The organism is Nocardioides renjunii (genome assembly GCF_034661175.1).
Lineage (GTDB): Bacteria > Actinomycetota > Actinomycetes > Propionibacteriales > Nocardioidaceae > Nocardioides > Nocardioides renjunii.
On sequence record NZ_CP141058.1, the window covers coordinates 1,910,650 to 2,024,659 of the forward strand.

101 protein-coding genes and 1 pseudogene (2 of these 102 running past the window's edge) are annotated in these 114,010 nt (G+C 73.0%); 67 read left to right on the forward strand and 35 right to left on the reverse strand.

Annotated elements, in window-relative coordinates:
- Both SHK17_RS09145 and SHK17_RS09150 read left to right on the forward strand, forming a co-directional pair.
- A protein-coding gene (locus SHK17_RS09145) for a hypothetical protein (protein ID WP_322921825.1) crosses the window boundary here: on the forward strand, positions 1–1,138 show its 3' portion. It extends 629 nt beyond the left edge of the window; 1,138 of the gene's 1,767 nt are visible here — the last part of the coding sequence; the start codon falls outside the window, past its left edge; it ends in the stop codon at positions 1,136–1,138.
- Between the two features lie 69 nt (positions 1,139–1,207).
- A complete protein-coding gene (locus tag SHK17_RS09150; RefSeq protein WP_301539531.1) occupies positions 1,208–1,336 on the forward strand; it encodes a hypothetical protein in 129 nt (42 codons plus the stop codon).
- 180 nt (positions 1,337–1,516) lie between these two features.
- Here SHK17_RS09150 and SHK17_RS09155 read toward each other — a convergent pair whose 3' ends face one another.
- Positions 1,517–2,680: a glycosyltransferase family 4 protein gene (locus SHK17_RS09155; RefSeq protein WP_322921826.1), complete on the reverse strand. Its 1,164-nt coding sequence runs from the start codon at positions 2,678–2,680 to the stop codon at positions 1,517–1,519.
- A 68-nt stretch (positions 2,681–2,748) separates the two neighbouring features.
- Between SHK17_RS09155 and SHK17_RS09160 the strand changes: the two genes are divergently transcribed.
- Positions 2,749–3,621: a class I SAM-dependent methyltransferase gene (locus tag SHK17_RS09160; protein ID WP_322921827.1), complete on the forward strand. Its 873-nt coding sequence runs from the start codon at positions 2,749–2,751 to the stop codon at positions 3,619–3,621.
- On the opposite strand, the gene SHK17_RS09165 is transcribed toward SHK17_RS09160, so the two are convergent.
- The gene (locus tag SHK17_RS09165; protein ID WP_172272883.1) at positions 3,615–4,334 is read right to left on the reverse strand and encodes a class I SAM-dependent methyltransferase; all 720 of its coding nucleotides are present in this window, start codon (positions 4,332–4,334) and stop codon (positions 3,615–3,617) included. The two genes, SHK17_RS09160 and SHK17_RS09165, sit on opposite strands and share 7 nt — an antisense overlap.
- Before the next feature lie 101 nt (positions 4,335–4,435).
- On the opposite strand from SHK17_RS09165, the gene SHK17_RS09170 reads away from it, so the two are divergent.
- The 3 genes from SHK17_RS09170 to SHK17_RS09180 are packed head-to-tail and all read left to right on the forward strand — an operon-like array spanning position 4,436 to position 11,170.
- A complete protein-coding gene (locus tag SHK17_RS09170; RefSeq protein ID WP_322921828.1) occupies positions 4,436–8,536 on the forward strand; it encodes an alpha-(1->3)-arabinofuranosyltransferase domain-containing protein in 4,101 nt (1,366 codons plus the stop codon).
- A 26-nt stretch (positions 8,537–8,562) separates the two neighbouring features.
- Complete coding sequence (locus tag SHK17_RS09175; RefSeq protein WP_322921829.1) at positions 8,563–10,428, forward strand: hypothetical protein; 1,866 nt, start codon at positions 8,563–8,565, stop codon at positions 10,426–10,428.
- 31 nt (positions 10,429–10,459) lie between these two features.
- Positions 10,460–11,170, forward strand: a complete 711-nt coding sequence (locus SHK17_RS09180) for a class I SAM-dependent methyltransferase (RefSeq protein ID WP_322921830.1) — start codon at positions 10,460–10,462, stop codon at positions 11,168–11,170.
- Here SHK17_RS09180 and SHK17_RS09185 read toward each other — a convergent pair.
- Positions 11,157–12,050 carry a lysylphosphatidylglycerol synthase domain-containing protein gene (locus SHK17_RS09185; RefSeq protein WP_322921831.1) on the reverse strand — a complete coding sequence of 298 codons (894 nt, stop codon included), beginning with the start codon at positions 12,048–12,050 and terminating at the stop codon, positions 11,157–11,159. The genes SHK17_RS09180 and SHK17_RS09185 overlap by 14 nt on opposite strands.
- Before the next feature lie 53 nt (positions 12,051–12,103).
- The gene (locus tag SHK17_RS09190) at positions 12,104–13,120 is read right to left on the reverse strand and encodes a glycosyltransferase family 2 protein (protein ID WP_322921832.1); all 1,017 of its coding nucleotides are present in this window, start codon (positions 13,118–13,120) and stop codon (positions 12,104–12,106) included.
- A gap of 82 nt (positions 13,121–13,202) precedes the next feature.
- On the opposite strand from SHK17_RS09190, the gene SHK17_RS09195 reads away from it, so the two are divergent.
- Entirely contained in the window at positions 13,203–13,955 is a 753-nt protein-coding gene (locus SHK17_RS09195) for a class I SAM-dependent methyltransferase (protein WP_322921833.1), read from the forward strand.
- Entirely contained in the window at positions 13,952–18,175 is a 4,224-nt protein-coding gene (locus tag SHK17_RS09200; RefSeq protein ID WP_322921834.1) for an alpha-(1->3)-arabinofuranosyltransferase domain-containing protein, read from the forward strand. The genes SHK17_RS09195 and SHK17_RS09200 overlap by 4 nt, the downstream gene beginning before the upstream one ends.
- 26 nt (positions 18,176–18,201) lie before the next feature.
- On the opposite strand, the pseudogene SHK17_RS09205 reads toward SHK17_RS09200, so the two are convergent.
- Positions 18,202–19,284: pseudogene (locus SHK17_RS09205) on the reverse strand (acyltransferase family protein); the annotation flags it as partial.
- Positions 19,285–19,334: 50 nt separating this feature from the next.
- On the opposite strand from SHK17_RS09205, the gene SHK17_RS09210 reads away from it, so the two are divergent.
- A complete protein-coding gene (locus SHK17_RS09210; protein ID WP_322921835.1) occupies positions 19,335–20,066 on the forward strand; it encodes a class I SAM-dependent methyltransferase in 732 nt (243 codons plus the stop codon).
- Between the two features lie 84 nt (positions 20,067–20,150).
- A complete protein-coding gene (locus SHK17_RS09215; protein ID WP_172272865.1) occupies positions 20,151–21,140 on the forward strand; it encodes a porin PorA family protein in 990 nt (329 codons plus the stop codon).
- Positions 21,141–21,192: 52 nt separating this feature from the next.
- Here SHK17_RS09215 and SHK17_RS09220 read toward each other — a convergent pair whose 3' ends face one another.
- The 3 genes from SHK17_RS09220 to SHK17_RS09230 all read right to left on the reverse strand — a co-directional run bounded on the left by SHK17_RS09220 (position 21,193) and on the right by SHK17_RS09230 (position 25,474).
- Positions 21,193–22,392: an SGNH/GDSL hydrolase family protein gene (locus SHK17_RS09220; RefSeq protein WP_322921836.1), complete on the reverse strand. Its 1,200-nt coding sequence runs from the start codon at positions 22,390–22,392 to the stop codon at positions 21,193–21,195.
- 145 nt (positions 22,393–22,537) lie between these two features.
- On the reverse strand, positions 22,538–23,377 hold the full coding sequence (locus tag SHK17_RS09225) for a class I SAM-dependent methyltransferase (protein ID WP_322921837.1): 840 nt from the start codon (positions 23,375–23,377) through the stop codon (positions 22,538–22,540).
- Between the two features lie 81 nt (positions 23,378–23,458).
- The gene (locus tag SHK17_RS09230) at positions 23,459–25,474 is read right to left on the reverse strand and encodes an Ig-like domain-containing protein (RefSeq protein ID WP_322921838.1); all 2,016 of its coding nucleotides are present in this window, start codon (positions 25,472–25,474) and stop codon (positions 23,459–23,461) included.
- A 210-nt stretch (positions 25,475–25,684) separates the two neighbouring features.
- Here SHK17_RS09230 and SHK17_RS09235 point away from each other — a divergent pair, with 210 nt between their 5' ends.
- The 3 genes from SHK17_RS09235 (at position 25,685) to SHK17_RS09245 (ending at position 29,534) form a co-directional block, all read left to right on the forward strand.
- The gene (locus SHK17_RS09235) at positions 25,685–26,575 is read left to right on the forward strand and encodes a phosphotransferase family protein (RefSeq protein WP_322921839.1); all 891 of its coding nucleotides are present in this window, start codon (positions 25,685–25,687) and stop codon (positions 26,573–26,575) included.
- 519 nt (positions 26,576–27,094) lie between these two features.
- On the forward strand, positions 27,095–28,576 hold the full coding sequence (rpsA, locus tag SHK17_RS09240) for a 30S ribosomal protein S1 (RefSeq protein WP_172272856.1): 1,482 nt from the start codon (positions 27,095–27,097) through the stop codon (positions 28,574–28,576).
- A gap of 115 nt (positions 28,577–28,691) precedes the next feature.
- Complete coding sequence (locus SHK17_RS09245; RefSeq protein ID WP_322921840.1) at positions 28,692–29,534, forward strand: patatin-like phospholipase family protein; 843 nt, start codon at positions 28,692–28,694, stop codon at positions 29,532–29,534.
- 89 nt (positions 29,535–29,623) lie between these two features.
- On the opposite strand, the gene SHK17_RS09250 is transcribed toward SHK17_RS09245, so the two are convergent.
- The gene (locus SHK17_RS09250; RefSeq protein ID WP_172272851.1) at positions 29,624–29,782 is read right to left on the reverse strand and encodes a hypothetical protein; all 159 of its coding nucleotides are present in this window, start codon (positions 29,780–29,782) and stop codon (positions 29,624–29,626) included.
- A gap of 94 nt (positions 29,783–29,876) precedes the next feature.
- On the opposite strand from SHK17_RS09250, the gene SHK17_RS09255 reads away from it, so the two are divergent.
- Together SHK17_RS09255 and SHK17_RS09260 are read left to right on the forward strand one after the other, a co-directional pair.
- Positions 29,877–30,827, forward strand: coding sequence for a GlxA family transcriptional regulator (locus SHK17_RS09255; RefSeq protein ID WP_322921841.1), 951 nt, complete (start codon positions 29,877–29,879; stop codon positions 30,825–30,827).
- A 31-nt stretch (positions 30,828–30,858) separates the two neighbouring features.
- Positions 30,859–32,136, forward strand: coding sequence for an aminotransferase class I/II-fold pyridoxal phosphate-dependent enzyme (locus SHK17_RS09260; RefSeq protein ID WP_322921842.1), 1,278 nt, complete (start codon positions 30,859–30,861; stop codon positions 32,134–32,136).
- Positions 32,137–32,154: 18 nt separating this feature from the next.
- Here SHK17_RS09260 and SHK17_RS09265 read toward each other — a convergent pair whose 3' ends face one another.
- A complete protein-coding gene (locus SHK17_RS09265) occupies positions 32,155–33,990 on the reverse strand; it encodes an ABC transporter ATP-binding protein (RefSeq protein WP_322921843.1) in 1,836 nt (611 codons plus the stop codon).
- A gap of 86 nt (positions 33,991–34,076) precedes the next feature.
- On the opposite strand from SHK17_RS09265, the gene SHK17_RS09270 reads away from it, so the two are divergent.
- Genes SHK17_RS09270 through SHK17_RS09280 form a run of 3 tightly spaced genes read left to right on the forward strand, consistent with a single transcriptional unit; the run spans position 34,077 to position 36,447 of the window.
- A complete protein-coding gene (locus tag SHK17_RS09270; protein ID WP_172272839.1) occupies positions 34,077–34,499 on the forward strand; it encodes a MarR family transcriptional regulator in 423 nt (140 codons plus the stop codon).
- Positions 34,496–35,092: a dephospho-CoA kinase gene (coaE, locus tag SHK17_RS09275; protein WP_172272836.1), complete on the forward strand. Its 597-nt coding sequence runs from the start codon at positions 34,496–34,498 to the stop codon at positions 35,090–35,092. Before SHK17_RS09270 ends, coaE begins: the two co-directional genes overlap by 4 nt.
- Before the next feature lie 41 nt (positions 35,093–35,133).
- Positions 35,134–36,447, forward strand: a complete 1,314-nt coding sequence (locus SHK17_RS09280) for a glycoside hydrolase family 3 N-terminal domain-containing protein (protein ID WP_172272833.1) — start codon at positions 35,134–35,136, stop codon at positions 36,445–36,447.
- A 4-nt stretch (positions 36,448–36,451) separates the two neighbouring features.
- Here the strand turns inward: SHK17_RS09280 and SHK17_RS09285 are convergent, their stop codons facing one another.
- On the reverse strand, positions 36,452–37,414 hold the full coding sequence (locus SHK17_RS09285) for a sigma-70 family RNA polymerase sigma factor (protein WP_172272830.1): 963 nt from the start codon (positions 37,412–37,414) through the stop codon (positions 36,452–36,454).
- Positions 37,415–37,601: 187 nt separating this feature from the next.
- On the opposite strand from SHK17_RS09285, the gene SHK17_RS09290 reads away from it, so the two are divergent.
- The 3 genes from SHK17_RS09290 (at position 37,602) to SHK17_RS09300 (ending at position 40,210) form a co-directional block, all read left to right on the forward strand.
- Positions 37,602–38,333: a 5-oxoprolinase subunit PxpA gene (locus SHK17_RS09290; protein WP_322921844.1), complete on the forward strand. Its 732-nt coding sequence runs from the start codon at positions 37,602–37,604 to the stop codon at positions 38,331–38,333.
- Between the two features lie 438 nt (positions 38,334–38,771).
- Entirely contained in the window at positions 38,772–39,371 is a 600-nt protein-coding gene (locus tag SHK17_RS09295) for a 5-oxoprolinase subunit B family protein (protein WP_322921845.1), read from the forward strand.
- Positions 39,368–40,210, forward strand: a complete 843-nt coding sequence (locus SHK17_RS09300; protein ID WP_322921846.1) for a 5-oxoprolinase subunit C family protein — start codon at positions 39,368–39,370, stop codon at positions 40,208–40,210. The genes SHK17_RS09295 and SHK17_RS09300 overlap by 4 nt, the downstream gene beginning before the upstream one ends.
- Before the next feature lie 14 nt (positions 40,211–40,224).
- Here SHK17_RS09300 and SHK17_RS09305 read toward each other — a convergent pair whose 3' ends face one another.
- Positions 40,225–41,529 (reverse strand): DNA polymerase IV, encoded by a 1,305-nt coding sequence (locus tag SHK17_RS09305; RefSeq protein ID WP_322921847.1) that lies wholly within the window; start codon positions 41,527–41,529, stop codon positions 40,225–40,227.
- A 114-nt stretch (positions 41,530–41,643) separates the two neighbouring features.
- On the opposite strand from SHK17_RS09305, the gene SHK17_RS09310 reads away from it, so the two are divergent.
- Together SHK17_RS09310 and SHK17_RS09315 are read left to right on the forward strand one after the other, a co-directional pair.
- A complete protein-coding gene (locus tag SHK17_RS09310) occupies positions 41,644–42,663 on the forward strand; it encodes a DUF4192 domain-containing protein (protein WP_322921848.1) in 1,020 nt (339 codons plus the stop codon).
- A 53-nt stretch (positions 42,664–42,716) separates the two neighbouring features.
- Positions 42,717–44,180: a glutamate-cysteine ligase family protein gene (locus tag SHK17_RS09315; protein ID WP_322921849.1), complete on the forward strand. Its 1,464-nt coding sequence runs from the start codon at positions 42,717–42,719 to the stop codon at positions 44,178–44,180.
- Positions 44,181–44,204: 24 nt separating this feature from the next.
- Here SHK17_RS09315 and SHK17_RS09320 read toward each other — a convergent pair whose 3' ends face one another.
- Positions 44,205–44,696, reverse strand: a complete 492-nt coding sequence (locus SHK17_RS09320; protein WP_322921850.1) for a hypothetical protein — start codon at positions 44,694–44,696, stop codon at positions 44,205–44,207.
- Between the two features lie 125 nt (positions 44,697–44,821).
- On the opposite strand from SHK17_RS09320, the gene SHK17_RS09325 reads away from it, so the two are divergent.
- From SHK17_RS09325 to SHK17_RS09355, 7 genes are all read left to right on the forward strand, one after another.
- The gene (locus SHK17_RS09325; RefSeq protein WP_172272806.1) at positions 44,822–45,223 is read left to right on the forward strand and encodes a universal stress protein; all 402 of its coding nucleotides are present in this window, start codon (positions 44,822–44,824) and stop codon (positions 45,221–45,223) included.
- Between the two features lie 117 nt (positions 45,224–45,340).
- Positions 45,341–45,922: an HhH-GPD-type base excision DNA repair protein gene (locus SHK17_RS09330; RefSeq protein WP_322424110.1), complete on the forward strand. Its 582-nt coding sequence runs from the start codon at positions 45,341–45,343 to the stop codon at positions 45,920–45,922.
- Between the two features lie 118 nt (positions 45,923–46,040).
- On the forward strand, positions 46,041–47,552 hold the full coding sequence (locus SHK17_RS09335) for an RNA polymerase sigma factor (protein ID WP_322921851.1): 1,512 nt from the start codon (positions 46,041–46,043) through the stop codon (positions 47,550–47,552).
- A 161-nt stretch (positions 47,553–47,713) separates the two neighbouring features.
- The gene (locus tag SHK17_RS09340; RefSeq protein ID WP_172272800.1) at positions 47,714–49,288 is read left to right on the forward strand and encodes a DASS family sodium-coupled anion symporter; all 1,575 of its coding nucleotides are present in this window, start codon (positions 47,714–47,716) and stop codon (positions 49,286–49,288) included.
- Between the two features lie 127 nt (positions 49,289–49,415).
- On the forward strand, positions 49,416–50,693 hold the full coding sequence (locus SHK17_RS09345) for an SGNH/GDSL hydrolase family protein (RefSeq protein ID WP_172272783.1): 1,278 nt from the start codon (positions 49,416–49,418) through the stop codon (positions 50,691–50,693).
- A 7-nt stretch (positions 50,694–50,700) separates the two neighbouring features.
- Entirely contained in the window at positions 50,701–51,354 is a 654-nt protein-coding gene (locus SHK17_RS09350) for a TetR family transcriptional regulator (RefSeq protein WP_172272780.1), read from the forward strand.
- 4 nt (positions 51,355–51,358) lie between these two features.
- Positions 51,359–52,387: a M28 family metallopeptidase gene (locus SHK17_RS09355; RefSeq protein WP_322921852.1), complete on the forward strand. Its 1,029-nt coding sequence runs from the start codon at positions 51,359–51,361 to the stop codon at positions 52,385–52,387.
- A gap of 3 nt (positions 52,388–52,390) precedes the next feature.
- On the opposite strand, the gene SHK17_RS09360 is transcribed toward SHK17_RS09355, so the two are convergent.
- Positions 52,391–53,560, reverse strand: a complete 1,170-nt coding sequence (locus SHK17_RS09360; RefSeq protein ID WP_322921853.1) for a CapA family protein — start codon at positions 53,558–53,560, stop codon at positions 52,391–52,393.
- Positions 53,561–53,659: 99 nt separating this feature from the next.
- On the opposite strand from SHK17_RS09360, the gene SHK17_RS09365 reads away from it, so the two are divergent.
- On the forward strand, positions 53,660–54,202 hold the full coding sequence (locus tag SHK17_RS09365; protein ID WP_322921854.1) for a hypothetical protein: 543 nt from the start codon (positions 53,660–53,662) through the stop codon (positions 54,200–54,202).
- A 22-nt stretch (positions 54,203–54,224) separates the two neighbouring features.
- Here the strand turns inward: SHK17_RS09365 and SHK17_RS09370 are convergent, their stop codons facing one another.
- The 3 genes from SHK17_RS09370 to SHK17_RS09380 all read right to left on the reverse strand — a co-directional run bounded on the left by SHK17_RS09370 (position 54,225) and on the right by SHK17_RS09380 (position 55,848).
- Complete coding sequence (locus tag SHK17_RS09370; protein WP_322921856.1) at positions 54,225–55,052, reverse strand: EamA family transporter; 828 nt, start codon at positions 55,050–55,052, stop codon at positions 54,225–54,227.
- A 7-nt stretch (positions 55,053–55,059) separates the two neighbouring features.
- Positions 55,060–55,527: a DUF456 domain-containing protein gene (locus SHK17_RS09375; RefSeq protein ID WP_322922018.1), complete on the reverse strand. Its 468-nt coding sequence runs from the start codon at positions 55,525–55,527 to the stop codon at positions 55,060–55,062.
- A gap of 93 nt (positions 55,528–55,620) precedes the next feature.
- Positions 55,621–55,848, reverse strand: coding sequence for a DUF7455 domain-containing protein (locus tag SHK17_RS09380; RefSeq protein ID WP_172272723.1), 228 nt, complete (start codon positions 55,846–55,848; stop codon positions 55,621–55,623).
- A 255-nt stretch (positions 55,849–56,103) separates the two neighbouring features.
- On the opposite strand from SHK17_RS09380, the gene SHK17_RS09385 reads away from it, so the two are divergent.
- The 3 genes from SHK17_RS09385 to SHK17_RS09395 all read left to right on the forward strand — a co-directional run bounded on the left by SHK17_RS09385 (position 56,104) and on the right by SHK17_RS09395 (position 61,395).
- Positions 56,104–58,176, forward strand: a complete 2,073-nt coding sequence (locus tag SHK17_RS09385; RefSeq protein WP_322921857.1) for a DNA gyrase/topoisomerase IV subunit B — start codon at positions 56,104–56,106, stop codon at positions 58,174–58,176.
- 124 nt (positions 58,177–58,300) lie between these two features.
- A complete protein-coding gene (locus SHK17_RS09390; protein WP_322921858.1) occupies positions 58,301–59,884 on the forward strand; it encodes a GMC family oxidoreductase in 1,584 nt (527 codons plus the stop codon).
- Complete coding sequence (locus SHK17_RS09395) at positions 59,881–61,395, forward strand: aldehyde dehydrogenase family protein (protein ID WP_172272714.1); 1,515 nt, start codon at positions 59,881–59,883, stop codon at positions 61,393–61,395. Before SHK17_RS09390 ends, SHK17_RS09395 begins: the two co-directional genes overlap by 4 nt.
- Before the next feature lie 29 nt (positions 61,396–61,424).
- Here SHK17_RS09395 and SHK17_RS09400 read toward each other — a convergent pair whose 3' ends face one another.
- The 5 genes from SHK17_RS09400 to SHK17_RS09420 all read right to left on the reverse strand — a co-directional run bounded on the left by SHK17_RS09400 (position 61,425) and on the right by SHK17_RS09420 (position 67,442).
- Entirely contained in the window at positions 61,425–61,919 is a 495-nt protein-coding gene (locus tag SHK17_RS09400) for a beta-class carbonic anhydrase (protein ID WP_322424119.1), read from the reverse strand.
- 20 nt (positions 61,920–61,939) lie between these two features.
- On the reverse strand, positions 61,940–63,721 hold the full coding sequence (locus SHK17_RS09405; protein ID WP_322921859.1) for an MFS transporter: 1,782 nt from the start codon (positions 63,719–63,721) through the stop codon (positions 61,940–61,942).
- Complete coding sequence (locus SHK17_RS09410) at positions 63,718–64,446, reverse strand: LppX_LprAFG lipoprotein (protein ID WP_322921860.1); 729 nt, start codon at positions 64,444–64,446, stop codon at positions 63,718–63,720. The genes SHK17_RS09405 and SHK17_RS09410 overlap by 4 nt, the downstream gene beginning before the upstream one ends.
- Positions 64,447–64,450: 4 nt before the next feature.
- On the reverse strand, positions 64,451–66,964 hold the full coding sequence (locus tag SHK17_RS09415) for a DNA gyrase/topoisomerase IV subunit A (RefSeq protein ID WP_322921861.1): 2,514 nt from the start codon (positions 66,962–66,964) through the stop codon (positions 64,451–64,453).
- Positions 66,965–67,133: 169 nt separating this feature from the next.
- The gene (locus SHK17_RS09420; protein ID WP_322921862.1) at positions 67,134–67,442 is read right to left on the reverse strand and encodes a GIY-YIG nuclease family protein; all 309 of its coding nucleotides are present in this window, start codon (positions 67,440–67,442) and stop codon (positions 67,134–67,136) included.
- 165 nt (positions 67,443–67,607) lie between these two features.
- Between SHK17_RS09420 and SHK17_RS09425 the strand changes: the two genes are divergently transcribed.
- The 3 genes from SHK17_RS09425 to SHK17_RS09435 are packed head-to-tail and all read left to right on the forward strand — an operon-like array spanning position 67,608 to position 72,066.
- A complete protein-coding gene (locus SHK17_RS09425; protein WP_322921863.1) occupies positions 67,608–70,322 on the forward strand; it encodes a bifunctional acetate--CoA ligase family protein/GNAT family N-acetyltransferase in 2,715 nt (904 codons plus the stop codon).
- 26 nt (positions 70,323–70,348) lie between these two features.
- On the forward strand, positions 70,349–70,930 hold the full coding sequence (locus SHK17_RS09430) for a DUF5998 family protein (RefSeq protein ID WP_172272682.1): 582 nt from the start codon (positions 70,349–70,351) through the stop codon (positions 70,928–70,930).
- A complete protein-coding gene (locus tag SHK17_RS09435; protein ID WP_322921864.1) occupies positions 70,927–72,066 on the forward strand; it encodes an alkaline phosphatase family protein in 1,140 nt (379 codons plus the stop codon). Before SHK17_RS09430 ends, SHK17_RS09435 begins: the two co-directional genes overlap by 4 nt.
- A gap of 269 nt (positions 72,067–72,335) precedes the next feature.
- Here the strand turns inward: SHK17_RS09435 and SHK17_RS09440 are convergent, their stop codons facing one another.
- Entirely contained in the window at positions 72,336–72,989 is a 654-nt protein-coding gene (locus SHK17_RS09440) for a thymidine kinase (RefSeq protein ID WP_172272676.1), read from the reverse strand.
- A 54-nt stretch (positions 72,990–73,043) separates the two neighbouring features.
- Here SHK17_RS09440 and SHK17_RS09445 point away from each other — a divergent pair, with 54 nt between their 5' ends.
- Complete coding sequence (locus SHK17_RS09445; RefSeq protein ID WP_322921865.1) at positions 73,044–73,922, forward strand: sulfurtransferase; 879 nt, start codon at positions 73,044–73,046, stop codon at positions 73,920–73,922.
- Here the strand turns inward: SHK17_RS09445 and SHK17_RS09450 are convergent.
- Both SHK17_RS09450 and sepH read right to left on the reverse strand, forming a co-directional pair.
- Positions 73,861–74,724 (reverse strand): MOSC domain-containing protein, encoded by an 864-nt coding sequence (locus SHK17_RS09450; protein WP_322921866.1) that lies wholly within the window; start codon positions 74,722–74,724, stop codon positions 73,861–73,863. The genes SHK17_RS09445 and SHK17_RS09450 overlap by 62 nt on opposite strands.
- A gap of 45 nt (positions 74,725–74,769) precedes the next feature.
- On the reverse strand, positions 74,770–75,771 hold the full coding sequence (gene sepH / locus SHK17_RS09455; protein ID WP_322921867.1) for a septation protein SepH: 1,002 nt from the start codon (positions 75,769–75,771) through the stop codon (positions 74,770–74,772).
- 142 nt (positions 75,772–75,913) lie between these two features.
- On the opposite strand from sepH, the gene SHK17_RS09460 reads away from it, so the two are divergent.
- Complete coding sequence (locus SHK17_RS09460) at positions 75,914–76,549, forward strand: trimeric intracellular cation channel family protein (protein ID WP_322424127.1); 636 nt, start codon at positions 75,914–75,916, stop codon at positions 76,547–76,549.
- 18 nt (positions 76,550–76,567) lie between these two features.
- Here the strand turns inward: SHK17_RS09460 and SHK17_RS09465 are convergent, their stop codons facing one another.
- Together SHK17_RS09465 and SHK17_RS09470 are read right to left on the reverse strand one after the other, a co-directional pair.
- A complete protein-coding gene (locus SHK17_RS09465) occupies positions 76,568–77,902 on the reverse strand; it encodes a D-arabinono-1,4-lactone oxidase (protein WP_322921868.1) in 1,335 nt (444 codons plus the stop codon).
- Positions 77,899–79,086, reverse strand: a complete 1,188-nt coding sequence (locus SHK17_RS09470) for an MFS transporter (RefSeq protein WP_322424129.1) — start codon at positions 79,084–79,086, stop codon at positions 77,899–77,901. The genes SHK17_RS09465 and SHK17_RS09470 overlap by 4 nt, the downstream gene beginning before the upstream one ends.
- Before the next feature lie 33 nt (positions 79,087–79,119).
- On the opposite strand from SHK17_RS09470, the gene SHK17_RS09475 reads away from it, so the two are divergent.
- From SHK17_RS09475 to SHK17_RS09485, 3 genes are all read left to right on the forward strand, one after another.
- Positions 79,120–80,235, forward strand: a complete 1,116-nt coding sequence (locus SHK17_RS09475; RefSeq protein ID WP_322921869.1) for a ferrochelatase — start codon at positions 79,120–79,122, stop codon at positions 80,233–80,235.
- Complete coding sequence (locus SHK17_RS09480; RefSeq protein ID WP_322921870.1) at positions 80,232–81,053, forward strand: inositol monophosphatase family protein; 822 nt, start codon at positions 80,232–80,234, stop codon at positions 81,051–81,053. The genes SHK17_RS09475 and SHK17_RS09480 overlap by 4 nt, the downstream gene beginning before the upstream one ends.
- Before the next feature lie 225 nt (positions 81,054–81,278).
- Positions 81,279–81,569: a DUF4193 domain-containing protein gene (locus SHK17_RS09485; RefSeq protein ID WP_322921871.1), complete on the forward strand. Its 291-nt coding sequence runs from the start codon at positions 81,279–81,281 to the stop codon at positions 81,567–81,569.
- Positions 81,570–81,683: 114 nt separating this feature from the next.
- Here SHK17_RS09485 and SHK17_RS09490 read toward each other — a convergent pair whose 3' ends face one another.
- The gene (locus tag SHK17_RS09490; protein WP_322424132.1) at positions 81,684–81,977 is read right to left on the reverse strand and encodes a DUF4235 domain-containing protein; all 294 of its coding nucleotides are present in this window, start codon (positions 81,975–81,977) and stop codon (positions 81,684–81,686) included.
- A gap of 22 nt (positions 81,978–81,999) precedes the next feature.
- The gene (locus SHK17_RS09495; protein ID WP_322921872.1) at positions 82,000–82,446 is read right to left on the reverse strand and encodes a DUF3093 domain-containing protein; all 447 of its coding nucleotides are present in this window, start codon (positions 82,444–82,446) and stop codon (positions 82,000–82,002) included.
- 84 nt (positions 82,447–82,530) lie between these two features.
- On the opposite strand from SHK17_RS09495, the gene dut reads away from it, so the two are divergent.
- Genes dut through SHK17_RS09515 form a run of 4 tightly spaced genes read left to right on the forward strand, consistent with a single transcriptional unit; the run spans position 82,531 to position 84,824 of the window.
- The gene (gene dut / locus SHK17_RS09500) at positions 82,531–82,968 is read left to right on the forward strand and encodes a dUTP diphosphatase (protein ID WP_405030409.1); all 438 of its coding nucleotides are present in this window, start codon (positions 82,531–82,533) and stop codon (positions 82,966–82,968) included.
- Between the two features lie 51 nt (positions 82,969–83,019).
- On the forward strand, positions 83,020–83,664 hold the full coding sequence (locus SHK17_RS09505; RefSeq protein ID WP_172272643.1) for a DUF3710 domain-containing protein: 645 nt from the start codon (positions 83,020–83,022) through the stop codon (positions 83,662–83,664).
- 3 nt (positions 83,665–83,667) lie between these two features.
- On the forward strand, positions 83,668–84,030 hold the full coding sequence (locus tag SHK17_RS09510; protein ID WP_172272638.1) for an OB-fold nucleic acid binding domain-containing protein: 363 nt from the start codon (positions 83,668–83,670) through the stop codon (positions 84,028–84,030).
- Complete coding sequence (locus SHK17_RS09515; protein ID WP_322921873.1) at positions 84,027–84,824, forward strand: DUF3159 domain-containing protein; 798 nt, start codon at positions 84,027–84,029, stop codon at positions 84,822–84,824. The genes SHK17_RS09510 and SHK17_RS09515 overlap by 4 nt, the downstream gene beginning before the upstream one ends.
- Positions 84,825–84,839: 15 nt before the next feature.
- Here SHK17_RS09515 and SHK17_RS09520 read toward each other — a convergent pair whose 3' ends face one another.
- Positions 84,840–85,505: a potassium channel family protein gene (locus tag SHK17_RS09520; protein WP_172272635.1), complete on the reverse strand. Its 666-nt coding sequence runs from the start codon at positions 85,503–85,505 to the stop codon at positions 84,840–84,842.
- 32 nt (positions 85,506–85,537) lie between these two features.
- Complete coding sequence (locus tag SHK17_RS09525; protein WP_172272632.1) at positions 85,538–86,200, reverse strand: NAD-binding protein; 663 nt, start codon at positions 86,198–86,200, stop codon at positions 85,538–85,540.
- A gap of 56 nt (positions 86,201–86,256) precedes the next feature.
- On the opposite strand from SHK17_RS09525, the gene SHK17_RS09530 reads away from it, so the two are divergent.
- From SHK17_RS09530 to SHK17_RS09605, 16 genes are all read left to right on the forward strand, one after another.
- Positions 86,257–88,311, forward strand: coding sequence for an APC family permease (locus SHK17_RS09530; RefSeq protein WP_322921874.1), 2,055 nt, complete (start codon positions 86,257–86,259; stop codon positions 88,309–88,311).
- Entirely contained in the window at positions 88,308–89,525 is a 1,218-nt protein-coding gene (locus SHK17_RS09535; RefSeq protein ID WP_322921875.1) for a class I SAM-dependent RNA methyltransferase, read from the forward strand. The genes SHK17_RS09530 and SHK17_RS09535 overlap by 4 nt, the downstream gene beginning before the upstream one ends.
- Before the next feature lie 60 nt (positions 89,526–89,585).
- On the forward strand, positions 89,586–89,942 hold the full coding sequence (locus SHK17_RS09540; RefSeq protein WP_322921876.1) for a hypothetical protein: 357 nt from the start codon (positions 89,586–89,588) through the stop codon (positions 89,940–89,942).
- A gap of 158 nt (positions 89,943–90,100) precedes the next feature.
- Entirely contained in the window at positions 90,101–92,998 is a 2,898-nt protein-coding gene (locus tag SHK17_RS09545; protein ID WP_322921877.1) for an aconitate hydratase, read from the forward strand.
- Between the two features lies 1 nt (position 92,999).
- The gene (locus SHK17_RS09550; RefSeq protein WP_322921878.1) at positions 93,000–93,572 is read left to right on the forward strand and encodes a hypothetical protein; all 573 of its coding nucleotides are present in this window, start codon (positions 93,000–93,002) and stop codon (positions 93,570–93,572) included.
- A gap of 85 nt (positions 93,573–93,657) precedes the next feature.
- Positions 93,658–95,034 carry a hypothetical protein gene (locus SHK17_RS09555; protein ID WP_322921879.1) on the forward strand — a complete coding sequence of 459 codons (1,377 nt, stop codon included), beginning with the start codon at positions 93,658–93,660 and terminating at the stop codon, positions 95,032–95,034.
- Positions 95,021–95,515, forward strand: a complete 495-nt coding sequence (locus SHK17_RS09560) for a SigE family RNA polymerase sigma factor (RefSeq protein WP_322921880.1) — start codon at positions 95,021–95,023, stop codon at positions 95,513–95,515. The genes SHK17_RS09555 and SHK17_RS09560 overlap by 14 nt, the downstream gene beginning before the upstream one ends.
- Positions 95,512–96,225, forward strand: a complete 714-nt coding sequence (locus SHK17_RS09565; RefSeq protein ID WP_322921881.1) for a DUF3105 domain-containing protein — start codon at positions 95,512–95,514, stop codon at positions 96,223–96,225. Before SHK17_RS09560 ends, SHK17_RS09565 begins: the two co-directional genes overlap by 4 nt.
- A 43-nt stretch (positions 96,226–96,268) precedes the next feature.
- A complete protein-coding gene (locus tag SHK17_RS09570; RefSeq protein ID WP_172272609.1) occupies positions 96,269–96,574 on the forward strand; it encodes an MTH1187 family thiamine-binding protein in 306 nt (101 codons plus the stop codon).
- A complete protein-coding gene (locus SHK17_RS09575) occupies positions 96,564–96,968 on the forward strand; it encodes a YjbQ family protein (protein WP_172272606.1) in 405 nt (134 codons plus the stop codon). The genes SHK17_RS09570 and SHK17_RS09575 overlap by 11 nt, the downstream gene beginning before the upstream one ends.
- 3 nt (positions 96,969–96,971) lie before the next feature.
- Entirely contained in the window at positions 96,972–97,562 is a 591-nt protein-coding gene (locus tag SHK17_RS09580; protein ID WP_322921882.1) for a GNAT family N-acetyltransferase, read from the forward strand.
- A 41-nt stretch (positions 97,563–97,603) separates the two neighbouring features.
- Positions 97,604–98,020, forward strand: coding sequence for a hypothetical protein (locus SHK17_RS09585; RefSeq protein ID WP_216652518.1), 417 nt, complete (start codon positions 97,604–97,606; stop codon positions 98,018–98,020).
- Between the two features lie 33 nt (positions 98,021–98,053).
- A complete protein-coding gene (locus tag SHK17_RS09590) occupies positions 98,054–99,331 on the forward strand; it encodes an NUDIX hydrolase (protein ID WP_322921883.1) in 1,278 nt (425 codons plus the stop codon).
- Positions 99,328–100,263, forward strand: coding sequence for an SMP-30/gluconolactonase/LRE family protein (locus SHK17_RS09595; RefSeq protein WP_172272600.1), 936 nt, complete (start codon positions 99,328–99,330; stop codon positions 100,261–100,263). The genes SHK17_RS09590 and SHK17_RS09595 overlap by 4 nt, the downstream gene beginning before the upstream one ends.
- Before the next feature lie 16 nt (positions 100,264–100,279).
- Positions 100,280–102,184 carry a 1-deoxy-D-xylulose-5-phosphate synthase gene (gene dxs, locus SHK17_RS09600; protein ID WP_322921884.1) on the forward strand — a complete coding sequence of 635 codons (1,905 nt, stop codon included), beginning with the start codon at positions 100,280–100,282 and terminating at the stop codon, positions 102,182–102,184.
- Positions 102,185–102,226: 42 nt separating this feature from the next.
- Positions 102,227–103,732, forward strand: a complete 1,506-nt coding sequence (locus SHK17_RS09605) for an amino acid permease (protein ID WP_322921885.1) — start codon at positions 102,227–102,229, stop codon at positions 103,730–103,732.
- Positions 103,733–103,869: 137 nt separating this feature from the next.
- Here SHK17_RS09605 and SHK17_RS09610 read toward each other — a convergent pair whose 3' ends face one another.
- Positions 103,870–105,957: a 3-hydroxyacyl-CoA dehydrogenase NAD-binding domain-containing protein gene (locus SHK17_RS09610; protein WP_322921886.1), complete on the reverse strand. Its 2,088-nt coding sequence runs from the start codon at positions 105,955–105,957 to the stop codon at positions 103,870–103,872.
- Positions 105,954–107,171 (reverse strand): thiolase family protein, encoded by a 1,218-nt coding sequence (locus SHK17_RS09615; RefSeq protein WP_322921887.1) that lies wholly within the window; start codon positions 107,169–107,171, stop codon positions 105,954–105,956. The genes SHK17_RS09610 and SHK17_RS09615 overlap by 4 nt, the downstream gene beginning before the upstream one ends.
- Before the next feature lie 116 nt (positions 107,172–107,287).
- Between SHK17_RS09615 and SHK17_RS09620 the strand changes: the two genes are divergently transcribed.
- Complete coding sequence (locus SHK17_RS09620; RefSeq protein ID WP_322424148.1) at positions 107,288–108,235, forward strand: PAC2 family protein; 948 nt, start codon at positions 107,288–107,290, stop codon at positions 108,233–108,235.
- Positions 108,235–109,104: an acyl-CoA thioesterase gene (locus SHK17_RS09625; RefSeq protein WP_322424149.1), complete on the forward strand. Its 870-nt coding sequence runs from the start codon at positions 108,235–108,237 to the stop codon at positions 109,102–109,104. Before SHK17_RS09620 ends, SHK17_RS09625 begins: the two co-directional genes overlap by 1 nt.
- Before the next feature lie 12 nt (positions 109,105–109,116).
- Here the strand turns inward: SHK17_RS09625 and SHK17_RS09630 are convergent, their stop codons facing one another.
- Both SHK17_RS09630 and SHK17_RS09635 read right to left on the reverse strand, forming a co-directional pair.
- Positions 109,117–109,998: a MaoC family dehydratase gene (locus tag SHK17_RS09630; protein WP_322921888.1), complete on the reverse strand. Its 882-nt coding sequence runs from the start codon at positions 109,996–109,998 to the stop codon at positions 109,117–109,119.
- Positions 109,998–111,332: a 3-oxoacyl-ACP reductase gene (locus SHK17_RS09635; RefSeq protein ID WP_322921889.1), complete on the reverse strand. Its 1,335-nt coding sequence runs from the start codon at positions 111,330–111,332 to the stop codon at positions 109,998–110,000. The genes SHK17_RS09630 and SHK17_RS09635 overlap by 1 nt, the downstream gene beginning before the upstream one ends.
- Before the next feature lie 138 nt (positions 111,333–111,470).
- Between SHK17_RS09635 and SHK17_RS09640 the strand changes: the two genes are divergently transcribed.
- The 3 genes from SHK17_RS09640 to SHK17_RS09650 form a co-directional block, all read left to right on the forward strand.
- The gene (locus SHK17_RS09640; RefSeq protein ID WP_322921890.1) at positions 111,471–112,751 is read left to right on the forward strand and encodes an acetyl-CoA C-acetyltransferase; all 1,281 of its coding nucleotides are present in this window, start codon (positions 111,471–111,473) and stop codon (positions 112,749–112,751) included.
- 191 nt (positions 112,752–112,942) lie between these two features.
- On the forward strand, positions 112,943–113,515 hold the full coding sequence (pyrR, locus tag SHK17_RS09645; protein ID WP_172272569.1) for a bifunctional pyr operon transcriptional regulator/uracil phosphoribosyltransferase PyrR: 573 nt from the start codon (positions 112,943–112,945) through the stop codon (positions 113,513–113,515).
- Positions 113,512–114,010, forward strand: the 5' portion of a protein-coding gene (locus tag SHK17_RS09650; protein ID WP_322424153.1) for an aspartate carbamoyltransferase catalytic subunit. 449 nt of this gene lie beyond the right edge of the window; the window shows 499 of its 948 coding nt (coding positions 1–499); the start codon lies at positions 113,512–113,514; its stop codon lies off the right edge, out of view. The genes pyrR and SHK17_RS09650 overlap by 4 nt, the downstream gene beginning before the upstream one ends.

Here is a 114,010-nt window from a genome sequence, read left to right on the forward strand (position 1 = left end):
GATCGTGGCGGGCGCCCTGCACGCGTCGAACGCCGTGAGCGACCCCGTGGGGGTCGAGGTGTTCGCCGCCCGTGGCGAGGGCGGCGCGCCGACCCTGGTCAGCCTCCTGGGCCTCGGTGGCATCTGGAACGCCGACGTGGTGCCGGTCTCGCGGACCACGTGGGCGGGCGTGGTCGCGGTCCTCCTCGTCCTCGTGGTCTGCGCCGCCGGGGTGCGCGCGTGGCGCCGGTCCTCCCCGCGCGGGGAGGTCGTCGCGCTGACGACCGCGGGCGTCGTGGGCCTGCTGGTGGCGCTCGCCGGGTCCGTCGCACCCGGAGCGGTGGAGTGGCTGGTGGCCCACGTGCCGGGCGGGGGACTGGTGCGCGACGGCTCGCGGTTCGTCGCGCTGCTCGCCCCGCTCCAGGCGATCCTGTTCGGGTTCGGCGTGGCACGGATCGCGGCGGCCGTCCCGGCCCGGCAGCTGGGAGCGACGGTGGCGACGGGCCTGGTCCTGGCTCCGCTCGCGCTCATGCCGGACGCGGCGTGGGGGCTCTCCGGGCAGCTGCGCGCGGTCTCGTACCCCGACGAGCTGGCCGAGGCGAGAGCGGCGATGCAGGAGGAGCGGGCGGCAGGTGCCGCGGGCGACCTCCTGTCGCTGCCGTTCACCTCCTACCGGCGCCCCGGGTGGAACCACGGCCGGCGCGTCCTCGACCCGGTCGGTCGCTGGTTCCCGGTCGACTACCTGGCGAGCGACACCCTCGTGGTCTCCGGGCGCGTGGTGGGGGGCGAGGACGAGCGTGCGGCCCGTGTCGCGGACCTCCTCGGGACGCTGACCGGCGCCGAGCTGACGCAGGCGCTGCGTGACGAGGGCATCGGCTGGGTCGTCGTGGACCGCGAGGCCACCCGCGCCGTGGCCGCGGAGACCGGCGAGGAGCCTCCGGACGTCGCCGGTGCCGTCGAGGTCCACGGCGGGCGGCTCTACACGCTGTCGCGGCTCGGACCCGGCGACGTCGCCGACCCGGAGCCGCCCGGCGGACGGCGCCTGGCGTACGCCCTCCTGGCGCTGGCGTGGGCGTCGGCGGCCGCCGCGGTGGTGCTCGCGGCCGCCCGTCTCGTGCTCGTCCGGACCGGTCGTGGCGAAATGCGCCGCCGCCGTTGACGAGGTGCTACCGTGCTCCCGACCTAGTGAAGTGGAGTGTGTGCCGTGCAGGGACAGATTGCTGGCATCGTGGCGGTTGTCGTCGGGTTCGTTCTCGCCGGCCTCACCACGGTCGGTGTCGTGACCACCGTGAGCAGCGCGCCGTCGCAGCCCGAGCAGTCCGTCATGGACTACGGCACCAACCAGGACTCCGAGTAGTCCCCGGCCGCTCCGCGGCCCCGCACCACCACAGATCGCCTTTCAGCACCACCGTCCGCCCGTCGTCCATGACGACGGGACCGACGGTGGTGCTGCTGCGTACGGACGGTGCCGGCGTCGCCCGTCGCGGCTGCGGACGGACGCGGTCGGCGGACTGAGGCGCCGGACTGAGGCGCCGGCTCAGGGGCCGTCCGGGTCCTCCACGGCCACGCGGCGCTCCTGCAGGACGTCGGCCAGGACGTGCGCGAACGAGTTCTCCGAGTGCGTCCACGAGAACGTGTCCGACATCTCGCGCGCACCCTTGCCCAGGCGCTGGCGCTCGGCGCGGTCGTCGACGAGGCGGCGTACGGCCTCGCTGAACTCGTCGGGTGTGTCGACCAGCAGCCCGGACGCGCCGTCCGCGATCGACTCGCGGGTGCCGCCGGCCGAGGCGTAGGCGATGGTCGGCACGCCGTGGCTGCCGGCCTCGCCGACGACGATGCCCCATCCCTCCTTGAGCGAGGGGAGCAGCATCAGCCACGAGCGGGCGAGGATCTCGTGCTTGCGCTGCTCGGTGACGTGGCCGTGGAAGACGACCAGGTCCTGCGCGCCGCGGGACGCGACGTAGGAGCGCAGGTCGTCCTCCCACCAGCCGTTGCCCACCACGTCGAGGCTGACGTCGGGGTGGACCTGGCGGAGCGCGACCACCGCGTCGATCGCGTGCTCCACCTGCTTGTGCGGGACGAGGCGGCCGAGCACGCAGAGGGCGGGGGTGGGGCTCCGCGGCACGTCGACGACGGGAGCCGGCGAGGTGCCGTTGTGCACGACAGCGATCCGCTCGCTGCCGATGCCCAGCGCGATCAGCTCGCCGCGCGTGGACCGCGACACCGCGATGTACTGCGACCGGCGGTAGATCCGCGGCGCGAGGAAGCGCTCGATCCACCAGCCGAGCCGGCCGATGAGGCCCGGGAAGACGACCGGCCACTGCTCACGGTGCACGTGGTGCACCAGGACCACGACGGGTGCCCGCGTCACCAGGCGCGTGAAGAAGGGAAGTCCGTTCTGCACGTCGACGACCATGTCGACCTTGCCGAACCGCCGCAGCAGCAGGTGCAGCGCACCGAGGAGGTAGATCGCGAGGTGGTCGCCGCGGCGGACGAAGCGCACGCCGTCGACGACCTCGTCGGCCGGTGCGTTGTCGTGGGAGGCGCAGAAGATGGTGGCCCGCGCGCCGTGGCGCACCAGTCCGCGCGCCATCGCCTCGACGTAGCGCTCGGACCCTCCGCCCTCGGGGTTGCTGGTGTCGCGCCAGTTGAACAGCACGACGTGGCGTCCCGCGAGCGACACCGCCTCTTCTGCCTCCATGCGGCGAAGGTTACCCGTCAGTTCACTTCCACGGGACTGCTCCGGCGAACCTGCCATACTCCCGGACCATGTCCGCCCTGACGGCCCTGCGGGTCTTCCACCAGCGACGCATCGCGGTGCCGGTGCCCGACGACGCCCTCGTCCTCGACGTCGGCAGCGGTGACAAGCCCTCGTGGCGCGCCGACGTGCTGCTCGACCGCTACACCGGGGCCGAGTTCGCCGCCCAGCGGTCCGGCCGCGCCGCGGCACGCGTCTCGCGCCCCCTCTTCGACGCGGACGCGGCCGACATGCCGTTCCGCGACGGCGCCTTCGACTACGCCATCTGCTCCAACCTGCTCGAGCACGTGCCCGACCCGGCAGCGGTGGCCCGTGAGCTGAGCCGGGTGGCCCGGGCCGGCTACATCGAGGTGCCGGAGGCGGCCAGCGCCAAGATCGTCGACTTCCCCAGCCACGTGTGGTGGTGCCGGCTGGAGGAGGGGGGCGCCGAGGGCAGCTCCGAGGGCAGCTCCGCGGGGGACGCGCCGACGCTCGTGCTCACCGCCAAGCAGGCGCCGTACTTCGACGCCGAGATCCACGCCTACATCGAGCGCGCCGGCGTCCGCGACGACCTTGACAGCGTCCTCAACCGGCACTTCGAGCACCGCGTCATCCAGTACCACTGGTCGGGCGCCGTCAGGCTGCGGACCGAGGGACGGCTCGATCCCGACTTCTTCGCTGCGGCCCTGCGCGCGCCCGGTCACCAGCGCGGCTGGGAGGCGGGCGCCGTCCAGGCGCTGACGGCGGCGTGGACGTTGCCGACCCGCCGCCGGCGGCGCGACGTACGGATCCCGTTCAACCAGGTGGTCAAGCCCGAGCACCAGCGCGCCGACGACGCCGTCCTCGAGCGGCGCATCTACCGGCTCGACGCGGCGGCCGGAGGTGCTCAGCAGGAGACTCAGTAGGGGTCGTAGGGGCTCTCGTGGCCGAACAGCCGGCGGGCCAGCGGTCGCAGCCGCAGCCGGAGGAGGACCTTGACGGCGACGTTGCGCAGCCACCACGGCACCTCCTGCAGGATGCGCCACCGGTCGGCCGCCGACGGGGCGCCGACCCGGAACAGCGCCATCGACCCGGCGCGACGCTCGTAGCGGAGACGGCGCGAGGGCAGCACGTGGGCCAGCACGCCGAGGGTGACACCGATGGAGGAGTAGCAGTCGTGGACGAGGATCGGGGCCCCCACCGGGAGGTGCGCCGCCCACTTGAGGTCGTCGGTCAGCGTCCAGTAGTCGTGCTTGCCGTCGATGTAGAGGTAGTCGATGCCGCGCGTCCAGCCGGGTCGCGCCCGCGTGCTGTAGTCGGCCACCAGCTCGACCGTGTCCGCCAGGCCGGTCTCCGCCACGTTGCGCTCGAACTTCGTCCGGGTGGTCACGCCGCCGAACAGGCGGCCCTCGACGAAGGGGTCGACGGCCACGACCCGGCCCTGCAGCGCGCGGGCCGCGGTGGCCAGGACGACCGTCGACTTGCCCTGGTGGCTGCCGATCTCGACGATCAGCGGACGCTCCGGCAGCTCCTGCGCGGTGTCGAAGAGCAGCCGCGCCTGGTCCTCGGTGAGCCACCCGGGGATCGCCGAGGCGACGTCCCAGGTCGCCTCGAACCCGGCGGGCTGGCAAGCAGTCATGTGAAGTCCCTCGGGCGTGGATCGGCGCGGCTGGTCCGGAGTACCGACGCAGAATATAGACTCACCGCCGCCCGAGCGGATCGACACGGAAGGCAGCCGCAGTGACCGACGGCTCCACTGCCCCGGTCCGCCGGCGTCCCTCTCGGTCGGACCCGTGGCTGCTCGGCGTGCACGTGCTCGTCGTCGTCTCCGTCGTCGTGCTGAACCTCTTCCAGCAGACCGGACGCATCACCTTCGACACCAAGCTCGACCTGCAGCTCGACCCCGCCGACCTGCTGGCGCGCAGCTCCAGCCTGTGGAACGGCGACTGGGCCCTGGGCGGCCTGCAGAACCAGGCGTCCGGCTACCTGTTCCCGATGGGGCCGGCCTTCCTCGCCGGGGAGCTGCTCGGGGTCCCGATGTGGATCTGGCAGCGGCTGTGGTCCGCGCTCGTCATGCTGCTGGCCTACGAGGGGGCCCGTCGGCTCGCGGCCTCCTGGCCCGGCATCGGACGCGCGGGCGCGATCCTGGCAGGGCTCACCTACATGCTCGCCCCGCGCGTCCTGACGACCGTGGGCGGGCTCAGCGGCGAGACGCTCCCCGCAGCCGTCCTGCCCTGGACCGTGCTGCCACTCGTCCTCTACCTGCGCGGGCGCATGCGCGGCTGGGTGGCGTTCGTGCTCTCGGCAGCCACCATCCCCTGGATGGGCGGCCAGAACGCCACGCTGGTGGTGGCGTGCCTGGTGCTGCCGGCGCTGCTGCTCGCACTGGCCTCGGGGCGCGCGCTGCGGCGTCGGCTGACCGACCTGGTGGGGTGGGGTGCGCTGGTCGGCGTCGCCACGACCTGGTGGGTCGTGCCCCTGCTGCTGATGGGTGCCTACTCCCCGCTGTTCCTCGACTTCATCGAGTCGTCCAAGGACACGGCGGGTTCGGTCGGGTGGCTCGCCTCGCTGCGCGGCACGAGCCACTGGGTGGCGTTCTTCCCCGGGGGCGGCCAGGTCGGCTGGACCGGCGGCTACGAGCTGTCGTCGTCATCCTGGCTGCTCCTCACGACCGTGCTCGTGGCCGCGATCGGGCTGGCGGGGCTGCTGAGACGCGAGCTGTGGCAGCGCCGCGCGCTGGTGACCGCAGTGCTCCTGGGGCTCGTCGTCCTGAGCGCAGGGCGAGGCGGCTGGGCGGGATCGGTCCTCTCCGACGCGTGGCTGCACGCGCTGGACACCTTCCTGGCGCCGTTGCGCAACATCCACAAGTTCGATCCCCTCGTGCGTCTTCCGCTGGCGCTCGGCGTCGGGGCATGGGTGACCCACGCCATGCCCCAGCGGTGGCCGGCGTCCTGGCGCGCGGTGGCCAGGGTCCCGGTGCACGTGGCCGTGCTGGGGGCGACGGTGGCGCTCGTCGCGGGCACGACCGTCCCTGCGCTCGGCGGGCTGATGAGGGTCGACCGCGGTTTCGAGGACGTGCCCGGCACGTGGCGCGACGCGGTGGCCTACCTCGACGACCAGGCTGGTCCCACCCGCACCCTGGTGCTTCCGGGAGCCGGCTTCGCAGTGCAGACCTGGGGCCGCACGATCGACGAGCCCATCCAGGTGCTCGACCCGTCGCCGTGGCTGGCGCGGGCGCAGGTCACCGTCGCACCTGCCGGCACCCTGCGGCTCCTGGACTCGGTCGAGCAGTCCATGTCGCGGGCCCGCCCGCAGGAGCGGACGGCAGACGCGCTGAGGACGATGGGGATCACCCACGTAGTGGTGCGCAACGACCTCGACCCCGCCACAGACGCACCCGAGGCGGCCGTCGTGCGCGCGTCGATGGCAGACCTGCCGGGTGCACGGGTCGCCGCCACCTTCGGACGCGCGCCCGACGGTGGACCGTTGCTGGAGGTCTTCGAGCTCGACCAGGCTCACGACCCCCGGGTGGAGGTGCAGGACTGGGAGGACCGGGTCGTCGTGTCGGGCGGGCCCGAGGTCGTCCCCGACCTCCGCTCCGCCGGGGTGGTCGGGGACGGGAGAGCGGTCGTGCTCGCCGCCGGCGACCGCGCGGACGTCGACCTCCCGCTCGATGTCGTCACCGACAGCCTCAGGCGCGTGGAGCGCAACTTCGGTCGCGTGCACGACGCCAGCTCGGGCGTGATGACCTCAGCCGACGACTACCGGATCGACCGGCTCGTCCACGACTACATCGACGATGCGCTGCCCATGGGCCGGACCGTCGCCGTCTACGACGGGGCCGCTGACATCGTCGCCTCCACGTCGGGGGGGTACGCCAACGCGCTGGGCGCCGTCCGTCCCGAGGAGCACCCCTACGCAGCGTTCGACCGGTCGATCTTCACCGGCTGGAGCAGCTCGCCCTTCAGCCGTCCGGTGGAGCAGTGGGTGGAGCTCCGCTTCGACGAACCCACCGATGTCCGCGAGGTGTCCCTGGTCTTCGACAACGCCGCGGGGGTCGACGTCACCTCGGTGCGCGTGTCGACCGACGAGCGGTCCGTCGACGCCGCCGTCGCGGGTGACGGGACCGTGGCGGGCATCGACGTCGACGACACCGCTGCCACCTCGCTGCGGGTGGCGGTCCTCGACGCCGGGGCCGACAGGGGTCGGGTCCGCCTCATGGACGTGCGCATCGCCGGGCACGACGTGACGAGGTCGCTGCTGCTCCCCGGCACGGTGTCCGCGGACACCTCGGTCTTCGTCTCGAGCGAGCCGTTGCGCCGAGCCTGTGCGGTCACCGACGAGGGTGGGGCCGTGGCGTGTGACCGGAGCCGTTTCCGCGAGAGCTCCGAGACTCCTGGTTTCGACCGCACGATCACGGTGGGTGAGTCGGGCAGCTGGAGCCTGCTGGGTCGGGCCGTGGCGACGTACGGATCAGCACTGGACAGGCTGTTCGCGCCCCTCGACCCGTCCCTCCTCGACGTCACCTCCTCCTCGACCTACGGCGGCGACCCCGCGGTGAACGCTGCCGCGGCCGTCGACGGTCGACCCGAGACAGGGTGGGCGTCCGCGCCCGGCGATCCCGCACCGGCGCTGCAGGTGTCCTGGGGCCCACGGCGTCGCGTCTCGGCCATCACGCTGACCGCGGCGCAGGGCCTGCCCGGTGGACTGCCGGACCTGGTGACGGTGGATCCCGGGCGCCGGGCCGGCGAGCCCCAGCTGGTCGCGACCACGGGACTCGGCGCCGGGCGGATGCGCACGGTGCGCACCAACCGGCTGAAGATCACCGCCGTCGGTGAGGCGGCCGCCGACGGCTTCGCCGTCTCCGAGCTGACGGTGAGTCGCACCGGGGACCTCCGCGACGAGCCGTCGCCGGACACTCGCACCGGCACGCTCTGCGGGTTCGGGCCGACCGTGGAGGTCGCCGGCCAGGTCGTCCAGACCCGACTGCGGGGGACCCTCGAGGACGTGCGTCGCGGGGCCGAGCTCGCGGTTCTTCCCTGCGACGGTGTCACCGTCGACCTCGAGCCCGGGGCGCACCGGGTGCGGGTCACCAACCCGTCCGGGTTCGCGGTCTCCGACCTGACGCTCACGCCCACGACCGAGGTGCCGTCCGAGGCGGGTGAGCCGTCCCCGCCCGCCGAGGTGCGGTCGTGGACACCGACGCAGCGTCGCGTCGCGGTGGAGGTGGGACCCGAGTCGGTGCTCGCGGTCAGCGAGAGCTACAACCGCGGGTGGACGGCGCGCCTGGACGGGTCCGTCCTGGAGCCCGTGGTGCTGGAGGGCTGGCAGCAGGGGTTCGTGGTGCCGGCCGGGGCTGGCGGCGAGGTCGTCCTGACCTACGCGCCGCAGGTGACCTTCGGTGCCGCACTCGTGGGCGGTCTCGTCCTCGTGGGCGTCCTGCAGGTGCTCGCCGGAGTCCTGCTGCTGCGCCGACGCCGGGGCGGCCCGGCCCCGGCCCAGGGCGACACGGACCCGGCGGACCGGTCCACCGTCGAGGCGCGCGACGGAGCACGACGCACGTCATCGCGAGCCGTCCTGGAGGTCGTCTCCGTCCTGGTCCTGGCCGTCATCTCGTTGCCGCTCGCGGTCGGCACCGGCGTCGGTCGTCTCACGGCTCGGGTCCGGAGCCGACGGATGGCCCTCGCCTGCGCGGCGGTCCTGGTGCTCGCAGCCCTGGTCGCCGTGTCGGCGTCGTCAGTCGTCATACCTCCTGCTGGGGCCGACGTCCTCGCAGCCCTCGCGGTCGGCGTCGTGTGCGGCCGGGTGCTCCTGGCACCCCGTGATCAGGCCGATGACTAGCCCGGACGTGGGATAGCGTGCGCGCCATGCCGAGCACCCCGACTGGCGCACCGGACGGGGTGGCACCGGACTCTCCGGTGATCAGCCTGTCCCTGTCTCGCGAGCACGCCGTCGTGGGGGTCGTCGTGGTGGGGCAGGCGGTCTGGCTCGGATTCGTGATGCTGCGCGGGTGGTACAGCGCGGCCGACCTGCCCAACATCGCCTTCGCCACCGGGCGCGATCTCGACTGGGACTACCTGACGAGCACCCTCGGTGGCCACTTCGGGGTGGCCCAGCGACTGGTCTACTGGTTGCTCAACAGGGGCGCGCCGCTCGAGTGGTGGGTCACCGTCCTGGTGCGACTGATCTGCCAGGCCGTCACGACGGTGCTGCTCTGGCGCCTGTGCCGCGCCCTCGTCGGGCCGCGACCATGGCTGCCGGTCGTCCTGGTCTGCTACGCGTCGAGCACCTACCTGGTGCCGGGGACCGTTGCGCTCAACAGCGGTCTGGGCCTGGCGATCAGCCAGATGTGCCTGGTCGGCGCACTGCTCGCCCACGTGAGGTACGCACGCGAGCGTCGACTGGCGGACGCCGTCGTCGTCGCCGTCCTGGTGCTCGTCATGCTCTCCTTCGCGCAGGGATCACTGCCCACGCTCGTCTTCCTGCCCGTCCTCTCGCTGGTCTTCCTGCGCGAGGGGACCCTGCGGCAACGCGTGACGGGTGAGCTGTCGCTGTGGCGGGGGTGGCTGGTCCTGGCGCTGGCCCTCGGGGTCTTCGCGGGTCTCTACCTGGTCGGTGACTACAACAGCCCGTCGTCGGCGTTCACCGCTGCCGACGCCCTCTGGCTGGTCGGCCAGGCCTGGATCATGATCCTCGGACCGGCGCTCCTCGGTGGCCCGTGGAGCTTCTACTCCTTCCCCGACCAGTGGAGCGCCTATGCCGACCCGCCCCTCGCGCTGGTCGTCCTCGGGCAGGTGGCGCTGGTCGGCCTGGTCGCGCTGAGCGTCCGGCAGTCGGGCCGGATCGCACTCGTCGCGTGGGCGATCCCGGTGTGGACCGCCGTGACCAGTCTCGTGCTCGTCGGCACAGGTCGGTGGTCCTTCCTCGGCGAGGTGATCCCGAGCGCGCTGCGCTACAGCCACTTCGTGCCGGTGTCGCTCGCGCTCGGCATCGTGCTGGCCTTCGGGTCGGGGACACCCGCTGCCAGGGCCGGCAGGAGGAGCCTCGTCGCGTGGTCGGACCCGCACCGCCGGAGGGTCGTGGCGGGGGTCGCGACGGGGCTCGTCGTCATCGCGAGCCTCGTCTCGACGTGGAGGTTCGCCGAGGTGTTCTGGGACAACCCGGCGCAGCGCTACACCACCACGCTCCTGCGCGACGCCGCCGAGCGTGGTCCCGGCGTCCAGGTGTACGACACCCTGCTACCCGAGTCGGTGGTGCCGTACGTCTCGCAGATGTACGTCTCCGACCTGCTCGCGCTCGGAGGGGCCTCGGCGGAGCTCGGCGGGCAGTCCTCCAACCGCCTGGTCGTGGACGGGAACGGGAAGCTGGTGACGGCGAAGTTCTTCGACACCGCGGACTTCACCAACAAGCGGAAGAAGGGCTGCGGCATCCACGTCTACGGGGAGGGGAGCACTCTCATTCCACTGGAGCCGGTCACGCGGACCCGGGAGTGGTTCCTGCAGCTCGAGCTCTACCAGCCGCGCGACAACAGCGTCACCATGTCAGTCGTCGACGCGGACGGCCGGGAGCTGGCCGTCGGCGGCGACGGCGCCACCCTGGACATGCGCGGCCCGCTCGTCGTCCTCCATCGCCGGATCCAGAGCGGCAGGCCGGCCCTCATCACGCTCGAGGCGTCAGACCCGCAGACGAACTTCTGCCTCGTGCACACGTTCGTCGGGGTTCCCTTGCCCTGACCCGCCGGGCTCCGCGCACTAGGCTCCGCGCATGCGCGCGCTCCCGGCGGTCAAGGACCTCTACGCGGGCTCCGCCCAGGGCGTTCGACGCATGCTCGTGCGCTACGGCCCCGAGATCGAGACACCGCCGGTCGAGCATCGCTGGCGGCACTGGGCGTACAGCCTGGGAGCGGTCCACGACTCGTCGGCGCTGGTCGAGCTGGACGTCCCGTGGTGGACCTACCGTGCGGCCGCCGAGGTGCACGCGTGGCTGACGGCCCGGCCGGCACCGGTGACGGTCTTCGAGTACGGCTCCGGTGCAAGCACGGTGTGGCTGGCACGCCGGGCGGACCGGGTGCACAGCGTCGAGCACCACGCCGGATTCGCAGGCCAGATGCAGCAGGCGCTCGCCGAGCACCCGCACGCGGTCGTCCGCGTCGTCGAGCCGGTGGGCAGTCCCCGTCCGGTCGTGCCGTCCCGCAAGGAGGGTCACGCTGGCCTGGACTTCGAGTCGTACGTCGGCGCCATCGATGAGGTGCCGGGCTCGTTCGACCTGGTGGTCATCGACGGTCGTGCCCGCGAGGCCTGCCTCGAGGCAGCGGTGGGGCGGCTGGCCCCGGACGGGATGATCGTCTTCGACAACAGCCGGCGTCAGCGCTATCGCGAGGCGATCCGCCGGTCGGGCCTCCGGGAGCGCGTCCTGCGGGGACTCACCCCGAGCCTGCCCTATCCCGAGCAGACGTCGCTGCTCAGGAGGCCCTGAGGTCGCGCAGCCCGTGGCGCGCCACGCCCGTCGCGGCGAGCACGACGTCGGCCACGACCAGCAGCACCCGTGACGCCACCGCCACGGCGAGTGCTGCATCGACGCCCGCCGTGGGTCCGAGAGCGAGCAACAGGACCCCTTCGCGTACGCCGACACCCGCGGGTGCCGGGACGAACGCCAGGCCCGCCGCCCACGCCAGTCCGATGCCGCCGATCGCCGCCGCCACATCGGTCACGCCGAGGGGGCCGTAGGCGCTCATGAGGACGGCCAGCTGTCCACCCAGCAGGACCCAGCCGAGGATCGCCCACAGCCAGGCCAGCCCGACACCGCGTCCGGACACACGTGCCTCGAGCGACTGACCTCCCGACCAGACACTCAGGCGGTCGAGCACCGCCATGAGGGCGCGCGGGTGCAGCAGCACCGCGAGGGGCACGACCAGGACGAGGAGCCACCAGTAGCGCCGGAGGCCGTCAGGACTCGCCCATGGGAGCAGGACCGCCCCGACCGAGATGCCGCTCGCCGTCACTACGACCAGGAGCAGGAGGCCCGCCCCGAGCATCAGCCGGCGCGGGGCGCCCCAGCGGGCGCCGAGATGCACCTGGGCCAGCACCGGCCACACCGATCCCGGGACGTACTTGCCGAGCTGGCTGAGGTAGAACACGGCCGCGGCGTCGCGGCGGCCGACCTCCACGCCGAGGCCGGTGAGGAGCGCCAGCCACATCCGGGCGAGGCACATCGTCGCCGCCACCCCCAGCACTCCGGCGAGCGCCACCCGCCCGACGCTGAGCCGGCGTACGGCCGTCGCGACGTCGTCGCCCTGGCGGGCCAGGAGGTAGACGCAGCCGCCGACGACGGCGGCAGCCAGGGCCCACCGGACCACGAGGCCCCGCCGCGTCGGCGGGGACGAACCGTCCGGCTGCGCGGACTGCCCGTTCAGGAGTCGGCCGCCCGATCAGGGACGAGCGACGGAGGGGGAGCCGGAGGGGAGGACATGTCCGCGCCGGGGAACGGCACCTGGAACCGGGAACGCTTGGTGTGCTCGAGGTTGTCCTCGATCAGGACGCGGTTCGCACGGATGAGGTCCGAGATCACCCCGAGCATCAGGCTCATGAAGGCGAGGATGAGCAGGACTGCACCCACCAGGAGCGACTGGAGGTGGCCGTCCTCGCGGTCGCGGATCCACAGCACGCCGTACCTCGCGAAGGGGATGAGGCCCAGGACGCCCAGCACTGCTGTCACCCATGCGAACAGCACGTAGGGCTTGTACATCATGAAGGAGCGCACGATGGCGGCCATCGACTTCAGCACGTGCTCCCGCGTCGAGCCGAACAGCCGTGAGTCCCGCGACCTCGGGTTGGTGGTGATCGGGATGCTGTCGATCTTCAGACGCTTGTTGCCCGCCTGGATGATCGTCTCCATGCAGTAGCTGAAGCGGGTGATGGTGTTGAGCACCATCAGGCTCTCGCGGGAGTAGGCCCGGAAGCCGCTGGCCGCGTCGGGGAGGTCGGTGCCCGCTGCGCGGTTGACCACGGCGCTGCCGATCCGCTGGAGCAGCTTCTTGGTCGGTGAGAAGTGCTCGATCAGGTGGGTCTGCCGGTCCGCGATCACCAGGTCCGCGCGCTTCTCGACGATCGGCCGGACGAGGTCCGGGATCCGCTCCTGCGGGTACTGGTTGTCGCCGTCGGTGTTGACCACGATGTCCGCACCGAGCTCGAGCGAGCGCATCACCCCGTCCCTGAAGGAGCGTCCGAGGCCCTGCGTGCGGGAGTGGTGGACGAACTGGGTGACACCGTGCTCCTGGGCGACTGCCACCGTGTTGTCGGTGCAGCCGTCATCGATGACGAGGATCTCGATCTCGTCGATCCCGGGGATCCGGCGCGGGATGGAGGCGAGGACGGCCGGCAGCGTCTGCTCCTCGTTCAAGCAGGGGATCTGCACGATCAGCTTCACTGTGGCGGCCTCGTTGTCCGGGGGGTCGGCGTGCGGGTCACGCTAGTCGTTGCGGCGCCCGGCCATCGACTACAGTCGCCGCGTGCCGCAGCAGTCCGTCCCACCTTCCTCGGCCTGGGCACCCACGCTGCGACGTTCCGTCCGGCTCTTCCGCGCGTTCCGGCTCGAGCAGACCCGGCCCGACGTCTTCTACGGCGCGCTCGCCGAGGACTCCGTCGGGCACCTGTCGGAGTACGCCGACCTCGTCGGGAGCCGGATGCTCGACGTCGGAGGTGGCCCGGGCTACTTCCGGCGGGCGTTCGAGGACGCGGGAGCGACCTACTTCGCCCTCGACGCCGACGCCGGCGAGCTCTCCGGGCTCGGCGAGATCTCGCCGAGGACGGTGCTGGGCAGCGGCATGCAGCTGCCCTTCGGGGACGGCACGTTCGACGTCTGCTACTCCTCCAACGTGCTCGAGCACGTGTCCGAGCCGTGGCGGATGGCCGACGAGATGGTCCGGGTGACGCGACCGGGCGGCATCACGTTCATCTCCTACACCGTCTGGTTCGGCCCGTGGGGCGGGCACGAGACGGCTCCGTGGCACTACCTCGGCGGGCGTCGCGCGCGCCGCCGCTACCGGCGTACGCACGGGCACGAGCCCAAGAACAGGTTCGGCGAGTCGCTCTTCGCGGTGACGGTCCGCGCAGGCCTGGACTGGGCACGCGGGCAGACGGACGCCGAGGTCCTCGACGTCGTCCCCCGCTACAACCCGCGGGCCGCCCGCTGGCTGACGTACGTCCCGGTGGTTCGCGAGGTCGTCACCTGGAACCTCGTCATCGTCCTGCGCCGGCGATGAGCCCACCGACCACGAGCAGCCCGACGGCGATCACCTGGCGGTTCCGGCTCGTCGCGTGCTGCCTGGTCCTCGTGGCCCTCGCCTTCTCGCAGCGCCCGGGACGCATCGTCAGCGACACGAAGTTCGACCTCGTCGCCGACCCCGGCGCGATGCTCGGGCGGGCGCTGCACATGTGGGACCCGTCGGGTGGCTTCGGGCAGATCCAGAATCAGGCCTACGGCTACCTCTTCCCCATGGGGCCCTTCTTCTGGCTCGGCGACCTCCTCACGGTGCCCGGGTGGGTCGTCCAGCGGACGTGGTGGTCCCTGCTGCTGGTGGTCGCCTTCCTCGGCGTCGTCAAGCTGTGCGCCGCGCTGGACCTCGGGTCGCCGACCAGCCGCATCGTCGCGGGGTTCGCCTACGCGCTGTCGCCCCGCATCCTGACCACCATCGGCCCCATCTCCATCGAGGGCTGGCCGATGGCGCTGGCACCGTGGGTGCTGGTGCCGCTCGTCCTCGGCTCGCGGGCCCGCTCACCGCGGCGGGCCGCGGCGCTGTCGGCACTGGCGGTCGCGGCGGTGGGCGGGGTGAACGCCGCCGCGACCTTCGCCGTCATCCCGCTCGGCGCGGTGTGGCTGCTCACCCGCTCCGCGGGGCCCCGGCGCCGGGCGCTGATGACGTGGTGGCCGCTCCTGGTGGTCGCGGGCACCGCCTGGTGGCTCGTCCCGCTCCTCCTGCTCGGTGCGTACAGCCCGCCGTTCCTCGACTTCATCGAGACCGCCTCGATCACGACCTTCCCCACGACGCCGTTCGACGTGCTCCGCGGCACCTCGCACTGGGTCCCGTACGTCGACTCGACCTGGCGCGCGGGCAACGACCTCGTCTCCACGGGCTACGTGGCGCTTAACGGCGCAGTGCTCGTCGTGCTCGGGCTCGCGGGCATCGCGCTGCGGGGCAACCCGCACCGCCAGTTCCTGGCCCTCGGCACGTTGCTGGGCCTCGTCCTGGTGTCGCTGGGGCACTCGGGCAGCGTGTCGGGATGGTTCGCCGCCGACGAGCGGTCCGCGCTCGACGGCGTGCTGGCGCCGCTGCGCAACGTGCACAAGCTCGAGCCGCTGGTGCGGCTGCCGCTGGTCCTGGGGCTGGCGCACCTGCTCGCCGCCGCCGCAGCACGCGTGCGGGCCGCTCCGCCACGGTCGCTCCGCGAGCGGCTGGAGGACGGCGACCGCGTGGCGTACGCCGGTGTGCTGGCGCTGAGCGTCGTCGCCGTGGCGGGCGTCGCGAGCCCGGCGCTCGCCGGACGCCTGGCGCCGGCCGACGACTTCGAGGCGGTCCCCGGCTACTGGGAGCGAGCAGTGTCGTGGCTCGGCACGACCGCAGACCGCGACCCGGACGGGACGACCGCGCTGCTCGTGCCCGGCTCCAGCTTCGCCACCTACCTGTGGGGCACCCCCGAGGACGAGCCGGCGCAGGCCTATGGTGTCGCCGGGTGGGCGGTGCGCAACGCCGTGCCGCTCGCGCCGCCGGGCAACATCAGGATGCTCGACGCCGTCGAGGCCCGCCTGGCCGCCGGCCGGCCCTCGCCGGGCCTCGCCGCCTACCTCCGCCGGGCCGGGGTGGGGCGGCTGGTGGTGCGCAACGACCTGCGTGCCTCCGACGACGTGCCGCTCCCGGTCCTGGTGCACCAGGCGATCGAGGGCTCACCCGGGCTCACCAAGGTCGCCGAGTTCGGCCCGGACGTCGGCGGGCCGGTGCGCCTCGACGAGGACGACGAGGAGGACGACGAGGAGGACGACGAGGAGGCCGACGAGGAGGCCGACGAGGAGGCCGACGAGGAGCGGCCGCGCCGCGTGGTCGTGGACGGGGGCTGGCACGCCGACTACCCGGCCGTCGAGGTCTACGAGGTGGCCGGCGCCGGAGCGGCCGCCGGAAGCCCGGCCCCACCGGTGGTGGTGGGCGGGCCGGAGGACCTCCTCGACCTGCTCGACGCCGACCTGCTGGGCGACGAGCCCGCGGTGCTCGCGCTCGACGCACCGGACGGGCCCGACGGCGGTGGGCTGGTCCTGACGGACGGGCTGCGCCGTCGCGAGGCGACCTTCGCCCGCGTGCACGACGGCCGGTCGGCGACGCTCGCCCCGGACGACGACGGTCGCAGGGGTGCGCCGGCGCGCGAGTACGTGCTCGAGGACCAGGCCCGCTGGGAGACGACGGCGCAGGTCCTCGGGGCACGCTCGGTCGACGCGTCCGGGTCGCGAGCCTTCGCGGACACCATCGGCCCGGTGCTGCCGGAGACACTGCCGTACGCCGCCTTCGACGGCCGGCCGGAGACGGCGTGGGAGTCCGGGATCCCGCGCAGTGACGAGGACCCCTGGGTGCGGGTGGTCCTCGCGGAGTCCCGCGAGGTCGGGCCGGTGACCGTCGTCGCCGGCGAGACCCAGGGCGACGACGCGACCTCCTTGGTGGTCGAGACGGAGGCGGGCACGTCCGAGGCCCGGACGCTGCTGCCGGGGGAGTCGGTCACGCTCGTGCCGCCGGCGGGCCCGACGTCGTGGATCCGCGTCGCGGCGGCCCCGAGCGACGGTCCAGCGGAGGGCCTGTCCATCGCCGAGGTGCGCGTCCTGGGGCTCGACCTCGACCGGACCCTCGTGCTGCCGGAGGTCCCGGCCGGGTGGGGCGCACCCGACCACGTGCTCCTCGCGGCGCCCACCAGCCGCGGCGCCTGCGTGGAGGTGGGGAGCGACGTGCGGTGCGCCCCCGGACGGCAGCGCCCGGACGAGGACGGCGGTGTCATCGACCGGACGGTCCGCCTGGGCACCGGCGCCGACTACGAGGTCTCGGTCGGCGTGCTCCCGGTGGCCGGCGACGCGCTCGAGGGACTGCTGCAGCGCAACCAGCTCGTCAACGTGACGGCCTCCTCGACGGGTGCGCCGGACGCTCGCGCCTCCGCGGTGGCCGCGATCGACGGGGCCGGTGGCACGACGTGGACCGCCGACGTCGACGACCCGACCCCGACGCTCACCCTCAGCTGGATCGGGAAGCGTCCCGTGCGTGCGATCGAGCTCGGGCTCGACCGCGAGGCCGCGGCCGCCCCGGCCACCCGCGTCGAGCTCGTGCACGACGCCGGACGACAGACCGTGGAGCTCGACCCCGACGGCTATGCCCGGGTGGAGCCGTTCCGCACCACCCGCCTCGAGGTCCGGGTCCTGGACTCCGCGCGGGCCGGGACCCGGTCCGCCTTCGGCGGCATCGACCCGGTGGGGGTCGGTGTGAGCGAGCTGCGGGTGAGCGGCGTCGGTCTGCTGCCGATCGAGCTGCCGGAGACACCGGTGGACATCGGCTGCGGGTTCGGTCCCGCGCTGCGCGTGGGCGGCGACATCTACGCCACCAGCGTCACCGCCTCCGCCCGGCAGCTGTTCGACGGCGAGCTCGTGACCGCCCGCGCCTGCGGTCCTGCGACGGTCGACCTCGGGTCGTCGACCACGCGGGTCGTCAGCACGCCCGCACCCGCGTTCCGGCCGGTGCGGGTGGTCCTCAGCCGGCCCGGGGCCGCGGCGCTCGGGACCTCCCCGTCCAGCGCCACCCTCCGGCCCACCTCGCCCGTGACCGCCGGGCTGGCGCTGGAGGACGCGGACGCGCCCTCGGTGGTGGCGCTGCACCAGAACGTCAACGCGGGCTGGCACGCGCGGCTCCCCGACGGCGAGGAGGCGGCGGACCTGACCGTCGACGGGTGGCAGCAGGGCTGGCGGGTGCCGGCCGGTACCGACTCGCTGGACCTGCGCTACGGCCCGGACCGGACCTACCGGGCGGCGCTGCTCGGCGGCGCCGCCCTGCTCCTCGTCCTGCTGCTCGGCGCCGTGGTGGTGCCGCGCCGCGGCTCGGCGACGCCTCCCGTGCGCACCGCGGTGGCGGGATGGGTCGTCCCGGTCGCAGGTCTGATCACCCTCGGCCTGGTCGCAGGGTGGCCGGGCGTCGGCTGGGGCGCCTTGGGCGCCGGTCTCGGCCTCGTCGCCCGCACGCGCTTCCCGGCAGCCGTCGTCGCCCTCGCCGCCGGGGTGCCCCTGCTCGCGGCCGCCGGCGTCTACTGGTTGCGGCCGCTCGGCTCGGAGGACGGCTGGGCAGGGGCGCTGCTCGCCCCCCAGCTGCTGGTGGCCCTGTCGCTGGGCGCCTGGCTCGCCGCCGTGGCGGCCCACGGGGGACGGATGTCGCGCAGCCGCTGGGAGGGTCGCTCCACCACCCGGTGAAGCACCTCGGAGACGGCGACCGAGGCGAGGAGCGTGAGCGAGAACAGCTCCAGTCCACGGCCCTCGAACAGCGGCATGTCGCGCCACTCGGTGATCAGCTCGAGCAGCAGCAGGTGCACGCAGAAGATCCCGTAGGACAGGTGCCCGAGGTGGCGGAGCACGGGACGCGACAGCACCCGGGCGAAGCGCCCGTCGGCGGGCGCGAACACGCCCGGCAGGACGATGAGTCCCGCGACGGCGGCGTACAGCAGGTTCTTGGTCAGCGCCGCACCCAGCGTCGGGGGAGTCAGGTCCGCGGGCCCGGCGACGGGCGTGGCGGCGACGGCGAAGAGGGCCGCGGCCGAGAGCCAGCACAGGCCGGGGGACCGGCCCAGCTCCAGGACCAGCACGGTCAGCCGGTCCCGGGCGCCCCGGTCGCGGTGGCGGGCCCGCGTGACCGTCCGGGCGAGGACCAGGCCGACCGCGAACCACGTGAGGTAGGACGGCAGCCAGAGCCGCATCATCGTGTCGCCCGTGTCCAGGCGCACCGACAGGTCCAGCAGCCAGACGACGGTGGTCGCCACCATCGCGAGGACCACGGGGGCGAGGCGGGCACGCCCGGGGCGTCCGTCCCGGCGGGGGAGGGCCAGCCACATCAGGGCCGGCAGGACGACGTAGAAGGCCACCTCGGTGGCCAGGCTCCACATCTGGGTCAGGCCGTCGGGCAGCTGGTCGTCGACGTAGATGTCGGCCAGCAGGAGCGTCGAGGCCCACTGGCCTGGCCCGGCGTCGTCGTTGCCGGGGAGCAGCGACAGGGCGGCGACGGCCGTGATGACGTAGACCGGCGCGAGCCGCAGCGCGCGCTTCCACAGGTAGCGACCGGTCGACGGCGCCGGCCGTCCCGTGCGGTGCCGCTCGAACCACGGCAGGGACAGCAGGAATCCGGACAGCACGAAGAACACCGCCACGCCGACGTCGAGCCGCGCGAGCGCCCAGCCCCACACCGGCTCGGAGTAGTCGCCGGCCCAGAAGGCGGCGTGCGTGGCGAGGACGGCCATCGCGGCCAGGGCGCGCAGCGAGTCCAGGACGGGGAACGTCGTCGCGACGCTCGAGTCGTCCGGGCGCTGCATGGAGCGATGATCGCACGCGGTGCCGCGCCCGGCGGCACTATCGTGCGCGCATGCCGCTCCTGCGCCGTGTGGTCGCCGTCCTGTCCCGCCTGCTCGCCACCTCCCGCGACCGCGGTGTCGTGGACGTCCTCGGCTCGTCCGCGCGGTGGGGCTGGGGGTGGCTCACCGGGGGACCGCGGGCGCGCCGCGCGCCCGGCGGCTTCGCCTGGGACGGACGGACACTGCCCTACTTCGTCCACGGCTACCACTACACCTGGCTCAACGAGCGCGCCGTCGAGGTGGCCCTCGCGCTGGACCTGCTCGAGCGGCACCCCGGAGCCGAGGTCCTGGAGGTCGGCAACGTGCTCGGGCACTACGCGGACGTGTCGCACGTCGTCGTCGACAAGTACGAGCAGGCGCCCGGCGTCCTCAACGCCGACGTCGCCGACCTCGACCTCGGCAGGACCTTCGACCTCGTGCTGGCCATCTCCACCCTCGAGCACGTGGGCCTCGACGAGGACGTCCTCGACCCGGCCAAGCCCGCCCGGGCCATCGAGCGGCTGCGCGCGCACGTCAGGCCCGGGGGCAGGCTGTGGATCACCCACCCCGTGGGCTACAACCCCTCGCTGGACGCGCAGCTGCGATCGGGCGAGATCCCGTCGAGCCGGATGCGCGCGCTGGTGCGCGAGAGGCACCGCAACCGCTGGCGGGAGGTGGTGCCCGAGGAAGCCTGGGGGACGCCGTACGACCGGCTCCTCTACACCGCCCACGCGGTCGTCGTGGTCGAGATCGACGCGCGGTGAATTTGCCTTCGAAGTTGGGTGCCACGTAGGTGACTGGCTGGTAACGTGCGCGCGTCACATGAGCCGAACGAGGGAGCACCAAGAGTGAGCAGGAAGCTCGGAGTCATCTTGACGGGAGTGGGCGTCTTCTTCCTCGCCGTGGCCTTGCTGGCGAGGTTCTACGCCTACGACCGCCTGGCTGTGGTCCCGCTGGACCAGGACACGGTCTCCGTGTCCGAGGGCCCGGACGCCACCATCTTCGACATTGCCAGCCAGCAGGAGATCACCGTCGACCTGGTCTCCACCCGCAACGTCGTCGGTGACGTCGAGGCCTCCGAGGAGGCCAGCGACGAGCTCGGCCGCGACATCGCCGTGTGGGAGACGCTGGTCTACACCGACGAGCCGGGCGCCGAGGTCAGCCCCGACGACCCGCCGCGCTCCGGCAGCCACGACCGCGTCGCCTTCGACCGGCACACCGGCGAGACCGTCAAGTGCTGTGACACCTTCACCGCCACCACCGCCGACGACCGCGGCGTGGAGGTCAAGGACACCATCGGGTTCGAGGGCCTCTACTTCAAGTTCCCCTTCCAGACCGAGCAGAAGACCTACCAGTTCTGGGACGGCTCGCTCGGCGAGGCTCCGGACATCGAGTTCCAGGAGGCCGAGACCATCGAGGGGCTCGAGGTCTACCGCTTCGAGCAGCAGATCGCGCCGTCGACCGTCGGCAACATCACCGCACCGGCGGCGTTCTTCGGCATCGACGAGGAGGGCGACGTCACCCTCGACCGCGTCTACTCCAACACCCGCACGCTCTGGATCGAGCCGGAGACCGGCGTGATCATCCGCGGCCAGGAGGACCAGCTCACCGTCGCCGAGTACCAGGGCGAGGAGGTGGCCACGCTCACCGACGTCGTCATCGGCTACAACCCCGACACAGTCTCGGAGAACGTCGACACCTACTCCTCGCTCGCCACCCAGCTCAAGATCGTCCGCATCTGGCTGCCGATCGTGGGCGGCATCCTCGGCCTGCTGCTGCTCGTGGCCGGGATCGCGATGATGGCCCGGCAGCGCAACCGTCCGGCGCACACCGCCTGACGAGGAACCACCCACCCGACCCGCACAGCGGTCGGGGCGACGGCCGGCGGGATCACCCCGCCGGCCGTCCGCACGTCGTGGGGTCCGCGCCCCGCGCCGACGACTCGCGCCCGTCGTCGCGACCGTCCCCGTCCGTGTCCGCGTCGGCCGGATCGGTGCGCACGGTCCGGCCGTCGAGCAGCCGGTGCCCGGTGACCTCGCGCAGGTCGGCGATGCCGTCGCCGTCCGTGTCGCGCCGGAAGGGCAGGCTGCTCGTGCGCTGCCGGACGACGGCGGGTCCCGAGCACGGCACGACCCGCTGCCGGACCACGTAGCCGCGGACCTCGCGGCCGTCCGCCATGCCGTCCCCGTCGCTGTCGGCGTCCCGCGGGTCGGTGCCGGTGCCGAGGCCGGTGACCGACAGTCCGAGCGCCTCGACGACGGTGGCGGCCAGCAGGGCGTGGCCGGCGTCGGTCAGGTGGACCCGGTCGGCGCCGACGAGGTCCGCGCGGTCCGCGCCGAGCGCGTCACGCTCCTCGAACGCGGCTCCGGCGTCGACGTACGCGACGCGGCGCAGGCCGAGGGCGGTCCCGCGCAGCGCCTCGCCGTACGCCGCCCACGCCTCGACGCCCACCTGGTAGCGCCGCACCGGCCGGACCAGGACGTGGCACGGCGGACGGTCGCTGAGCTGGTCGATGCGTCGGATCGCGTCCCGCACCTGCGTCCGGTAGGCGTCCACCGGCACGCGGGCGACGGAGTCGTTGGAGCCGATGAGGTGCACCACGCACGTCGGCTGCAGCTCGCGCACCGCGTAGGCGTGCGCGTCGGTGAAGTACGTCGCCGCGGTGGCGCCGCCGACACCGCCGTTGACGCCCTGGACACCGGGGGAGTCGTCCGGCCGTCGGGTGCTGCGCCGCAGGTCGCGGACCGGGGCGGGCGCCGTGCCCGACGGGAAGGCCCCCTGCAGGCGGGCGACGACCTGGTCGACGTAGCGGTTGCCGGTCGTGCTGGCGCCGACGCCGTACGTCGTCGACGACCCGAGGAAGAGCAGGCGCACGCTGCGGACGCCGCGCTGCGCGAGTGCGGTCGTCAGGGGCACGAGGTCGGGCTGGCTCAGGGCGCTGTCGCCCAGCTCGCGGCGGTCGGACAGGCCGTCACGGTCGCGGTCCGTCCGCGCCGCGGCGTCGCGCGACACTCCGGTGACGACCACCTCGCCGACCACCTCGCCGACCACCCCGTCGACGCGGCCGGCTGCGGGGGCGGCGACGGCCATGAGCATCGTGCATCCGGCCGCGGACATCACCAGCGCTCGGGCGGTCGTCCTCGTCCGTCGCGCGGCGAGGGGGTGACGAGGCCAACGGAGCACGGGGGCAACGTACCTCCCCGCGATGGTCGCGGCAGCCGGACGACCGGTCCCGTCACCCGGCAGGGAGGTCCCGGGTGTCCTGCAGGTGCGCCACGAAGATGGCGGTGCCCGGCGTGAGCGTCCCGCGGGTGCGTGACCAGCCGCCCCACACGCGGTCGTGGTGCTCGGGCCACTCGGGCTCGACGAGGTCGACCAGCCTGAAGCGGCGCGCCGCCAGCAGCCGCACCCAGTCGCCGAGGGTGCGGTGGTGCTCGACGTAGGACACGACGCCCGACGCGTCGTCGATCTCGACGTAGGGGGTGCGGTCCCAGTAGGACTGCGTCGCCGTCAGGCCCGGCTCGCCCGGGTCGTCGGGGAACATCCACCGCGTGGGGTGGGTGACGGAGAACGCGAACCGCCCGCCGGGGCGCAGCACGCGGGCGACCTCGCCGACCGCCCGGTCGATCTCGGCGACGAACTGCAGGGCGCCGAAGGAGCAGAAGACGATGTCGAAGCTGCCGGGGGCGAAGGGGAGGTCGGTCGCGGTCCCGCGCACGGACGGCACCCTGACCCCGGTCTCCTCGTCGAGGCGGAGCGAGTGCTGGAGCTGGCGGTGGGAGAGGTCGAGGCCGAAGCCGCGTCCGCCGTGGGTGCGCACCCAGCGCGAGCACTGTCCTGCACCGCTGCCCACCTCGAGGACGTCGAGGCCGCGGACGTCGCCGAGCACCCGCAGCTCGTCCTCGGTGTGCCCCTCGGGGCCCCAGACGAACCCGGCGTCGCCGAGGAACGCACCGTGGGTGGCCTGGTACTCGTCGGCGTAGCGGTCCCAGTCGGGCCCGTTGGCGGCGCGTGACTCCCGCTCGGAGACCGGTCGTCGCTCGACCCGCACCGACTGGGGTTCGTGATCGTGCACCCCCGGAGCGTAGAGGAGCCGGCGCACCGGACAGGAGCCTGTCCGGTGCGCCGGCGTGGTGCGGGGCGGGGCTGCGGCGTGTCAGCCGATGCCGGACGTCCCGCGCTCGCTGGCCGAGCGGCCGTTGCGCACCTGCGGGTCACGCGGGCCCGAGCGCCAGTCGGCCGGGTCGGCCTTGGCGCGGACCTCGGCGCCGTCGCGGACGCCACCCCGGTCGGTGTCGCACTTGGTCGGGTCGGTCTTGGCCTTGCCGAAGCGCTTGTTGGCCTTGCCGGTCGTCTCGACCTTGTCCTTGAGGCCGTCGCGGTCGGTGTCCTTCTTCGTCGGGTTCGACCGGGTCCTGCCGATGACGAAGCTGCCCTTGCGCGTCTTCACCTTCTGCTTGATCTTGTAGCCCGTGACCTCGCGGCCGTCGCTGAGCCCGTCCTTGTCGGTGTCCTTGCGCAGCGGGTCGGTGGTCACCGTGATGGACTTCCGGGCCTTCGTGCCGCAGACCTCGAAGCGCTCGCGGACCTGCACGCCCTTGACCTCGGCACCGTCGCCGAGCCCGTCGTTGTCGGTGTCCGCGTCGAGCGGGTCGGTGCCGTGGGTGGTGACCTCGGCGCCGTCGGTGAGCCCGTCGTCGTCGGTGTCCGCGTCGAGCGGGTCGGTGCCGTGGGTGGTGACCTCGGCGCCGTCGGTGAGGCCGTCGCCGTCGGTGTCGGGGTTGTTCGGGTTGGTGCCCTCGGCGGTCTCCTGACCGTTCGGCAGGCCGTCACCGTCCGGGTCGGTCGGGTCGGGCACGACGGTGAAGGTCACCGAGTCCGAGCCGCTCGCCGTGCCGTTGTCGTCGGTCTGGGTCGCGGTCACGGTGTGCGGGCCGGCGCCGAGCGGCGTGCTGGGCGAGCACGACCAGGTGCGGTCCTGCCGCACCACCGCCGTGCACAGGACGGTGTCGCCCTCACGGACGGTCACGGTCGCGCCGGGCTGGCCGGTGCCGGAGATCGCCGGCGTCGAGTCCGTCACGACCGCCCCGGCTGCGGGGGAGGTGATGTCCGGTGCCGCAGGGGCGCCCGACTGGGGACCGCTGTCGCACTCCACGCCGCCGCTGGGCGCGGTGGCGTCCACGGCCGACGGCGCGACGGCGAGCGACACGTCGGCGACCGTGATCCGAGGTGCCGGGGCCGGGAGGGTGATGACCTCGAGGTCGACGCGGAAGAGGGCGTCCAGCGTCGCCCTGCCGGTGGCGCCGGCGGACTGCTGGGTGGGCTGGAACGCGGTGATCGTCAGGTCGACGAGCGCGTCGAGGCCCGACGGGAGCGCGATGGTGCGCGGCTGGCTGTTGAGCGGGATGGGAATCTGGTTGCCCTGGATCGTCGCGACGACGGTGGGCGGGCTGGCGTAGCCGGCGGAGCCCGTCGTCCCGTCGGAGCGCGCCTGGAGGACGACGGGGTGCGTCACGTCGACGGTGACCAGACCGCCGAGCAGCTCGACGTCGCCCACGGTGGTGGTGGCGCTGGAGAGGACGTCCGAGCCACCGGCGCCGTCGTCGACGAGGTAGGTGCCGGTCCGGGTCTCGGACGCCTCGACGTCGACGAGCGCGCCGCTGACGCCGGGGAGGAACGCCGGGATGGTGCCCACGGTGCTGCGCGCCAGCGTCGTACGCGACTGGGACAGCGTGCGGGTGCCGTTCACGCCGGGCACGCAGGAGTCGCCGCCGGACCACGCGGCCTGCGTGTCACCCTGCACGAGGCCGATGTCGGCCAGCGGGGCCAGCGGGACGGGCGCGAGCGTCTCCGGCGCCGGGTCGCTCGACGGCGGCGCGGTGGCGGTCTGGGAGTCGGTCTGGATCGGGACGTTGCCGAAGAGCAGGTCGGCGTCGAGGTTGGACGACGTGGCGGTGGAGCTGCCGCTGCCGCTGGCGGCGCTGGTGACGGCGCTCCGGCTGTGCCCGATCTCGACGTCCGCGACCGACCCGGGTGCGAGCGGTGCCAGGAGGTCGGCGCTCAGGTCGACGATGTCCGCGTGCGCGGAGCCGGAGTACGCCGCCGGCAACGGCGCTGCCGACGCGGGCGCTGCGGTGAGTCCCAGGAGCGATCCCGGGAGGACGACGGCCATGGCTGCGAGCGACGCCGTCGTGACCCGGCGCGAGTGCCGGGGTGGGTGTGTGTGATGCATCTGTGCCCCCTCATGTAGTGGCGTCGAGCGGATTCTCGGGAAACCCACGCGACGGATACCTGCGATCAAACCGATCAACGACGAAGCCACGCAGAGGTAACACAAAGGTTCCCCGTAGGGGTGAGACGCGGGTCGTGCCACGATCAGCGGGTGAGCGACCTCGAGCTGTCACTGGACCCGTTGGCGGGCGGCCACTCGGGCCGGACCTTCCTCGGGGAGGTGGGCGGCGAGCGTGCCGTCGTGCGCATCTACCCGCCGGGGGACGGGCGCGGCTCCGCCGCGCCGGAGGTCGACCGGGCGGTGCTGCGCCTGGTGCGTGGACTGGTGCCGGTGCCCGAGGTGCTCGAGGCGAGGCGGGAGGACCCGGCCTCGGGGCTGCCGGGCCTGCTCGTGACCGCGTACGTGCCGGGCGAGCGCGGTGACCTCGTGCTGCCGGGCTTGGACGAGGACGGCACGCGCCGGCTCGGTCGCTCGATGGGCCGGGTCGCCGGCACGCTCGCCGGGATGCCGATGCTGCGCCCGGGACCGTTCGTGGACGCGGACCTGTCGGTCGGCCGCTTCCCGGGCGACGACCTGGGGGAGTGGATCGAGTCCCGGCTGCCCGGCTGGCCCCAGGGACGACGAGCCAGCCTCGTGGAGGCGGCGGGGCCGGCCCAGGACGTGCTCGACACCGTCGGTCGCACCTGCGTGGTGCACAGCGACCTCAACCCCAAGAACGTCCTCGTGGACCCCGGCACGCTCGAGCCCACCGCCGTCCTCGACTGGGAGTTCGCCCACGCCGGCCACCCGTGGACCGACGTCGGCAACCTCGTGCGGTTCGAGCGCCACCCGGCGTACGTCGAGGCGGTGCTGGAGGCGTGGACGGGCCTGCGGGGCGGCAGTCCCGAGATGCTCCTCGCCGGCGCCCGTGCCGCCGACCTGTGGGCGTTGATCGACCTGGCCGCGCGTGTCGGGACGAACCCCGTCGCCGATCGCGCGGACGTGCTGCTCCGGGCGATCGCGGAGACCGGCGACCTGCACGCGTGGCCGTTCGGGGACTGACCCGGGCAGCACGCGGCCGTGCTCCCGGCGGCGGTGGGCCACTGGGAGCACGGGTCCGGTCGGATCAGGTCGGGGTCAGCCCATCCCCGCCGGGAGCGGGTCGCTCCCGTCGGCCCGGCCGAGCGGCCGGCGCGGGCCGGACCTCACGTCGGACGGGTTGGACTTGGCCTTGGCTCCCGTGGTCGATCAACGACATACCCACAAATAGGTAACACGGCGCATCGCCGCTGCAGGTCGGAACCCCGGAATCCGGTGCACGTCACACGGGCCGAGGAGGGTGCCGGGGCCGACGTCGTGCGGGCGTGCGCCGAGCGTGGCGTGAGCGTGCCGCCCGGTTGGACGCGGACGGTCGGACCCGCGTACGCTTGGGAGTTGCGCCACACGTCTGCCCGGCTTCCATACCGAGCGAACCCCGGCTCGCCGTGCCCCTGTCAGTGACCCGTCACCGATGAGAGGCCAGTGAAACAGACGGCTGCGCGCGTCCGCACGACTCCACCCATCCAAGGAATCACTTCCCATATGACGAGCACGCTCTCCACTCTTCCGGACTACGACGCCCCGCAGGTGGCTGTCAACGACATCGGGTCCGAAGAGGACTTCCTCGCCGCTATCGACGAGACCATCAAGTACTTCAACGACGGTGACATCGTCGAGGGGACCATCGTCAAGGTGGACCGCGACGAGGTCCTCCTCGACATCGGCTACAAGACCGAGGGCGTCATCCCGTCCCGCGAGCTGTCGATCAAGCACGACGTCGACCCCAACGAGGTCGTCACCGTCGGTGACAAGGTCGAGGCCCTCGTCCTCCAGAAGGAGGACAAGGAAGGCCGCCTGATCCTGTCCAAGAAGCGTGCTCAGTACGAGCGTGCCTGGGGCACCATCGAGCAGGTCAAGGAGGAGGACGGCGTCGTCGAGGGCACCGTCATCGAGGTCGTCAAGGGCGGCCTCATCCTCGACATCGGCCTCCGCGGCTTCCTGCCCGCGTCCCTCGTGGAGATGCGTCGCGTCCGCGACCTGCAGCCCTACGTCGGCCAGACGCTCGAGGCCAAGATCATCGAGCTCGACAAGAACCGCAACAACGTGGTCCTGTCGCGCCGTGCCTGGCTCGAGCAGACCCAGTCCGAGGTCCGCCACGGCTTCCTCACCCAGCTCCAGAAGGGCCAGATCCGCAAGGGTGTCGTGTCCTCGATCGTCAACTTCGGTGCCTTCGTGGACCTCGGTGGCGTCGACGGCCTGGTCCACGTCTCCGAGCTGTCGTGGAAGCACATCGACCACCCGTCCGAGGTCGTCGCCGTCGGCGACGAGGTCACCGTCGAGGTCCTCGACGTGGACATGGACCGCGAGCGTGTCTCCCTGTCGCTGAAGGCGACGCAGGAGGACCCGTGGCAGCACTTCGCCCGCACCCACCAGATCGGCCAGATCGTGCCGGGCAAGGTCACCAAGCTGGTGCCCTTCGGCTCGTTCGTCCGTGTCGAGGAGGGCATCGAGGGCCTGGTGCACATCTCCGAGCTGGCCGAGCGCCACGTGGAGATCCCGGAGCAGGTCGTCCAGGTCAACGACGACGTCATGGTCAAGATCATCGACATCGACCTCGAGCGTCGCCGGATCTCGCTGTCCCTCAAGCAGGCCAACGAGACGTCCGCCGCCGCCGACGTGGAGGAGTTCGACCCGACCCTCTACGGCATGACCGCGACCTACGACGAGCAGGGCAACTACGTCTACCCCGAGGGCTTCGACCCCGAGACGGGCGAGTGGCTCGAGGGCTTCGACGAGCAGCGCGCGACCTGGGAGGAGCAGTACGCCAAGGCGCACGCTCGCTGGGAGGCGCACGTCAAGCAGCAGGAGGAGGCCAAGCAGGCCGAGGTCGAGGCCGGCGAGGCCACGTCCTACTCCTCGGGTGGCGACACCGAGGTCGAGACCGGTGGCGACACCGGCGGCTCGCTGGCGTCCGACGAGGCGCTGCAGGCGCTCCGCGAGAAGCTCACCGGCGGCCAGGCCTGATCGGCTGACCCCCACGCACGACCGCACGACACGACGGCCCGCCGGGATCACCCGGCGGGCCGTCGTCGTACGCCGGGTGGGCCGCGGACGTGGACGGGTCGGCTAGAACTGGCACATGACTGGACGTGGAACGTCGGCCCTGGTCCTCGGCGGCGGAGGCATCACCGGCATCGCGTGGGAGCTCGGGATCCTGCACGGGCTGGCGGAGGCGGGGGTCGACCTCACCGGTGCCGACGTCGTGGTCGGCACGTCGGCGGGCTCGGTCGTCGGCGCCCAGCTGGGCAGCGGCCTGTCGCTCCCCGGCCTCTACGCCTCACAGCTCGAACCGCCGGACGCCGAGCTCGGTGGGCGGCTCTCCCGGATCGCCGCACTCAAGCTGGCGCCGCCCTACGTCCTCCCCGGCAGCGGTCGCGACAAGCTCGCTCGGGTCGGCCGGGTCGCACGTGCCGCGCACAAGCCGGGCAGCGTCGACCGCGAGGGCGTGATCCGCTCGCGGCTGCCGGTCCACGACTGGCCGGACCGGGACCTCCGGATCACCGCCGTGGACACCGACAGCGGGGAGTTCACCGTCTTCACCCGCGAGTCCGGCGTCGACCTCGTCGCGGCCGTCGCCGCGAGCTGTGCCGTGCCGACGGTGTGGCCGCCCGTCTCGATCGGCGGCCGCACCTACATGGACGGCGGCATGCGCTCCACCGCCAACGTCGACGTCGTCACCGGTGCCGAGCGAGTGGTGGTGCTCGCCCCGCTGCCCAGGGCGTTCAGCAAGAACACGTCCATCCGGGCGCAGATGGAGAAGGTGGCGCCCCGCGCGTGGTCGGTCATCACCCCCGATCCCGAGGCGCTCGCCGCCTTCGGCCGCAACCTGCTCGACCCGGCCAAGCGGGCTGCCGCGGCCGAGGCGGGCCTGCGCCAGTCAGGGGACCTCGTCGACCAGGTCCGCGGCGTCTGGGCCGCCTGAGCACCGAGCCACTGGACGACGAGAGGCCCGCCGGGGATCTCCGGCGGGCCTTCGGGGTCGTACGTCACGCAGGTGCGGACCACGCGTGGTCAGGAGCGGTGGACGAGGTGGCCGCGCTCCTCGATGAGGCCGAGCTCGTCGAACGGGTGGCTGGTGGACGAGGGGCCGGCGAACCGGTCGTGACGGGCATAGCTGACCAGCAGCGAGACGAGGGCGGCCAGGACCAGGAGGACGATGATCGTGTTCATGGCAGTAATCCTCCGCTCATCCAGTTCCTGCCACCAGTGGCAGGAATGACAGAGTTGGTTGATTTACTGCCACGGGTGGTGCAGGGTGGGCCGCATGAAGAAGGTCGTCGCGGTGGTGCAGGACGGTGCTGAGCCGTTCGGGCTCGGGTCGATGTGCGAGGTGTGGGGCGAGCCCTACCACCCCGACGACGACAACCCGGTCTTCGACTTCCTCGTCGCCACCCCGCGTCCCGGACGCGTGCGGGGCGCCACGGGATACGACCTGCACGTCGACCACTCGCTGGAGGACGCGGCCGACGCGGACCTCCTCTGCCTGATCCCCAAGCGCGGCTACCTCGAGCCGTCCCCCGAGGTCGTCGAGCTGGTCCGGGCGGCCCACGGCCGCGGCGCCCAGGTCTTCGCCCACTGCACGGCCGCGTTCATGCTGGGGGAGGCCGGCCTGCTGGACGGGCGCCGCGCGACCACGCACTGGCGCCACGTCGACGAGCTCGCCACGCGCTTCCCGGAGGCGACGATCGACGGCAACGTGCTCTACGTCCAGGACGGGTCCATCGTCACCGGCGCCGGCTCGGCGGCGGGTCTCGATGCCGCACTGCACGTGATGCGCCAGCACTTCGGCGCGAGGGTCGCTGCCACCACGGCCCGTCGCATGGTCGTACCTCCGCACCGCGACGGCGGGCAGGCGCAGTTCATCGCCCGCGCCGTCCCGGTGTGCGAGTCGGAGGCACTGGCGCCCCTGCTCGCCTGGATCAGCGAGCACCTCGGCGAGGAGCTCGACGTGGACACCCTGGCCCGACAGATGCACATGTCGGCCCGCACCTTCGCGCGGCGCTTCAAGGAGGAGACCGGGACGACCCCCTACAGCTGGATCCTCGGCGAACGGGTCCGGGCCGCGCAGGAGCTGCTCGAGCAGACCGACCACTCGATCGACTGGGTGGCCGCCGAGGTCGGCTTCGGCAACGCCGCCACGCTGCGCCACCACTTCGGTCGCTCGCGCGGCGTCAGCCCCCAGGAGTACCGGCGCACGTTTCGGACGCCCGCCTGAGACGACCCCGCCGCTCGGTAGCCTTGCCCGTGTGAACGCGACTGCGCTGGCCGACCTGTCCGCCGACGAGCTCACCGCCCTGCTCGAGGAGCAGCGTGCGGCCTACGAGCAGCTGAAGTCGCGGGGCCTCAAGCTCGACCTCACGCGTGGCAAGCCGTCGGCCCAGCAGCTCGACCTGGCCGACGAGCTCCTCCGCCTGCCCACCACCACGAAGGACTCCGCCGGCGTCGACGTACGCAACTACGGCGGCCTCGAGGGCCTCAAGGAGCTGCGCGAGATGTTCGCCGAGCTCCTGTGGGTCGAGCCCGAGCAGGTCGTGGCCGGCGGCAACTCGAGCCTGACGATGATGCGCGACTGCCTGGTCTGGCTGGTGCTCTTCGGCGGCGTCGACTCCGAGCGCCCGTGGGGCCAGGAGGAGAAGGTGCGCTTCGTGTGCCCGGTGCCCGGCTACGACCGCCACTTCACCCTCCTCGAGAGCCTCGGCATCGAGATGGTGACCGTCCCGATGCGCGAGGACGGCCCCGACGTCGACGCGGTCGCCGCGCTCGTCGCAGACGACCCGACGTTCAAGGGGATGTGGGTCGTCCCGACGTACGCCAACCCGTCCGGCTCGATCGTCAGCCAGGACGTGGCCGCCCGGCTGGCCGCGATGCCGACCGCAGCACCGGACTTCAAGATCTTCTGGGACAACGCCTACGCGCTGCACCACCTGACCGAGGAGGAGGCGAAGAGCGCCGACATCCTCACCCTCGCCTCGGCGGCCGGGCACCCGCACCGTCCCCTCATGTTCGCCTCGACGTCCAAGATCACCTTCGCGGGCGCGGGGGTGGCCTTCCTGGCCGCCTCGACGGACAACGTCGCGTGGTACCTCGGACACCTCGGCAACGGGTCGATCGGACCCGACAAGGTCAACCACCTGCGCCACGTCGAGTTCTTCGGCTCGCCGCAGGGGGTCCGCGACCACATGGTCAAGCACCGCGAGATCATCGCGCCCAAGTTCGCCGAGGTGGACCGCGTCCTCACCGAGCGGCTCGGGGGGCGCGGCGTGGCGACCTGGAACACGCCCGCCGGGGGCTACTTCGTGAACCTCGACGTCGTGCCCGGCACGGCCAGCCGGGTAGTCGCGCTGGCCAAGGAGGCCGGCATCGCGCTGACGCCGGCCGGCTCGTCGTTCCCCCACAAGCAGGACCCGGACGACACCAACATCCGGCTGGCGCCGACGATGCCCCCGCTCGCCGAGGTCACCGAGGCGATGGAGGCGGTCGCGACCTGCGTCCTGCTGGCCGCCGCCGAGAAGGCGACCGCCTGACTGCTGGGTGACCCGGCCTCAGGCGGCGACGCGCTCGGCGCCGAGACCGCCGCGGACGAGGTCGGTGTAGCGCCCGCCCCGCAGCAGCAGCTCCTCGTGCGGGCCGAGCTCGACCACGCGTCCGCGGTGCAGGACGGCGATCTGGTCGGCGTTGCGGACCGTCGAGAGCCGGTGCGCGATCGTGATGGTGGTGCGGGTGCGGGCGACGTCCTCGAACGCGGCGAGGATCGACCGCTCGGTCTCGTTGTCGAGTGCGCTGGTGGCCTCGTCGAGGACGAGCACCGCGGGGTCGCGCAGGAGGGTCCGCGCAATGGCGATCCGCTGCTGCTCGCCGCCCGAGAACCGGTGCCCGCGGGAGCCGACAAGGGTGTCGTAGCCCTCCGGCAGGGACACGACGAGGTCGTGGATGCGGGCCTCGCGGCACGCCTGCTCGATCTCGGCGTCGGTCGCGTCGGGGCGCGCGTGGCGCAGGTTGTCGCGCACGCTCGCGTGCATCAGGTAGGTCTCCTGGGTGACCACCCCGACGAGGTCCGCGAGGTCGGCCTGGGCGAGGTCGCGCACCTCGACGCCGTCGATGGTGACGCGACCACTGGTTGCGTCGTGCAGGCGCGGGACGAGTGCGGCGAGGGTGGACTTGCCGCTGCCGGTCTCGCCGACCAGGGCGAGCGTCGTGCCCGCCGGGACGCGCAGGTCGATGTCGGTGAGCACCGGCCGGTCCTCGTCGTACGAGAAGCCCACGTGCTCGAGGCGGACCTCGCCGCGCGCGTCGGCGCGGGGGAGTCGGGCGGGGCTGGCCGGCTCGGCGATCTCGACCGGGAGGTCGGCGTACTCGAAGATGCGGCTGAACAGGGCGAGCGAGGCGGTGATGTCGACACCGACGTTGAGCAGGCCCATGAGCGGGCGGAACAGGTTGCCCTGCAGGGCGATGAAGGCGACCAGCGTGCCGATCGTCATCCCGCCGGAGGTCGCGGGGAAGCCGGCGGCGAGGTAGATCGCCGCCGGGACGGCGGCGAACACGATGTTCATCGTCGCCATGCGCCAGCGACCGGCCAGGCGGGAGCGGATCTCCAGGCCGACGAGGTCGGCGGAGGTCTCCTCGAACCGCGCGGTCAGGCGGGGGGAGGCGCCCAGGGTCTTGGTGAGCAGGACGCCGCTGACCGACAGGCCCTCCTCGATCTGCACGTGCAGGTCGGCGAGGCGGCGCTGGCGCTCGGCGGTGACCCGGTGCCGCATCCGGGCGACCTGGCGGGTCAGCAGCACGGCGGGCGGGAGGACGACCAGGGAGATGAGGGCGAGTCGCCAGCTCAGGGCGACCATGGCGACGGCGGTGCCGACCACCACGGTCAGGTTGGCGGCGATCGACGTCGCGGTCTGGGTCACGACGCCCTGCATGCTGCCGATGTCGTTGACCAGGCGCGACTGCACCTCGCCACCGCGGGTGCGGGTGAAGAAGCCGAGCGACTGGCGCTGGAGGTGGGCGAAGAGGTCGCTGCGCAGCCGGTGCATGACGCGCTGGCCGACGGCCGTGGAGAGCCACGTCTGGACGACGCCGATGACGGCGGTCGCGACCGCGACGCCGAGCATCGCCGCGATCAGGACCAGCAGGAGGCGTACGTCCTGGCGCGGCAGCGCCTCGTCGATGACGTGGCGCACGAGGAACGGCTGCGCGAGCCCGACGCCCGAGCTCACGACGATGAGGGCCACGACGACGGCCAGCGTGGCGCGGTGCGGGGCGAACAGCCGGGCGATCCGCCGCAGCGAGACCGGCGACTCCGACAGCTGGCGCAGGTCCGCGGGGTCGGGACGGCCGCGGCGCGAGCGGCCGGGGCCGCGAGTGGTGGAGTGGTCATCCATGCGACCAGCTCCTCTCTGGAGGTGGGACAAGAGGTGAGGTAGCCTCACTATGAGGTGACAACCCTACCGATGGGGGAGATATTCCCGTGGACACCGCACACCCGGACACCGGCGACCTCGTCCTGGCGCTGGCGCGCCGGGTGCGACGGACGTACGCCGAGGCGCTGGCGCAGTGGCACGTCACGCCGTCGCAGTCGCGGGCCCTGCGCGTGCTCGAGCGGACGGACGGGATGCGCCCGTCGGCCCTGGCGGACGAGCTGCGCATCGCCCCGCGCTCCGCGACGGAGGTCGTGGACGCCCTGCAGCACCGCGGCTGGGTGCAGCGTGCCGCCGACCCCACCGACCGGCGGGCGACCACCGTGACCCTCACCGGGAGCGGTCGCGACCTGGTGGGCAGGATCGACGACGTGCGTCGCCAGGCGTCCGAGCAGGTCCTGGCCGTGCTGACGCCGGCGCAGCGTCGTACGCTCCACGAGATCCTGACCGTCGTCCTGGGGGAGGACCCGTGACCGTCCGCGTCGGCCTGACCGGAGGCATCGCCTCGGGCAAGAGCACCGTCTCGTCGATCCTCGCCGAGCTGGGCGCCGTGGTGATCGACGCCGACCTCATCGCCCGGGAGGTCGTCGCGCGGGGCACGCCGGGGCTCGCGGCGGTCGTCGAGGAGTTCGGCACCGGCCTGCTCACGGCCGACGGCGACCTCGACCGGCCGGCGATGGGCGCCCTCGTCTTCTCGGACGACGACGCACGCCGGCGCCTCGAGGCGATCATCCACCCGCTCGTCCACCGACGCAGCGCCGAGCTCGAGGCCGACGCCGACCCCGGTGCCGTGGTGGTCCACGACATCCCGCTGCTGGCCGAGGTCGGCCGCGCCGGCACCTTCGACGCCGTGGTCGTCGTCGACGCCCCCGCCGAGCTCCAGGTCTCCCGGATGGTGGAGCACCGCGGGTGGTCGCGCGAGGAGGCGGAGTCGAGGATCGCCGCCCAGGCCAGCCGTGAGGACAGGCTCGCGATCGCGACGCACGTGGTCGTCAACACCGGCTCGCTCGACGACCTGCGCCAGCAGGTCGAGGACGTCCACGCCGACCTCCTGGCCCGGGCGTGACGTTTCCCGGATGTCGCGGTCGGGCCGGTAACCTCCCCGGCGTGCTCCCGCTCCGACCCCGCCTGGCCGTGATCGCAGCAGCAGCCCTGCTGGCGAGCGGCTGCGCGAGCCTCGACGCGGGTCCGGACGACGCCGCACCGGCCACCTCCTCGAGCCGCTCGGAGGACCGCGGGCCGACGTCCACGCCCACGGCGACGGAGACCCCCGTCGACCCCGACACCCCCACGTCGTGGGGCCCCACCGTCGGCGAGGTCGAGGAGGCGCGCGAGCTGGTCAGCACGTGGACGCCCGAGCAGCTCGCCGGCGGTGTCATCGTGGGTCGCTTCCACGGCACCGACCCGCAGGAGCCTGCACGGATGGTGCGCGAGCTGCACCTCGCGGGCGTGTCGGTGACGGGCGACAACGTGGTCGACGAGCTGCAGGTGCGCACGATGACCGCCGCGCTGGCCGCGGCGGCCGGGGCCGACGGCCGCGACTTCCCGCCGGTGGTGGGCGTCGACCAGGAGGGCGGCTACGTCTCGCACCTGCGCGGCGTCGCGACGGAGTTCCCCCACTTCCAGTCGGCCGGACTGGCGATCGAGGCGGACGCCCGCCAGGGCCGTCGGGTCACCCGCGCGGCCGCGCTGACCACCGGGCTCGAGCTGCGCGACCTCGGCTTCACGTGGGTCTTCGCCCCCGTCGCCGACGTCACCGTCGGCGCGGCCGACCCGACGATCGGACCCCGCTCGCCGTCGCAGGACCCCCGGACGGCCGCCCAGGCCATCGGCGCGGCGATCAAGGGCTACGACGACGCCGGCATCGTCTCGACCGTCAAGCACTTCCCCGGCCACGGCACCGCCACGAGCGACAGCCACGACACCCTGCCGGTGGTCGACTCTCCGCTGGCCGAGATCGAGGCGCACGACCTGCCCCCGTTCGAGTCGGCCATCCGGCAGGCCGCGCCAGCGGTGATGCTGAGCCACCTCGACCTCACGGCCGTCGCCCCCGGCGTCCCGGCGTCCATGGCCCCCGAGGTCTACTCCCTGCTGCGGGACGACATGGGGTTCGAGGGCGTGGCGATCACCGACTCGATGGGCATGGGCGCCGTCGCCGGCCGTCCCAAGCCGGCGCTGCAGGCCCTCGTGGCCGGGGCCGACCTCCTCCTGATGCCAGTGGACACCGCGGTCACCCACCAGGTCGTCGTCGACGGCATCGCGTCGGGCGAGGTGTCGCGCGAGCGCGTCGAGGAGGCCGCCGCGCGCGTCGTGGCGCTGCAGCGGTGGCAGGCCCGGGTGGCAGCACAGCGGCCCGTGCCTGCCGACGTGGTCGAACGGGCACGGGCCGCGAGTGCGGACCTGTTGTCCGCGGCGTACTGAGTCCTCAGGCAGCCAGGTCGGGGTCGCCGGCGCGGCGCAGCTTCTGCAGCGCCTCCCGTTCGAGCTGGCGTACCCGCTCGGCGGAGATGCCGTGGCGGGCACCGATGTCGGCGAGCTTGTGCTGGCGGCCGTCGGCGAGCCCGTAGCGGGCCCGGACGATGTCGGCCGAGCGCTCGTCGAGAATGCCGACCAGGTCGTCGAGCCGCTGGCGGGCCTCGGCGTCGAGGACGTTGAGGTCCGGACCCGGCGCGGTCTCCTGGGCCATCAGGTCACCGAGCGAGGTGTCGCCGTCCTCGTCCACCGGGGTGTCCAGCGAGACGTGGTCGCGGCCCCAGCTCATGAGGTCGAGCACCCGGTCGATGTCCATGCCGAGCTCCGTGGCGATCTCCTGCGGCTCCGGGTCGCGGCCGAGCTGGCGCTCGAGCGTGCGGCGGGCGCTGCCGACCTGGTTGAGCTCCTCGACCACGTGGACGGGCAGGCGGACAACGCGGGCCTGCTGCGCGATGCCGCGGGTGATCGCCTGGCGCACCCACCAGGTGGCGTACGTCGAGAACTTGTAGCCCTTGGTGTAGTCGAACTTCTCGACCGCGCGGATCAGGCCGGTGTTGCCCTCCTGGATCAGGTCCAGCATCGGCATCTGGGAACGGCCGTACTTGCGCGCGATCGACACCACGAGGCGCAGGTTGGCCTCGATGAAGCGGTCGACGGCGAGGCGGCCCTGCTCGGCGAGCCACTCGAGCTCGGCCTCGTTGGCGCTCATCGGGGCGCCGCCCTTGCGGCGACCGACCCGGCCCGTGTCGAGCAGGTGCTGGGCCAGCAGGCCTGCCTCGATGGTCTTGGAGAGCTCGACCTCGGTCTCGGCGTCGAGGAGCGGGGTGCGGGCGATCTCGTCCAGGTAGAGGCCGACGCTGTCGCGGCCCTCGATCTCACGCGTGGTGGTGGTGCGCTTCGGCTGTGCGGTGCTCATCTCAATCCTCCTGCGTCCTCGTGCGACCACCCCGTGCCGCACACCTGTTCCAACACCTGTGTTCGAAGCGGGATTCCCGTCCGGATTGCGGTGCCTTCATCTCAAGTGACGAGCCAGTTCCTTCGGGAGTTTCCTGATCCCGGAACTCTCAGGGACTTCTCAGGGGTTCCCCGGGGACACTGGCCCCATGCGCACCGTGACGGACCCCTCGACGGAGCCATCCCGGCTCGACCTGAACGCCGACCTGGGCGAGGAGGTCACCGACGACGCGGGGTTGCTCGAGGTGGTGACGAGCGCCAACGTCGCCTGCGGCTTCCACGCCGGCAACGCCGAGGTGATGCGCGCGGTGTGTGCGGGGGCCGTGCGGCGCGACGTCGTGGTCGGGGCGCAGGTGTCGTACGCCGACCGGGAGGGCTTCGGGCGCGTGGCCCGCGACGTCCCGGCCGACCTCCTGCGCGACCAGGTCGCCGAGCAGGTCGGTGTCCTGACCGGCATCGCGCTCGCCGAGGGCGGGGGAGTGGCCTACCTCAAGCCGCACGGCGCGCTCTACCACCGGGTGGCGTTCGACGAGGAGCAGGCGACGGCCGTGCTGGACGGCTCCGGCGACCTCCCGGTGCTGGGCATGCCCGGATCGCTGCTGCTCGAGCTGGCGCGCCGACGTGGCCGGGAGGTGCGGCTCGAGGGGTTCCCCGACCGGGGCTACACCGACGAGGGCCGCCTGGTGCCCCGTGGGCAGCCGGGCGCGCTGGTCACGGACCCGGACGAGGTGGCCGCGCGAGCGGTGCACCTGGCGCGCTCGGTCGACTCGGTCTGCGTGCACGGCGACTCACCGGGCGCCGTGGCCGCCGCCCGCGCCGTACGCCGCGCGCTCGAGGCCGCCGGGACGACCGTGACCAGCTGCTGGTCCTCCACAGCCTGAGGGTCGAGCTGTGGAGACAGCCGCCGTGGCTGTGGAGCGGAGGACCACTTCTGTGGGGAACCCTGTGGGACCGCAGGTTTGTCGCGTGCACCCCTTGCGAGGGGTGGTCCGGGCGGCATAGAACTCTCCTACCGGAACCGCTTCGGCGGGGCCGGGGATCGGATCGGACGAACTGTTCCACCCGGCGAGCTCGCTCGCCGCGCAGGCCCGGTGACGGGGTCGGCGGGGACGGGGAGGCCGGATCGGTGGGTCGGACGTCACCAACCCGACCGAATCGAGGGGCTCCTGATGCTCATACCATCGGGAGCCCCTCACCTTTTTCGCTTCCGAGGCTGCCGACTCGCTCCCTCGTCCGCAACTCCGCACCGGTGAACGGTGGGCGACGCCCCGGGGTGCCGCCTCCGCGGGCGCCCGGTCCGGGAGCGCGATGATGGCCCCGTGCGGGTGATCACGGTCGGTGCGCGGGCGTGCCTGGTGGAGGTGGGAGGTGCCGTCGAGGCAGCCTCGCTGGCCGCGTGGCTCCGCACCTCCGGCCCCGACCACGGCCTCGCACCAGACGAGGTGGTCCCGGCCGCCACGACGGTGCTCCTCGACGGCGTCGACCCCGCCGCGGTGCAGGCCGTCCTGGCGCACTGGGCGGGTGGACCGGCGAGTGGAGCGGGACCGCTGGTGCGGGTGCCGGTCACCTACGACGGGCCGGACCTCGAGGCGGTCGCCGGGCACTGGGGCTGCTCGGCGGGGGAGGTCGTCGACCTGCACACCTCCGTCGAGCTCGTCGCGGTCTTCTCGGGCTTCGCGCCCGGCTTCTCCTACCTCTCCGGCCTGCCCCGGACGGTGCCCCGGCTGGCTACGCCGCGCGCGCGGGTGGCGCCCGGCTCGGTGGCGCTGGCCGACACGTGGTGCGGCATCTACCCCACCGCCTCGCCCGGCGGCTGGCAGCTGATCGGGTCCACCGACGTCGTCCTGTGGGACGCGACGCGCGACCCGCCCGCGCTGCTGCCTCCCGGCACGCGGGTCCGCTTCGAGGCCGTCGGATGAGCATCGAGGTGCTCGACCCGGGTCCGCTCGCCACGCTGCAGGACCGGGGCCGGCGCGGGTGGGCCCACCTCGGGGTGCCGCGGGCCGGTGCCCTCGACCGCGGGGCGGCCGCGCTGGCGCTCCGGCTCGTCGGCGGCGCCCCGGACGACGCGGTGGTGGAGACCACGCTCGGCGGCATCGTGCTGCGCACCCACCGGGCGGTGACCCTCGCCGTCACCGGCGCGCCCTGCCGGGTCGGCGTCGGTCGTCGGGCAGTGGCCCACGGGGCACCGGTCACGGTCCCGGCCGGCGCCGTCGTCACGGTGGGCCCCGCGACGGAGGGCGTGCGCTCCTACGTCGCCCTCGCGGGCGGGCTGGACGTGGACCCGGTCCTCGGCTCCCGCTCGACGGACACCCTCGCCTGGGTGGGTCCGCCCCGCCTCGCCGCGGGACAGCTGCTGGCGGTCGGGCGGCCGGGGCCCCTGCCGGAGCCGCCTGCCGCGGTCGTCGTACGCCGTCGCGAGCGGGTGCTGCGCCTGCGCCCGGGCCCCCGTGTGGACTGGCTTGCCGGGGCGGCGTGGGCGGGCCTCGACGGGGCGGAGTACGCCGTGGCGCCCGACAGCGACCGGGTCGGGCTGCGGCTCACCGGCCCGCGGATCGCCCGTCGCGAGGGCGAGCTGCCCAGCGAGGGCATCGTGCTCGGCGCCGTGCAGCTGCCGCCCTCGGGCGAGCCGGTGGTGTTCCTGGCCGACCACCCGACGACGGGCGGCTACCCGGTGGTCGCAATCGTCGACGACGACGACCTCGACCTGTGTGCCCAGCTGCGGCCGGGGGAGCGAGTGGTGCTGCGGGTCGTGTGAGCAGTCGCCCGCGCTCAGTCCTCGGCGGGCGGCTCGAAGCGGTGCAGCGCCGGGTCGTCGGCCCGGAAGCTGCGGACGGGACCGGGCGGCGTCTCGGCGGTCTCGAAGCGGACGGTCACCACGCCCGACCCGGCACCCCAGACCCAGCCGGGCCCCATCTCGTCGTGCACCACGTCGGCGCCCGGCGGCCACGAGCGGCGCGGGGGCTCCGGGAGCACCACGTCCTCGGGCTCCTCCTCGCCGGGCTCGTCGCCGAAGAGGTCCTCCTGCACCCAGCCGGCCAGTCCCGACATCCCGACCCCGAGCAGGCGCACCCCGCCGGTCGTGTCGAGGTCGCCCAGCAGGGAGCGGGCGACGCGGGCGATGGTGCTGCCGTCGTCGGTCGGGCTGGACAGGGTGCTCGACCGGCTGAGCGTCGTGAAGTCGTGCAGCCTCACCTTGATGGTGACCGTGCGCCCGGAGGTGCCGTTCTTGCGCATCCGGGTGCCGACCTCCTTGGCCTGCCTGGTCAGCAGACCCTCCATGAGGCGGCGGTCGGTGATGTCGGTGTCGTAGGTGCCCTCGACGCTGACCGACTTCGCCTCGCGCTCGGCGACGACCGGACGCGAGTCCTGGGCGCGGGCGAGCCGCCACAGGCCCTGGCCGAGCGCCTGGCCCAGCAGCCCGACGAGCTCGTCCTCACCGACCCGCTCGAGCTCGGCGATCGTGTGGATGCCCGCCCGCCGCAGGCGCTCGGCCGTGGCCGGTCCGACGCCGGGGATGACCGTGACCTTCATCGGCCGCAGCAGGTCGAGCTCCGTGCCGGGTGGCACGACCGTCATGCCGTCGGGCTTGTCCAGCTCGCTGGCCACCTTGGCGAGGAACTTCGACGAGGCGATGCCCACCGTCGCCGTCAGGCCCCCGGTGACCTCGTGCACCGACGCGCGCAGGCGTTCCCCGGCCTCGGTGACCGTCGCGACGTCGAGGTCCGGCAGGCCGGCCGCGGCGAGGTCGACGAACGCCTCGTCCAGCGAGAGCGGCTCGACGAGGGGCGACAGGTCGCGCAGCACCTGCATGACCCGCTTGCTCGTCTCGCGGTAGGCGTGGAAGCGGCCGCCGAGGAACGCGGCGTGGGGACAGCGGGCGCGGGCCTCGCGCGTGGACATCGCGGACCCCACCCCGAACTTGCGGGCCTCGTACGACGCCGTGGACACCACGCCGCGGCCACCGGTCCCGCCGACGATGACCGGCTTGCCGCGCAGCGACGGCTTGTCGCGCTGCTCGACGGCGGCGAAGAAGGCGTCCAGGTCCAGGTGCAGGATCGACGCGGTGGTGCGCACGCGGGCATTCTCGCAGCCCACCAACCGTCCACAGGCCGCGCCTCGGCCGCTTCCTCCACAGGGTCGCGAGGGACTCGGCATGGCTCGTCGGTGGGCACGGGAACCGTCGTCGTCATGGACCCCACACACGGCACACCAGACCCGGTCCGGACCCCGGACCCCCGCCCGGCCTCAGCGGCCCCGCCCGACCCCGCACCGACGCGCCTGCGCGCACGCACGCCCAGCGACATCGCGGCCTTCGTGCCGCTGGCCCTCGGCTTCGTCCCGGAGCGGTCGGTCGTGATGCTCAGCATCGGCGCCCCGGGGATGAACGCCCGCGTCGACCTGCCGCACGACCCCGACGACGTCGACGACGTGGTCGAGGCCCTGCTCCGCCCGGTGCGACGCAACGGCGTGCGCGAGGTGGTGGTGGTCGTCTACGACGACGACACCACCGTGGCCGACGAGGCCGCCTGGTCCCTCCACGAGGAGCTCACCGCCGCCGGCATCGAGGTGCGCGAGGTGCTGCGCGTCCACGACGACCACTGGTACGCCGTCCTCCCGGGCGCGCCGCTCGCGGCCTACCAGGGCGTCCCGTTCTCGCTCGTCGACCACGCCTTCACCGCCCAGGGCGTGTTCGACGGTCGGGTGACCCACGCCAGTCGTGAGGCGCTCCGGGCGACCCTCGCGCCGGACCCCACGGCTGCCATCGCAGCCTCCGACGTGGTGGGCGCCGCCGTGCTGCCGCCGGGCGCGCTGGCCGCGCTGGTCCGCCGCCACGTGCGAGGCGGCTCCACGCTCTCCCGCGCCGAGCTCGCCTCGGTGGCCGCGACGGTCGTGGTGCCCGCCCGGCGCGACGAGGCGTGGGTGTGGCTGGGCCGGGCCGAGGCCCGTAGCGCGTGCGAGCTGTGGTCGGACGCCGTACGGCGCCTGCACGGCTCGCACGTGGCGGGCCCGGCCGCCGTGCTGGCGTTCTGCGCGTGGCTGGTCGGCGACGGTGCCCTGTCGTGGTGTGCCGTCGACCGGTGTCGCGAGGCGGAGCCCGCGCACTCCCTGGCGGGGCTCGTCGCCCAGCTGCTCGAGTCCGCCACGTCGCCCGACGAGTGGGAGTCGCTGCGACCGTCGACGGGTGCCAGTGGTGACCCGGCCGCGTGAGCGGGCAGGCCCGGGCGGTTCCCCGCCACGACGCGGGTGACTAGGGTGCCGTCATGGGAGAAGAGGTCGCGAACCAGGAGTTCAGCCGGGCCGACCGGACCCGGCACCGCGAGAAGGTGCGGCGCAACCTCGACGTGTTCGCCCGGATGCTGCGCGAGGCGGCGTTCGACACCGACGACCCGATGACCGGCCTCGAGATGGAGCTCAACCTCATCGACGACGTGGGCGACCCGGCGCTGAAGAACGCCGAGGTGCTCGAGGCCATCGCCGACCCCGACTTCCAGACCGAGCTGGGCCAGTTCAACATCGAGATCAACCTCGCCCCGGCCAAGCTCCGCGAGGGCGGCCTGTCCACCTTCGAGGACAGCCTGCGCCGCTCGCTCAACGACGCGGAGGAGAAGGCCGTCAAGGTCGGCGCGCACCAGGTGATGATCGGCATCCTGCCGACGCTCGCCGAGGGGCACATGAAGCTCGAGTCGCTCAGCTCCAACCCGCGCTACAAGCTGCTGTCCGAGCAGATCCTCGCGGCGCGCGGCGAGGACATCACCATCAGCATCTCCGGGCGCGAGCGGCTCACCACGACCGCCGACTCGATCGTGCCGGAGGCGGCCTGCACCAGCACGCAGTTCCACGTGCAGACCTCGCCCGACCAGTTCGCCGCCTACTGGAACGCCGCCCAGGCGATCGCGGGCGTCCAGCTCGCGGTGTCGGCCAACTCGCCCTACCTGCTCGGCAAGGAGCTGTGGCGCGAGACGCGCATCCCCCTCTTCGAGCAGGCCACCGACACCCGCAGCGAGGAGCTCAAGGCACAGGGCGTGCGCCCGCGCGTGTGGTTCGGCGAGCGATGGATCACGTCGGTGTTCGACCTGTTCGAGGAGAACGTCCGCTACTTCCCGGCGCTGCTCCCGGTGACCGACGAGGAGGACCCGCTCGACGTCCTTGAGTCCGGCGGCACCCCCGAGCTCCACGAGCTGCGGCTGCACAACGGCACCATCTACCGCTGGAACCGGCCGGTCTACGACATCGCCGGCGGGGTGCCGCACCTGCGCGTCGAGAACAGGCTCCTGGCGGCCGGCCCGACCGTGGCCGACACCATCGCCAACGCCGCCCTGTGGTTCGGCCTCGTCCGCTACCTCGTCGAGAGCGAGCGGCCGCTGTGGTCGCAGATGTCCTTCTCCGCCGCCGAGGAGAACTTCCACGTCGCCGCGCAGATGGGCGTGGAGGCGCAGGTCTACTGGCCCGGCATCGGCCAGGTCCGGGCCACCGAGCTCGTGCTGCGCCGGCTGCTGCCCATGGCCCGGGCGGGACTCGACTCGTGGGGCGTCCCCGCCGAGGAGAGCGACCGCTACCTCGGGATCATCGAGCAGCGCTGCCAGGCCGAGGCCAGCGGGTCCTCGTGGTTCGTCGAGCGGGTGCGCCAGCGCGGGGGAGCCGACCGCTACGACGCCCTGCGCGCGACGCTCCTCGACTACCGCGAGCGGATGCACAGCAACGAGCCGGTGCACGCCTGGGACTGAGCCGTCCCTGCCGGGCGGCGCCGGTCAGCCGGCCGGTCGCCGCCGCAGCCGGCGCCACTCCCGGCGTACGCCGCTGACGGGGTCGAACCAGCCGCGGCGGGTCACGACGACCAGGCCGAGCGGCAGCCCCAGGGACGCGCAGGCCCACGTGGCGGGGCCGAGCCAGCGCAGGTCGTCGTCGTGCGGGCTCAGCTCGCCGGGTCGGGTGAGCCACAGGTGCGGCCGCGGCGTCAGGCCCTGCGCCTGACGGAGCAGCGCGAGGACGACGTCCGCCCGGATCCCGGCATCGGTCAGCGCAGGGTCCTCGACGTGGCGGGCGCACCGGCCGGGGACGCCGGCGTGGAGCGTCGTGGGGAAGCGCCGCTGCCGCTGCTCCTCCACCAGCTCGAGCGTGGCCGCGCGCAGGACGATGTGGGTGTGGCGCTCGATCGGAGCCTGCAGGCCGAGGTGGCGAGCGGCGTGCACGACGACCGGACCACCGGCGTGGGTCCGCTCGCTCGCTCCGGGGTGGGCCATGACCCCACCCTGCCGGAGGTGGGGCTCCGCAACCCGCCTGTCCACAGGCTGCCCAACCCCGTCCGTTTCCGTTACGGTGCCAACAGGCCGGCGGCGAGGCGCTGCGGGCCACGAGAGGAGACACCATGGGCACCGTCGTCGTCGGATACGTCCCCAAGCCGGAGGGCGAGGCTGCCCTGTCCGCGGGCATCAACGAGGCCAAGCTGCGCGGCAGCAAGCTGGTCGTCGTCAACTCGCACCGGGGAGGCCAGGAGTTCGACGGACCCAAGGCGCGTGCCGCGGAGGACGACCTCGCGGGCATCAGGGCCACGCTGGAGGAGTCCGGCGTCGAGCACGACATCCGCCAGCTGGTGCGCGGCTTCGAGCCCGCCGAGGACCTCATCAGCATCGCCGAGGCCAACCACGCCGAGCTGCTCGTCATCGGCCTGCGCCGTCGCTCGCCCGTCGGCAAGCTCATCCTCGGGAGCAACGCGCAGCGCGTGCTCCTCGATGCCCCCTGCCCGGTGCTCGCGGTCAAGGCGCAGTAGCCGCCGCTGCAGCACCTCCACCAGCCACGACCGGTCCGGCGCGCGACGTCATGCGGATGGGGCAAGGCCCTGCGCCGTCCGTATGACGTCCCGACGTTCTCGGGCAGGATGGACGCCATGGCCATCCAGATCACCGGCGACCCCGCCGCCGACAAGGTCCTCGACGACTCCGCGTTCGCGCTGCTGGCGGGGATGATGCTCGACCAGCAGTACCCCATGGAGCACGCCTTCCGCGGCCCGGCCAAGGTGCTCGACCGGTTGGGCACGTTCGAGCCCGCGGCGATCGCGGCGGCCGACCCCGAGCAGTTCGCGGCGATGGCCTCCACCCCGCCGGCCATCCACCGGTTCCCCGGCTCGATGGCGGCCCGGCTGCAGGAGCTCGCCCGCATCGTCGAGGACACCTACGGCGGCGACGCCTCCCGGCTGTGGACCGAGGCCGCCGACGGCAAGGACCTGCTCAAGCGGGTCATGGCGCTGCCGGGCTTCGGCAAGCAGAAGGCCCAGATCTTCGTGGCGCTGCTGGCCAAGCAGCTCGGCGTGCGCCCCGACGGCTGGGAGCGCGTGGTCGGTGACTACGCCCTCGAGGGCCACCGCTCGGTCGCCGACGTGGTCGACGCCGACTCGCTGCAGAAGGTGCGCGACTTCAAGAAGGCCAAGAAGGCCGCGGCCAGGACCGCGACGCAGCCGCCCGCCGACTAGGCCGCCGAGTAGGCCGCGGCGGGCCTGATGGGGAACCGCGTGGAACCCCGTGGCAGAATGACGACGCGGCTCTTGACGTCACCGGGCCTCGCCGCGCCCCGAAGCTGTTTGACGAGAGGTGTTCGTGTCCTCACACGCACGCAAGTTGCTCCCCGCGGAGGTGCTCACGCACCCCTCCATCGCCGCTCTGGTCGCCGGCGCCACATCGACCGGCACCGTGTCCCCCGAGGACGTGCGACGTGCCAGTGACGAGGCCGGTGTCGAGCCCCGGCACCTGAAGGCCCTGCTGGTGCACCTCAGCGGTCTGGGCATCTCCGTCCAGATCGACGCCGCCAGCTCGCGCGCGGTCGCTGCGACCAGCAAGCGTGCCGCGACGTCCGCGGCGGCGAAGAAGGCCCCGGCCAAGAAGGCGCCCGCGACCAAGGCGGCCGCCGCGACGACCGCCGAGGCCCCCGCCAAGAAGGCCGCGGCGAAGAAGACCGCCGCCAAGAAGGCCGCCGACACCCCGGTCGACCCCGCGGCCGACGTCGTCGACCTCGGTGCCGCGGCTCCCGTGGTGATCGGCCCGGACGGCAAGAAGCTGCTGCCGGACATCCCCGACGAGGTGTTCGAGAAGGACGTCGCCAAGGACCCGACGATCAAGGAGGACGAGAAGCAGGCCTTCACCGTCTCCGCGGCCGACGAGACCGACGAGCCCGAGCAGCAGGTCATGGTGGCCGGCGCCACCGCCGACCCGGTGAAGGACTACCTCAAGCAGATCGGCAAGGTCCCGCTCCTCAACGCCGAGATGGAGGTCGAGCTCGCCAAGCGCATCGAGGCCGGCCTGTTCTCCGAGGAGAAGCTCGCCAAGGGCGGCCGGATCAGCCCGAAGATGCTCGAGGAGTACGAGTGGATCGCCGAGGACGGTCGGCGCGCCAAGAACCACCTCCTCGAGGCCAACCTGCGACTCGTGGTCTCGCTCGCCAAGCGCTACACCGGCCGCGGGATGCTGTTCCTGGACCTCATCCAGGAGGGCAACCTCGGTCTGATCCGCGCGGTGGAGAAGTTCGACTACACCAAGGGCTACAAGTTCTCGACCTACGCGACCTGGTGGATCCGCCAGGCGATCACCCGCGCCATGGCCGACCAGGCCCGCACCATCCGCATCCCGGTGCACATGGTCGAGGTCATCAACAAGCTCGCCCGCGTCCAGCGGCAGATGCTCCAGGACCTGGGCCGCGAGCCCACGCCGGAGGAGCTGGCCAAGGAGCTCGACATGACCCCCGAGAAGGTCATCGAGGTCCAGAAGTACGGCCGCGAGCCCATCTCGCTGCACACGCCCCTCGGTGAGGACGGCGACTCCGAGTTCGGTGACCTCATCGAGGACTCCGAGGCGATCGTCCCGGCGGACGCGGTCTCGTTCACCCTGCTGCAGGAGCAGCTGCACGCGGTGCTCGACACCCTGTCCGAGCGCGAGGCCGGCGTGGTCTCGATGCGGTTCGGCCTCACCGACGGCCAGCCCAAGACCCTCGACGAGATCGGCAAGGTCTACGGCGTGACGCGCGAGCGCATCCGCCAGATCGAGTCCAAGACGATGTCGAAGCTGCGGCACCCCAGCCGCTCGCAGGTCCTGCGCGACTACCTGGACTGACTCACCGCAGCACCACACCGCAGCACCACGGACGCCGAACAGCGCCACCCGGTCGGGTGGCGCTGTTCCGCTTCCGGGAGCCGGTGACGCCGGGAACAGGCTGTGGCACCGGTCACACCGCGCTCGCTAGGGTCGGGGCTTTCCGACCAGAGGAGCGCCCCGTGTCCGACCACGCCCGCCCGGCGACGTACCGCACGCTCGACGAGGTCGAGGAGACCCTCAGCCCGGCGGAGCAGCGCTTCGAACGGCTGCGCCGCACCTCGGGCCTGGTCGCCGGACCGGTGGTCGCGGTGGTGGTCTACCTGCTCTGCTCCGGCCTGGACGACCCGGCGCAGAAGCTGGCCGGGATCCTGAGCCTCGTCATCGTGTGGTGGATGACCGAGGCGATCCCGATCCCGGTCACCGCCATGCTCGCGATGGCGCTGTGCGTGGTGCTCGGCGTGGCACCGGCCGAGGAGGTGTTCGCGCTCTTCGGCAACTCCACGATCTTCGTCTTCATCGGAGGCTTCGTGCTGGCGGAGGCGATGCGCAAGCACGGCCTCGACAAGCGGTTCGCCTACGGCGTGCTCAGCATCCCGGGCGTCGCCTCGTCCACGGTGCGCGTCGTGGTGGCCTTCGGGATCATCAGCGCCAGCCTCAGCGCCTTCGTGTCCAACACGGCGAGCGCCGCGATGCTCATGCCGATCGCGATGGGGATCATCGGGTTCCTGGCCGGCCGGGTCGCGTCGCAGTCCGACGAGGACACCGACCCCGACGACGTGCGCCGGCTCCGCTTCTCGACCGCCCTGCTGCTGATGGTCGCGTACGGCGCCAGCGTCGGCGGACTGCTGACCCCCGTCGGCAGCCCGCCGAACCTCATCGGTCGCGAGCTGATCACCCAGGAGACCGGCGAGGAGATCCCCTTCTTCACCTGGATGCTGCTGGCCTTCCCCGTGGTCCTCCTGATGTTCATCGCCCTGTGCGTGGTGCTGCTCCGGCTCAACCGGCCGGAGACCAAGCGGATCGAGGGCGCTGAGGAGTTCATTCGCGAGCAGCGTGCCGAGCTGGGTCGGATGAGCCCCGGCGGGCGCAACACCCTGATCGCGTTCGGGATCACCGTGACGCTGTGGATCTTCCCCGGCGCCGTCGCGCTCGTCACCGGCGGCGAGGGTGCGTTCTACGAGAGCGTCGCTCTCCACCTCCAGGAGGGTGCCGTCGCGATCCTCGGCGCCAGCCTGCTCTTCCTGCTGCCCATCGATTGGCCGCGGCGCCAGTTCACGATCACCTGGAACGACGCGGCCCGGATCGACTGGGGCACGATCGTGCTGTTCGGCTCCGGCATCGCGCTCGGCGGGCTCCTCGGCTCAACCGGTCTGGCCGAGACCATGGGCACCGGGCTGAGCGACCTTCTCGGTGTCAGCTCGCTGCTCTCGATCACGCTGCTGTCGACGGTGATCGCCGTCGTCATCAGCGAGACCACCAGCAACACCGCGAGCGTCGGCGTGGTGGCGCCGATCGCCATCCAGCTGGCCATCGCGGCCGACGTCAACCCGGCGATCCCGGCCCTCGCGGCGGTGTTCGGCGCGTCGTACGGCTTCATGCTCCCGGTCTCGACGCCGCCCAACGCGATCGTCTACGGCACCGGGCTGGTGCCCATCACCCGGATGATCCGCTCCGGCATCGTCTTCGACGTCATCGGCATCGTGATCATCGTGGCGGGCGTGACGACCATGGCCAACGTCCTGGGCATCGGCTGACGCGCCTGCGCATCGGCTGACGCGCAGGCCGGGAGGGCCGGACCCGCCACCCTTGACGTGGCCGGCGGACAGGCGCAGGATCGCAAACGCGAAGACTTCTTCGCGTTTCCTTCTCGGGAGGCCCCTCATGCTCGGACGACCCCTGCTCACCACGTCGGCCCTGGCCGGCACCCTGCTGCTCGCGACGGCGATGCTGTCGGGCCTGGCGGCACCGGCCCAGGCCGACCCGCTCCCACCGACCGCCGTCGCGATGGGCGACAGCTTCATCAGCGGCGAGGGAGCCGGTGGCTACGTCGCCGTCACCGACCAGTCGGGGGTGGCCCAGGGCTTCCCGGGGTGGTCCGCGCCCAACAGCAACCCCTACTTCTGCCACCGCTCCGCCCACGCCTCCATCCAGGTCGCCGACCTGCCCGGGATCACCCAGCGCGTCAACCTCGCCTGCTCGGGCGCGCAGCCCGCCGACATGGCATCCGCCTCCAGCGCCCGGCCGGCGGGGCGCACGGTCGCCGCCCAGGTCGACCAGCTCCGCGAGGTGGCGCGGACCGGTGACGTCGACCTCGTCCTGCTGGGCCTGGGCTCCAACAACAGCCAGTTCACCTTCGGCGGCGTCGCCGCCGAGTGTGCCGGGCGCTTCGTCGCCGACGGCTACACCGGTTGGTGGGAGGTGTGGATCCACTTCGTCAACTGGGTCACCGGTGAGGAGCTCAACGAGCGGGCCTGCTCCGACGCGGACTTCGCGACCGCGGCGCAGCTGCAGGCGGCGCGCGCGGAGACGACCGTCGCGGTCCGCCAGGTCCTCGACGTCCTGGCCGAGGTCGACGCCGACGGCGAGCACCGAGTGGTGCTCCAGGACTACACCAACCCGCTGCCGCCGGCCTACGCCGAGCAGTACCGCACCGAGGACGGGCGCAGCGACACCCGCGACAAGTACCGCGCGCTCGTCGACGAGAGGTACGCCGCGGGGTGCCCGGCCGACATCGACACGCTCGCCCCGGCGCACCGCTTCAGCCAGAACCTCGGCGGGCTCGTCGCCGGCGTGGCCTCGACGCTGCAGGCCGAGCGGCCCGGGACCGACATCACCTACCTCGACGTGCAGCGTGCCTTCGACGGCGCGCGCCTCTGCGAGAACCCCGGGAGCCCGGGCAACGCGCTGGCCACCCCGCTGCGGGTGATGGACGGGCCCAGCGGGGTCCACGTGCAGAGCTTCGGCCCCTACGACAAGCTCGACATCAAGCGCGTCACCGACACCTGCCAGTCCTACTACCAGACCTGCCAGGAGTCGTGGCACCCGAACGCCGCCGGCCACCAGGCGCTGGGGCGTTGCCTGAGCGGGGCCTGGACGGCGACGGAGGCGACGCGCGTCAGCTGCGCCCGCACGTCCGCGGGCAGCATCGTCGTCCAGTGAGGCGCCGGTGAGCCACGCCGGGTCCGGGGGAGCCAGGGGAGGAGCCGGGAGGGCGCCCGCTGCGCCCTCCCGGCGCCGTCCCCAGCAGGTGCGCTCCCAGGAGACGGTCGACCGGATCCTCCTCGCCGCCGACCACGAGATCGGCGAGCGCGGGCTGGCCGGCGCGAGCACCACCCGCATCGCGGCGCGGGCCGGGCTGTCCGTGGGTGCGCTCTACCGGTTCTTCCACGACCGGGACGCGATCGCCGACGCCCTCGCGGCCCGCTACCTCGAGGCCGTGACGCCGGCGTACGCCGACGCGGTGTCGCAGGTGTCGTCCCTCGAGGACCTCGAGGCGGTCGTCGGCGTGCTGGTCCGGCGGGCGGCCGACCTGCAGCTGGAGCACCCCGGCTACTACCGGCTCACCGAGGAGCTCGCGCCCGAGCGCGGCGACTCGCCGGCGCGGGTCGTGCGCGAGCACCTGCTCGACCTCTTCACCGAGGCGCTGCGGAGGGCGGGCGTCGCCACGCCCCCGCCCGAGCTGCGCGCGGTCGTGGAGCTCTGCATCGAGACCGTGCGGCACACGCTCGCCCACCACCCGGCACAGGACCCCGGACGGGCGGCGTCGCTGGCGGAGCTCGAGCTCATGCTCGGCGCCTACCTGAGCTCCCGGCTACGGTGACGGCATGGTCGCAGCGAGGGGCTCCGCCGCCGCCGTCCTGGCGGCCCTGCTCCTGACCGGGTGCTCGCCCTCGGGCGACGCGGCCGACCCGCCCGGTGCCACGGCGGCGACGTCCGAGCCCGGGACCGGCGGGGCCGCACCTCCGAAGTCCTCCGCCTCCGAGCCGGCTGCGGCCTCGGAGGCGCCCGAGCAGCCGGTGTCGCCCGCCCCGCCCGACCCCGTCTCGGCCGCCGACCTCGACCCGGACACCGCCGTGCGCGCGGTCCGACACCTGGCGGGGCAGATCGGCGCCCGCGAGGCGACCGGACCGGCGTACGCCCGAGCGGCCGGATGGGTCGCGCGCAAGCTGCGTGGCCTCGGCTACGACGTCGAGCGCCAGCGTGTCGACGTCCCCGCGGGGACCTCGTGGGGCGTCGACGTCCCGGCCGGAAGGTCGGTGAACGTCGTCGCCGCGCCGCCCGGGTTCGACCCCGCGCAGCCCCACCTCGTCGTCGGCGCGCACCTCGACACCGTGCCGCAGGCGCCCGGGGCCGAGGACAACGCGTCGGGCGTCGGGGTGCTGCTGGCCGCCGCCGAGGCGGCCGCGGACCGTCGTACGCGGCTGCCGGTGCTCTTCGTCGCCTTCGGCGCCGAGGAGCCGCGCGGACCCACCGACGACGACCACCACTACGGCTCGCGGCAGTACGTCGCGCAGCTCACGCCGCAGGAGCGTCGGGCGATGCGCGCGATGGTCTCCCTCGACCGCGCGGGCGTCGGCGCGCGGGTGCCGGTGGGCTCCGCCGGCGCCTCCGACCCGGTGCAGCGCAGCCTCCTCGCCGCGGCCCGACGGGCCGGGGTGCCCACGGTCGCCGACGGCGAGCAGCGCAGCAGCGACCACTGGTCGTTCGTCCGCGACGGGCTTCCGGCGGCACGGCTCGGCTCGACGCCCTATGCCGGCTACCACTCGGCCGGGGACGTCCCGGGAGTCGTGTCGCCGGCGCAGCTCGAGCGTGTCGGGCGTCTGGTGCTCGCCTGGCTCGCGCCCCCTCGGTGACCCTCAGCCGAGGCCGGCGCAGGCGCGCAGGGCGGCCACGTCGGAGCGGAAGTCCGCCGCGGCCGCACCCGTGACGGCGCGCGGCAGCCCGTCGGCGCCGATGGCGCCCGGCCACCAGCGTGCCCGCGTCACGGTCGCCCGCCCCGACCGCTCGCGGGCGGGCCGGACGGTGAGCGTCAGCACGCCCGTCGGGCCGGGGGAGTACCACGCGAAGTTGCCGAGACCGTAGGCCACGTAGGCCTCGCCGAGACGCCCGTCGCCCTGCAGCTCGTGGGCGTGCGTGCCGGCGACGACATCGGCTCCCGCGTCGACCAGGCGGCGGGCCAGGGACCTCTGGTCCGGGCTCGGGCAGCGCTCGCCCTGCACGCCCCAGTGGAGGTAGGCCACCACCGCGTCCGCCTCACGCGCTGCCCGCCGCACGGTCGCCAGCAGGCGTGCGGGGTCCATGGCGTCGGCGGTGCCGGCACGTCGGTCGGTCGCGGCCCACTGCCCGGTCGGGTCCGCGGTCGGGTCCTGGTCGGCCACGGACGCCGTCACGGTGGCGACCACGGTGCCGTCGACGTCGGTGAGTGCCGGCCGGTACGCCTCGTCGGCGGTGCGGCCGACCCCGATCACCGCGAGCGGGGGGTCGGCCCCTGCTGCTGCCCGCGCGGCGCGCAGCGTGCTGGGCAGGCGGGCACGGCCGAAGTCGACGGCGTGGTTGTTGGCCATCGTGGCCACGTCCACGCCGGCTGCGGCGAGGGCCGTGAAGGCCGCCGGTCCGGCGGAGAAGGTGAAGCGCTTGCCCGGCGCGGGACGCCCGCCCGAGCCGACGGAGGTCTCGAGGTTCACCACGGCGAGGTCGGCCGACGAGAGGACGCGCGCCACGGGCGCGAGCGCCGTCGCCGGGTCCGCCAGGCGTCCGGCGAGCGGCCCCTCGAAGTGGACGTCGCCGGCCAGGGCGATGCGCACCGCAGCCGGCCGGGCAGGCGCCGGGCTCGGCTCGCGCGGGGCGGTGGTCGACGGGGACGGGTCCGTGGGCGTGGACGCCGAGGGCGACGTCGTGGGGGCGTCCGGGGGCGAAGGGCCCTCGGACGACGTGCAGCCGGCGAGCAGCACCGCCAGCAGGACCGCGAGCACCAGCGCGGCCGGCACCGGCGCGCCGACCGGGCGGCTGCGGACCCGGGGCGACATGGGTCGGATTCTCACACGTCGGCGTCCGGCCCGCGGGCGCTCCCACTTCGCCCGCACGTGGGTGGACGCGTCAGGGGTGGGGGGTGCCACACTCGGGACATGAGGTCTCGGACAGTCCTGGTCGCCACAGCGTCGGTCGTGCTCGCCGGCGTCGTCGCCGCTCCCGCGCACGCGGAGTACTACGCCGTCGACGACCCCGCGGACGCGCCGACGTCCCTGACCGACATCCAGCGGCTCGAGGCCAACCACGGGGGCGACAACCTGCTGGTCCGGGTGCGCTTCACCGAGCTCATGCGCTCGAGCGTCGCCGGGGTCTCGGTCTTCCTCGACACCGACCGTGACCGGAGGGGCGCCGAGTACGTCCTCAGCAGCGGCCTCGGCGACGGCACCGACTACGTCCTGACCCGGGCCGAGGGGTGGCGGGCCATGGACCGACGCGTGCGCTGCGACTACTCCGCGCGCCCGCGCTGGGGCAAGGACGTCTTCCGCGCGGTGATCGGTCGCGACTGCTTCGACCGCGTACCGCAGGTGCGGGTCTCGGTCAGGATGGGCGACCAGGCAGATGGCACGCAGCCGGTGGTGGACTGGGCGCCGAAGCGGCACCGCTGGAGCGTCCCGATCGCCTCCGGCCTCGGCGCCTGACCGAAGCGGTCCGACCGCGGCCCTAGGCGGCTGCGACCAGTGCCACCGCGAGCCCGCACAGCACCAGCCCGAGGCCCTGCGAGCCCTGGATCCGCTCCTTGAGCACGACGGCGGCCAGCGCGATGGTGATCGCTGGGTAGAGCGAGGTGAGGACCGAGGCGATCGTGAGCAGGCCGCTCTGCGTGGCCAGCAGGAACGTGACGGTCGCGGCGGTGCCCAGCAGCCCCGCGGCCGCGCCCCAGGCCTGTGAGCGGTCGTGTGGCCACCACTGTGCCCCCAGGGCGCTGGCGGTGAGGGCGACGGCGACCGCCGCGACGAGCTGGGCGAGCGCGAGCGGCGCGAGCCCGGCCTCCTCGGGCACCTGGCCCATGGCCGCGAAGAGGACGCCGAAGCCGATCCCGGCCAGGACGCCGTCGACGATCCCGGCGGCGAGGTCGCCCGAGGTCCCCGGCTCGCGGCTGACCAGCCAGATGCCGGGCACGGCTGCCAGGATCCCCAGCCAGACCAGCGCGTCGGGCCGCTCACCGGTGGCGACGCCCACGCCGACCGGGAGCAGGGCCGCCCCCACGGCCGAGATGGGCGCCACGACGCCCATCCGACCGGCCGCGAGGCCGCGGTAGAGGAAGGCGCCACCGGTACCGCTGCCGACACCTGCGAGGGCGCCCCACCACAGGTCGGCCCGGGTGGGGGAGCCGTCCGTGGCGAGCGTCAGCACCACGGCGCCGGCGAACGCCGCGACCGAGCCGATGAAGGCGACGGGCCATGCCGACGTACGACGGGAGGCGAGCCCACCGACGAAGTCCGAGAGCCCGTAGGCCAGGGCGGCGGCGAGGGAGAGCAGGACGGCCATCGGCGCCTCAGGTGGCCGTGACGCCGACGACCCAGACCACGGCTGCGAGGAACGCGGCGACCAGCTCGATGAGGATGGAGACCCCGACCGCCCGCAGCGCCGCCATCGTGGACGGCCATGCCTGCGCGCCGCCCACCCGTGCCCGCTCGGCGGCGTAGACGCCCAGGACGAAGCCGATGAACATGCCGACCAGGGGGATGACGAAGAACCCCACGAAGGCCAGCACGCCACCCGCGACCAGGGTGCGGTTGGGGACGCCCGAGGCCTTGAGCCGGCGGCCGGGGACCAGGTACTTGACGATCGAGCCGCCCACCAGCAGGAGCGCGCACGCCGCGAACACCGCCCAAGCCGTCGACGTACCGATCTCCAGCGCCCACACGAGGACGGCGCCGAGCACCAGCAGGGTGCCGGGCAGGACGGGGACGATGATGCCCGCGATGCCGACGGCGATCGCGACGGCGACGACGAGCTCCATGGCACTCACGGGCAGAGCCTCCCAGAGGACGCAGATCGGCCCCGGAGAGCGTGTCCGGGGCCGATCTGGAAGTAGGTGTGGGTCGGGTCGTGCTCAGGCCTCCGGGGCCGGGGTGGCCGGGGTCTCCAGCTTGTGCGTCTCGTCGTGGACGCTCGCTGCGACCTCACGGAGCTTCTCGCCGTGCTCGCGAGCGTGGTGGGCGCAGAAGAGCAGCTCACCTCCGGTCTGGAGCTCCACGCGGAGGTAGGCCTGGGCACCGCAGCGGTCGCAGCGGTCACCGGCCGTCAGGACGGCCTGGGTGGGTGCGGTGGCAGTGGTCACGTCAGCCTCATTTCTTGTTCATCGGTGTCTGGCCCAACGTAGCCCCAGGGGCAAAGATTCCCCTCGAGCACTTGTAGATCGAGAACTCTTTCAGTCAATCACGTCACACTCCTCCGCGCTGGCGTTGTCCACCAACCGTCGGTGGCCGTTGCAGAAGCGATACGTGGAGGTGCCCCACGCTAGACCGCCTCATGCGCGCCCACGGCCAGCGTGCCTCCGTCGACGCCCGGCGTGTCGCAGGTAGGTTTGCTCCTTGTGGCAGCACCGGCGGACAACACCTACAACGCAGCGCACCTCCTGGTCCTCGAGGGCCTCGACGCCGTACGCAAGCGGCCGGGCATGTACATCGGCTCCACCGACACGCGCGGGTTGATGCACTGCCTCTGGGAGATCATCGACAACGGCGTGGACGAGGCCCTGGCCGGAGTCGCGCACCGGGTGGAGGTCACGCTCCACGACGACGGCTCGGTCGAGGTCTACGACGACGGGCGAGGCATCCCGACCGACAAGGAGCCGAAGACCGGCCTGTCGGGCGTCGAGGTGGTGGCCACCAAGCTCCACGCCGGCGGCAAGTTCGGCGGCGGCTCCTACGTCGCCACGGGCGGCCTGCACGGGGTCGGCCTGTCGGTGGTCAACGCGCTGTCCTCCCGGATGGACATCGACGTCGACCGTTCGCCGACCCAGCAGGGCCTGTCGTTCCAGCGCGGCGTGCCGGGGGTCTTCGACGGCGAGGGTCCGGCGGCGCCGTTCACCCCGCAGTCGGGCCTGACCCGCAAGGGCAAGCGGGTCGCCAAGGGGCGCACCGGCACGCGGATCCGGTTCTGGCCGGACCGCCAGGTCTTCACCAAGGACGCCCGCTTCGAGATGGAGGGCCTCATCGGGCGCGCCCGGCAGACGTCCTACATCGTGCCGGGTCTCGAGCTGGTGATCCGCGACCAGCGCTCCTCGGAGATGGTCGAGGAGAAGTTCCGCCACGACGGCGGCATCGCGGAGTTCGTCGAGTTCCTCTCCCACGGCGAGCCCGTCACCGACATCCTCCGGCTCCAGGGCACCGACACCTTTACCGAGACGGTGCCGCTCCTCGACGACAAGGGCCACATGACGCCCCAGGAGGTCGAGCGCGAGCTCACCGTCGACGTCGCGGTGCGCTGGGACACGGCCTACGACACCGAGGTGCGCTCCTTCGTCAACGTGATCGCGACGCCGAAGGGCGGCACCCACGTCAGCGGCTTCGAGAGCGCGCTCACCAAGACGTTCAACGACGCCATGCGCGCCGCCAAGGTGCTGCGCTCGGCTGACGCCGACGTCATCAAGGACGACGTGCTCGAGGGCCTGACCGCCGTGGTGACCGTGCGCCTGGCCGAGCCGCAGTTCGAGGGCCAGACCAAGGAGATCCTCGGCACCCCGGCCGCGCGCGGCGTCGTACGCAAGGTGGTGGCCGGCGAGCTCAAGGCGTTCCTCACCTCGACCAAGCGCACGGAGAAGGCGCAGGCCAAGCTCCTCATGGAGAAGGTCGCCGCGGCGTCCAAGACCCGGCTCGCCGCGCGCCAGCACAAGGAGAACCAGCGCCGCAAGAACGCGCTCGAGTCCTCCGCCCTGCCCGCCAAGCTCTTCGACTGCCGCAGCGCCGACACCGAGCGCACCGAGCTCTTCATCGTCGAGGGCGACTCGGCGATGGGCACCGCCAAGGCGGCTCGCAGCAGCGAGTTCCAGGCGCTGCTGCCCATCCGCGGCAAGATCCTCAACGTCCAGAAGGCCACCGTCGGCGACATGCTCAAGAACGCCGAGTGCGCCTCGATCATCCAGGTCGTCGGCGCCGGCTCGGGCCGTACGTTCGACCTCGAGTCCGCGCGCTACGGGCGGATCATCCTGATGGCCGACGCCGACTCCGACGGCGCCCACATCCGGTGCCTGCTGGCGACGCTGTTCTTCAAGTACATGCCCGAGCTCGTCCGCGACGGGCGGCTCTACTCCGCCGTGCCGCCGCTGCACCGCATCGAGCTGTCCAACCCCAAGAAGGGGATGGACAAGTACATCTACACCTACTCCGACGACGAGCTGCAGCGCCGGCTCGCCGAGCTCAAGAAGAAGAACGTCCGCTGGAAGGACCCGGTCCAGCGCTACAAGGGCCTCGGCGAGATGGACGCCGACCAGCTGGCCGAGACGACCATGGACCCCCGCTACCGGACGCTGCGCAAGCTCACCATCGACGACGTCGACGAGGCGAGCCGGGTCTTCGACCTGCTGATGGGCTCCGACGTGGCGCCGCGCAAGGAGTTCATCGTCCAGGGGGCCTACGAGGTGGACGTCGAGGCGCTGGACGCCTGACACGGCACCGCGAGCTGAGCGGCGTACGACGGGCGAGCCGGCGCGAAGATGACAGTGGTTGTGGCGACGTGCTGGCCTCAGTAGGTTTGTGGCTCGCGTCACACCGCTGTCGACAGGGAGACCCATGCCCGACGAGAAGTTCGACTACATCGTCATCGGATCGGGCAGTGCCGGCGGCGTGGTCGCCGCGCGGCTGACCGAGGACCCGGACGTACGGGTGCTGCTGCTCGAGGCCGGCCCGGCCGACGACGACGACAACATCCACATCCCGCTGGCGTTCTCCGCGCTCTTCAAGACGAAGTGGGACTGGAACTACGAGACGACCCCGCAGAAGCACCTCGCGGGACGCCGGGCCTACTGGCCTCGGATGAAGGCGCTCGGCGGCTGCTCCTCGATGAACGCGATGATCTACATCCGCGGCAACCACGCCGACTACGACGAGTGGCGCGACGCCTACGGCGCGACCGGGTGGGGCTTCGACGACGTCCTGCCCTACTTCCGCAAGGCCGAGGCCAACACCCGGCTGGGCGGCCCGTTCCACGGCACCGACGGTCCGCTGCACGTGGAGGACCGGACCTACGACCACGAGCTGAGCACCGCGTTCGTGGAGGCCGGCGTCGCCGCGGGGCTGAAGCGCAACGACGACTTCAACGGCGCCGAGCAGGAGGGTGTCGGGCTCTACCAGGTGACGTGCCACAAGGGGCGGCGCTGGTCCGTCGCCGACGCCTACATCCACCCGGCGGACACGCGCCCCAACCTCACCGTCCGCACCGAGTCCTTCGTGACGCGCATCGTGCTGGAGGGCAACCGCGCGGTCGGCGTCGCCTACACCCGCCGCGGCGAGCAGCTGGTGGCGCGGGCGGAGGCCGAGGTCGTCCTCAGCGGGGGCGCGATCAACAGCCCGCAGCTGCTGATGCTGTCCGGCATCGGCCCCGGTGCTCACCTGCGCGACATGGGCATCGACGTCGCTGTCGAGTCGTCGGGCGTGGGACAGAACCTGCAGGACCACCCGGCGGCGGGCATCCTCAGCTACACCCGCGACACGACCGACATCGCGGAGATGCTCGGCCTGCGCAACCTCGTGAAGTGGAAGGCGACCGGCAAGGGCCCGCTGAGCTCCAACGTCGGGGAGGCGGGCGCGTTCTACACCTCGCGCGACGACCTCGCGCTGCCCGACGTCCAGCTCCACGTGGCGCCGACCGGCTTCTACGACAACGGCATGCACGAGCCCGTACGCCGGGCGCTCACCACGGCCATCACGCTGGTCAACGTCCAGAGCTCGGGCCACGTGCGGTTGCGCTCGGCGGACTCCACCTGGCACCCCGAGATCGACCCGGGCTACTTCGACGACCGCGCCGACCTCGAGGCCATGATCGGCGGGTTCCGCACCGCCCTGGAGGTCCTGCGCCAGGGCCCCATCGCGAGGTTCGTCGATGAGCCGTGGGTGCCTGCGTCGGCCGACCCGAGCGACGACGAGATCATCGAGGGCATCGGGCGGCTGGGCCAGACGCTCTACCACCCGGTCGCGACGTGCGCCATGGGCACCGTGGAGGGCAGCGTCGTCGACCCGCAGCTCCGGGTGCACGGCGTGGAGGCCCTCCGGGTCGCCGACGCCTCGGTCATGCCGCGGGTCCCGCGCGGCAACACCAACGCCCCCACCATCATGATCGGCGAGAAGTGCGCGGATCTCGTCAAGGAGTCCCGATGACCAGCACCCTCCAGCCCACTGCGACCGCCGGCGCCGGCGAGACCTTCGACTCGCTCGACCCCGCCACCGGGGACGTCGTCGGCACCCACCCGGTCGCCGGGCGCGACGAGGTCGACGCGGCGGTCGCCCGGGCGCGTGACGCGGTCGACTGGTGGGGCAACCTGTCGTTCGACGAGCGGGCCGACTTCCTCCTCACGTGGCGCTCGGTGATCACCCGCCGCATCGCCCAGCTGGCCGACCTGTCGCACCGCGAGACCGGGAAGCCGCACGGTGACGCCCAGCTCGAGATCGTCCTCGCCATCGAGCACATCGCCTGGGCAGCCAAGAACGCCAAGAAGGTGCTCGGGGCGCGCAAGGTCGGCTCCGGGCTCCTGATGGCCAACCAGGCGGCGACCGTGGCCTACCACCCGCTCGGCGTCGTCGGCGTGATCGGACCGTGGAACTACCCGGTCTTCACCCCGCTGGGGTCCATCGCGTACGCCCTGGCCGCAGGCAACGCGGTGGTGTTCAAGCCGAGCGAGTACACCCCCGGCGTCGGCCAGTGGCTCGCCGACTCGTTCCGCCAGGTGGTGCACGGGCGTGACGTGCTGCAGGTCGTCACCGGCCTCGGCGAGACCGGCAACGCGCTGTGCCGGGCGCGGATCGACAAACTCGCGTTCACGGGCTCCGGACGCACGGGCAAGCTGGTCATGGCCGCCTGCGCCGAGAACCTCACGCCGGTCGTCATCGAGGCCGGCGGCAAGGACTCGCTGATCGTCGACGAGGACGCCGACCTGGCCAAGGCGGCGGAGGCGGCGCTGTGGGGCGGGATGGCCAACGCGGGACAGACCTGCACCGGCACCGAGCGCGTCTACGTCCACCGCAACGTCTTCGACGCCTTCATGGCCGAGATCCTCGCCCAGGCCGACGGCCTCCGCGCCGGCGCCGACTCCGCCGCCCAGATCGGGCCGATCACGATGCCGTCACAGCTGGGCGTCATCAGGAGCCACATCGACGACGCCGTCGCCCGGGGCGCGCGGGCGGTGCTCGGAGGGCCCGACGCCGTGGGGGAGCGGTTCGTCCAGCCGACGATCCTGACCCACGTGCCCGAGGACTCCACGGCGATCACCGAGGAGACCTTCGGCCCGACGCTGGCGATCAACCCCGTCGACAGCATGGAGGAGGCGGTCCGCCTCACCAACGCGACCCAGTACGGCCTGGCGGGCGCGGTGTTCTCCAAGGCCAACGGCATGTCGATCGCGCGCCGCATCCGGTCCGGCATGACGTCGGTGAACTCGGTCGTCTCCTTCGCCGCGGTGCCGGCCCTGCCCTTCGGGGGCGTCGGGCAGTCCGGGTTCGGCCGGATCCATGGGGCCGACGGGCTGCGCGAGTTCACCTACGCCAAGGCGATCACCCGGCAGAAGTTCGCTCCGGTGATGAACCTGACGTCCTTCGCCCGCGACGCCGCGACCGACGGCAAGGTCGCGCAGCTCATTACGCTCCTGCACGGCGGCAAGCAGACCCTCAAGTAGCCCGCCCCGCTCCTGCGGGAGGGCGTACGTCAGACGTGCTGGGTGAGCAGCCCGGTGTCGACGTCGTAGAGGAAGCCGCCGACCGCGGCGCGCTCGCCGATGAGCGGGTGCGTGCGCACCTTGGCGACGTCCTGGCGCAGCTGGTCGAGCTGGTCGGTCACGACGCCGAACGACTGCCAGCTGGCGTCGACCCCGGCCGACTCGCCGACCCTGGCCCGCAGCTCGTCCTCCGAGGCGGAGGCCATCGCGCAGCGGGTGTGCGGGACGACGAGGACACGCTGCACGTTGAGCAGGTGCACACCCAGCACGAGCGCCTCGAGGGCCTGGGGCGTGACGCGGCCGCCGGGGTTGCGGAAGATCTTGGCGTCGCCGTGGCGGAGGCCGAGCATCCGCAGCGGGTCGATGCGCGAGTCCATGCACGTCACCAGCGCGATGCCGGCGTGGGCCTTGCCGTCGAAGCCGCCGAGGTCGAAGGTGTCCGCGAACTCGCGGTTGGCCCGCATCAGGTCGTCGAAGTCGTTCACGACCGGCAGGGTAGCGCCCCTCAGACCGACCCGGAGAAGACGTCCCGCGCGCTGAGCCGCGTCGGCCCGACCTGCCGGAACAGCACCAGCGCGAGCGCCGCTGCCACCACGGCGCAGCCCGCCGCGCCCCAGAAGACGGCGTGCTCCTGGGCGATCCCGGCGACCCGCAGCAGGTCGGAGAACTCCTTGCACCGGCTCCTGCCGTCGCAGACGTCCTGCACGGCGGGCACGGCGCCCTGCTCGGCGTAGTAGCGGCGCAGCCCGATCGTGGTGAGGGCGGAGATGCCGACGAGCATGCCGACCATGCGCGCGACGACGACGAAGGCGCTGGCCACCCCGTGGGCGTCGTCGTCGGTGAAGGCGAGGAGCGCGGCGTTCACGGGTGCCAGGGCCAGGCCGAAGCCCAGCCCGCCGGTGACCAGGGCGAGGTTGGCGATCGGCTCCTCGATGGTCGTCAGCCCCCAGCGGGTCATCAGCACGAACCCGGCGGCCGCCATCAGCATGCCGATGGCGGTGACGACGCCGGGGGAGAGGAACCGGATGAGGTAGCCGCCCGCCACCGCGCCGACGGGGAGCGCCAGCAGGAAGCGGACCAGCACGAGGGCGGCCGGCAGCTGGTCGTCGGGGTAGACGGTGGTGCGGGCGAAGAGCGGGATGTCGATGAGGGCGGCGATCAGCGCGGCACCCACGAAGAAGCTGACCAGCAGCGCCCCCCACGCCGGCGTACGCCGCAGCGCGCCGCGGGGCACGAGCGGGTTCGCGGCGCGGCGTACGTGCCACACGAAGGCCGCGGCGCCGAGGACCGCACCCAGGAGGTACCACCGGCCGCGGGGCGAGAACACCTCGATCTTCGGGTCGGCGGTGGCGAAGGCGAGGATCACGCCGCCGAGGGCCGTGGCGAGCAGCAGCGCCCCGACGAGGTCGGCCTCGACCAGCACGCGACCCCAGCCGCGCAGGTCCAGCAGCGGGTGCGGGGCGAACGCGCACCAGGCGAGGAGCAGGACGAGCGCCGCCATCGTCGCGGCGCCGATCGGCGTGAGCCAGCGGCCGTCGCCGGCGAACGGGATGAACAGCTGGCCCCAGGTGAGGTCGCGCATGAGCGACGGTGGTCGGAGGAAGACGACGGCACCGCCGGCGAGCGTGGCGAGGGCGAGCAGGAGGCCGACGACGTCGGGTCGGCGCCGTTCCCGGCGCTCCCGGTGCTCCTGGGCCTCCGGGTGCTCCCGGGGGGCGAGGGCGCGGATGGCCGCGGCGAGGACGAGGCCGACGGCGAGGTTGATCGCGAAGATCGCGCGCCAGTCCGCGAAGGCCAGCACCGCCGCGCCGAACAGCGGTCCGAGCACAGAGCCGATCTCCTGCACGGCCGACACGACGCCCAGCGGGACGCCGCGCCGCTCGACGGGGTAGAGGTCGGCGACGAGCGCCAGCGTCGCGGGGACGAGACCGCCGCCGCCGACGCCCTGCAGGAAGCGACCCGCGACGATGCTCGGCATGTCGTAGGCCACGGTCGTGATGAGGGAGCCCAGCGCGAAGAGCACGAGCGCCATGACGAGCACGGGCACGCGGCCGCGCAGGTCGGCGATGCGTCCGATCAGCGGGAGCATGGCGACGTAGCCGAGGAGGAAGCCGCTGACGATGGGCGCGGCCCGCTGCAGCTGGTCGATCGGGACGCCGACGCCGGTCATCATGTCGGGCAGCGCCAGCACGACGACGTACGTGTCGGCGGCCGCGAAGGCCACGGCGACCGACGCCATGGCGAGGAGCAGCCGCGAGGTGCGGGCGAGCCCGGCCGGCTCGCTCACGGTGCGGTGATGTCCTTCTCCGTGCCGTAGTCGGCGAAGTCGACCGTGTAGGTCATCGGGTCGGTGCGGGGGTAGAAGACGCCGGTGAGCGTCGCCTTGCGCAGCTCACCCTCGTCGGTGACCTGCCACTCGACGTCGAAGGTGTCGCCGGAGGACGAGGGGATGACCGCGTCCATGGCGTCGCCGGGCACGGTGCCGGAGTAGGTGGTGAGGACCTCGGAGTTGTTGGAGCCGCCGCGCACGCTCTCGCCGGCCTTCGGCGAGTCGGTGAGCCCGAGCAGGCCGGCGAACCCGTCCTGGCCGATGAGGCCGGACGGGTCGGGGGCGCCGTACTCCTTGGGGTCGACCTCGTTCCAGCCCGGGGTGAAGGGCAGCTGGGCGTAGACGGTGTCGTCGACGGCGATGACCGGCACGTCGACGGTCTGGCCGGCGAACACCACGGTGATGGACCCGTCGAAGGCCGGTGCCTGGGTCAGGGTGCCGGCCGCTCGGGTGATGCCGGAGACGCCGTCGGGCAGCGAGGGCGTCGAGAGGGTCAGGTCGACGCCGCTCGTCTCGGTCAGCCGGGTGGAGGCCTCGGCCAGGATCTCCTCGGGCGTCTGGCTCTCCGCCTCCTCGCCGCCGCCGCCGTCGTCGCCCGAGCAGGCGGCGAGCGTGGGCACGGCCAGCAGCACCCCGGCGAGAGCGGTGGCGAGACGTCCGGAGGTCCGGGCACGAGCGAGCATGGGCTCAGCCTTCCACAGGGGCGGGCGCCGGGTCGGACGGCGCGGCACCGGCGGGGCCGAGCTGGGACGCGACCTGCGCCGCGACGGGCGAGGCGACGGCGGCGATCGGCTGGGGGGCCGGCACGCCGGACCCGTCCCGCCTGCCGTTGGCCTCGGGCAGGTCGACGGGCGCGCCGCTGGCGGCAGCGGCCCGGGCGGGGCCCGGTCCGGCCCACGCCGCGACCAGGACGTCCTCGCTCTTGAGGAAGCGGTGGCTGCGGACGCCCCCGGTGGCGCGTCCCTTGCCGGGGTACTCGCTGAACGGCGTCACCTTGACCGCGCCGGCCTCGGTGCCGGGGAGCGCGGTCGAGGACCCCGAGGCGGTCACCACGACGGCGTCCGAGGGGTCGAACGCCCCGAAGAACGCGACGTGCTGGCCGGCGCCGAGCTTGATGCCGGCCATGCCGCCGCCGGAGCGGCCCTGCGGGCGGACGCCGGCGGCGGGGAAGTGGAGCAGCTGGGCGTCGGAGGAGATGAAGCACAGCTCCTCCTCCCCGGTCACGAGCTGCACCGCACCGACGACCTCGTCGCCGTCCTTGAGGCCGATCACCTCCCACTCGTCGCGCCCCAGGACCTCGGGGTTGACCCGCTTGACGACACCGTCGCGGGTGCCGAGCGCGAGGCCGGGGCCGTCGGTGGGCAGCGAGGTGAGCGCGAGGGCGCGCTCGCCGGTGTCGAGGGCGACAAGCTCGCTCAGCGGAACCCCACCAGCGACGTTGGGATCGTTGGCCGTCGAGGGGAGCTCGGCGCCGATGTCGATGACAGACATTCGAACAAGACGACCACGATTGGTGACAACGCCGATCTCCCCGCGCTTCGAGGACAGCACAGCGGAGACTGTCACGTCATGGTTGGCGCGGTCTCCGCCGATGCCGGGTGCTCCGGCGTCCTTGGTGCGGGCGAGGAGCCCGGTCGAGGACAGCAGCACGAAGCACGGATCGTCGGTCACCTCGAGCGACGATGCGGCGGTCGCGGCTGGAGCGGCACCCAGCAGGACGGTGCGTCGCGGCGTGCCGTGCTCCTTGGCCACGTCGGTCAGCTCGTCGGAGACGACCTTCCGGAGCAGCTTCTCGTCGGCGAGGATCGCGTCGAGGTACTCGATGGTGCGCTCGAGCTCGGACTTCTCCTTCTCCAGCTCGATCCGGGAGAACTTGGTCAGCCGGCGCAGCGGCATGTCGAGGATGTAGTCGGCCTGCGCCTCCGACAGCTCGAAGACGGAGATCAGCCGCTCCTTGGCAGCGGCGGCGTTGTCCGAGCTGCGGATCACCTGGATGACCTCGTCGATGTCGAGGATCGCGATGAGGAGGCCGTCGACGAGGTGCAGCCGGTCGGCGGCCCGCGCGCGCCGGAACGAGGAGCGGCGGCGTACGACGTCGAAGCGGTGGGCGAGGAAGACCTCGAGCATCTCCTTGAGGCCCAGGGTGCGCGGCTGGCCGTCGACCAGCGCGACCGCGTTGATGCCGAAGGAGTCCTCGAGCGCGGTCTGGCGGTAGAGCTGCTCGAGGATGGCCTCGGGGACGAAGCCGTTCTTGATCTCGATGACCAGGCGCAGGCCCTGGTGGCGGTCGCCCAGCTGCTTGACGTCGGCGATGCCCTGCAGCTTCTTGGCGAGAACCAGCTTCTTGATCTGCTCGACGACGCGCTCCTCGCCGACGCCGTAGGGCAGCTCGGTGACGACGATGCCCTTGCGCCGGGGGGTCACGGACTCGATCCGCGCCGTGGCCCGCATCCGGAACGTGCCGCGCCCGGTGTCGTACGCGTCGCGGACGCCGTCGAGGCCGACGATCTTGCCGCCGGTGGGCAGGTCGGGACCAGGGATGTAGCGCATGAGGTCGTCGAGCGTGGCCTTCGGGTGCGTGACGAGGTGCTTGAGGGCCTGCACGACCTCGACGAGGTTGTGGGGGGCGATGTTGGTCGCCATCCCGACCGCGATGCCGGCGGCGCCGTTGACGAGCAGGTGCGGGATGGCGGCGGGGAGCACGACCGGCTCGGTCTCGCGCGAGTCGTAGTTGGGCTTGAAGTCGACCGTGTCCTCGTGGATCGACGCCGTCATGGCGACCGCGGCGGGCGCCATCCGGCACTCGGTGTAGCGCATCGCGGCAGGCGGGTCGTCCGGCGAGCCGAAGTTGCCGTGCCCGTCGACGGTCGGCAGCCGCATCGACCAGGGCTGCGCCATCCGGACCAGGGCGTCGTAGATCGCGCCGTCGCCGTGCGGGTGCAGGCGGCCCATCACCTCGCCGACGACGCGGGCGCTCTTCACGTGGCCGCGGTCGGGCCGCAGCGACATGTCGTCCATCGTGTAGAGGATGCGGCGCTGCACCGGCTTGAGGCCGTCGCGCGCGTCGGGCAGGGCGCGGGAGTAGATGACCGAGTAGGCGTACTCCAGGAACGACGACTGCATCTCGTCACGGATGTCGGTGTCGAGGATGTGCTCCTCGAAGTCGTCCGGGAGGGGCTGTTTCGTCGTACGTCGTGCCATGCGGGCCATTGTCCCCGCTGGCCCGCCGAGTCCGGCCGGGGGCTCGCCGGGGCGGGGCGACCTCTTCCGCCGGCGATCGGGTCTCGACCCGCCTCGCTCGAGAAGAGGCGTCCTCTCGATGGTCGAGTAGGTCGCGAGCGCCAGCGAGCGGGCGTATCGAGACCGGCCCTCAGTCGTCGGCCCTCTTCTGCTGGCGCGAGAAGTCCTTCCTCGCCAGGGGCGGCAGTCCTTCGTAGTCGCCGGCGATGAGCGCCAGCCTCTTCGCGCGGCTCCAGCCCTGCACCTGCTTCTCGCGGGCGAAGGCCAGGGCGACGTTCTCGTGCTCCTCGTGCCACACCAGCTCGACGGGCCTCCGTCCACGCGTGTAGGCCGCGCCCACGCCGCTCTCGTGCTGGAACAGGCGAGTGAAGAGGTCCCGGGTGCTGCCGACGTAGAAGGAGCCGTCGGCGCACCTCAGCATGTAGACGTAGGCGGTCATCGTTCGAGGGTCGTCGTCCGGAGTGGTCGGTGACAGGGGGTGGGCGGGATCTGTGGACGGGTCTCGATACGCCTCGCTCGTTCCTCGCTCGGCTACTCGACCAGCGATGAGGCGTCGGCTGCTCGACCCGTGATGGATCCGGCGTCGCTCGGATAGATTGACGGGGTGACCGAGACGGAGGAACTGCGCACCGTGCCGCCGGCGCCGCGCCACTGGGAGGCGGACGTCCTGCTGCGCGACGGCCGCACCGCGCACATCCGGCCCATGCAGCCGGAGGACCGAGCGCTGCTGGTGGAGTTCTACAGCCGGGTCTCCGACCAGTCGAAGTACTACCGCTTCTTCTCGCCCATGCCCGAGCTCTCCGAGCGCGACCTCGACCGGTTCACCAAGGTCGACCACCGCGACCGGGTGGCGATGATCCTCACCGTCGCGGGCCAGATGATCGCCGTCGGCCGCTACGACACCATCCGCCCGGGCTACGCCGAGGTCGCGTTCCTCGTCGAGGACCGGCACCAGGGCCGCGGGATCGGCCAGCTCCTCCTCGAGCACCTCGCCCAGGCGGGCCGCGAGCGCGGGATCGAGGAGTTCGTCGCGGAGGTGCTGCCCGACAACCAGGCGATGATCCACACCTTCAAGGACGCCGGCTACCAGGTGAAGAGCGCCTTCGAGGACGGCGTGATGGAGCTGGTGTTCCGGATCGACCCGACCGACACCGCGATCGGCGTGATGGAGCAGCGCGAGCACCGCGCCGAGTACGCCTCGATCGAGCGCTTCTTCTCCCCGAAGTCGGTCGCCATCATCGGCGCCAGCCGCCGCCAGGACACGATCGGGCGGGCGCTGGTGCGCCACCTCGTCCTCGGCAACTTCTCCGGCCGGATCCACGTCGTCAACCCGAGCGCCGACTCGGTGGCGGGCATGCCCGCCTGGAAGACGGTGGGGGAGATCCCCGGCGACGTCGACGTGGCGATCGTGGCCGTCCCCGCCGAGTCCGTGCAGGACGTCGTGCTCGACTGCGCCGCGAAGGGGGTCCACGGCCTCGTCGTCATCTCCTCCGGCTTCGCCGAGACCGGCGAGGAGGGCCGGATGCGGCAGCGGCGCCTGGTCGGGCTCTCCCGCTCCTACGGACTCCGGCTGATCGGGCCCAACGCGCTCGGCATCATCAACACCGACCCCGACGTCTCGCTCAACGCCTCACTCTCCTCGGTGATGCCGCCCCGCGGCCGCGCCGGGTTCTTCTGCCAGTCCGGCGCGCTCGGCTCGGCCATCCTGGAGAAGGTCCAGAACCGCGGCCTCGGCCTCACCACCTTCGTCAGCGCCGGCAACCGTGCCGACGTCTCCGGCAACGACCTCCTGCAGTACTGGGAGGAGGACGACGCCACCGAGGTCGTGCTGCTCTACCTCGAGTCGATCGGCAACCCGCGCAAGTTCTCCCGCATCGCCCGCCGCGTCAGCCGCCGCAAGCCGATCGTCGCCGTGCGGTCGGGCCGCAGCTCGCAGGGCGTGCCGATGGGCCACGCGGTCCGCAAGATCGGCGCGCCTCCCGAGGCGGTCGACGCCATGTTCCGGCAGGCCGGGATCATCCAGGTCGAGTCGCTGGAGGAGATGTTCGACGTCGCCCAGCTGCTGGCCCACCAGCCGCTGCCGCGCGGTCGCCGGGTCGCCATCGTCGGCAACTCCGACGCGCTCGGGCTGCTGGCCGCCGACGCCGCCAACTCGGTCGGCCTCGTGGTCAACCGGCAGGAGGCGCTGGGCGCCGACGCCACCGCGGAGGACTTCGAGGACGCCCTCGACGCGGCGATCGACGACCCGGAGGTCGACGCGGTCGCGGCGATCTTCATCCCGCCGCTCAACGTCGCGGGCGCCCGCGAGGACGTCGCCAACGTCCTCGCCGCCGTCGGCGAGCAGTCCGACAAGCCGATCGTGTCGACGTTCCTCGGCACCGAGGGCGTGCCCGAGCTGCTGCGGGTGCCCGACGTGGCCGGCTCCAGCGCCGGCCGCGGGTCCGTGCCGTCGTACCCCGCCGTCGAGGCCGCCGTGCGTGCCCTCGCCCGCGTCGTCGAGTACGCCGTGTGGCTGCGCGTGCCGCAGGCCCCGCCGGTCGAGCCGAGCGCCAACGACCTCGACGCGGCCCGGCACCTGGTCAACGAGGTGCTGATGAACCACCCCGAGGGCCGCGACCTCGACTTCCACGAGCAGCACCGGCTGCTGCGCGCCTACGGCATCGACCTCTGGGACACCTACGCGGTCGAGACGCTCGACGAGGCGACCACGGCGGGGGAGACGCTCGGCTGGGACGTGGTCCTCAAGGCCACCGCCGACCACCTGCGCGACCGCCCGGACCTGGCCCACGTGTGGCGCAACATCGACAGCGCCGACGAGATGGCCGTCGCCTGGCGCTCGCTCAACGACCTCATCACCGACCCCGAGCGGGCCGGCTTCGTGGTGCAGCGCAACGCGCCGCCCGGGGTGCCGGTCACCATCGCGACGATGGAGGACCCGCTGTTCGGCCCGGTGCTGTCGTTCGGGATCAGCGGCCCGCTGACCGAGCTGCTCGGCGACAAGTCGTTCCGGATCCCGCCGCTGGCCGACCACGACGCGCAGGACATGGTGCGCGAGATCAAGGCCTCGCCGCTGCTGTTCGGCTACCGCGGCAGCGAGATCGTCGACGTGGCCGAGATCGAGCGGCTGGTGCGCCAGGTCGCGCAGCTCCAGCACGACCTGCCGCAGGTGCGCGCCCTCCAGCTGCCGCTCGTCCTGGCCGGCGCCGAAGGGGCGACGGTGCTCGGCGCCAACGTGCGGGTGGAGCCGGTGAAGGACCCGCGCTCCGACTGGTTCGTGCGGCGCCTCAGCACGATGCCGGGGGACACTCTCCCCGACTGAGCCCGGTTGCGTGACAGACTGCGACCATGCCCCGCTCCACCCGTGACGCGGACGTCTCCCACGACCTCCGCCAGGCGATCCAACGCACCGGCTACTACCCCGAGGTCGTCGCCGACGGCGTCTTCTCCGCGGCCGGGGGTGAGGAGGTCGTCTCCTACTTCGTGCATCACGAGACGACGTTCGACCACGAGGAGGTACGCCGCCACCTGACGGCGCTGCTGCTCACGCCCACGCGGCTGGTGATCGCCCACACCGACGAGCACCCCGGCGACGACCTGCTGCCCGAGCCCTACACGTCCACGACCACCGAGGCGGTGACGCTGACCTCGATCCGCACGGTCGTGGTCACCCGCATGGTGGCGAACCCGACCGCAGGCGTCGCCCCGCCGGCCGAGGCCGTGCTGACGATCGGCTGGGGTGGCGTGGGCCGCCTCGACCTCGAGCCCGCCGCCTGCTCCGACCCCGAGTGCGACGCCGACCACGGCTACACCGGCACGCTGGCCGGCGATGACTACACGCTCCGCGTCTCCGCGGCGGCCGAGGGCACGGACGCCGTCGCCGGCCTGCTGGCCTTCTCCGACGCGCTCTCGGCGCGCACGCGAGGGTGACGGACCACCTCGGCGGGGGTCCGGCGTTCACGCCACCCGCGTACGGCGACCGCTCGCTGGCCGACGTCGTGCCCTCGATCGGTCGCGCGCTGGGCGTCGATCTCGACGGGCACCCGGTGGGCCTCGAGCTGCCCCCAGCGCCGTCGTACGTCCTCTTCCTCGTCGACGGGATGGGCGCCGAGCTCCTCACCCGCTACGCCCACTCCGCGCCCTACCTCGCCTCGCTCGCCGGTGACGGGGCGACCGGCACCGCGGGCGTGCCGTCGACGACCGCGACGTCGCTGACGTCGCTCGGCACCGGCCTCGTGCCGGGGGCGCACGGGCTCGTGGGCTTCACGGCGCGCATCCCCGGCACCGACCGGCTGCTCAACCACCTCTGGTGGGACAAGTCCGTCGACCCGGTGGACTGGCAGCCGCACCCGACGGCGTTCGGCCGGCTGGCGCACGCCGGCGTCCACGTGACCTCGGTCAACAAGCGTGAGTTCGACGGGTCCGGGCTGACCGTCGCCTCGCAGCGCGGGGTGACGTACGTCGGTGCGGACCGCGTCGGCGAGCGGATCGCGGCGACCGTGAGCGCCTCCGCGCACCAGCCGTCGCTCACCTACGTCTACGACTCCGACCTCGACTGGACCGGGCACAAGTTCGGTGTCGCGTCCACCCAGTGGCTCCAGCAGCTCGCGATGGTCGACGCCCAGGCCGAGCAGCTCCGCGAGGCCCTGCCCGCCTCGACGCGGATGCTGGTCGTGGCCGACCACGGCATGGTCGACAGCCCGCGCGAGGCCCGGGTCGACGTCGACGAGGTCCACGGCATGCGCGACGGCGTCGCGCTGCTGGGCGGCGAGGCCCGGTTCCGCCACCTCTACTGCGCGGCGGGAGCGGTCGACGACGTCGTCGCCACCTGGCGCGAGGTGCTGGGGGAGCGGGCCACCGTCGTCACCCGCGAGGACGCCATCGGCCGCGGCTGGTTCGGGGACGTCCAGCACGGCGTGCTGCCCCGCCTCGGCGACGTGATGGTCGCCTGCCACGACGACTCCGCGATCGTCTCGTCGGTCGACTTCGCCTACGAGGACACGCTCGTCGGCCTGCACGGATCGCTCACCTCGGCCGAGATGCTGATCCCGATCCTCGTCGGCTGACCCCCGCCACTCCGCCTTGAGTCCCTGAGCGACTCACGGCCGAGGCCGGGCGTGTCGGACGACCACAACCACGCGCGTCCGCGCCCAGCCCCGCGCGTACGACGTCGACGCGGGCTTCTGGTCGTCCAACGCGCCGCGGCCTGTCGGACAGGACGAAGTCAGCTGATCGGCATGGGCCACGCAGGGCGCGGACGTCTCGCGGTGGGGTTCGTCCTGTCCGACATGCCCAGCCATCCGTCTTGAGTCGCTGAGCGACTCAAGGGCCGGGGTCAGCCGAAGGGGAGCGGCTCGGGAGCGAGGCTGACCGCCTTGGCGCGCGCGGCGGTGAGCCGGCGGCGGTGGTGCTGGCGGCACAGGACCTCGTACGCCACGTCGGCGGGCGGCTCGTCGGCCTGGTCGACGTCGCCGACGACGATCACCTCGCCCTCGACGACCATCGCGCCGTTCTCGGTGCGGGCGTTGTGGGTGGCCCGCTTGCCGCACCAGCACAGCGCCTCGACCTGGAGCACGTTCATCCGGTCGGCGAGCTCGACGAGGCGGGCGCTCCCGGGGAACAGCAGCGACCGGAAGTCGGTCAGGATCCCGAACGCGAAGACGTCGATCTGCAGCTCGTCGACGACCTTGGCGAGCTGGTCGATCTGTGCGGCGGAGTAGAACTGGGCCTCGTCGCAGATGAGGTAGTCGATGCGGCCGCCGCGGGTCAGGGAGTCGACGACGTAGGCCCAGAAGTCGAAGTCGGTGTCGACCTCGAGCGCCTCGTGCGTCAGCCCGAGCCGGCTCGACACCACCGCCGCGCCGGACCGGTCGTGGATGGTGAAGATCCGGCCGATGCGCCCGCGGGCCGCGTGGTTGTGGTTGGTCTGGAGCGCCAGCGTCGACTTGCCGGAGTCCATCGTGCCCGTGAAGAAGTGCAGCTCAGCCATGTCCCGGGGATCTTGTCACAGCCCGCGTCCGACCTGGCGGCTACCGTGCCGGGCATGGACGAGGACTTTGCCCGGACCGACGCCGAGGCGGGTGGCCGCGGCCCGCTGATCAGCCCCGGCGAGCTGGCAGCCGAGCTCGACCGGGTCACCGTGCTGGACGTGCGCTACGCCATGGGCGGCCCGCCCGGACGCGAGGAGCACGCGGCCGGCCACGTCCCGGGGGCGGCCTACGTCGACCTCGACCGCGACCTGGCCGCCCCGCCGGGCGCCGGTGGCCGCCACCCGTTGCCGGACGAGGCGTCCTTCGCGGCGGCGATGCGCCGGGTCGGGGTGGGTCGTGACCGGCCGGTCGTCGTCTACGACGACTGGCAGGGGCGGGCGGCCGCGCGCGCCTGGTGGCTGCTGCGCCACCACGGGCACGCCGACGTGCGGGTCCTCGACGGCGGCTGGTCGGCGTGGCTCGAGGACGGGCACCCGGTGGAGTCCGGCGAGACCACCCCGGAGCCGGGCGACTTCGCCGTCTCCACGGTGAAGGGGACCGCGGTGGTGGACGCCGACGACGTGCTCAGCGTCGACGTGCTCATCGACGCGCGAGCGAGCGAGAGGTACGCCGGCGAGACGGAGCCCGTGGACCCGGTGGCCGGGCACATCCCGGGCGCCGTCAACGTGCCCACGACGGACAACCTCGACGAGCGGGGGCGCTTCCTGCCGGCCGACCGGCTGCGCGAGGCGTACGCCCGGGTGGGCGCCGACACCGACGGCACGGTGGCTGCCTACTGCGGCTCGGGGGTCACCGCCGCCCACGACCTGCTCGCGATGGAGGTCGCCGGCATCCCCGCGGCGCTCTACCCCGGCAGCTGGAGCGGTTGGGTCACCGACCCGCGGCGACCGGTCGCGACAGGACGTCGGCCCGGACCTCGTCACCCACGCTGATCCGGCCGCCGGACTCCGGGACCATCGAGACGGCGAACACCGTCTTGCCACCCATGAGCCGGTGCCGGGCGAGGGTCCGGATCGGCTCCTTGGCCGTGGTGAGGGTGTCCGCGTCGATCGTCGTCATCACGCACCGGCTCGTCGGCTTGGCGACCCGGAACCGCACGCCACCGACGGTCACCGCCTCCCACTGGTCCTCCGCGAACGGCTCGTCCCCGTCGACGACCAGGTTGGCGCGGAACCGTTCGACCGGCAGCGGCTCCGGCGGCTCCTCACCGGCCTCGAGCGCTCGCTGGAGGATCCAGTCGTTCAGCCGACGCAACGAGGCCAGGGAGGCGATGGTGACGGGGAAGGCGTCGGCGAAGGCGGTGTGGTCGCCCTCGGCCGAGAAGCCCGGCTGGAGCCGGCGCTCGGCCGGGTCGTGACACCAGACGAGGCGCAGGGCCGAGCGGCCGAGGGCCTCCGCGAGCCAGCCGTCCGCCTCCGGGGCCGGGACGGCGTGCAGGTCCAGGGAGAACAGGCGTACGCCGACCGGCGGGCCGTCGGGCACGTCGAGGTCCAGGTCCGCCAGGCCGGGGGCGCGCAGCCGCAGGGCGCCGGTCACGGACGGGTCGGTGGCGGGCGTGTCGGCGACGACGTGGAGCGTCGCGTGGGCCTCCCGCGCGGAGACCAGCCGCCCGTCGGCGTCGACGAGCATCCAGGAGCGGTCGTCCTCGAGCCCGCGCGCCAGCACGGTGGCCGACGGGACGGGGCGGACGGCCCCGGACTTCAGCGGGTGGACGTTGAGCTGGACCAGGCGCACGGCGTCAGCCGGCCGGCGGGGGAGCGGCGCTGACCCGCGAGGCGCTCATCCGCGCTCGCTCGGGCCGCCGAACATGATCTCGTCCCAGCTCGGCACGGAGGCGCGGCCCCGCTTGCGGGCCGGCTTGGCGCGCGGCTCGTCGCGCGTGTCGGCGGCGGGCTGCTCGGGCTCGCGCCCGGGGCGGTCGTCCTCGGTCGACGCGGACCCGGCCGCGTCGGTCTGGTCGGTGCCGTCGAGGTAGGCCTCGACCGACTGCTCGGCGCCCAGCGACGGGTCGGAGATCTCGATCGTGGTCTCGTTGGCCGACTCGGCGGTCACCATCTCGATCGCGTCGTCGCCGAGGGCGTCACCGCCCGCGCCGGCGCGACCGTCGGTCCCGGCGTCGCCGGCGAGCGGGTCGTCGCCGACGGCGCTGAGCCGGCGCTGCCGCGCTGCCGCGAGGTCGTCGGCGGCCGCCTGGGACGGGGCCGCGGGCGCGATGTCGCCGATCAGCCAGTGGGCGTCCTCGTCGTCGACGGTGACGAAGTTGCCGCGGGGGTCGTGGGAGAAGGTGGCGGTGCCGACGCGGCCCGCGACGTCGTAGAGGGCGGTCAGGGTCCAGCGACCGTCCTCGCGGCGCCAGGCGTCCCACTCGACGCCGCCCGGGTCGACGTTGTGGGCGCGCAGGTGGGCGGTGACGGCGTCGCCGAGGGTGCGGGCGCCGGACTCGCTGGCGCGGCGGCGCACGGACGCGAGCTGCGCGCGCTGGGCGACGTGGGCGCGCTCGGCCATGACGGGGGCGGCGAACGGCGCGATCTTCTCGACCGACGTGCCGGCGGCGTGGGCCACCGCCTCGGGGGTCTCACCCGCGCGGATGCGGGCCTGGATGTCGCGGGGGCGGAGGCTTGATTCCATCGGGATCTCCAACTGGCCGTTGCTGGCGGGTGCGTCCGAGAGGGCGCGGCGGAGCTTCGCGTCGATCACCAGGACGTGCTCCTGGCCCGACTCGTCCACCAGGCGCAGGAGCCTGCCGTCCCCGCTGCGTCCGGTGAACGTCAGCTTGGCCATGGACGGCGGACTCCTGCCTCGGAAGGGTGGGCGATGCGCGGGGCATCCGTTCGCTCGAGCCTACGCCAGCGAGGTGCTCCGCCACCGCTTCGGCTGCGGCGCGCCGACGTGCGTGCCACGGCCAGGGCCTAGCCTTCGGGACGTGCCTGAGACGGAGCTCGCCACGTCGCTCGTCGTGCTCGACCTGGTCGGCATCTTCGTGTTCGCCGTGACGGGCGCGCTGGTCGCCGTGCGCAAGAACCTCGACCTCTTCGCCGCGATCGTCCTCGCCGGGGTGACCGGCCTCGGTGGCGGCTTCCTCCGCGACGTGCTGCTCGGCGCGACGCCTCCCGCGGCCCTCGCCGACTGGCGCTACCTCCTCGTCCCGCTCGCCGCCGGCGCCCTGACCTTCGCCTTCCACCCGGCGATCGGCCGCCTCGAGCGTGGCATCACCCTGCTCGACGCCTTCGGGCTGGCGCTCTTCTGCGTGACCGGGGCGCTCAAGGCCGTGGAGCTCGGCGTCGGTCCCGTGCCGGCGGCGCTGCTCGGCATGGTCACCGCGATCGGCGGCGGCATCATGCGCGACGTGCTGGCCGGACGGGTGCCGGTCATCTTCGAGGGCGCCCTCTACGCGACGCCCGCCCTGGCGGGTGCCGCCGTCGCAGTGCTCCTCGACCGGACCGACCTGCCGACGGTGGTCGTGGCCGCCGCCGGCTTCGCCACCTGCCTGGGGTGGCGGCTGCTGGCCCTCGTGCGGGGCTGGCAGGCGCCGATGCCCCGCGGGCCAGCCAACGTCTGACCGGCCCACCGACGGACCTCAGGCCCCGAGCACCCGCCGGAGGTGGTCGTTTGCGAACACCCGGTCCGGGTCGAGGCGGTCGCGGAGGGCGAGGAAGTCGTCGAAGCGGTCGTACGCCGGCGCGAGGTCCGCCGCGGTGCGGGTGTGCACCTTGCCCCAGTGGGGCCGACCGCCGGCCTCGCGCAGGATCGGCTCGAGGCCACCGAAGTAGGCCGTGTGGTCGGTGTCCTGCGGGACGTGGAAGGCGAGGTAGAGGGTGTCGCGGCCGTGGGCGGTCGACAGCGGTACGTCGTCCGCCGGTGCGGTGCGGACCTCGACCGGGAAGGCGATGCGCCAGTCGCTCGCGTCGATCACCCGGCGGCACTCGCGCAGCACGTCGAGGCCGACCTCGCGCGGGACGGCGTACTCCATCTCGCGGAAGCGCACCCGACGCGGGCTGACGAACACGCGGTGCGCGAGGTCGCTGTAGCGCCGCTCGGACAGCGCGCGGCCGGCGACGCGGTTGATCCTCGGCACCAGCGGCGGGACCCGCGAGCCGACCCGGCAGAGGCCGCCGAAGACCGAGTTGGACACGAGCTCGTCCTCCCACCAGGCGGCGAGCCGCGACGGCGGCTGCTGCTCGCCCGGGTCGAGGTCGGTGCGGACGTTCTGCTTCACCATCAGCCGGTCGGTGTGCGGGAACCAGTAGAGGTCGACGTGGTGGGACGCGGCGACCATCTCGTCGTAGGACGCCAGCCCGCGGTCCCAGGTCATCGGCTCCTCGTGGGCCTCCACGACGAAGAGCGGCTCGACGTGGAAGGTCAGGCTGGTGAGGATGCCCAGCGCCCCCAGGCCGACCCGGGCCACCTCGAGGACGTCGGGGTTCTCCTGCGCCGAGGCGCGGACCACCTCGCCGGTGCCGGTGACGAGCTCCAGCCCGGCGAGCTGCGCGGCGAGCCCGGCGGCCACGCCACCCGTGCCGTGGGTGCCGGTCGAGGTGGCGCCGGCGAGCGTCTGCTCGGCGATGTCGCCCATGTTGTGCAGCGACAGCCCCAGCCGCTCGAGCGCGAGGTTGAGGTCCTTGAGCGGGGTGCCGGCGCGCGCCGTGACCGTCATGGCCTCGCGGTCGACCGTGAGGACGCCGGTCAGGCCGTCGGGTCGCAGCAGGGTGTGCTCGGGCGCGGCGATGGCGGTGAAGCTGTGCCCGGTGCCGGTCATCTTCACCGTCCGGCCGGCCTCGCGGGTGCGGCGCACGACGTCGACGACGTCCTCGACCGAGCGCGGCGTCTCCACGTGCCGCGGCACGGCCTCCTCGAGGCCGGACCAGTTGCGCCAGGTGTGGCCCGTCGGACCTGGCTGCACGGGTGGGGTCATGCCCGCACGCTAGAGGACGGGCGGGCGGTCTGGGCGGCGAGCGCTCCGAGGACACCGCCGGCGAGCGCGACGCCGTACGCCGCCGACGCGCCGCTGTGGTCGACCACGAGGCCCGCGATGCTCGCGCCCGGCGCGACGCCGGCGACGATCCCGGTGTGCAGGATCGCCATGCCCTCGGTGAGCCGGCCCGAGGGCACGCCCTGCTCCACCATCGTCATCGCGCCGATCATGGTGGGCGCGATGGCGAGGCCCCCGACCAGCAGCACGACCGCCATCACCGGGATCGACTGGACCAGCATGAGCGGCGCCATCGCCAGCGCCATGGCCGCGGAGCCCCAGCGCAGCCGGACCTCGGGGCCGCTGCGCCAGGCGACCGCGCCGGTGACCAGGCCGGCGACGAGGCTGCCGAGGGACCAGACGGCGAGCAGCCAGCCGGCGACCCAGCGCTCGCCCTGCTCCTCCGCGAACGCCACGGTGGTGACCTCGGCCGCGCCGAAGAGCGCGCCGAGCGTCAGGCAGACCAGCGCCAGGGGGAGGACCAGCCGCCACGGCATCGCGGGACGGACGCCGACGGGGCCGGAGCTGCGCCCGGCCGGCGGCTCGGTGGAGCGCTGCGCGGCGAAGGCGAACGTCCCGACCACGCCGGTGACGAGGGCGGACGTCAGACCGGCGACCGGGTGCCAGCTCGTGGCCAGCAGGGTGACGAGGACCGGACCCACGACGAAGACGACCTCGTCGAGCACCGCCTCGAGCGCGAACGCGGTCTGCTTCTCGCCGGCGTCGTCGAGCAGGTACGACCAGCGCGTCCGCACGCTGGCGCCGACCTGCGGGAGCGCGGCGCCGGACACGGCGGCGAAGAGGTAGGTCCACACGCGCGGCCAGTCCTGCTCGACCGCCAGCATCATCAGCGCCAGCCCGGCGCCGAAGACCGAGATGGCCGCGGGCAGCACCCGCGCCTGGCCGAAGTGGTCGACCCACCGGCCGTGCAGCACCGCGAACGCCGCCTCGGACAGCACGAACGCAGCGGACACGGTCCCGGCGAGGCCGTAGGAGCCGGTGCGCCCCTCGACGAGCAGGACGATGCCGAGCCCGACCATGGAGATGGGGAGCCGGGCGACGAGTGCGGCGCTGCTGAAGGCGAGGGCGCCCGGGCGCGCCAGCACCCGGCGGTAGGAGTCGAGCATCAGCGCGATGGTAGGGCGGCCTACGCTGGCGACATGAATCCTGCGGGTCACCCCGACGTGAAGCCGTACGACGCCCTCCTGGTGCTCTCCTTCGGAGGCCCGGAGAAGCCCGAGGACGTCGTCCCGTTCCTCGAGAACGTGACGCGCGGGAGGGGCATCCCGCGCGAGCGCCTCGAGCAGGTGGGCGAGCACTACTTCCTCTTCGGCGGCAAGAGCCCGATCAACGACCAGAACCGCGCCCTCATCGCCGCCCTGGAGAAGGACTTCGCCGACCAGGGCATCGACCTCCCGGTCTACTTCGGCAACCGCAACTGGGACCCCTACCTCGCCGACACGCTGGCCCGCATGGCCGCCGACGGGGTCGAGCGGGCCGCGGTGTTCGCGACGTCGGCCTACTCCTCGTGGTCGTCGTGCCGGCAGTACCGCGAGAACCTCTGGGACGCCGTCGAGGAGACGCCCGGTGCCCCACGCCTGGACAAGCTGCGCCAGTACTACAACCACCCCGGCTTCATCGAGCCCGCCGTCGACGCGTGCCTCGCCGCGCTCGAGCAGCTGCCCGACAACGGCGACGCCGCCCGCCTGGTCTTCGTCACCCACTCGATCCCCACCGCGATGGCGGACAGCAGCGGGTCCGAGGACCCGCTCGGGCAGCGGCGCCCGGCGTACGTCCCCCAGCACCGCAGCGTGGCCGACGAGGTGGCCGCCCGAGTCAGGGTCGCCACGGGCCGGACCCACCGCCACGACCTCGTCTACTGCTCGCGCTCCGGCGCTCCGTCGACGCCCTGGCTCGAGCCGGACGTCAACGACCACCTCGAGGAGCTCGCCAGCGACGGCGTGACGCGCGTGGTGCTGGCACCCATCGGCTTCGTCTCCGACCACATGGAGGTCATCTACGACCTCGACACGGAGGCGATGGAGACCGCCGAGAAGCTCGGCATCCAGGCCGTGCGCGCCGCCACCGCGGGCGTCGACGAGCGCTTCGTCGCGATGGTCCGCGACCTGGTGCTCGAGCGGGCCGCGGCCGAGCGCGGTGAGGAGCCCGAGCGCCCCGCCGTCGGCGCGCTGCCGCCGGGTCCCGACATCTGCGGAGCCGGCTGCTGCCCCAACCCGCGCGGGCCGCGCCCGGCCCTCTGCGGACGCGACTCGTGACGGCCGCGCCCGACGCCCTGCGCGACCTGGCCCGCTCGATCGCCCACGAGGGCGCCGCGCTGGCCCGCGAGATGCGACAGGGCGGCATCGACGTCGCCGACACCAAGACCAGCGCGGTCGACGTCGTGACCGAGGCGGACCGGGCGGTGGAGGCCCTCGTCCGGCAGCGGATCACCGCCCAGCGACCCGACGACGCCATCCTCGGCGAGGAGGGCGACGACCGCCCCGGCACGAGCGGCGTCCGCTGGGTGGTCGACCCGATCGACGGCACGGTCAACTACCTCTACGGGCTGCCGGACTGCGCGGTGTCGATCGCCGCCGAGGTCGAGGGGCGCGTCGTGGCCGGGGCCGTGGTGACGATCCCGACGGGCCTCGAGTACGCCGCGGCGGAGGGCCACGGGGCCACCCGCGACGGCCGGCTCATCGCCGTACGCCCCACGCCGCCGCTGGCGGAGCGCCTGGTGCTGACGGGCTTCGGCTACCGCCGCGAGGTGCGCGAGCACCAGGCCGGATGCGTCGCCCGGCTCCTGCCCGAGGTCCGCGACATCCGGCGGATGGGCTCCTGCGCCCTCGACCTGTGCCACGTCGCCGACGGCAGCGCGGACGCCTACGTCGAGGCCGGGCCGCACCCGTGGGACTGGTCGGCCGGAGGCCTGGTCCTGCGCGAGGCCGGCGGGCGCTTCGAGCTGCTCGACGGCAGCCTGGACCTGGGGGACCACTCGGTCCGCAACGTCGTGGTGGGCGCACCGGCCCAGGGCTGGGACAGCTTCGTGGAGGCGCTCGCGCAGGCGGGGTTCCTGGCGGCGCCGTCCGCCTGACCGCAGCCTGGCCGCCGACCTGTCACCCGCCCCCAAGGGTGGTGCGACCCCGGCGGGGGTGGCGGGAATAGAGGGACGTGGCCCACTGTTCACGCGACACGTCGCGGACCGGCTCACCACGGAGCCGATCCATGGTGCACAATCTGGCGCCGACGACGAGCACAACTCGACTCGGGCCCGCCGCGATCCGGCAGGCACGAGGCACAGCATGGGGAGAGGGAACCGATGGCCACCGACTACGACGCACCACGCAAGTCCGAGGAGGACCAGAGCGAGGAGAGCATCGAGGAGCTCAAGGCCCGCCGCCACGACAAGAACTCGGGCAAGGTCGACGAGGACGAGACCGAGGCCGCTGAGTCCTTCGAGCTCCCCGGCGCCGACCTCTCGCACGAGGAGCTCGCCGTCGAGGTCATGCCGCGGCAGGACGACGAGTTCACCTGCATGAGCTGCTTCCTGGTGCACCACCGCTCGCAGCTCGCGGACGAGAAGAGGCTCATCTGCCGCGACTGCATCTAGGTCCACGCACCTGAGGTCCTGTCGCACAGGCACGCACCGAGGCCCCGACCCGTCCCGCGAGGGACAGGCCGGGGCCTCGTCACGTGTCGGCCCGAGCCGGGCCGGTCAGCCCGGTCAGGCCTGGTCGCCGGCGCGGAGGCCGGGGGGCCGGTGGCCGGTCGACCTGGTGTAGTAGTCGGCCGCCCGTCGCTGCGCGAACATCCGCGCCAGGGCGATGATCGCCCCGGTGACGGCGGCCCACGCGACTGCCTCGCCCACGCCGACGTCGGGGTCGGCCGGGTTCTCGGGCGGGTTCTTGCCGGTGCTGACCTTCCAGCCCTTGTCGATCGCCTTGCGGGCGACGGCGGCCGCGCCCAGCGCGCTCACCAACGAGAAAGCGGTCCAGATCTTCGAGCTGTCCTCTGCCATGCCGGCAACCCTACCCAGCGCGTCAGCGGGTCCGCGCCGCCTCTAGGGCTGAGGCGAGGGCGTCGGGCCGGCGGCTGCTGACCAGCCAGTAGGGAGTCGGGTCGGCGGGGTCGGCGATGTCCACGCGCACCCCGCGCTTGAGGTAGGGGCGCAGCAGGAGGTAGGCGCGCGCGTCGGCCTCCACGCCCGCCAGGCGACGTACGTCGTCGGCGTCGAGGGGGGTGACCGCGCCCACGTGCTCGAGCGGCACCTGCGCCCGGCCGGCCCGGAAGGCCTGCCGGTCGACCGCGACGCGGGCGGACCCGTAGGAGACGAACAGCGCGACCATGACGGCCAGGGCGCCGGCCGTCACCGACCACGCGACCACCTCCGGCGTGGCGGCCAGGACGGCCAGCCACAGGGACGCCACCAGCATGGTCCCCTGCGCCCACCAGCGCAGCGGGACGGTGAGGCGTTCGGCGTAGTCCACGGCGCAGAGCCTATAGATTCACTCCTCGTGCCCGACGCCCACCTCACGCCCGACCCCGGGGCCCACCTCGGGCCCGACCTCGAGATCGCCGTCGTCCGTCTCGACCCCGGCCTGCCGCTGCCGTCGTACGCCCACCCCGGCGACGCCGGAGCCGACCTGCACACCACCGTCGACGTCACCCTGGCGCCCGGCGAGCGGGCGCTGGTGCCGACCGGGCTGTCCGTCGCGCTGCCCGAGGGCTACGTCGCGCTGGTGCACCCGCGCTCGGGCCTCGCGGCGCGTCACGGCCTGTCGATCGTCAACACGCCGGGCACCGTCGACGCCGGCTACCGCGGCGAGATCAAGGTCCTGCTGATCAACCACGACCCGGTCGAGGCGGTCACGCTGTCCCGCGGCGACCGCATCGCCCAGCTCGTCGTCCAGCGCTTCGAGCGCGCCCGCTTCGTCGAGGTGGGGGTGCTGCCGGAGTCGGTGCGGGGAGCCGGGGGTTACGGTTCTACGGGTACTGGTGCGCGTCCATGACCCGGGACGCCTCCGGGGTCCACCGACGGCCCACCACCAAGGAGTTCTGACGTGAAGTTCCGCCGCAAGGCAGAGGCCACCGACACCGTCGCCGACGCGGCCGCGGAGACCGCGGGCGACGCCGGGGCGGGCACCGCGTCCGCCGGGCGCGGCGCGGGACCGTTCGACGTCTCGCAGGTCGAGGGCGACGGCACCGACCGTGCCGACCTCGGCTCGCTGCTGGTGCCCGCCATCGCCGACCGCGAGCTGCGGCTGCAGGTCGACGAGGCGAGCGGCCAGGTCCGCGCCGTCATGCTGGCCGGCTCCGACGGCGCCTGCGAGTTCCAGGCCTTCGCCGCTCCGCGCAACGGCGACCTGTGGTCCGACGTGCGGCCGCAGATCGCCGAGGACATGGCCCGCCGCGGTGGCCAGGCCGTGGAGCGCGAGGGCCGCTGGGGCACCGAGCTGGTGTGCCAGATGCCGGTCAAGCGCCCCGACGGGTCCACCGCGCTGCAGCCGTCGCGGATCATCGGGATCAACGGTGACCGCTGGATGCTGCGGGCCTCGTTCCTCGGGCGCCCGGCGCTCGAGCCGGAGGAGACCCCGGAGTGGGAGGACGCGCTCGCGCAGGTCGTCGTACGCCGTGGTGAGGGCGCGATGCCCGTCGGCGAGCCGCTGCCCGTGAGGCTGCCGGACGACGCCCGCCGGGTGAGGTGAGCCGTGCCGGAGAAGAGCCGCCTGCGCCAGGCGCTGTCGCGGTGGGCGGACAGCTCGGAGGCGCACCAGCGTGACCTCCGCCAGTCCTACGCCACCCACGAGGCGGTCGCGATCGCGGACGCGCCCGAGCGCGAGCACGTCGTCGTCAACGGCGTGCTGCGCACGGTGACGCTGCGACCGCGTGGCGGCGTGCCGGCCCTCGAGGCCGAGCTCGACGACGGCTCCGGCGTCATCACCGTGGTGTGGCTCGGCCGCCGCCGCATCAGCGGCGTCGACCCCGGCCGCTCGGTCACCGTGGCCGGCTGCATCGGCCGCCAGGGCGGCGTCCCCATCATGTTCAACCCGCGCTACGAGCTGCTGCCGTGACGGACCAGACGCCGGCCGGGACCGGTGACCACACCTCCGACCTGACCTCCGAGATGACCTCGGACCTGACCCCCGGCCCGACCTCGGAGCGGCCCGCGCACCCGGTGGAGACCGACACGGTCGAGGCCGTGGTGCGACAGCAGCTCTCCAAGGCGCTCGGCGGCCGCCGCGGCATGGCCGAGGCCGCCGTGCCGACCATCCTGTTCACCGCCACGTGGCTGACGATGCGCGAGCTCGAGCTCGCGCTGTGGGTGAGCATCGGCGCCGCCGTGGTGCTGCTCCTGGTCCGGCTCGCGCAGCGCTCCACCGTGCAGTTCGTCGTCAACGCCCTGTTCGGGATCGCGATCGGCTGGTACTTCGTGCACCGCTCGGCCGCCTCGGGCGGCTCCGAGCAGGACCAGGCCCTGGCCTACTTCCTGCCCGGCATCCTCTACAACGGCGGCTACGCCGTCGTGCTGGCGTTCACCTGCCTCATCGGCTGGCCGCTCGTCGGCTTCATGGTCGGCAGCATCACCGGCGACGCGACGGCGTGGCACTCCGACCGCCAGGTCGTGAAGCTGTGCAGCCGGCTCACGTGGCTGCTCGTCGCCCCCTGCCTGCTCAGGGTGGCGGTGCAAGCACCGATCTGGCTCGCGGGCACCTCGGGGTCGATCGACCCCGATGCTGCCGTCGCGGCGCTGGGGGTGCTCAAGATCGTCCTCGGCTGGCCGCTCCAGCTCGCGGCACTCGGCTCGATGGTGTGGCTGCTCTCGCGCAACCGCACGCCGGTCACGACCGGTCCCGCGCCCGCCTGAGCGGCGGGCCGCGGCTCAGTAGTGGCCGGGGGAGAGCAGCTGCTCGAGGTCGTGCTCGACCTCGGCGGGCACGACGAACAGCAGCTCGTCGCCCGACTCGAGCGGCTGCTCGGCGTCGGGGGTGTAGACCTGTCCGTCGCGCAGGATCGTGACGAGCGCGCAGTTGTCGGGGAAGGGCACGAGGCCGCTGGGCGTGCCGACGTAGGGGGAGTCCGCGGACAGGGTGAGCTCGACGAGGTTGGCGTTGCCCTGCCGGAAGGTGAACAGCCGGACGAGGTCGCCGATCGAGACCGCCTCCTCGACGAGCGCCGACATGATGCGGGGCGTCGAGACGTTGACGTCGACGCCCCACGCCTCGGTGAAGAGCCACTCGTTGTTGGGGTGGTTGACCCGGCCCACGGTGCGGGGCACGCCGAACTCGGTCTTGGCGAGCAGCGAGGTGACCAGGTTGGCCTTGTCGTCACCGGTCGCCGCGATCACCACGTCGCACTTGCCGAGCTGGGCCTCGGCCAGCGAGGACAGCTCGCAGGAGTCGGCCAGCAGCCACTCGGCGTCGGGCACCCGCTCGGGGCGGATCGACGAGGGGTTCTTGTCGATCAGCAGGACCTGGTGGCCGTTCTCGATGAGCTCGCGGGCGATCGATCGGCCCACTGCTCCGGCTCCGGCGATGGCGACGCGCATGTCTACGGTGCTCCTGGCTTCGGTCTGGTCGATCAGTCGTTGTCGGGGCCGGCCTCGAGGACGGCGTAGGCGTGGGCGGCGTGCTCCTCGCGCATGACCAGGTGCAGCATGTCGCCCTCCTGCAGCACCGTCTCGCGGGTCGGCAGCATGCCCTCGCCGAGGCGGTCGATCCACGCGATCCGGCTGCGCGACTGCATCTGGAACTCCACCGTGCGGTGGCCGATCCACGCCTCGGGGATCGGGACGTGGTCGACCCGGATGGTGCCCGAGGGGTCGCGGAAGTCGGGCTCGGCGCCGGCGGGGAGGATCCGTCGCAGGATCTGGTCGGCGGTCCACTTGACCGTGGCGACGGTCGTGATGCCGAGGCGCTGGTAGACCTCGGCGCGGCCCGGGTCGTAGATGCGGGCGACGACCTGCTGGAGGCCGAACGTCTCCCGCGCCACGCGCGCCGCGATGATGTTGGAGTTGTCGCCGCTGGACACCGCCGCGAAGGCGTCGGCGCGCCGGATGCCGGCCTTCTCGAGCACCTGCTGGTCGAAGCCGTAGCCGGTGATCTTGTCGCCGTTGAACTCCGGGCCGAGGCGCCGGAACGAGTCGGGCTCGCTGTCGATGATCGACACCGTGTGGTTGCGGTCCTCGAGGCTGCGGGCGAGCGTCGAGCCGACGCGGCCGCAGCCCATGATCACGACGTGCACATCCGAACCGTATCCCAGCGTGGATCACGGTGGTCGCGGGTCTAGGCTTCCCGCCTGTGAGTGTCGGCGACGTGTCCAAGCGCATCCTGCTCGGTCGCAAGCTGCGGAGCAGCCAGCTCGGGGAGACCCTGCTGCCCAAGCGCATCGCCCTGCCGGTCTTCGCCAGTGACGCCCTCTCGTCCGTCGCCTACGCACCGGACGAGATCTTCATCATGCTCGCCGTCGCGGGGGCCTCGACCTACGTCTGGTCGTGGAAGATCGGCCTGGCGGTCGCGGTCGTGATGCTCACCGTGATCGCGTCCTACCGCCAGACCGTGCACGCCTATCCCTCGGGCGGCGGCGACTACGAGGTGGCCACGGTCAACCTCGGCCGCAACGCCGGCGTCACCGTGGCGAGCGCCCTGCTGGTCGACTACGTCCTCACCGTGGCGGTGTCGATCTCGTCGGCCGCGCAGTACGCCGCCGGCGCCGTGCCGTCCCTGATCGGGCACGAGGTGACCGTGGCGGTCGTCGCGATCGTGCTGCTCACGGCGATGAACCTGCGCGGGGTGCGGGAGTCCGGTGCCTTCTTCGCCGTGCCGACCTACCTGTTCATGACCGCGATCCTCGGCATGTGCGCCTACGGCCTGCTGCGCCTGCTGGCCGGCGACCTGCCCGAGGCGGAGAGCGCCCAGCTGGTCATCGAGCCCGAGCCGGGATGGGACGGCCCGCTCACCCAGGTGGCCCTGATGTTCCTGCTCGCCCGGGCCTTCTCGTCCGGCTGTGCGGCCCTCACCGGCGTCGAGGCGATCAGCAACGGCGTGCCGGCCTTCGAGCGGCCCAAGAGCCGCAACGCGGCGACCACCCTCCTCCTGCTCGGCCTCATCGCGATCTCGATGATGATGAGCGTCATCGTGCTGGCCAAGCAGATGAGCATCCGGTTCGTCGACCCGCACCACCTCGAGCGGCTGCGTACGGCGGGGGGCGGGGCGCTGCCCGAGGGCTACGAGCAGCACCCGGTGATCTCGCAGATCGCCGCCGGGGTGTTCGACCACTTCTCGCCGGGCTTCTACTTCGTCGTCAGCGTGACCGGCATCATCCTCGTGCTGGCCGCCAACACCGCCTTCAACGGCTTCCCCGTCCTGGGCTCGATCCTCGCCCAGGACGGGCTCGCGCCGCGCTCGCTGGGCTCGCGGGGCGACCGCCTGGCCTACAGCAACGGCATCGTCTTCCTCGCCGCGATGTCGATCCTGCTGATCTGGGCCTTCGACGCCGAGACCACCAAGCTCATCCAGCTCTACATCGTGGGCGTGTTCGTCTCGTTCAACCTCAGCCAGCTCGGCATGATCCGCCACTGGACCCGGCACCTGCGCACCGAGACCGACCCGGCGGAGCGCCGCCGGATGCTGCGCTCGCGCGCGATCAACACCTTCGGGCTCGGGATGACCGCGGTCGTCCTGGTCATCGTCCTGGTGACGAAGTTCCTCGCCGGTGCGTGGATCACCATCCTGGCGATGGGGTTCTTCTTCCTCGGCATGCGGGCCATCGGTCGCCACTACGCCCGCGTCGAGCTCGAGCTCGCGGCGGACGAGCAGGACAAGGTGATGCCGACCCGCGTCCACGCCATCGTCCTGGCGGCCAAGCTGCACAAGCCGACGCTGCGCGCCCTCGCCTTCGCCCGGGCCACCCGCCCCAACGTCCTCGAGGCGATCTACGTCAGCATCGACGCCAAGGCCACCAGCCGGCTGCTGGAGGAGTGGGACGAGCGGCACCTCGACATCCCCCTCAAGGTGCTGCACTCGCCCTACCGCGAGGTGGTGCGCCCGATCGTCGAGTACACCCAGGAGATCCGCCGCGCCAGCCCGCGTGGGGTCGTCGCGGTCTACATCCCCGAGTACGTCGTGGGCCACTGGTGGGAGCAGCTGCTGCACAACCAGACCGCGCTGCGGCTCAAGGGCCGGCTGCTCTTCACCCCGGGCGTCATGGTGATCTCGGTGCCCTACCAGCTGCGCTCGTCCCAGGTCGCCCAGGAGCGGGGGAAGCGCGACGAGGGACGCGTCCACGCCGGCGACCTGCGGCGCGGACGGGTGACCTCCCGCGGTGGCCGGTCGCGTCCGGGTGACGACACGTGAGCCGTCGTACGAACCGTCCCCGGAAGGCACGCGGTCGCTCGCGGGTGGGGGAGCGCTTCGAGGCCGAGGTGGGCCCGGTCGCCCACGGCGGGCACTGCGTGGCGCGGCTGCCGGAGCCGGAGTCGCGCGTGGTCTTCGTCCGCCACGCGATCCCCGGTGAGCGCGTGGTCCTCGAGGTGACCGAGGGCACCGACGGCGACCGGTTCTGGCGCGCCGACGCCGTCGCGGTCGTGGAGTCCTCGCCCGACCGCGTCGTCCCGCCCTGCCCCTATGCCGGCCCCGGGCTCTGCGGCGGCTGCGACTTCCAGCACGTCGCCCTGCCCGCGCAGCGCGACCTCAAGACGGCCGTCGTGCGCGAGCAGCTCGTCCGGCTCGGCAGGCTCGACCCGGCGTCGGAGCTCGTGAGCGGCCTGCAGGTGGAGGCGCTGCCCGTTGCGGGTCGCCCCGACGACGGGCTGCGGTGGCGCACCCGCCAGCGCTACGCGGTGCTGCCGGACGGACGCCCCGCCATGCGCGGGCACCGCTCGCACCACCTCGTGCCGGTCGACGACTGCCTGATCGCGGTCGAGGAGGCACGGCCCCGTCCCGGCGTGGAGCCCGGACGTCAGGGCGAGTGGTCGCCCGGTGAGCCGGAGGCCATGACGTCGCACGACGTGACGATCGGCAGCTCCACCGTCCCGTTCAGCGTGGCCTCCGACGGGTTCTGGCAGGTCCACCCCGAGGCGCCGGGCGCGCTGGTCGGTGCCGTGCTGGACCTCCTGCGGCCGGCGCCGGGGGAGCGGGCCCTCGACCTCTACGCCGGCGTCGGCCTCTTCGCCCGCTTCGTCGGCGAGGCGACCGCGGCGCGGGTCGTCGCGGTCGAGGCCGACCGCACCGCGTGCCAGCACGCCCGCGCCAACCTCGCCGGGCTCGATCGGGCCGCCGTGGAGTGCGGGCCGACCGACAAGGTGCTGCGCGCGGGCCTCGACGAGCCGTTCGACCTCGTCGTGCTCGACCCTCCCCGCGAGGGTGCCAAGCGCGCCGTGGTGGAGCAGGTCGTCGACCGCCGCCCGCGCGCGGTGGCGTACGTCGCCTGCGACCCCGCCGCGCTCGGCCGCGACGTCGCGATCTTCGCCGAGCACGGCTACGCCCTCACCGCGATCCGGGCCTTCGACCTGTTCCCGATGACGCACCACGTGGAGTGCGTCGCGCTGCTGGAGCCGGTCCACCGCTGAGCCCGTGCGGGCGTCACCGGACCGCTTGTCAGGCGGGAGCGGGCGGGGGAGGGTGGCGCCATGGCCACCTACGCCGTCAACCCGGCCGCCGTCGCCCGTGCCCGCGAGCTGATCGAGTCCCGCCAGTACGTCCTCGACAGCGACTGGGGACGGATGCAGCCGAATGCGGAGGCCGAGAACGCGTTCCTCGAGCGGCACTCCTGGGAGGACTACGCCGGCTGGCACCTCGGGCTGACCGAGGGCGCCAACGACGAGACGAAGGCGCGGTACGCGTTCGTCGTCGGCGACCTGCGGCGGGTGCACCGGTCCGCGCTCATCGCGTGCGTCTACCGGGCCTCGGAGTGGCGGCACAAGCAGGTGGAGCTCGCCGCGCACGAGCTGCTCCAGCACCTCGACGCGAGGGCCGGCATCTCCTGACCGGCGGGTCGACGGCCGGTTGGCGTACCCCTCGACATCATGTATCTTGATGTCGAGAGAAGTCGTTGCCCGAACTTAGGGTCGCCTGCCTTCCCGTGCCTCCACGTGCGACGGCAAGATGGACGCGAACCCGCGAACTCCCCGAGGAGATGTGGCTGATGGCCAGTCAGGACAGCTTCGGTGCCAAGGGCACCCTGGACGTGGACGGACAGTCCTACGAGATCTACCGCCTCGACGCGGTGAAGGGCGAGGGCCTCGACGTCGAGAGCCTGCCCTTCTCGCTCAAGGTGCTGCTGGAGAACCTGCTCCGCACCGAGGACGGCGCGGACATCACCGCCGACCACATCAAGGCCATCGCCGGCTGGGAGGCGAGCGCCGACCCCGACCAGGAGATCCAGTTCACGCCGGCGCGCGTGATCATGCAGGACTTCACCGGCGTCCCCTGCGTCGTCGACCTCGCCACCATGCGCGAGGCGATGGCCGAGCTCGGCGGCGACGCCACCAGGATCAACCCGCTGGCGCCGGCCGAGATGGTCATCGACCACTCCGTCATCGCCGACGTCTTCGGCAGCGCCGACGCCTTCGAGCGCAACGTCGAGATCGAGTACGAGCGCAACCGCGAGCGCTACCAGTTCCTCCGCTGGGGCCAGGGCGCCTTCGACGACTTCAAGGTCGTCCCGCCCGGCACCGGCATCGTGCACCAGGTCAACATCGAGCACCTCGCGCGCGTCGTGATGGTCCGCGACGGCGTGGCCTACCCCGACACCTGCGTCGGCACCGACTCCCACACCACGATGGTCAACGGCATCGGCGTGGTCGGCTGGGGCGTCGGCGGCATCGAGGCCGAGGCCGCGATGCTCGGCCAGCCCGTCTCCATGCTGATCCCGCGCGTCGTCGGCTTCAAGCTCAGCGGTGACCTGCCCGAGGGCGCCACGGCGACCGACCTGGTCCTCACCATCACCGAGATGCTGCGCGAGCACGGCGTGGTGGGCAAGTTCGTCGAGTTCTACGGTCCGGGCGTCTCCGTGCTGCCGCTGGCCAACCGCGCCACGATCGGCAACATGAGCCCGGAGTTCGGCTCCACGATCGCGGTGTTCCCGATCGACGAGCAGACCATCGACTACCTCCGGCTCACCGGCCGCAACGACGAGCAGCTCGCGCTCGTGGAGGCGTACGCCAAGGAGCAGGGCCTCTGGCACGACCCCGAGGCCGAGCCGCGCTACTCCGAGCGGCTCGAGCTGGACCTGGCGACCGTCGTCCCGTCCCTCGCCGGCCCCAAGCGCCCGCAGGACCGCGTGTCGCTGTCGGAGGCCAAGGAGGCGTTCCGCACGGCGCTCGCCGACTACGTCAGCGAGGGCTTCACCGGTGGCGACGACCGCAAGCCGGGCGTGCCCCAGCAGGAGCAGCCCGAGGGCGTCACCTCGCGCGTCGACGAGGCCTCGGCCGAGTCGTTCCCGTCCAGCGACGCGCCCGCCTCCAACGGCGGCGGCGGTGGCGGCAACGGCAGCGGGCACCCGGACGACTGGCACGACCACGCGGCCGCCGCGTCCGGCAGCCGGCCGAGCAACAAGGCGTCGGTCACGCTGGCCGACGGCACCGAGTTCGAGATCGACCACGGCGCCGTGACCATCGCGGCGATCACCTCGTGCACCAACACCTCCAACCCGTCGGTGATGATCGGTGCCGCGCTGGTGGCCAAGAAGGCCGTCGAGAAGGGCCTGCAGCGCAAGCCGTGGGTCAAGACGACGCTGGCCCCGGGCTCCAAGGTCGTCTCCGACTACTACGAGAAGTCGGGCCTCACGCCCTACCTCGACAAGCTCGGCTTCAACCTCGTCGGCTACGGCTGCACCACCTGCATCGGCAACTCCGGTCCCCTCATCCCCGAGGTCAGCCAAGCCGTCAACGCCAACGACCTCGCGGTCGTGTCGGTGCTGTCGGGCAACCGCAACTTCGAGGGCCGGATCAACCCGGACGTGAAGATGAACTACCTGGCATCGCCGCCGCTGGTGGTCGCCTACGCGCTGGCCGGCTCGATGGACGTCGACCTGTTCAACGACCCGCTGGGTCAGGACACCGACGGCAACGACGTCTTCATGCGCGACATCTGGCCGACGGCCAAGGAGATCGAGGACGTGATCGCGCAGGCGATCAGCTCCGACATGTTCGACTCCAGCTACCAGGACGTCTTCGCCGGCGACGAGCAGTGGCGCTCGCTGCCCACGCCGGAGGGCAACACCTTCGCGTGGGACGAGGACTCGACCTACGTCCGCAGGCCTCCCTACTTCGACGGCATGCCCGACGAGCCGGAGCCGGTCACCGACATCGTCGGCGCGCGGGTGCTGCTCAAGCTGGGCGACTCGGTGACCACCGACCACATCAGCCCGGCCGGTGCCATCAAGAAGGACAGCCCGGCGGGCCGCTACCTCGCCGAGCACGGTGTGGACCAGCGCGACTTCAACTCCTACGGCTCGCGCCGCGGCAACCACGAGGTCATGATCCGCGGCACGTTCGCCAACATCCGCCTGCGCAACCAGCTCGCGCCGGGCACCGAGGGCGGCGTCACGCGCGACTTCACCGCCGACGGCGACGTCACCACGGTGTTCGAGGCGAGCCAGAACTACCAGGCCGCCGGCACCCCGCTGGTCGTCCTGGCCGGCAAGGAGTACGGCTCCGGCTCGTCGCGCGACTGGGCGGCCAAGGGCACGGCCCTGCTGGGCGTCAAGGCGGTCATCGCCGAGTCCTACGAGCGCATCCACCGCTCCAACCTGATCGGCATGGGCGTCATCCCGCTCCAGTTCCCGCCCGGCAAGACCGCCGACGACCTGGGGCTGACCGGTGCCGAGATCATCTCGATCAGCGGCATCATCGAGCTCAACGACGGCACCACGCCGAAGACCGTCACGGTCAAGGTCGAGCCGGCTCCCGGCACCGACCAGGCGCACGGCGAGACGAGCGAGTTCGAGGCGACCGTGCGCATCGACACCCCTGGTGAGGCGAACTACTACCGCAACGGCGGGATCATGCAGTACGTCCTCCGCAGCCTGCTCAAGGGCTGAGGTGGCGGACTTCCTCGAGCGTGCGCAGGCGGCCGTCGGTGACGACGGCCGCCTGCCGCTCGGGCGGATGCCCGCCTGGGACGTGTTCCCCTTCGAGCGCGGCGGCCTGCGGGCGCGGCCGCTGACCGAGTTCGCCGACCCCGAGCCCGACCGCCGCCAGGACCCGGCCGACTGCCGGACCTGCCGTGCGCTGGGCCGGCACACCCAGGTGCTCCACCTGGGTGAGCGGCTCGCGGTCGTCCGTCCGGCCGCGACCAGCCTGCCGTTCGTCGCCAACGTCGTCGCCCGTGAGCACGAGCTCATCGAGGACCTCGACGACGCGGGCCACGTCGAGCTCGGCCGCCTGCTCGCGCGCACGTGTGCCGCCGTCCGCGCGCTCGACGGTGTCGGCAACGCCCACATCACCAAGTGGGAGAACGGCAGCGGGCACCTCTCCGTCAACGTGATGGCGCGCCCGCGCGGCGTCCTCCAGCTCCGCGGCTCCAACTTGCCGGTCTGGGCCGACATGCTGCCCGAGATCCCGCAGGACGAGTACGACGCCCGCGCCGAGGCCGTGCGCGCCGCGCTCGCCTGAGAAGAACTCGCCGCGGCACCCCACCAGGTGCCGGGCTCGCGGCGTGTGGACGTGTGAGAGTGTCCGCACCCGCGAGGAGCCCGCCATGTCCGCACCGCCCACCGACGTCGTCGACAGGCTCGAGCGACTGGCCGACCACGCCCCTGGAGGCACCGTCGACCCGGACGCGGTCTGGGCCCGCGGGCGGCGGCGGCAGGGACGTCGTACGGCGTCAGTGCTCGCGGCGATCGTCGCGGCCGGGGTGCTCGCCGCCGCGGTGACGCCTGCGGTGCTGGCCCGCGTCGAGCCACCGGTCGCCGCCTCGTCGCAGCGGATGGTGCTGCCCGACGTGCTGGAGGCTCCGGGGGCCTGGACTCCCGCGTTCACCGTGACGCCCCGCCGGTTGTCCGCGGTCGGCGTCGGACAGCGCGCAGGCCTGTGGTCGTCCTCCGCCGCCCTGTGGGGTGTCGACGCCGGCACGGGCGAGGGTCGGTGGCTCGAGCTCCCCGGCGCCCTGCCCACGGCCGAAGCGGATGCCCAGCTGTCGGCCGACGGCCGTCGCCTCGCCTACTGGGTGACGGGGACGACCCCCGGTGAGCCGATGTCGATGGGTGGGACCGAGGACGACACGCCCGTGGTGGGGCTCGCCGTGGTGGACCTCGAGACGGGCGGCGTGGTCCGGTGGGACGTCGAGTCGGAGCACGGCCTCGCGGTCCAGGGTCTCGTCTGGGCCGGTGACGTCGTGTGGTGGCAGGGAGGGCCGGTCACCCCGCTCGGGAGCGGTAGGACCAGCACCGACATCGAGACCCACGTGTGGGACGTCGAGACGGACGAGAGGTCGGTGATCGGAGGCAAGGATCCGCGTGCAGCGCTGTACCTCAACGAGGCCGGCAATGCGCCGCAGGGGTTCGTCACCCTCCCCCGCACCTTCCGGCTCCAGCGCGTGACGGAGGCCGAGGACCCCGTGTCGCTGCGGATGGACCTGCCGCCCGACGCACCTTCGACAGCCGGCCTGTTCGATCCCCAGATGGCGACGGACGGGAGACGCGTCGCGGCGCTGATGGTGCGGGAAGCCGCGGTGTTCGACGACGCCGAGGCCAAGGAGCTCCTCGTCGGGAGCGCGACCGAGGGGACCGTGGTCCTGAAGCCGGTCGAGGGCGTGGGGGCGCAGTCCCTGCTGGGGTGGCGATCGCCGAGCGAGGTCGTGGCGTCGATCCCGACGGTCGTGGACGAGTCACAGGTGATCCGCGGCCGGCAGGTCTCGGCGGTCGACGTCACCACGGGTGCGCGCACGGAGCTGCTCGAGCTGCGGGGCGCGTTGCCGGTCAGTGTGGCGGCGGAGGCGTGGACCGCCGAGGTGGTGGAGGCGCCCGACGCGCCGTTCGCGCCCGACCCCCGACTGGTCGGGGTGGGCGGGATGGTGGTCATCGTCTTCCTCGTCTCCCTCGTCCGCGACCTGAGGCGGCGCCGTGGCCACCCCTGAGGGCTTCACGGAGTTCGTCGTGGCGCGGCAGGCGGCGCTGCTGCGCACGGCGTACCTCCTCACCGGGCACGCGCAGGACGCGGAGGACCTCGTCCAGACCACGCTCGTCAAGGTCGTCCCGCAGTGGCGGCGGATCGCCGACAACCCCGAGGCCTACGTCCGCCGGGTCCTCGTCCACGAGAACGTCTCGCGGTGGCGCCGCCGGCGGTGGCGTGAGCACAGCACCGGCGACCTCCCCGACGTGCTGGCCGCCGAGCCCGACCGGGCCGAGCTGCTCGCCGTCCGCACGGCGCTGGCCACCCTGCCTCCACGGCAACGCGCGGTGATCGTGCTCCGCTACTACGAGGACCTCTCGGAGGCCGACATCGCGGCGACGCTCGGGATCGCGCCGGGGACGGTGAAGTCCCAGGCCCGCGACGGACTCGCGAGGCTGAGGCAGGCGCTCCCCGACGTGGAGGGCGCCGGTAGCCTGACGCGGTGAGCGACACCGAGACCCCCGACGGTGCCCACCCCGACTCCCACTCCCAACCGCACAGCGACCCCGGCGAGCAGGCGTACGCCGCCGCACCGGTGTTCGAGGGGGCGACGGAGCCGGTCGAGGAGCAGCACTCCAGGCGCCTGCCGCTCGTCCTCGCCAGCGTGGCCGCTGCGCTGGTGCTCGGCGCAGCGCTCGCCGCGCCGCTCGTCGACCGGGCGCTGCGCGGCGAGGAGCAGGCGCAGCGCGCCCTCGACCTGAGCCTGGTGGAGACGTGGGACGTCACGGACCGCAGGCACACCGACGACGACCTGACCTACCCGCAGGACCCACCCGCCGGTGGGGCGCACCACCCCGTGTGGCTGGCGTGCGGCGTCTACGACGAGCCGGTCCGCGAGGAGAACGCCGTCCACGACCTCGAGCACGGCACGGTCTGGATCACCCACGACCCCGGCCTGTCCGACGACGACGTGGACGCGCTCGCAGCCCAGCTGCCGGACAACGGCATCCTGTCGCCGCGCGAGGACCTGCCGTCGCCCGTCGCGGTCACCGTGTGGGGCGCCCAGCTCCGCCTCGACGGCGCCGACGACGAGCGGCTCGGGCTCTTCCTCGAGGAGTACGGCGACGGCCAGACGGCGCCGGAGATCGGCGTCTCCTGCCGGGGCGGCACCCCCGATCCCGGCGGCGCCCTGCCGGGTGAGGGCACCAACGCCTGACGACGTGCAGGATCCGAGCCACCGGCTCCGATAGCCTCGCCGCATGCTCGTCGCCTTCTCGATCTCGCCCGTCGCCCAGGACCCCAGCGGGTCGGTCACCGAGGCGGTCGCCGCCGCCGTCCGGGTCGTCCGTGAGTCCGGCCTGCCCCACGAGACCAACGCGATGTTCACCAACATCGAGGGGGAGTGGGACGAGGTCATGGCCGTGGTCAAGCGCGCCGTCGACGTGGTGGCCGAGGTGTCGCCGCGCGTCGGACTGGTCCTCAAGGCCGACATCCGGCCCGGCCACGAGGGGCAGCTGACCGCCAAGGTCGAGCGCATCGAGGAGGCGCTGCGCCGTGCTGAGTGAGACGCGCAGCTACCGCACCGGCGGCGAGGAGGTCGTGCTCGACCTGACCCGCGACGCGGCCGACTTCGTGGCAGGCCGTGGCGACGGACTGCTGCACGTCTTCGTGCCCCACGCGACCGCCGGCATCGCCGTGATCGAGACCGGGGCCGGGTCGGACGACGACCTGCTTGCCGCGCTGGGCGACCTGCTCCCCGCCGACGACCGGTGGCGGCACCGGCACGGGTCGCCCGGGCACGGCCGCTCCCACGTGATGCCCGCCATCGTGCCGCCGCACTGCACCGTCCCCGTGCTGGCCGGTGAGCTCGCCCTGGGCACCTGGCAGAGCATCTGCCTGGTGGACCTCAACGTCGACAACGCCCAGCGCGAGGTGCGCTGGTCCTTCCTCGAGGGCTGAGGCGTGGCGGCCGTCGAGATCCGCCCCGCCCGTCCGGCCGACGCCGACGCCGTGCTGCAGGTGGTCCGTGCCGCCTTCGGCGCCGGCGGGTCGGCGCACGGGGACCAGGTGGCCGACCTCTGGGCGGAGGTCCGGGCGGGGGAGCACCTGCTGGCCGAGCGGGTGGCGGTGGTCGACGGCGAGGTCGTGGGCCACGTGGGAGTGAGCCACTGCTGGATCGACGCGCGACGCGAGCTCGTCGCGGCGTGCATGCTCTCGCCGCTCAGCACCGCACCCGCCCACCAGGGCCGGGGCACGGGCACCGCCCTCGTCGCTGCCGCGATCGAGGCCGCCCGCGGCCTGGGCAGGCCGGCGATGTTCCTCGAGGGCAGCCCGTCCTTCTACGGCGCTCGCGGCTTCGGGCCCGCGGCCGCGCACGGCTTCGAGGCGCCCAGCCGCCGGGTGCCGGCACCGGCGTTCCAGGTCGTCCCCCTCGCCCTCGAGGGCTGGATGACGGGTCGCGTGGTCTATCCCGAGGTCTGGTGGCGGCACGACTCCACCGGCCTCCGCGACCCCGACCTGGCCGAGGTCGAGGCAGCACTCGGACTCTCCTGACCCGGCCGAGCGATCGAACACACGTTCGATAGACTGGCGCGGTGTTCCCCGTCCCGCAACCGCCCCGGCGGGCCACGCCGCCCCAGGGCCACCGCGGCGTCGCCCCGCCCGGCTGGCCGCGACAGGTGCGGCCGCCGGACGCCCCCGACTGGGAGACCACCGCGGCCAGCTGGCTGCTCGACCTCTGCCCGCCCGACTACCGCCGGTTCCCCGGGCTGCGGCGTCACGTCGTGGTGCTGGCGCGCTTCGCCGTGCTGCACGTCGAGGCGCAGCAGCTGGCGACCCGGCGCGGGCTCAGCGAGATCCGCGGCGACCTGAAGGACGTCGCCAACGAGGCGGTCGTCGAGGCCGCGGTGCAGACCTTCCAGCTCGAGGACGCCCGGCTGCTCGGCGTACGCCGCGAGGTCGGGCTGGTCGAGGAGGCGCTGCGCGGTCGTCGCTACCGCGTCCGGATGTGAGGCCCCGCCCCCGCCGGTGGCTAGGGTCGCGCCATGCATCGCTTCGCGGCCGTGGCCGTGTTCGACCTCTTCGGCCGGCTGCTGCTGCAGGAGCGTGACGAGGACGCGCCCCACGACCCCGAGCGCTGGGGCTACCCCGGTGGTGACCTCGAGCCGGGGGAGGACTTCGTCACCGCCGCGGTGCGCGAGCTGGAGGAGGAGACCGGGCTGGTCGTCGACCCCGCGCGTCTCCAGTCCCTCGGCAGCCACCGGTTCCGCAGCGCGTCGTGCGGCGGGGACGACGTCTTCGAGCTCTTCGCCGTACGCCTGTCGGTCTCCCAGGACGACCTCGTGTGCGGCGAGGGCCGGCAGGTGCTCCTCGTCGACCCGGCCGACCTCGGCGACCGGGAGCTGCACCAGGCCACCGCGCTGACCCTCGACCGGGTGCGGGAGTGGCACGCCACCTCGGTGCGCACCGACTTCGTCCAGGTGACGCTGGTGGACCCGCGCGGCCGGGTGCTCATGCAGGAGCGGGACGAGCACGCCCCGGTCTGGCCCGACATGTGGTGCTTCCCGGGCGGCGGCCTCGAGGAGGGAGAGGAGCCGGCGGCGGGTGCGGCGCGCGAGCTGGCCGAGGAGACCGGCGTGGTGCTGGCCCCCGAGGAGCTCACCGACCTCGGCCTGTTCGAGCTCGCCACCGACCGCGGCACCTTCCGGTTCCACGCCTTCGTCGCGCGTACGACGCTCACCGACCGCGACGTGGAGTGCCACGAGGGCCGGCAGATGGTCTTCGTCGACCCCGACCCGCTGCCCGGGCTGGACCTCGTGCCGTCGACGGCTCTCGTGGCGCCGGCGCTGCTCGAGTGGATCGCGCAGCACCCGCGCGGCGGGGACGACCACAGGCGGCGCTTCGCCGGCGTGATCCTCGTCGATGCGCGCGGGTGGCTCCTGCTGCAGGAGCGCGACGAGCACCCCCGGATCGACCCGGAGAAGTGGGGCCTGGCCGGCGGCCACCTCGAGCCGGGCGAGGACTTCGTCGTCGGGGCGGCACGCGAGCTGGAGGAGGAGACCGGCGTCCGGCTCGAGCCGGACCAACTGGCGCTGCTCGGTGAGTTCGCCGTCGACCACCGCGAGGCCTACGGCACCTGGGACCTCATGCAGGTGTTCGCCGCGCGCACCGACCTCACCGACGCGGACATCGACTGCCGCGAGGGTCGGCAGATCGTCTTCGTGGACCCCGAGGTGGCGCGGGGGCTCGACCTGAGCGCCGCGGCGGTCGACATCGTGCCCGCCTTCCTCGCCAGCCGGCTCTACGCCACGATGGCGCTATGACCTCGCCGAGCCTGACCGTCCACCCCGTCCCGTCGATGGGGGCCGAGGACGTGGTCGTCTCGCCCGACGGCCTGGTGCTCACCGGCACCGAGGACGGGGCCATCTGGTCGCTCGACCCCCGCACCGGCAGCACCCGGCGGGTCGCCGACACCGGTGGCCGGCCCCTCGGCCTTGAGCTGCTCGACGGCGAGCACCTGGCCGTCTGCGACGCCGAGCGCGGCCTGCTCCGCGTCTCCCTGGCGTCCGGCGCGGTCGAGGTCCTGCTGGACCGCGTGGACGGCGAGCCGATGAAGTTCTGCAACAACGCCGCCGTCGCGAGTGACGGCACCATCTGGTTCAGCGACTCCTCGCTGCACTTCGGCGTCGCTCGCTGGAAGGACGACTTCGTCCAGGACACCCGCACGGGCCGGCTGCTGCGGCGCGACCCCGACGGCAGGGTCACCGTCGCCCTCGACGGCCTCGCCTTCGCCAACGGGGTGGCCCTGGCGGCCGACGAGTCGTACGTCTGCGTGGCCGAGTGCCGCGGGCGGACCGTCGTACGCCTGTGGCTCAGCGGGCCGCGTGCCGGTGAGCGCGACCACCTCGTCACCGACCTGCCGGGCTACCCCGACAACATCAGCCGGGGCAGCGACGGGCTCATCTGGGTGGCGGTCGCCAGTCCGGTGGACGCCCTGGTCGAGCGACTCGGCTCGGCCCCCATGGTGCTGCGCCGGGCGGTGACAAGGATCCCCGAGGCGCTGCAGCCCAAGCCGGCGCGGACGATCCGCGTGCAGGCCTACGACGACGACGGCCGGCTCGTCCACGACCTCGACCTCGCCCCGCCCGGTCACGGACCGGGCTACCACATGGTCACCGGCGTGCGGGAGCACGACGGCCGGGTGTGGATGGGGAGCCTCCATGAGCCGTCGGTGGCGGTCCATGACCTGGCATGAAATAGACTCGGGCCCCATGGCACTCCTCGACTCGATCGCGTCACCGCGCGACCTCCGCGACCTCTCGGCGGAGCAGCTGGACGAGCTGGCCGCGGAGATCCGCGACCTGATGATCCGCACGGTGGCGACCAACTCCGGTCACCTCGGGCCCAACCTGGGCGTCGTGGAGCTGACGCTGGCCATCCACCGGGTCTTCGACTCCCCGCACGACCGTGTCGTCTTCGACACCGGGCACCAGTCCTACGTCCACAAGCTCGTCACCGGGCGCCACGTCGGCTTCGGAACCCTGCGCAAGGAGGGCGGCGTCAGCGGCTACCCCAGCCAGGCCGAGTCCGAGCACGACATCGTCGAGAACTCCCACGCCTCCACCTCGCTGTCCTACGCCGACGGGCTCGCCAAGGCCTACGCCATCAAGGGCGAGGACCGGCACGTCGTGGCCGTCATCGGTGACGGTGCGCTCACCGGCGGCATGGCCTGGGAGGCGCTCAACAACATCGCCATCGCGCAGAACAGCCGCCTGGTGATCGTGGTCAACGACAACGAGCGGTCCTACACCCCGACGATCGGCGGGCTCGCGACCGCGCTGACCTCGCTGCGCACCAACCCCCGCTACGAGCAGGTCCTCGACCTGGTCAAGAAGCGGCTCAACGCCGTGCCCGGCGTCGGCCACGCGGCCTACGACGCGCTGCACGCGGTGAAGAAGGGCATGAAGGACGCCCTGGCGCCCCAGGGCCTGTTCGAGGACCTGGGCCTCAAGTACGTCGGTCCGGTCGACGGCCACGACCGCGCCGCCATGGAGCAGGCGCTCACCCACGCCAAGAAGTTCAACGGCCCCGTGATCGTGCACGCGATCACCCGCAAGGGCCAGGGCTACGACCCGGCGCTGCGGCACGAGGCCGACCAGTTCCACGCCCCCGGCCCCTTCGACGTCCAGACGGGCGCGGAGAAGCCCAAGGGCAAGATCTGGACCGACCACTTCTCCGAGGCCATCGTCGAGCTGGGCGCCCGCCGCGAGGACGTCGTGGCCATCACCGCCGCGATGATGCACCCGGTCGGGCTCGACGTCTTCGCCGCGACCTACCCCGAGCGCACCTTCGACGTCGGCATCGCCGAGCAGCACGCCGTCACGTCGGCCGCCGGCCTGGCGATGGGTGGGCTGCACCCGGTGTTCGCGGTCTACGCGACCTTCCTCAACCGGGCCTTCGACCAGGTCCTCATGGACGTCGCGCTGCACAAGTGCGGCGTCACCTTCGTGCTCGACCGCTCCGGCGTCACCGGTGACGACGGCGCCAGCCACAACGGCATGTGGGACATGTCGATGCTCCAGGTGGTCCCGGGCCTGCGCCTCGCCGCCCCGCGCGACGTCACGCGCCTGCACGAGCTCCTCGACGAAGCCGTGCAGGTCGACGACGCCCCGACGGTGGTCCGGTTCCCCAAGGGCCCGCCGCCCGCCGACATCCCCGCCCTCGACCGTGTCGGCGGTGTCGACGTGCTCGTCCGCGAGGGCGAGCAGGACGTGCTCGTCGTGGCGGTCGGATCCATGGGCACCACCGCGGTCGAGGTCGCCTCCCGTCTCACCGCCCAGGGCATCGGCGTGACCGTCGTCGACCCGCGGTGGGTCAAGCCGGTCGACCCGGCCGTCATCGACCTGGCCCGCGAGCACCGGCTCGTCGTGAGCATCGAGGACAACGGGCGCGTCGGCGGCTGCGGTGCCGTGCTCCTGCAGACCCTCAACGACGAGGGCGTGCACACGCCGTTCCGGCTGCACGGGATCCCGCAGGAGTTCCTCGACCACGCCAAGCGCGACGCGATCCTCACCCGCATCGGCCTGGACGCGCAGACCATCGCCCGCGCCATCGTCGAGGACGTCACCGCGCTCGACGAGGGTGTCACGCTGGTCGAGGTCGACCACCCCGCCTGACCTGACTCGACGGTAACGACGGCAGCCGCCTAGGTTGCTGGCATGAGCCTGTTCCGCACCAAGTCAGTCGAGCAGTCGATCGCCGAGACGGAGGAACCGGAGCACCGGCTCAAGAAGAACCTCGGAGCCCTCGACCTGACGATCTTCGGCGTCGGCGTGATCATCGGCGCCGGCATCTTCGTCTACACCGGGCTCGTGGCGGCGACCAACGCCGGGCCCGCGATCGCCCTGTCGTTCCTCATCGCCGGCCTGGCCTGCGCGCTCGCGGCCCTCTGCTACGCCGAGTTCGCCTCGACCGTGCCGGTCGCCGGCAGCGCGTACACGTTCAGCTACGCCACGTTCGGCGAGCTGGTCGCCTGGATCATCGGCTGGGACCTCGTCCTCGAGTTCACCGTGGGGGCCTCGGCGCTCGCCGCCGGGTTCTCCGGCTACCTGCAGAACGTCCTCGAGGGCACGCCCCTCGAGGTGCCCGAGTCCCTCGCCTCGGCGAGCGACGGCGTGGTGAACCTGCCGGCCGTGCTCATCGCCCTGCTCGTCACCGCGGTGCTCATCGGCGGGATCAAGCTCTCCAGCCGGATCAATCAGGTCATCGTCGCGATCAAGCTGGCCGTCGTCGGCCTGGTCATCGTGATGGGGGTCGGCTACATCAAGACGGCCAACTACTCGCCGTTCATCCCCGAGAGCCAGCCGACCGGCGGCGGCGAGGCCGACTTCTGGAAGTCGCCGCTCATCACCACGATCTTCGGGCTCGAGCCCGCCGTGTTCGGCATCGGGGGAGTGATCGCCGGCGCGGCCATCGTCTTCTTCGCCTTCATCGGCTTCGACGTGGTCGCCACGACCGCCGAGGAGACCCGCAACCCCCAGCGCGACGTCCCGATCGGCATCCTCGGCTCGCTCGCGATCGTCACGGTGCTCTACATCGCCGTGTGCCTGGTGATCACCGGCATGCAGTCCTACCAGGACATCGACCCCGACGACGCCGCCCCGCTCGCCACGGCCTTCGACCAGGCGGGGGTCGAGTGGATCGGCAACGTGATCTCGGTCGGGGCCACCATCGGCCTCACCGTCGTCGTGCTGATCCTGATGATGGGGCAGACGCGCGTCGCCTTCGCGATGGCGCGCGACGGCCTGCTGCCGCGGTCGCTGGCCAAGGTGCACCCCAGGTTCGGCACGCCCTACCGGATCACCGCGATCACCGGCATCGGCGTCGCGCTGCTGTCCGGCTTCGTCGACTTCGCCACGCTCGGCGACCTGGTGAGCATCGGCACCCTCTTCGCGTTCGTCCTGGTCAGCGTCGGGGTCCTCGTGCTGCGGCGCACCCGTCCGGACCTGCCGCGCGCCTTCCGCACGCCCGCGGTCGGGCTGATCGCGACGCTCTCGGTGCTGCTCTGCTTCTACCTGATGCTCAACCTCATCGGCGAGACCTGGGTCCGCTTCCTCATCTGGATGGCCATCGGCCTGGTCGTCTACTTCGTCTACGGCCGCTCGCACAGCCGCCTCGGCCGGGGCGAGACCCTCGGGCTGTCCGACGCCGACCGCACCGCCTGACCGGGCGGTTCCTGCCCGTCCCGGACGCCGACCGGGCACTTCCTGCCCGTCCCGGACGCCGACCGGGCACTTCCTGCCCGTGATGGGGCAGGAAGTGCCCGGTCAGCCGTCTGATCGTGACCGGTGCGCGCGGTGGATCAGTGGAACCGCTGGCCGGTCGCCTTCTCCGAGATGCCGGCGACGTCGAGCAGGAACGTCAGGCCGCCGTTCCAGAACGAGAAGCCGGCGCCGGTGATCATCGCCAGGTCGATGTCCTGGGGAGCGGCGACGACTCCCTCGTCGAGCATGAGCCGCGCCTCCTCGGCGAGGCCGGACAGCGTCCGCTCGCGGACCTCCTCGGCGGTCAGCACCACCGGGTCGGCGGGCTTCTCCAGGAGCGCCTCGACCTCGGGGTCGAGGGCGCCGTCGGGTCCGTAGTAGGCCGTCTTCCTCGCCGCCACGATCCGCTCGAGGGCGGGGGAGACGTAGAAGCGGTCCGGGAACGCGCCACTGAGCGTCTCGTTGTTGTGCAGCGCGATGGCCGGGCCGACGAGCGACAGCAGCACGAAGGGCGGCATCGGTGCGATGCCGGCGAAGGCGTTGTCGGCCACCTCGACCGGCGTGCCCTCGTCGACGATCCGGCCGACCTCGCTCATGAACCGCCCGAGCAGCCGGTTGACGATGAAGGACGGGCTGTCGTTGACCAGGATGGTCGTCTTCTTCAGCGCCTTGCCGGTGGCGAAGGCGGTGGCCAGCGTCGCGTCGTCAGTCGCCTCGCCCTTGACGATCTCGAGCAGCGGCATCACCGCGACGGGGTTGAAGAAGTGGAAGCCGACGACCCGCTCGGGGTGCTCGAGGTCCGACGCCATCTCCGTGATTGACAGCGAGGACGTGTTGGTGGCCAGCACGCACTCGGGGGAGACGACCTTCTCCACGTCGGCGAAGACGGTCTTCTTGACCGCCATCTCCTCGAAGACGGCCTCGATCACGAAGTCGGCGTCGCCGAACGCGACCTGCTTGTCGGTCTCGCCGGAGACCAGCGCCTTGTGCCGGTTGGCCTTGTCCTGGCTGATCCGGCCCTTGGCCAGCAGCTTGTCGATCTCGGCGTGGACGTAGGCGACGCCCTTGTCGGCCCGCTCCTGGTCGAGGTCGGTCAGCACGACCGGCACCTCGAGGCGGCGCACGAACAGCAGCGCGAGCTGGCTGGCCATCAGGCCGGCACCCAGGATGCCGACCTTGGTGACCGGTCGCGCGAGCGACTTGTCGGGGGCGCCGGCGGGACGCTTGGCCCGCTTCTGCACCAGGTCGAAGGAGTAGAGCGAGGCCAGCAGCTCCGCCGTCTGCGACAGCGCGTGGAGGGCGTCGTCCTCGGCGGCGAAGCCCGCGTCACGGTCGGTGTGGCGTGCGGCGGCGATCAGCTCGACGGCCTTCGCGGCGGCCGGGGAGCCGCCACCGGTCCGGGAGGCCACGATGCCCTCGGCCCGCCTGATCGCGGCGTCCCACGCGTCGCCGCGGTCGACCTCGGGCCGCTCCACGGTCGTCTCGCCGCGCAGCACCGAGGCCGCCCACAGCAGCGACTGCTCGAGGAAGTCGGCGCCGTTGAAGACCGCGTCGGCCAGCCCGAGGTCGTACGCCGCCTGCCCGCCCAGCGTCTTGCCCTGGTTGAGCGGGTTCTCGAGGATCAGGGTCACGGCCTTGTCCGCACCGACCAGGTTGGGCACCAGCCACGCGCCACCCCAGCCCGGGACCAGGCCGAGCATGACCTCGGGCAGGCCGAGCGCGGGGGCGGAGTCCATGACGGTGCGGTAGGTGCAGTGCAGCGCCACCTCCAGGCCGCCGCCGAGGGCGAGGCCGTTGATGAGCCCGAACGACGGCTTGCCGCCGTCCTGCAGCTTGCGGAAGACCGCGTGCCCGAGCTCCGCCACGATGCGTACGGCGTCGGGGCCGCCGCCCTGGATGGAGGTGAGGTCGGCGCCGGCGGCCAGGATGAACGGCTTGCCGGTGACGGCGATCGCGTCGACGGTGTCGTCGGCGAGGGCGGCGTCGATGGCCTCGTCGAGCGAGAGCAGCGACGCGGGGCCGAAGGTGTTCGGCCTGGTGTGGTCCTCGCCGTTGTCGAGGGTGATCAGGCCGAACGTCGCCCCGGGCAGGGTGACCGTGCGCAGGTGCGCGCGGGTGACGCGCTCGGCGTCGGAGACGATCGTCCGGGCGCGCTCGACGATGCTGGGGTCGTGGGGGGTGCTCACTCGGTGTCTCCCGTCGAGTCGTCCGAACCGTTCCAGTGCGGGTTCTCCCAGATCACGGTGCCGCCCATGCCGATGCCGATGCACATGGTCGTGAGGCCGTAGCGGACCTCCGGTCGCCCCTCGAACGCCCTCGCGAGCTGGTTCATCAGGCGTACGCCGGACGAGGCCAGAGGGTGGCCCATCGCGATCGCGCCGCCGTAGGGGTTCACGCGCTCGTCGTCGTCGGCGATGCCGAAGTGCTCGAGGAACGCCAGCACCTGCACGGCGAAGGCCTCGTTGACCTCGAAGGCCTCGATGTCGTCGATCGTGAGGCCGGCGAGGCGCAGCGCCTTCTCGGTGGCCGGGATCGGGCCGGCGCCCATGACCTCGGGCTCGACGCCGACGAAGGCGTAGGTCACCAGGCGCATCTTGACCGGGAGGCCGAGGTCGCGGGCGGTCTCCTCGTCGGCGAGCAGCGCGGCGGTCGCGCCGTCGTTGATGCCGGCGGCGTTGCCCGCGGTCACGTTGCCGTGCGAGCGGAACGGCGTCTTGAGGCCGGCGAGCGACTCCATGGTCGTCTCGGGGCGCATCGGCTCGTCGGTGGTGGCCAGGCCCCAGCCGGCCTCGGCGGAGCGGGTCGCCACGGGCACGAGGTCCGGCTGGATGAGCCCGGCGTCGTAGGCCGCCTTGGTCTTCTGCTGGCTGCGGACGGCGTAGGCGTCCACGCGCTGCTTGGTGATCGTGGGGTAGCGGTCGTGGAGGTTCTCGGCCGTCTTGCCCATCACGAGGGCGTCGGGGTTGACGATCCGCTCGGAGAGGATCCGCGGGTTGGGGTCAACGCCCTCGCCCATCGGGTGGCGGCCCATGTGCTCCACGCCGCCGGCGATGGCGACGTCGTAGGCACCGAAGGCGATGCCCGACGCGGTGTTGGTGACCGCGGTCATCGCACCGGCGCACATGCGGTCGATGGAGTAGCCCGGCACGCTCTGGGGCAGGCCGGCGAGCAGCGCGGCGGTGCGGCCGAGGGTGAGGCCCTGGTCGCCGATCTGGGTGGTGGCGGCGATGGCCACCTCGTCGACCCGCTCGGGCGGCAGGGACGGGTTGCGGCGCATCAGCTCGCGGATGGACTTGATGACGAGGTCGTCGGCACGTGTCTCGGCGTACTGGCCCTTGGCCTTGCCGAACGGGGTGCGGACGCCGTCGACGAAGACGACCTCACGCTGTGGACGGGACACTGGCTACTCCCAGGCTCGGGGAACGGGGCGCGATCAGGTTACCCCTCGGTAACAATGCCTGCCCACGAGGGCGGGTGTGTGTCAGGTCACTCGGGCCCGGTCACTAGGCTGACGCCATGGCCGAACGACTCGTGCACATCGTCGACGATGCCGAGGTGCTGGCCGACGCCGGTGACCTCACGCTGGTCGTCGTGCTCACCGGATTCCTCGACGCGGGCAAGTCGGCCGAGCTCGCGGCGTCCCACCTCGCGGAGCTGTCCGACGGCAAGGTCGTGGCGACCTTCGACGTCGACTCGCTCCACGACTACCGCGCCCGCCGCCCACCGATGTCGTTCGTGCGTGACCACTACGCCGACTACGAGGCCCCGCGGCTCGTCGTGCGCGCGCTGCGCGACACCGGCGGTACGCCGTTCCTGCTGCTCGCGGGGCCCGAGCCCGACATCCGGTGGGAGGCCTTCATCCGTGCCGTGCGTGAGGTCGTCGAGCACTTCGGCGTCTCGCGCACCGTGAGCCTGGGTGCCGTGCCCATGGCCGTGCCGCACACCCGTCCCATCGCGATCACCCCGCACGCCAACCGTCCCGACCTGGTCCCGGGCGAGAGCCCGTGGCAGGGCGAGCTGCGGGTGCCGGCGAGCGCGCAGGCGCTGCTGGAGCTGCGGCTGGGGGAGTGGGGCCTCGACGCCCTCGGGTTCGTCGCGCACATCCCGCACTACCTCGCGCAGATGGAGTACCCCCAGGCCGCGCTCGTGCTGCTCGAGCACCTGGAGATCGGCGGGCACCTCACCATCGACCTCGGCGAGCTGCGCGAGGCCGCCGAGATCACCGAGACCGAGGTCGACCGCTACCTGTCCTCCCACGACGAGGTCGGCGAGGTCGTGCGCGGGCTCGAGCAGCAGTACGACTCCTTCCGCGAGGCGGAGGCGGCCGGCTCGTCGCTGCTCGCCGGCGACGGCCCGCTGCCCACGGGCGAGGAGATCGGCAGCGCCTTCGAGGCGTTCCTCGCCGACCTCGACGACTCCAAGGGCGAGGGCGAGGACCCGGCCGCCGGCTGGGAGGACCGCTGATGGCCGGCAGTGCCGAGGAGCTGGCCGGCCTGCTCGACCTCGAGCGGCTCGAGGTCGACCTCTTCCGGGGTGCGCAGGCGAAGACCTCGCGCCAGCGGGTCTTCGGCGGGCAGGTGGCCGCCCAGGCCGTCGTGGCCGCGACCCGCAGCGTGGACGGCGACTTCGTGCTGCACTCGCTCCACTCCTACTTCCTCCGCCCGGGCGACACCTCGGTCCCGATCGTCTACGACGTCGAGCGCATCCGCGACGGCCGCTCCTTCGTCACCCGCCGGGTGTCCGCGCGTCAGCACGGCCGGCCGATCTACTACATGACGGCCAACTTCCAGGTCCCCGAGCCGGGCCTCGAGCACCAGGACCGGATGCCCGACGTGGTCCCGCCCGAGCAGGGGTTCCCGCTGGTCGAGCTGGCCCGGGCACAGGGCCCGGAGACGGCCGAGCACTGGGAGCGGGAGTGGTCGGCGCTCGACGTGCGACACGTCGGCATGACCGGCCAGGGCATCGACGAGGACGCCGAGCACGCCGCGCGCGCCCGGCTGTGGATCAAGGTGGACGGTGCCCTCTCCGACGACCCCACGACGCAGGCGGCGGCGTTCACCTACGCCAGCGACCTGACGCTGCTCGGCGCCGCGCTCGTGCCGCACGGCATCAACATCGCCTCGCCCAAGCTGCAGCCCGCCTCGCTCGACCACACCATCTGGTTCCACCGGCCGTTCCGGGCCGACGAGTGGTGGCTCTACGACCAGTTCTCGCCGTTCGCCGGGGGAGCGCGTGGGCTGGCGCTCGCACGGGTGTTCACGCAGTCGGGCGAGCTGGTGGCCACCGTCGCGCAGGAGGGTCTGATCCGCCTGCGCGACGGTCGCACACGGTGACGGAGCAGCGGCTCAGGCCGAGGTCGTACGCCCCACCAGGTGCGGCGAGGCGTCGCGCGGGCTGGTGACCGCGAAGGCCCAGCCGTCGGCCTCGCGGCGCGCGGCGTACGCCACGGTGCCGGGGAGCAGGACCGGCTTCTTGAACGCCACCTCGACCGTGACGGCTTCGGGCAGCCGGTTCTCGATCGCCGCCACCGAGCGGGCCTTGGTCCACATGCCGTGGGCGATCTGCCGCGGGAAGCCGAGCGCCTTCGCGGTCAGCGGCCAGAGGTGGATCGGGTTGGCGTCGCCGGACACCCCGGCGTAGGTGCGGCCCAGGTCGGCCGGCAGCCGCCACTCCACGCCGCCGGTCGGCGCGTCCGGCAGCGTCAGGCCGGCGCCCGGCTCGCCGTCGGTCGTGTGCCCGCGCCGGAGGTAGGTCGAGGTCGACTCCCAGGCCGTCCCACCACCGGCGGAGACGGTGGTGACGAAGTCGAGGAGGACGCCCTTGGCGTGCGGGCGGGGGGTGCCGGCGGCGGTCGTGACGTCGACCTCCTCGCCGACGCCGATCGCGCGGTGGGCGGTGATCGTGTTCTCCACGTGCACCAGCCCGACGGCGGGGTAGGGGAAGGCCGGGTCGGCCATGATCGCGGTGTGCAGCGGGAACGCCAGCAGGTGCGGGTAGGTGAGGGGTACGACGTCCTTGCGCGGGAAGCCGCACACCGCGGCGTACGCGTCGACGCGGGCGCGCTGCACCGCGACGCCCCGGCGGGACCAGGTGAGGCCGCCGAACTGATCCGCCGGGCGCTTGCGCACGCCCGGCAGCCGGTTGACCACGGGCAGGGCGGGCAGGGCGGCGCGGACGAGCGTCGTGATGCCCCCCGGCTCGCCGTCGAGCGTCCTCGTGCCCGGCATCAGGCGCCCAGCATCATCTGGCCGCAGACGCGGACCACGTTGCCGTTGACGGCACCCGAGCCGGTGCCGGCCAGCCAGGCGATCGTCTCGGCGACGTCGACGGGCAGACCGCCCTGCGACATCGCGTTGAGGCGCTGGCCTACCTCGCGGGTCGCGAAGGGCACCGCGGCGGTCATCTGCGTGACGATGAAGCCCGGCGCGACGGCGTTGATGGTGATGCCGTCGCCGAGCTCGTCGCGCAGGCTGTCGACGAGCCCGATGACCCCGGCCTTGGACGCGGCGTAGTTGGTCTGGCCGACGTTGCCCGCGATGCCGGCGATGGAGGCGACGCCGATGATGCGTCCGCCGGGGTTGACCACGCCGGCGTCCAGCAGCTCGCGGGTGATCAGCTCCGGCGCGGTGACGTTGACCGCGATCACGCTGCTCCATCGGTCCGCGGCCATGTTGGCGAGCTTCTTGTCGCGGGTGACGCCGGCGTTGTGGACCACCACGTCCACGCCACCGTGGTGGGTGCGGAGGTGGTGGGCGATCCGCTGCGGCGCGTCCTTGACGGTGATGTCGAGCACCAGGTGGTCGCCGTCGAGCTCGGCCATGAGCGTCTGTAGCTCGCTGGCGGCCTGCGGGACGTCGACCCCGACGACGGTGGCGCCGTCGCGGTGCAGCACGCGGGCGATCTCCTCACCGATGCCGCGGCTGGCGCCCGTGACGAGGGCGACCTTGCCGGCCAGCGGCCGGGACCAGTCGGCCACCTCGTCGGTCGTGGTCGGTCCGTGCGCGCCGATCCGGACCACCTGGCCGGAGACGTAGGCCGACTTGGGGGAGAGGAAGAACGCGAGCGTCGAGGCGATCGCTCCGTCCGCGGCAGGGGCGACGTAGACCAGCTGGACCGTGCCGCCCCGCCCGACCTCCTTGCCGAGGGAGCGGGTGAAGCCCTCGAGCGCGCGCTGCGCGACGCGCTGCGATCCGGTGGCCTGCTCCGGCGGCGTACCGATCACGACGACGCGGGGGCAGGTCTCGAGGCGCCGCATCAGCGGGGTGAAGAACTCCTGCAGCTCGACCAGGGCGGTGGTGTCCTCGATGCCGGTCGCGTCGAAGACGAGGGCCTTGGCGCGCGCGCCCTCGCCCAGCTCGCGCGCGGAGGCGATGCCGAGGCCGTCGAGGGTGGTGGGGAGCACGTCGGCCAGCCGGCCGGACCCGCCGAGCACGACGAGACCGTCGACGAGCGGGGCGCCGTCGGTCCAGCGCTCCAGCGCGGTGGGGTTGGGCAGGCCCAGGTTCTTCACGAGCAGCTGCCCGATCGAGGTGGACACGAAGCCCTGGTAGCGGTCGCTCATGGTGGCAGGTCCCTCTTCGCTGTCGGGTGGTGGAGCCGGGTCGATGACATGCAACTGGGTGTTCGAACGGGAGTCCAGACTTCGTGACGTGCCCCTCAGGGCGTTGGCCCCGGATGCGTCACCGGCAAGGATAGGAACATGCAGCCCACCACCCGCCCGGTCGCCGTCGTCGGCGGCAACCGCATCCCGTTCGCCCGCTCCAACACGGTCTACGCCGGGGTGTCCAACCAGGAGATGCTCACCGCGGCCATCGACGGACTCGCCGACCGGTTCGACCTCCGCGGCGAGCGCCTCGGCGAGGTGGTCGCGGGAGCGGTCCTCAAGCACGCTCGCGACTTCAACCTCACCCGTGAGTGCGTGCTCGGCTCCACGCTCGCGCCCGAGACGCCCGCCACCGACATCCAGCAGGCCTGCGGCACCGGGCTGCAGGCGGCGATACAGGTCGCCGGCAAGATCGCCCTCGGCGTGATCGACGCGGGCGTGGCGGGCGGCACCGACACCACCTCCGACGCCCCGGTCGCGATCAGCGACAAGCTGCGCCGCAAGCTGATGCGGGTCAACGCCGCCAAGGACACCGCCGGCCGGCTCAAGGCGCTCGGCTCCATCCGTCCCGGCGACATCGGGCTCGACATCCCGCAGAACGGCGAGCCGCGCACCCGGCTCTCGATGGGCGAGCACGCCGCGCTGACCGCGCTCGAGTGGCGGGTCAGCCGCGAGGCGCAGGACGAGCTCGCTGCTCGCTCGCACCACAACCTGGCGCGGTCCTACGACGAGGGCTTCCACGACGACCTCGTCACGCCGTTCCGCGGCGTCGAGCGCGACAACCACATGCGGCCCGACTCCACCGTCGAGAAGCTGGCCACCCTCAAGCCGGTCTTCGGCAAGGGCTCGGCCGCGACGATGACGGCCGGCAACAGCACGCCGCTGTCCGACGGCGCCTCGGCGGTGCTGCTGGCCAGCGACGAGTGGGCCGAGGAGCGCGGCCTGCCCGTCCTCGCCCACCTCGTCGACGCCGAGACGGCCGCGGTCGACTACGTCAACGGCCACGAGGGCCTCCTGATGGCACCGGCGTACGCCGTCCCGCGGATGCTGGCGCGCAACGGCCTGACGCTGCAGGACTTCGACTACTACGAGATCCACGAGGCGTTCGCCTCCCAGGTGCTCGCGACCCTGGCCGCCTGGGAGGACCCGGTGTTCTGCCGGGAGCGGCTCGGTCTCGACGAGCCCCTCGGCTCCATCGACCGCGACAGGCTCAACGTCAACGGCTCGTCGCTGGCGGCGGCGCACCCCTTCGCCGCCACCGGTGGGCGGATCCTCCCCGTCGCCGCCAAGCTGCTGGCGCAGAAGGGTCAGCGCCGCGCCCTCATCTCGATCTGCGCCGCCGGTGGCCAGGGGGTCGTGGCGATCCTGGAGCGCTGACCGGAGCGCTGACCGGGCACTTCCTGCCCGTCCTGCTCGGCGACCGGGCACTTCGTGCCGTCTGACGGGCAGGAGGTGCCCGGTCGGGGTCTGGGACGGGCACGAACTGCCCGCTCACCTGTAGGGTCGCCCCCGATCGACATCCTTTAACGAGCCGTCCCGTGAGGCGGAGAAGGAGGTCCGGCGCGCACATGCCTGCCACCACCGACGAGACCAGCCCCGGGACCGGCCCCGAGCGGGCCGACCGCACCGTCCTCGACGCCCGTGACATCTCCCGGGCGCTGACCCGGATCTCGCACGAGCTGCTCGAGCGCAACAAGGGCGCCACCGACCTGGTGCTGCTCGGCCTGCACACCCGCGGCGTGCCGCTGGCCCGGCGCATCGCCGACAAGATCGCCACCGTCGAGGGCGCGCCCGTCGCGGTCGGCGAGCTCGACGTGACGATGTACCGCGACGACCTGCGCTCCCAGCCCACCCGGCGCGCCCACAAGACGGCCCTGCCTCCCGGCGGGATCGACCGCAAGGTGGTCGTGCTCGTCGACGACGTGCTCTTCTCCGGCCGGACGATCCGGGCCGCGCTCGACGCCCTCGCCGACCTCGGCCGGCCCTCCGCCGTACGCCTCGCCGTCCTGGTGGACCGCGGCCACCGCGAGCTCCCGATCCGCGCCGACCACGTCGGCAAGAACCTGCCGAGCGCGCTCGCCGAGCGGGTCAGCGTCCGGCTCAGCGAGGTCGACGGCACCGACGAGGTGACGATCTCGTGAAGCACCTGCTCTCCGTCGACGACCTGTCGGCCGACGCCATCCAGCAGCTCTTCGAGACCGCCGCCGACATGCACGACGTGCAGCGCCGCGAGGTCAAGAAGCTGCCGGCGCTGCGCGGCCGCACGGTCGTCAACATGTTCTTCGAGGACTCCACCCGCACCCGCTCGTCGTTCGAGATCGCCGGCAAGTGGCTCTCCGCCGACGTCATCAACGTCAGCGCCAAGGGGTCCAGCACGTCCAAGGGCGAGAGCCTGCGCGACACCGTGCTCACCGTCTGCGCGATGGGCGTGGACGGGCTCGTCATCCGGCACCCGGCCAGCGGCGCGGCGCTCCAGGTCAGCGAGTGGGTCGACGCCTCGGTCGTCAACGCCGGCGACGGCACGCACGAGCACCCCACGCAGGCGCTCCTCGACGCCTACACGCTGCAGCGCCGCCTCGGCTCCCTCGAGGGGCGCCACGTGGCGATCGTCGGCGACCTCACCCACAGCCGGGTCT

Excerpts from the sequence above, each read along its gene's own strand:
- SHK17_RS09540 (WP_322921876.1), top strand. The coding sequence starts at position 89,586 with ATGGCCACCTACGCCGTCAACCCGGCCGCCGTCGCCCGTGCCCGCGAG.
- SHK17_RS09395 (WP_172272714.1), top strand. The coding sequence starts at position 59,881 with ATGACCAGCACCCTCCAGCCCACTGCGACCGCCGGCGCCGGCGAGACC.
- SHK17_RS09545 (WP_322921877.1), top strand. The coding sequence starts at position 90,101 with ATGGCCAGTCAGGACAGCTTCGGTGCCAAGGGCACCCTGGACGTGGAC.
- SHK17_RS09410 (WP_322921860.1), bottom strand. The coding sequence starts at position 64,446 with ATGCTCGCTCGTGCCCGGACCTCCGGACGTCTCGCCACCGCTCTCGCC.
- SHK17_RS09255 (WP_322921841.1), top strand. The coding sequence starts at position 29,877 with ATGAAGAAGGTCGTCGCGGTGGTGCAGGACGGTGCTGAGCCGTTCGGG.
- SHK17_RS09285 (WP_172272830.1), bottom strand. The coding sequence starts at position 37,414 with ATGAGCACCGCACAGCCGAAGCGCACCACCACCACGCGTGAGATCGAG.
- SHK17_RS09250 (WP_172272851.1), bottom strand. The coding sequence starts at position 29,782 with ATGAACACGATCATCGTCCTCCTGGTCCTGGCCGCCCTCGTCTCGCTG.
- SHK17_RS09310 (WP_322921848.1), top strand. The coding sequence starts at position 41,644 with ATGGACCCCACACACGGCACACCAGACCCGGTCCGGACCCCGGACCCC.
- SHK17_RS09465 (WP_322921868.1), bottom strand. The coding sequence starts at position 77,902 with ATGACCCCACCCGTGCAGCCAGGTCCGACGGGCCACACCTGGCGCAAC.
- SHK17_RS09440 (WP_172272676.1), bottom strand. The coding sequence starts at position 72,989 with ATGGCTGAGCTGCACTTCTTCACGGGCACGATGGACTCCGGCAAGTCG.
- SHK17_RS09595 (WP_172272600.1), top strand. The coding sequence starts at position 99,328 with ATGACCTCGCCGAGCCTGACCGTCCACCCCGTCCCGTCGATGGGGGCC.
- SHK17_RS09475 (WP_322921869.1), top strand. The coding sequence starts at position 79,120 with ATGAATCCTGCGGGTCACCCCGACGTGAAGCCGTACGACGCCCTCCTG.
- SHK17_RS09570 (WP_172272609.1), top strand. The coding sequence starts at position 96,269 with ATGCTCGTCGCCTTCTCGATCTCGCCCGTCGCCCAGGACCCCAGCGGG.
- SHK17_RS09230 (WP_322921838.1), bottom strand. The coding sequence starts at position 25,474 with ATGGCCGTCGTCCTCCCGGGATCGCTCCTGGGACTCACCGCAGCGCCC.
- SHK17_RS09430 (WP_172272682.1), top strand. The coding sequence starts at position 70,349 with ATGCCCCGCTCCACCCGTGACGCGGACGTCTCCCACGACCTCCGCCAG.
- SHK17_RS09220 (WP_322921836.1), bottom strand. The coding sequence starts at position 22,392 with ATGGCCGTCGCCGCCCCCGCAGCCGGCCGCGTCGACGGGGTGGTCGGC.
- SHK17_RS09365 (WP_322921854.1), top strand. The coding sequence starts at position 53,660 with ATGAGGTCTCGGACAGTCCTGGTCGCCACAGCGTCGGTCGTGCTCGCC.
- SHK17_RS09420 (WP_322921862.1), bottom strand. The coding sequence starts at position 67,442 with ATGACCGCCTACGTCTACATGCTGAGGTGCGCCGACGGCTCCTTCTAC.
- SHK17_RS09360 (WP_322921853.1), bottom strand. The coding sequence starts at position 53,560 with ATGTCGCCCCGGGTCCGCAGCCGCCCGGTCGGCGCGCCGGTGCCGGCC.
- pyrR (WP_172272569.1), top strand. The coding sequence starts at position 112,943 with ATGCCTGCCACCACCGACGAGACCAGCCCCGGGACCGGCCCCGAGCGG.
- SHK17_RS09245 (WP_322921840.1), top strand. The coding sequence starts at position 28,692 with ATGACTGGACGTGGAACGTCGGCCCTGGTCCTCGGCGGCGGAGGCATC.
- SHK17_RS09315 (WP_322921849.1), top strand. The coding sequence starts at position 42,717 with ATGGGAGAAGAGGTCGCGAACCAGGAGTTCAGCCGGGCCGACCGGACC.
- SHK17_RS09370 (WP_322921856.1), bottom strand. The coding sequence starts at position 55,052 with ATGGCCGTCCTGCTCTCCCTCGCCGCCGCCCTGGCCTACGGGCTCTCG.
- SHK17_RS09485 (WP_322921871.1), top strand. The coding sequence starts at position 81,279 with ATGGCCACCGACTACGACGCACCACGCAAGTCCGAGGAGGACCAGAGC.
- SHK17_RS09210 (WP_322921835.1), top strand. The coding sequence starts at position 19,335 with ATGCCGCTCCTGCGCCGTGTGGTCGCCGTCCTGTCCCGCCTGCTCGCC.
- SHK17_RS09415 (WP_322921861.1), bottom strand. The coding sequence starts at position 66,964 with ATGGCACGACGTACGACGAAACAGCCCCTCCCGGACGACTTCGAGGAG.
- SHK17_RS09630 (WP_322921888.1), bottom strand. The coding sequence starts at position 109,998 with ATGCCGGGCACGAGGACGCTCGACGGCGAGCCGGGGGGCATCACGACG.
- SHK17_RS09470 (WP_322424129.1), bottom strand. The coding sequence starts at position 79,086 with ATGCTCGACTCCTACCGCCGGGTGCTGGCGCGCCCGGGCGCCCTCGCC.
- SHK17_RS09175 (WP_322921829.1), top strand. The coding sequence starts at position 8,563 with ATGCCGAGCACCCCGACTGGCGCACCGGACGGGGTGGCACCGGACTCT.
- SHK17_RS09445 (WP_322921865.1), top strand. The coding sequence starts at position 73,044 with ATGGACGAGGACTTTGCCCGGACCGACGCCGAGGCGGGTGGCCGCGGC.
- SHK17_RS09345 (WP_172272783.1), top strand. The coding sequence starts at position 49,416 with ATGCTCGGACGACCCCTGCTCACCACGTCGGCCCTGGCCGGCACCCTG.
- SHK17_RS09590 (WP_322921883.1), top strand. The coding sequence starts at position 98,054 with ATGCATCGCTTCGCGGCCGTGGCCGTGTTCGACCTCTTCGGCCGGCTG.
- SHK17_RS09155 (WP_322921826.1), bottom strand. The coding sequence starts at position 2,680 with ATGGAGGCAGAAGAGGCGGTGTCGCTCGCGGGACGCCACGTCGTGCTG.
- sepH (WP_322921867.1), bottom strand. The coding sequence starts at position 75,771 with ATGGCCAAGCTGACGTTCACCGGACGCAGCGGGGACGGCAGGCTCCTG.
- SHK17_RS09640 (WP_322921890.1), top strand. The coding sequence starts at position 111,471 with ATGCAGCCCACCACCCGCCCGGTCGCCGTCGTCGGCGGCAACCGCATC.
- SHK17_RS09265 (WP_322921843.1), bottom strand. The coding sequence starts at position 33,990 with ATGGATGACCACTCCACCACTCGCGGCCCCGGCCGCTCGCGCCGCGGC.
- SHK17_RS09390 (WP_322921858.1), top strand. The coding sequence starts at position 58,301 with ATGCCCGACGAGAAGTTCGACTACATCGTCATCGGATCGGGCAGTGCC.
- SHK17_RS09490 (WP_322424132.1), bottom strand. The coding sequence starts at position 81,977 with ATGGCAGAGGACAGCTCGAAGATCTGGACCGCTTTCTCGTTGGTGAGC.
- SHK17_RS09300 (WP_322921846.1), top strand. The coding sequence starts at position 39,368 with ATGAGCATCGAGGTGCTCGACCCGGGTCCGCTCGCCACGCTGCAGGAC.
- SHK17_RS09605 (WP_322921885.1), top strand. The coding sequence starts at position 102,227 with ATGAGCCTGTTCCGCACCAAGTCAGTCGAGCAGTCGATCGCCGAGACG.
- SHK17_RS09520 (WP_172272635.1), bottom strand. The coding sequence starts at position 85,505 with ATGCGCGTCGCCATCGCCGGAGCCGGAGCAGTGGGCCGATCGATCGCC.
- SHK17_RS09290 (WP_322921844.1), top strand. The coding sequence starts at position 37,602 with ATGCGCACCGTGACGGACCCCTCGACGGAGCCATCCCGGCTCGACCTG.
- SHK17_RS09620 (WP_322424148.1), top strand. The coding sequence starts at position 107,288 with ATGGCCGAACGACTCGTGCACATCGTCGACGATGCCGAGGTGCTGGCC.
- SHK17_RS09160 (WP_322921827.1), top strand. The coding sequence starts at position 2,749 with ATGTCCGCCCTGACGGCCCTGCGGGTCTTCCACCAGCGACGCATCGCG.
- SHK17_RS09355 (WP_322921852.1), top strand. The coding sequence starts at position 51,359 with ATGGTCGCAGCGAGGGGCTCCGCCGCCGCCGTCCTGGCGGCCCTGCTC.
- SHK17_RS09200 (WP_322921834.1), top strand. The coding sequence starts at position 13,952 with ATGAGCCCACCGACCACGAGCAGCCCGACGGCGATCACCTGGCGGTTC.
- SHK17_RS09625 (WP_322424149.1), top strand. The coding sequence starts at position 108,235 with ATGGCCGGCAGTGCCGAGGAGCTGGCCGGCCTGCTCGACCTCGAGCGG.
- SHK17_RS09165 (WP_172272883.1), bottom strand. The coding sequence starts at position 4,334 with ATGACTGCTTGCCAGCCCGCCGGGTTCGAGGCGACCTGGGACGTCGCC.
- SHK17_RS09320 (WP_322921850.1), bottom strand. The coding sequence starts at position 44,696 with ATGGCCCACCCCGGAGCGAGCGAGCGGACCCACGCCGGTGGTCCGGTC.
- SHK17_RS09330 (WP_322424110.1), top strand. The coding sequence starts at position 45,341 with ATGGCCATCCAGATCACCGGCGACCCCGCCGCCGACAAGGTCCTCGAC.
- SHK17_RS09325 (WP_172272806.1), top strand. The coding sequence starts at position 44,822 with ATGGGCACCGTCGTCGTCGGATACGTCCCCAAGCCGGAGGGCGAGGCT.
- SHK17_RS09555 (WP_322921879.1), top strand. The coding sequence starts at position 93,658 with ATGTCCGCACCGCCCACCGACGTCGTCGACAGGCTCGAGCGACTGGCC.
- SHK17_RS09180 (WP_322921830.1), top strand. The coding sequence starts at position 10,460 with ATGCGCGCGCTCCCGGCGGTCAAGGACCTCTACGCGGGCTCCGCCCAG.
- rpsA (WP_172272856.1), top strand. The coding sequence starts at position 27,095 with ATGACGAGCACGCTCTCCACTCTTCCGGACTACGACGCCCCGCAGGTG.
- dxs (WP_322921884.1), top strand. The coding sequence starts at position 100,280 with ATGGCACTCCTCGACTCGATCGCGTCACCGCGCGACCTCCGCGACCTC.
- SHK17_RS09635 (WP_322921889.1), bottom strand. The coding sequence starts at position 111,332 with ATGAGCGACCGCTACCAGGGCTTCGTGTCCACCTCGATCGGGCAGCTG.
- SHK17_RS09375 (WP_322922018.1), bottom strand. The coding sequence starts at position 55,527 with ATGGAGCTCGTCGTCGCCGTCGCGATCGCCGTCGGCATCGCGGGCATC.